Origin of the sequence: Proteus sp. STS61-E (assembly GCF_040932335.1) — a bacterium.
Classification (GTDB): Bacteria; Pseudomonadota; Gammaproteobacteria; order Enterobacterales; family Enterobacteriaceae; genus Proteus; species Proteus mirabilis_B.
The window spans coordinates 57,672-173,014 of sequence record NZ_JBFQGE010000002.1 but is presented as its reverse complement, the minus strand read 5'-3'; the positions used below and the strand labels follow the sequence as shown (position 1 = coordinate 173,014).

At 37.9% G+C, this 115,343-nt stretch carries 122 protein-coding genes and 1 tRNA gene (1 of these 123 only partly in view); 89 read left to right on the top strand and 34 right to left on the bottom strand.

The window, feature by feature from the left end; genetic code table 11:
* Positions 1-424: 424 nt before the first annotated feature.
* The 11 genes from AB4J89_RS06625 to AB4J89_RS06575 form a co-directional block, all read right to left on the bottom strand.
* Positions 425-1,006: a hypothetical protein gene (locus tag AB4J89_RS06625; protein ID WP_368468655.1), complete on the bottom strand. Its 582-nt coding sequence runs from the start codon at positions 1,004-1,006 to the stop codon at positions 425-427.
* A gap of 140 nt (positions 1,007-1,146) precedes the next feature.
* The gene (locus AB4J89_RS06620) at positions 1,147-1,665 is read right to left on the bottom strand and encodes a ClbS/DfsB family four-helix bundle protein (RefSeq protein WP_088493232.1); all 519 of its coding nucleotides are present in this window, start codon (positions 1,663-1,665) and stop codon (positions 1,147-1,149) included.
* Between the two features lie 1,088 nt (positions 1,666-2,753).
* A complete protein-coding gene (locus tag AB4J89_RS06615) occupies positions 2,754-3,887 on the bottom strand; it encodes a hypothetical protein (RefSeq protein ID WP_368468653.1) in 1,134 nt (377 codons plus the stop codon).
* A gap of 143 nt (positions 3,888-4,030) precedes the next feature.
* The gene (locus tag AB4J89_RS06610) at positions 4,031-5,206 is read right to left on the bottom strand and encodes a tyrosine-type recombinase/integrase (protein WP_368468651.1); all 1,176 of its coding nucleotides are present in this window, start codon (positions 5,204-5,206) and stop codon (positions 4,031-4,033) included.
* Position 5,207: 1 nt separating this feature from the next.
* The gene (locus AB4J89_RS06605) at positions 5,208-5,420 is read right to left on the bottom strand and encodes a hypothetical protein (protein ID WP_099659432.1); all 213 of its coding nucleotides are present in this window, start codon (positions 5,418-5,420) and stop codon (positions 5,208-5,210) included.
* Positions 5,421-5,834: 414 nt separating this feature from the next.
* Complete coding sequence (locus AB4J89_RS06600; protein ID WP_020945461.1) at positions 5,835-6,005, bottom strand: hypothetical protein; 171 nt, start codon at positions 6,003-6,005, stop codon at positions 5,835-5,837.
* 28 nt (positions 6,006-6,033) lie between these two features.
* Positions 6,034-6,213, bottom strand: coding sequence for a hypothetical protein (locus AB4J89_RS06595; RefSeq protein ID WP_049199463.1), 180 nt, complete (start codon positions 6,211-6,213; stop codon positions 6,034-6,036).
* 47 nt (positions 6,214-6,260) lie between these two features.
* The gene (locus AB4J89_RS06590) at positions 6,261-6,761 is read right to left on the bottom strand and encodes a siphovirus Gp157 family protein (RefSeq protein ID WP_368468648.1); all 501 of its coding nucleotides are present in this window, start codon (positions 6,759-6,761) and stop codon (positions 6,261-6,263) included.
* Positions 6,761-8,749, bottom strand: a complete 1,989-nt coding sequence (locus AB4J89_RS06585) for a hypothetical protein (protein ID WP_368468646.1) — start codon at positions 8,747-8,749, stop codon at positions 6,761-6,763. Before AB4J89_RS06585 ends, AB4J89_RS06590 begins: the two co-directional genes overlap by 1 nt.
* A gap of 12 nt (positions 8,750-8,761) precedes the next feature.
* Entirely contained in the window at positions 8,762-9,094 is a 333-nt protein-coding gene (locus tag AB4J89_RS06580; protein ID WP_368468644.1) for a hypothetical protein, read from the bottom strand.
* Between the two features lie 401 nt (positions 9,095-9,495).
* Positions 9,496-10,188: a S24 family peptidase gene (locus tag AB4J89_RS06575; RefSeq protein WP_368468642.1), complete on the bottom strand. Its 693-nt coding sequence runs from the start codon at positions 10,186-10,188 to the stop codon at positions 9,496-9,498.
* 105 nt (positions 10,189-10,293) lie between these two features.
* On the opposite strand from AB4J89_RS06575, the gene AB4J89_RS06570 reads away from it, so the two are divergent.
* From AB4J89_RS06570 to AB4J89_RS06490, 17 genes are all read left to right on the top strand, one after another.
* Positions 10,294-10,539 (top strand): YdaS family helix-turn-helix protein, encoded by a 246-nt coding sequence (locus AB4J89_RS06570; protein ID WP_100159634.1) that lies wholly within the window; start codon positions 10,294-10,296, stop codon positions 10,537-10,539.
* Between the two features lie 47 nt (positions 10,540-10,586).
* Positions 10,587-11,042 (top strand): toxin YdaT family protein, encoded by a 456-nt coding sequence (locus AB4J89_RS06565; protein ID WP_098943543.1) that lies wholly within the window; start codon positions 10,587-10,589, stop codon positions 11,040-11,042.
* Positions 11,043-11,054: 12 nt separating this feature from the next.
* Positions 11,055-11,279 (top strand): hypothetical protein, encoded by a 225-nt coding sequence (locus AB4J89_RS06560; RefSeq protein ID WP_099659439.1) that lies wholly within the window; start codon positions 11,055-11,057, stop codon positions 11,277-11,279.
* A 1-nt stretch (position 11,280) separates the two neighbouring features.
* Positions 11,281-12,132 carry a helix-turn-helix domain-containing protein gene (locus AB4J89_RS06555; protein ID WP_368468639.1) on the top strand — a complete coding sequence of 284 codons (852 nt, stop codon included), beginning with the start codon at positions 11,281-11,283 and terminating at the stop codon, positions 12,130-12,132.
* Positions 12,125-12,718: an ATP-binding protein gene (locus tag AB4J89_RS06550; protein WP_368468637.1), complete on the top strand. Its 594-nt coding sequence runs from the start codon at positions 12,125-12,127 to the stop codon at positions 12,716-12,718. The genes AB4J89_RS06555 and AB4J89_RS06550 overlap by 8 nt, the downstream gene beginning before the upstream one ends.
* Positions 12,711-14,084 carry a replicative DNA helicase gene (locus AB4J89_RS06545; protein WP_368468635.1) on the top strand — a complete coding sequence of 458 codons (1,374 nt, stop codon included), beginning with the start codon at positions 12,711-12,713 and terminating at the stop codon, positions 14,082-14,084. Before AB4J89_RS06550 ends, AB4J89_RS06545 begins: the two co-directional genes overlap by 8 nt.
* A 20-nt stretch (positions 14,085-14,104) precedes the next feature.
* Positions 14,105-14,443, top strand: a complete 339-nt coding sequence (locus tag AB4J89_RS06540; protein WP_368468633.1) for a hypothetical protein — start codon at positions 14,105-14,107, stop codon at positions 14,441-14,443.
* A gap of 115 nt (positions 14,444-14,558) precedes the next feature.
* The gene (locus tag AB4J89_RS06535) at positions 14,559-15,194 is read left to right on the top strand and encodes a hypothetical protein (RefSeq protein WP_368468631.1); all 636 of its coding nucleotides are present in this window, start codon (positions 14,559-14,561) and stop codon (positions 15,192-15,194) included.
* Positions 15,181-16,284, top strand: a complete 1,104-nt coding sequence (locus AB4J89_RS06530) for an ImmA/IrrE family metallo-endopeptidase (RefSeq protein ID WP_087726623.1) — start codon at positions 15,181-15,183, stop codon at positions 16,282-16,284. Before AB4J89_RS06535 ends, AB4J89_RS06530 begins: the two co-directional genes overlap by 14 nt.
* A gap of 71 nt (positions 16,285-16,355) precedes the next feature.
* A complete protein-coding gene (locus tag AB4J89_RS06525) occupies positions 16,356-16,949 on the top strand; it encodes a DUF1367 family protein (RefSeq protein ID WP_368468629.1) in 594 nt (197 codons plus the stop codon).
* A gap of 11 nt (positions 16,950-16,960) precedes the next feature.
* The gene (locus AB4J89_RS06520; RefSeq protein WP_368468627.1) at positions 16,961-17,272 is read left to right on the top strand and encodes a Ref family recombination enhancement nuclease; all 312 of its coding nucleotides are present in this window, start codon (positions 16,961-16,963) and stop codon (positions 17,270-17,272) included.
* Entirely contained in the window at positions 17,260-17,793 is a 534-nt protein-coding gene (locus AB4J89_RS06515) for an antiterminator Q family protein (protein WP_368468625.1), read from the top strand. The genes AB4J89_RS06520 and AB4J89_RS06515 overlap by 13 nt, the downstream gene beginning before the upstream one ends.
* 162 nt (positions 17,794-17,955) lie before the next feature.
* Positions 17,956-18,153 (top strand): TrmB family transcriptional regulator, encoded by a 198-nt coding sequence (locus AB4J89_RS06510; RefSeq protein WP_368468623.1) that lies wholly within the window; start codon positions 17,956-17,958, stop codon positions 18,151-18,153.
* Positions 18,154-18,295: 142 nt separating this feature from the next.
* Positions 18,296-19,363: a site-specific DNA-methyltransferase gene (locus tag AB4J89_RS06505; RefSeq protein ID WP_368468621.1), complete on the top strand. Its 1,068-nt coding sequence runs from the start codon at positions 18,296-18,298 to the stop codon at positions 19,361-19,363.
* A gap of 63 nt (positions 19,364-19,426) precedes the next feature.
* Positions 19,427-19,732, top strand: a complete 306-nt coding sequence (locus AB4J89_RS06500) for a phage holin family protein (RefSeq protein WP_368468619.1) — start codon at positions 19,427-19,429, stop codon at positions 19,730-19,732.
* Complete coding sequence (locus AB4J89_RS06495; RefSeq protein ID WP_368468617.1) at positions 19,725-20,117, top strand: M15 family metallopeptidase; 393 nt, start codon at positions 19,725-19,727, stop codon at positions 20,115-20,117. The genes AB4J89_RS06500 and AB4J89_RS06495 overlap by 8 nt, the downstream gene beginning before the upstream one ends.
* Positions 20,118-20,122: 5 nt before the next feature.
* Positions 20,123-20,569, top strand: coding sequence for a lysis protein (locus tag AB4J89_RS06490; RefSeq protein ID WP_368468615.1), 447 nt, complete (start codon positions 20,123-20,125; stop codon positions 20,567-20,569).
* On the opposite strand, the gene AB4J89_RS06485 is transcribed toward AB4J89_RS06490, so the two are convergent.
* Positions 20,547-20,834, bottom strand: coding sequence for a hypothetical protein (locus AB4J89_RS06485; RefSeq protein WP_368468613.1), 288 nt, complete (start codon positions 20,832-20,834; stop codon positions 20,547-20,549). The two genes, AB4J89_RS06490 and AB4J89_RS06485, sit on opposite strands and share 23 nt — an antisense overlap.
* A 157-nt stretch (positions 20,835-20,991) precedes the next feature.
* Here AB4J89_RS06485 and AB4J89_RS06480 point away from each other — a divergent pair, with 157 nt between their 5' ends.
* From AB4J89_RS06480 to AB4J89_RS06360, 25 genes are all read left to right on the top strand, one after another.
* The gene (locus AB4J89_RS06480; RefSeq protein ID WP_368468611.1) at positions 20,992-22,014 is read left to right on the top strand and encodes a terminase small subunit; all 1,023 of its coding nucleotides are present in this window, start codon (positions 20,992-20,994) and stop codon (positions 22,012-22,014) included.
* 110 nt (positions 22,015-22,124) lie between these two features.
* The gene (locus AB4J89_RS06475) at positions 22,125-22,601 is read left to right on the top strand and encodes a hypothetical protein (protein WP_196563808.1); all 477 of its coding nucleotides are present in this window, start codon (positions 22,125-22,127) and stop codon (positions 22,599-22,601) included.
* Positions 22,602-22,884: 283 nt separating this feature from the next.
* Positions 22,885-24,282, top strand: coding sequence for a phage terminase large subunit (gene terL / locus AB4J89_RS06470; RefSeq protein WP_368468609.1), 1,398 nt, complete (start codon positions 22,885-22,887; stop codon positions 24,280-24,282).
* A 3-nt stretch (positions 24,283-24,285) separates the two neighbouring features.
* Positions 24,286-25,788 carry a DUF1073 domain-containing protein gene (locus AB4J89_RS06465; RefSeq protein WP_368468607.1) on the top strand — a complete coding sequence of 501 codons (1,503 nt, stop codon included), beginning with the start codon at positions 24,286-24,288 and terminating at the stop codon, positions 25,786-25,788.
* Between the two features lie 16 nt (positions 25,789-25,804).
* On the top strand, positions 25,805-26,539 hold the full coding sequence (locus AB4J89_RS06460) for a phage minor head protein (RefSeq protein WP_237584888.1): 735 nt from the start codon (positions 25,805-25,807) through the stop codon (positions 26,537-26,539).
* Positions 26,536-27,798 (top strand): DUF2213 domain-containing protein, encoded by a 1,263-nt coding sequence (locus tag AB4J89_RS06455; RefSeq protein WP_368468605.1) that lies wholly within the window; start codon positions 26,536-26,538, stop codon positions 27,796-27,798. Before AB4J89_RS06460 ends, AB4J89_RS06455 begins: the two co-directional genes overlap by 4 nt.
* Positions 27,798-28,295 (top strand): hypothetical protein, encoded by a 498-nt coding sequence (locus AB4J89_RS06450; protein ID WP_198623993.1) that lies wholly within the window; start codon positions 27,798-27,800, stop codon positions 28,293-28,295. The genes AB4J89_RS06455 and AB4J89_RS06450 overlap by 1 nt, the downstream gene beginning before the upstream one ends.
* On the top strand, positions 28,295-29,362 hold the full coding sequence (locus tag AB4J89_RS06445) for a major capsid family protein (protein ID WP_036937879.1): 1,068 nt from the start codon (positions 28,295-28,297) through the stop codon (positions 29,360-29,362). Before AB4J89_RS06450 ends, AB4J89_RS06445 begins: the two co-directional genes overlap by 1 nt.
* Positions 29,363-29,431: 69 nt before the next feature.
* On the top strand, positions 29,432-29,773 hold the full coding sequence (locus tag AB4J89_RS06440; RefSeq protein WP_159363873.1) for a hypothetical protein: 342 nt from the start codon (positions 29,432-29,434) through the stop codon (positions 29,771-29,773).
* A 2-nt stretch (positions 29,774-29,775) separates the two neighbouring features.
* Positions 29,776-30,207, top strand: coding sequence for a DUF4054 domain-containing protein (locus tag AB4J89_RS06435; protein WP_099660761.1), 432 nt, complete (start codon positions 29,776-29,778; stop codon positions 30,205-30,207).
* Positions 30,207-30,665, top strand: a complete 459-nt coding sequence (locus AB4J89_RS06430) for a hypothetical protein (protein WP_368468601.1) — start codon at positions 30,207-30,209, stop codon at positions 30,663-30,665. Before AB4J89_RS06435 ends, AB4J89_RS06430 begins: the two co-directional genes overlap by 1 nt.
* Positions 30,665-31,036 carry a hypothetical protein gene (locus AB4J89_RS06425; protein WP_368468599.1) on the top strand — a complete coding sequence of 124 codons (372 nt, stop codon included), beginning with the start codon at positions 30,665-30,667 and terminating at the stop codon, positions 31,034-31,036. The genes AB4J89_RS06430 and AB4J89_RS06425 overlap by 1 nt, the downstream gene beginning before the upstream one ends.
* Positions 31,023-31,538 (top strand): hypothetical protein, encoded by a 516-nt coding sequence (locus tag AB4J89_RS06420; protein WP_368468874.1) that lies wholly within the window; start codon positions 31,023-31,025, stop codon positions 31,536-31,538. Before AB4J89_RS06425 ends, AB4J89_RS06420 begins: the two co-directional genes overlap by 14 nt.
* A gap of 8 nt (positions 31,539-31,546) precedes the next feature.
* Entirely contained in the window at positions 31,547-33,034 is a 1,488-nt protein-coding gene (locus tag AB4J89_RS06415; protein WP_368468597.1) for a DUF3383 domain-containing protein, read from the top strand.
* 10 nt (positions 33,035-33,044) lie between these two features.
* Positions 33,045-33,497 (top strand): hypothetical protein, encoded by a 453-nt coding sequence (locus tag AB4J89_RS06410; RefSeq protein WP_368468595.1) that lies wholly within the window; start codon positions 33,045-33,047, stop codon positions 33,495-33,497.
* 40 nt (positions 33,498-33,537) lie between these two features.
* A complete protein-coding gene (locus tag AB4J89_RS06405; RefSeq protein ID WP_004250588.1) occupies positions 33,538-33,996 on the top strand; it encodes a hypothetical protein in 459 nt (152 codons plus the stop codon).
* Between the two features lie 85 nt (positions 33,997-34,081).
* Positions 34,082-36,607 (top strand): hypothetical protein, encoded by a 2,526-nt coding sequence (locus tag AB4J89_RS06400; protein ID WP_368468593.1) that lies wholly within the window; start codon positions 34,082-34,084, stop codon positions 36,605-36,607.
* Complete coding sequence (locus tag AB4J89_RS06395; RefSeq protein ID WP_368468591.1) at positions 36,604-37,131, top strand: phage baseplate protein; 528 nt, start codon at positions 36,604-36,606, stop codon at positions 37,129-37,131. The genes AB4J89_RS06400 and AB4J89_RS06395 overlap by 4 nt, the downstream gene beginning before the upstream one ends.
* Positions 37,131-37,448 carry a hypothetical protein gene (locus tag AB4J89_RS06390; protein ID WP_368468589.1) on the top strand — a complete coding sequence of 106 codons (318 nt, stop codon included), beginning with the start codon at positions 37,131-37,133 and terminating at the stop codon, positions 37,446-37,448. The genes AB4J89_RS06395 and AB4J89_RS06390 overlap by 1 nt, the downstream gene beginning before the upstream one ends.
* Positions 37,414-38,229 (top strand): hypothetical protein, encoded by an 816-nt coding sequence (locus tag AB4J89_RS06385; RefSeq protein WP_368468587.1) that lies wholly within the window; start codon positions 37,414-37,416, stop codon positions 38,227-38,229. The genes AB4J89_RS06390 and AB4J89_RS06385 overlap by 35 nt, the downstream gene beginning before the upstream one ends.
* Positions 38,230-38,231: 2 nt before the next feature.
* A complete protein-coding gene (locus tag AB4J89_RS06380) occupies positions 38,232-38,924 on the top strand; it encodes a Gp138 family membrane-puncturing spike protein (RefSeq protein WP_368468585.1) in 693 nt (230 codons plus the stop codon).
* Positions 38,921-39,265 carry a hypothetical protein gene (locus tag AB4J89_RS06375; RefSeq protein ID WP_196729236.1) on the top strand — a complete coding sequence of 115 codons (345 nt, stop codon included), beginning with the start codon at positions 38,921-38,923 and terminating at the stop codon, positions 39,263-39,265. The genes AB4J89_RS06380 and AB4J89_RS06375 overlap by 4 nt, the downstream gene beginning before the upstream one ends.
* Positions 39,258-40,445 carry a baseplate J/gp47 family protein gene (locus AB4J89_RS06370; protein ID WP_368468583.1) on the top strand — a complete coding sequence of 396 codons (1,188 nt, stop codon included), beginning with the start codon at positions 39,258-39,260 and terminating at the stop codon, positions 40,443-40,445. The genes AB4J89_RS06375 and AB4J89_RS06370 overlap by 8 nt, the downstream gene beginning before the upstream one ends.
* Positions 40,442-41,098: a DUF2612 domain-containing protein gene (locus AB4J89_RS06365; protein WP_049211393.1), complete on the top strand. Its 657-nt coding sequence runs from the start codon at positions 40,442-40,444 to the stop codon at positions 41,096-41,098. The genes AB4J89_RS06370 and AB4J89_RS06365 overlap by 4 nt, the downstream gene beginning before the upstream one ends.
* 5 nt (positions 41,099-41,103) lie before the next feature.
* Positions 41,104-42,639 (top strand): hypothetical protein, encoded by a 1,536-nt coding sequence (locus AB4J89_RS06360; RefSeq protein WP_368468581.1) that lies wholly within the window; start codon positions 41,104-41,106, stop codon positions 42,637-42,639.
* A gap of 65 nt (positions 42,640-42,704) precedes the next feature.
* Here the strand turns inward: AB4J89_RS06360 and AB4J89_RS06355 are convergent, their stop codons facing one another.
* From AB4J89_RS06355 to AB4J89_RS06335, 5 genes are all read right to left on the bottom strand, one after another.
* Complete coding sequence (locus AB4J89_RS06355; RefSeq protein WP_109420252.1) at positions 42,705-43,259, bottom strand: PH domain-containing protein; 555 nt, start codon at positions 43,257-43,259, stop codon at positions 42,705-42,707.
* Between the two features lie 103 nt (positions 43,260-43,362).
* Positions 43,363-43,638, bottom strand: coding sequence for a hypothetical protein (locus AB4J89_RS06350; protein WP_368468579.1), 276 nt, complete (start codon positions 43,636-43,638; stop codon positions 43,363-43,365).
* A 226-nt stretch (positions 43,639-43,864) separates the two neighbouring features.
* Positions 43,865-43,941, bottom strand: a tRNA-Pro gene (locus AB4J89_RS06345).
* A gap of 86 nt (positions 43,942-44,027) precedes the next feature.
* On the bottom strand, positions 44,028-45,764 hold the full coding sequence (yejM, locus tag AB4J89_RS06340) for an LPS biosynthesis-modulating metalloenzyme YejM (RefSeq protein ID WP_368468577.1): 1,737 nt from the start codon (positions 45,762-45,764) through the stop codon (positions 44,028-44,030).
* A 26-nt stretch (positions 45,765-45,790) separates the two neighbouring features.
* Positions 45,791-46,018 (bottom strand): YejL family protein, encoded by a 228-nt coding sequence (locus AB4J89_RS06335; protein WP_088493230.1) that lies wholly within the window; start codon positions 46,016-46,018, stop codon positions 45,791-45,793.
* Positions 46,019-46,173: 155 nt separating this feature from the next.
* Here AB4J89_RS06335 and yejK point away from each other — a divergent pair, with 155 nt between their 5' ends.
* Entirely contained in the window at positions 46,174-47,178 is a 1,005-nt protein-coding gene (gene yejK / locus AB4J89_RS06330; RefSeq protein ID WP_088493229.1) for a nucleoid-associated protein YejK, read from the top strand.
* A gap of 83 nt (positions 47,179-47,261) precedes the next feature.
* Here yejK and rplY read toward each other — a convergent pair whose 3' ends face one another.
* Together rplY and AB4J89_RS06320 are read right to left on the bottom strand one after the other, a co-directional pair.
* On the bottom strand, positions 47,262-47,546 hold the full coding sequence (gene rplY / locus AB4J89_RS06325) for a 50S ribosomal protein L25 (protein WP_006537318.1): 285 nt from the start codon (positions 47,544-47,546) through the stop codon (positions 47,262-47,264).
* 144 nt (positions 47,547-47,690) lie between these two features.
* The gene (locus tag AB4J89_RS06320) at positions 47,691-49,454 is read right to left on the bottom strand and encodes a DEAD/DEAH box helicase (RefSeq protein WP_368468574.1); all 1,764 of its coding nucleotides are present in this window, start codon (positions 49,452-49,454) and stop codon (positions 47,691-47,693) included.
* Between the two features lie 181 nt (positions 49,455-49,635).
* Here AB4J89_RS06320 and rsuA point away from each other — a divergent pair, with 181 nt between their 5' ends.
* The 3 genes from rsuA to AB4J89_RS06305 all read left to right on the top strand — a co-directional run bounded on the left by rsuA (position 49,636) and on the right by AB4J89_RS06305 (position 52,430).
* The gene (rsuA, locus tag AB4J89_RS06315; RefSeq protein ID WP_088493228.1) at positions 49,636-50,340 is read left to right on the top strand and encodes a 16S rRNA pseudouridine(516) synthase RsuA; all 705 of its coding nucleotides are present in this window, start codon (positions 49,636-49,638) and stop codon (positions 50,338-50,340) included.
* A gap of 37 nt (positions 50,341-50,377) precedes the next feature.
* Complete coding sequence (locus AB4J89_RS06310) at positions 50,378-51,562, top strand: Bcr/CflA family multidrug efflux MFS transporter (RefSeq protein WP_228766740.1); 1,185 nt, start codon at positions 50,378-50,380, stop codon at positions 51,560-51,562.
* 520 nt (positions 51,563-52,082) lie between these two features.
* Positions 52,083-52,430, top strand: coding sequence for a YejG family protein (locus tag AB4J89_RS06305; RefSeq protein WP_072062745.1), 348 nt, complete (start codon positions 52,083-52,085; stop codon positions 52,428-52,430).
* A gap of 129 nt (positions 52,431-52,559) precedes the next feature.
* On the opposite strand, the gene mepS is transcribed toward AB4J89_RS06305, so the two are convergent.
* Together mepS and AB4J89_RS06295 are read right to left on the bottom strand one after the other, a co-directional pair.
* Positions 52,560-53,174, bottom strand: coding sequence for a bifunctional murein DD-endopeptidase/murein LD-carboxypeptidase (mepS, locus tag AB4J89_RS06300; RefSeq protein WP_088493226.1), 615 nt, complete (start codon positions 53,172-53,174; stop codon positions 52,560-52,562).
* 354 nt (positions 53,175-53,528) lie between these two features.
* On the bottom strand, positions 53,529-54,236 hold the full coding sequence (locus AB4J89_RS06295; protein ID WP_102949382.1) for a phosphatase PAP2 family protein: 708 nt from the start codon (positions 54,234-54,236) through the stop codon (positions 53,529-53,531).
* A gap of 346 nt (positions 54,237-54,582) precedes the next feature.
* Here AB4J89_RS06295 and AB4J89_RS06290 point away from each other — a divergent pair, with 346 nt between their 5' ends.
* Together AB4J89_RS06290 and AB4J89_RS06285 are read left to right on the top strand one after the other, a co-directional pair.
* Positions 54,583-54,894, top strand: a complete 312-nt coding sequence (locus AB4J89_RS06290) for a hypothetical protein (RefSeq protein ID WP_311755197.1) — start codon at positions 54,583-54,585, stop codon at positions 54,892-54,894.
* A 266-nt stretch (positions 54,895-55,160) separates the two neighbouring features.
* Positions 55,161-55,490: a hypothetical protein gene (locus tag AB4J89_RS06285; protein WP_088493224.1), complete on the top strand. Its 330-nt coding sequence runs from the start codon at positions 55,161-55,163 to the stop codon at positions 55,488-55,490.
* Between the two features lie 140 nt (positions 55,491-55,630).
* Here AB4J89_RS06285 and yeiP read toward each other — a convergent pair whose 3' ends face one another.
* The 3 genes from yeiP to AB4J89_RS06270 form a co-directional block, all read right to left on the bottom strand.
* Positions 55,631-56,203 carry an elongation factor P-like protein YeiP gene (gene yeiP / locus AB4J89_RS06280; protein WP_088493223.1) on the bottom strand — a complete coding sequence of 191 codons (573 nt, stop codon included), beginning with the start codon at positions 56,201-56,203 and terminating at the stop codon, positions 55,631-55,633.
* 161 nt (positions 56,204-56,364) lie between these two features.
* Entirely contained in the window at positions 56,365-57,606 is a 1,242-nt protein-coding gene (mtr, locus tag AB4J89_RS06275) for a tryptophan permease (protein WP_194952217.1), read from the bottom strand.
* A 290-nt stretch (positions 57,607-57,896) separates the two neighbouring features.
* Positions 57,897-58,313 (bottom strand): NUDIX domain-containing protein, encoded by a 417-nt coding sequence (locus AB4J89_RS06270; protein ID WP_368468569.1) that lies wholly within the window; start codon positions 58,311-58,313, stop codon positions 57,897-57,899.
* A 192-nt stretch (positions 58,314-58,505) separates the two neighbouring features.
* Between AB4J89_RS06270 and fruK the strand changes: the two genes are divergently transcribed.
* Entirely contained in the window at positions 58,506-59,444 is a 939-nt protein-coding gene (fruK, locus tag AB4J89_RS06265) for a 1-phosphofructokinase (protein WP_088493220.1), read from the top strand.
* Positions 59,445-59,489: 45 nt separating this feature from the next.
* Here fruK and nfo read toward each other — a convergent pair whose 3' ends face one another.
* Positions 59,490-60,332 (bottom strand): deoxyribonuclease IV, encoded by an 843-nt coding sequence (gene nfo / locus AB4J89_RS06260; RefSeq protein WP_194952218.1) that lies wholly within the window; start codon positions 60,330-60,332, stop codon positions 59,490-59,492.
* 168 nt (positions 60,333-60,500) lie between these two features.
* Positions 60,501-61,595, bottom strand: coding sequence for a YeiH family protein (locus AB4J89_RS06255; protein WP_311755199.1), 1,095 nt, complete (start codon positions 61,593-61,595; stop codon positions 60,501-60,503).
* A gap of 184 nt (positions 61,596-61,779) precedes the next feature.
* Between AB4J89_RS06255 and yieE the strand changes: the two genes are divergently transcribed.
* The 14 genes from yieE (at position 61,780) to AB4J89_RS06185 (ending at position 79,563) form a co-directional block, all read left to right on the top strand.
* Entirely contained in the window at positions 61,780-62,673 is an 894-nt protein-coding gene (gene yieE / locus AB4J89_RS06250) for a DNA-binding transcriptional regulator YeiE (protein ID WP_088493217.1), read from the top strand.
* 118 nt (positions 62,674-62,791) lie between these two features.
* Entirely contained in the window at positions 62,792-64,279 is a 1,488-nt protein-coding gene (locus AB4J89_RS06245) for an amino acid permease (protein WP_102949381.1), read from the top strand.
* Between the two features lie 487 nt (positions 64,280-64,766).
* Positions 64,767-65,855 carry an iron ABC transporter permease gene (locus AB4J89_RS06240; RefSeq protein ID WP_311755200.1) on the top strand — a complete coding sequence of 363 codons (1,089 nt, stop codon included), beginning with the start codon at positions 64,767-64,769 and terminating at the stop codon, positions 65,853-65,855.
* A complete protein-coding gene (locus tag AB4J89_RS06235) occupies positions 65,855-66,637 on the top strand; it encodes an ABC transporter ATP-binding protein (RefSeq protein WP_088493215.1) in 783 nt (260 codons plus the stop codon). Before AB4J89_RS06240 ends, AB4J89_RS06235 begins: the two co-directional genes overlap by 1 nt.
* A gap of 177 nt (positions 66,638-66,814) precedes the next feature.
* Complete coding sequence (locus AB4J89_RS06230) at positions 66,815-68,794, top strand: ligand-gated channel protein (RefSeq protein ID WP_311755202.1); 1,980 nt, start codon at positions 66,815-66,817, stop codon at positions 68,792-68,794.
* 1,127 nt (positions 68,795-69,921) lie between these two features.
* Positions 69,922-71,301, top strand: a complete 1,380-nt coding sequence (locus tag AB4J89_RS06225; protein ID WP_088493212.1) for an APC family permease — start codon at positions 69,922-69,924, stop codon at positions 71,299-71,301.
* A gap of 576 nt (positions 71,302-71,877) precedes the next feature.
* Positions 71,878-72,429, top strand: a complete 552-nt coding sequence (locus AB4J89_RS06220; protein WP_075674306.1) for a fimbrial protein — start codon at positions 71,878-71,880, stop codon at positions 72,427-72,429.
* Between the two features lie 58 nt (positions 72,430-72,487).
* Positions 72,488-73,186: a molecular chaperone gene (locus AB4J89_RS06215; RefSeq protein ID WP_088493211.1), complete on the top strand. Its 699-nt coding sequence runs from the start codon at positions 72,488-72,490 to the stop codon at positions 73,184-73,186.
* Positions 73,164-73,718: a fimbrial protein gene (locus tag AB4J89_RS06210; RefSeq protein WP_075674304.1), complete on the top strand. Its 555-nt coding sequence runs from the start codon at positions 73,164-73,166 to the stop codon at positions 73,716-73,718. Before AB4J89_RS06215 ends, AB4J89_RS06210 begins: the two co-directional genes overlap by 23 nt.
* 10 nt (positions 73,719-73,728) lie before the next feature.
* The gene (locus tag AB4J89_RS06205) at positions 73,729-74,271 is read left to right on the top strand and encodes a fimbrial protein (RefSeq protein ID WP_088493210.1); all 543 of its coding nucleotides are present in this window, start codon (positions 73,729-73,731) and stop codon (positions 74,269-74,271) included.
* Positions 74,272-74,279: 8 nt separating this feature from the next.
* Entirely contained in the window at positions 74,280-74,972 is a 693-nt protein-coding gene (locus AB4J89_RS06200) for a molecular chaperone (RefSeq protein ID WP_099660738.1), read from the top strand.
* A gap of 4 nt (positions 74,973-74,976) precedes the next feature.
* Complete coding sequence (locus tag AB4J89_RS06195; protein ID WP_368468563.1) at positions 74,977-75,723, top strand: molecular chaperone; 747 nt, start codon at positions 74,977-74,979, stop codon at positions 75,721-75,723.
* Positions 75,724-75,775: 52 nt separating this feature from the next.
* A complete protein-coding gene (locus tag AB4J89_RS06190; RefSeq protein WP_368468561.1) occupies positions 75,776-78,361 on the top strand; it encodes a fimbria/pilus outer membrane usher protein in 2,586 nt (861 codons plus the stop codon).
* Between the two features lie 35 nt (positions 78,362-78,396).
* Positions 78,397-79,563, top strand: a complete 1,167-nt coding sequence (locus AB4J89_RS06185; protein WP_102949379.1) for a hypothetical protein — start codon at positions 78,397-78,399, stop codon at positions 79,561-79,563.
* Between the two features lie 72 nt (positions 79,564-79,635).
* Here AB4J89_RS06185 and AB4J89_RS06180 read toward each other — a convergent pair whose 3' ends face one another.
* Positions 79,636-81,285: an alpha-keto acid decarboxylase family protein gene (locus AB4J89_RS06180; protein WP_368468559.1), complete on the bottom strand. Its 1,650-nt coding sequence runs from the start codon at positions 81,283-81,285 to the stop codon at positions 79,636-79,638.
* Between the two features lie 148 nt (positions 81,286-81,433).
* Between AB4J89_RS06180 and AB4J89_RS06175 the strand changes: the two genes are divergently transcribed.
* Together AB4J89_RS06175 and dld are read left to right on the top strand one after the other, a co-directional pair.
* Positions 81,434-82,321 carry a LysR family transcriptional regulator gene (locus AB4J89_RS06175; RefSeq protein WP_088493204.1) on the top strand — a complete coding sequence of 296 codons (888 nt, stop codon included), beginning with the start codon at positions 81,434-81,436 and terminating at the stop codon, positions 82,319-82,321.
* A gap of 231 nt (positions 82,322-82,552) precedes the next feature.
* Positions 82,553-84,313, top strand: coding sequence for a D-lactate dehydrogenase (gene dld, locus AB4J89_RS06170; RefSeq protein ID WP_088493203.1), 1,761 nt, complete (start codon positions 82,553-82,555; stop codon positions 84,311-84,313).
* 67 nt (positions 84,314-84,380) lie between these two features.
* Here the strand turns inward: dld and sbcB are convergent, their stop codons facing one another.
* The 3 genes from sbcB to AB4J89_RS06155 all read right to left on the bottom strand — a co-directional run bounded on the left by sbcB (position 84,381) and on the right by AB4J89_RS06155 (position 86,982).
* Positions 84,381-85,811: an exodeoxyribonuclease I gene (gene sbcB / locus AB4J89_RS06165; protein WP_368468557.1), complete on the bottom strand. Its 1,431-nt coding sequence runs from the start codon at positions 85,809-85,811 to the stop codon at positions 84,381-84,383.
* A 133-nt stretch (positions 85,812-85,944) separates the two neighbouring features.
* The gene (locus tag AB4J89_RS06160; protein WP_088493200.1) at positions 85,945-86,535 is read right to left on the bottom strand and encodes a LysE family translocator; all 591 of its coding nucleotides are present in this window, start codon (positions 86,533-86,535) and stop codon (positions 85,945-85,947) included.
* A gap of 33 nt (positions 86,536-86,568) precedes the next feature.
* Positions 86,569-86,982 (bottom strand): VOC family protein, encoded by a 414-nt coding sequence (locus tag AB4J89_RS06155; protein WP_088493199.1) that lies wholly within the window; start codon positions 86,980-86,982, stop codon positions 86,569-86,571.
* Between the two features lie 255 nt (positions 86,983-87,237).
* On the opposite strand from AB4J89_RS06155, the gene AB4J89_RS06150 reads away from it, so the two are divergent.
* Entirely contained in the window at positions 87,238-88,500 is a 1,263-nt protein-coding gene (locus AB4J89_RS06150) for an MFS transporter (protein WP_088493198.1), read from the top strand.
* Between the two features lie 256 nt (positions 88,501-88,756).
* Positions 88,757-89,095 carry a PTS system regulator TmaR gene (gene tmaR, locus AB4J89_RS06145; RefSeq protein WP_036937771.1) on the top strand — a complete coding sequence of 113 codons (339 nt, stop codon included), beginning with the start codon at positions 88,757-88,759 and terminating at the stop codon, positions 89,093-89,095.
* 178 nt (positions 89,096-89,273) lie between these two features.
* On the opposite strand, the gene rne is transcribed toward tmaR, so the two are convergent.
* The gene (gene rne / locus AB4J89_RS06140; protein WP_368468553.1) at positions 89,274-92,726 is read right to left on the bottom strand and encodes a ribonuclease E; all 3,453 of its coding nucleotides are present in this window, start codon (positions 92,724-92,726) and stop codon (positions 89,274-89,276) included.
* Positions 92,727-93,257: 531 nt separating this feature from the next.
* Between rne and rluC the strand changes: the two genes are divergently transcribed.
* The gene (gene rluC, locus AB4J89_RS06135; RefSeq protein ID WP_088493196.1) at positions 93,258-94,211 is read left to right on the top strand and encodes a 23S rRNA pseudouridine(955/2504/2580) synthase RluC; all 954 of its coding nucleotides are present in this window, start codon (positions 93,258-93,260) and stop codon (positions 94,209-94,211) included.
* 104 nt (positions 94,212-94,315) lie between these two features.
* Here the strand turns inward: rluC and AB4J89_RS06130 are convergent, their stop codons facing one another.
* Both AB4J89_RS06130 and AB4J89_RS06125 read right to left on the bottom strand, forming a co-directional pair.
* The gene (locus AB4J89_RS06130; protein ID WP_088493195.1) at positions 94,316-94,717 is read right to left on the bottom strand and encodes a hypothetical protein; all 402 of its coding nucleotides are present in this window, start codon (positions 94,715-94,717) and stop codon (positions 94,316-94,318) included.
* Between the two features lie 46 nt (positions 94,718-94,763).
* Positions 94,764-95,363, bottom strand: coding sequence for a nucleoside triphosphate pyrophosphatase (locus AB4J89_RS06125; RefSeq protein WP_088493194.1), 600 nt, complete (start codon positions 95,361-95,363; stop codon positions 94,764-94,766).
* Between the two features lie 141 nt (positions 95,364-95,504).
* On the opposite strand from AB4J89_RS06125, the gene yceD reads away from it, so the two are divergent.
* The 21 genes from yceD (at position 95,505) to umoD (ending at position 113,153) form a co-directional block, all read left to right on the top strand.
* A complete protein-coding gene (yceD, locus tag AB4J89_RS06120; RefSeq protein ID WP_036937758.1) occupies positions 95,505-96,038 on the top strand; it encodes a 23S rRNA accumulation protein YceD in 534 nt (177 codons plus the stop codon).
* A gap of 5 nt (positions 96,039-96,043) precedes the next feature.
* Positions 96,044-96,214, top strand: a complete 171-nt coding sequence (gene rpmF / locus AB4J89_RS06115; protein WP_006537252.1) for a 50S ribosomal protein L32 — start codon at positions 96,044-96,046, stop codon at positions 96,212-96,214.
* 24 nt (positions 96,215-96,238) lie between these two features.
* Positions 96,239-97,276, top strand: a complete 1,038-nt coding sequence (gene plsX, locus AB4J89_RS06110; RefSeq protein WP_368468549.1) for a phosphate acyltransferase PlsX — start codon at positions 96,239-96,241, stop codon at positions 97,274-97,276.
* A 4-nt stretch (positions 97,277-97,280) separates the two neighbouring features.
* The gene (locus AB4J89_RS06105) at positions 97,281-98,234 is read left to right on the top strand and encodes a beta-ketoacyl-ACP synthase III (protein ID WP_088493192.1); all 954 of its coding nucleotides are present in this window, start codon (positions 97,281-97,283) and stop codon (positions 98,232-98,234) included.
* A 19-nt stretch (positions 98,235-98,253) separates the two neighbouring features.
* Positions 98,254-99,186, top strand: a complete 933-nt coding sequence (gene fabD, locus AB4J89_RS06100) for an ACP S-malonyltransferase (RefSeq protein WP_368468547.1) — start codon at positions 98,254-98,256, stop codon at positions 99,184-99,186.
* An 8-nt stretch (positions 99,187-99,194) separates the two neighbouring features.
* Positions 99,195-99,929 (top strand): 3-oxoacyl-ACP reductase FabG, encoded by a 735-nt coding sequence (gene fabG / locus AB4J89_RS06095; protein WP_088493190.1) that lies wholly within the window; start codon positions 99,195-99,197, stop codon positions 99,927-99,929.
* A 157-nt stretch (positions 99,930-100,086) separates the two neighbouring features.
* Positions 100,087-100,323: an acyl carrier protein gene (acpP, locus tag AB4J89_RS06090; protein WP_004247087.1), complete on the top strand. Its 237-nt coding sequence runs from the start codon at positions 100,087-100,089 to the stop codon at positions 100,321-100,323.
* A 74-nt stretch (positions 100,324-100,397) separates the two neighbouring features.
* Complete coding sequence (gene fabF / locus AB4J89_RS06085) at positions 100,398-101,639, top strand: beta-ketoacyl-ACP synthase II (RefSeq protein WP_311755210.1); 1,242 nt, start codon at positions 100,398-100,400, stop codon at positions 101,637-101,639.
* A gap of 133 nt (positions 101,640-101,772) precedes the next feature.
* A complete protein-coding gene (gene pabC, locus AB4J89_RS06080; RefSeq protein ID WP_368468543.1) occupies positions 101,773-102,600 on the top strand; it encodes an aminodeoxychorismate lyase in 828 nt (275 codons plus the stop codon).
* Positions 102,601-102,617: 17 nt separating this feature from the next.
* Positions 102,618-103,640 (top strand): endolytic transglycosylase MltG, encoded by a 1,023-nt coding sequence (gene mltG, locus AB4J89_RS06075; RefSeq protein ID WP_368468541.1) that lies wholly within the window; start codon positions 102,618-102,620, stop codon positions 103,638-103,640.
* A gap of 2 nt (positions 103,641-103,642) precedes the next feature.
* Complete coding sequence (gene tmk / locus AB4J89_RS06070) at positions 103,643-104,290, top strand: dTMP kinase (RefSeq protein ID WP_088493186.1); 648 nt, start codon at positions 103,643-103,645, stop codon at positions 104,288-104,290.
* Positions 104,287-105,270 (top strand): DNA polymerase III subunit delta', encoded by a 984-nt coding sequence (gene holB / locus AB4J89_RS06065; RefSeq protein WP_368468538.1) that lies wholly within the window; start codon positions 104,287-104,289, stop codon positions 105,268-105,270. The genes tmk and holB overlap by 4 nt, the downstream gene beginning before the upstream one ends.
* Before the next feature lie 75 nt (positions 105,271-105,345).
* The gene (locus AB4J89_RS06060; protein WP_088493184.1) at positions 105,346-106,131 is read left to right on the top strand and encodes a metal-dependent hydrolase; all 786 of its coding nucleotides are present in this window, start codon (positions 105,346-105,348) and stop codon (positions 106,129-106,131) included.
* Between the two features lie 42 nt (positions 106,132-106,173).
* Complete coding sequence (hinT, locus tag AB4J89_RS06055; protein ID WP_036913377.1) at positions 106,174-106,524, top strand: purine nucleoside phosphoramidase; 351 nt, start codon at positions 106,174-106,176, stop codon at positions 106,522-106,524.
* A gap of 39 nt (positions 106,525-106,563) precedes the next feature.
* On the top strand, positions 106,564-106,965 hold the full coding sequence (locus AB4J89_RS06050; RefSeq protein WP_311755211.1) for a YcfL family protein: 402 nt from the start codon (positions 106,564-106,566) through the stop codon (positions 106,963-106,965).
* 17 nt (positions 106,966-106,982) lie between these two features.
* The gene (locus tag AB4J89_RS06045) at positions 106,983-107,573 is read left to right on the top strand and encodes a penicillin-binding protein activator LpoB (RefSeq protein ID WP_088493182.1); all 591 of its coding nucleotides are present in this window, start codon (positions 106,983-106,985) and stop codon (positions 107,571-107,573) included.
* The gene (locus AB4J89_RS06040; RefSeq protein ID WP_088493181.1) at positions 107,551-108,450 is read left to right on the top strand and encodes a phosphotransferase; all 900 of its coding nucleotides are present in this window, start codon (positions 107,551-107,553) and stop codon (positions 108,448-108,450) included. Before AB4J89_RS06045 ends, AB4J89_RS06040 begins: the two co-directional genes overlap by 23 nt.
* Positions 108,451-108,488: 38 nt before the next feature.
* Entirely contained in the window at positions 108,489-109,508 is a 1,020-nt protein-coding gene (gene nagZ / locus AB4J89_RS06035) for a beta-N-acetylhexosaminidase (RefSeq protein WP_036937719.1), read from the top strand.
* Positions 109,505-110,044, top strand: coding sequence for an alpha/beta hydrolase YcfP (gene ycfP / locus AB4J89_RS06030; RefSeq protein WP_088493180.1), 540 nt, complete (start codon positions 109,505-109,507; stop codon positions 110,042-110,044). The genes nagZ and ycfP overlap by 4 nt, the downstream gene beginning before the upstream one ends.
* 447 nt (positions 110,045-110,491) lie before the next feature.
* Entirely contained in the window at positions 110,492-111,799 is a 1,308-nt protein-coding gene (locus AB4J89_RS06025) for an NAD(P)/FAD-dependent oxidoreductase (RefSeq protein WP_368468534.1), read from the top strand.
* A gap of 853 nt (positions 111,800-112,652) precedes the next feature.
* Positions 112,653-113,153 carry a flagellar biogenesis regulator UmoD gene (gene umoD / locus AB4J89_RS06020; protein WP_368468532.1) on the top strand — a complete coding sequence of 167 codons (501 nt, stop codon included), beginning with the start codon at positions 112,653-112,655 and terminating at the stop codon, positions 113,151-113,153.
* 81 nt (positions 113,154-113,234) lie between these two features.
* Here umoD and mfd read toward each other — a convergent pair whose 3' ends face one another.
* Positions 113,235-115,343, bottom strand: partial view of a transcription-repair coupling factor gene (mfd, locus tag AB4J89_RS06015; RefSeq protein WP_368468530.1) — the 3' portion only. The gene runs 1,335 nt beyond the window's last position; 2,109 of the gene's 3,444 nt are visible here — the last part of the coding sequence; its start codon lies off the right edge, out of view — the gene reads right to left on this strand; its stop codon occupies positions 113,235-113,237.

The window sequence follows — 115,343 nt, the reverse complement described above, 5'->3', positions numbered from 1 at the left end:
AACGTAAGGGATTTTCAAATTTAAAATAATTATTTTAATTTATTTTTCGATTTGTTTTTTATAGAAGCTATTGTGATAGCTAATATACTTATTAGTAGTGAAAAAATAAATGAGGCGAAAAAGATAAGAACATGTACTCCAGGTATCCAATCTATTTCAGATACAAAAATAGGATTTAGGTAAAAAGTAACAAGCATAAGCAGTAAGCTAACTACAGCAATGATAAAAAAAATTTTCGCTATTTTCACCGTATGCTCCATTTAAATGATATTTATTCGTTTAATGTTCAATCCTCTAACAGTTTCTGATAATTTATATATTTATTATATAGGATTAATACCTTTTCAAGATAATGTTAACGTATTTTTATATAATATGAAAAAAATAACTTTAATCGAATGATAGCTTGTTGAATAACCACAATTTAATCATAATTAGAAAAAAATTTCCTTATCGTAATAATAGTTATTCCTCCAAGAAATATAATGAAGGAAATAAGTAAATAAAATATTAAAAAATTAGCATCACTCTCTTTAAAGATCATCATTATTAATGAAATAAATAGAAAAAATAAAAAGAATTTTTTATCACTCTTAACCATGCAATATATGTAAGAAACGAAAATAGATATTAAGAGAAAACTGAAATAAGCGATAAGTAAAGCAACAAACTCCAGGCTGTTAAAAAAATTAGCAGGTATTTCATTTTCGAGGGATAACATTATCAGCACGATAGCGGTTGCTATAAAACTCATTAAAGTAAAGATTAAAATAACAAACTTATCAGTATATAAAAATGACAGTTGTTTAAAACAAATAACTCTTATAGAAATTTCTAAAGAAGATACCAACACGACAATGCTGATAAAAAAAATAGCAGAAGAAGTAGCTAACCAGATAATATTATCATAGCCAAATGTAGATACGCTGAGATAGAGCGAGGCTACCAAAGATAATAAAGGAGATATAAATGTTAACAACTTTTTGTTTTCTTGTTTGTCGTTCATATTCCTATCCATTATAAAAACAACAAGATATCAATTAGACATTAGAGTTTGATAACCGAGTGATTGTACAATGCGCTCGGCTCCATCGGACATCGACACTACTGTGTTTTCAAATACTGAATGTACTTTGAGGCTGATACTTACTTTAAATTGATATTATTATTTTTAGCCCACTTTCTTAATCTTCCATTAGCGTTAGCATAAGGTGAAGATGTGTTAAATGATATCATCCGACCCATTGTCCATTTTGTGTACCATGGTTTGCCATACAAAATATCATCCGTTCGTTCATTAATAAGTTTCACAATTTCATTTTTTACAGTCTGAAGTTCAGCTACTAGCGAGTCATAATTTAGCTCTCTGTAATCCGAGTAAAATTTTTGAGCAAGAAGGCCAAGTTGGTTCCACTTATAACCCGTATCTGGAAAATCGACAGGTAGGCCTTTGGCATCAGAAGTGATCCATTTTACAACAAGCGCATTCCACCCGAGCAAATAAGAAACAAGATTATGAACACTCATCTCTGTTCCTTTGGCGTGCCCATCCATTGAGTGTTCAGATGTCATTTCTGCTGGGATTGCATTTAAATAACTCATTAATTTATTGAAATTTTTATCAATAGCTAAAAGTAATTCAACTTTTGTTTGTGGTACGCTCATAAGGAATTCCATCTCATTAAAATAGATAACCATAAAGGTTGTGTCGTGTTTGAAAACAAATTAATTATTTACTATCGACCACAATATGGGAAAGACTCTTTTATAAACAGTATAAGCGTTGATTTTTGAATATAATTGGATCTCTATTTTTAAATAGTGGGCGATTTATTCTTTACCATACTTAATTTTATCAGAGCTCCGCGACTGTGGAGCAGTTTTTGTTAACTAACTCACTTGTTTAATATGAAAGAGTATCTGATTCATCCAACGAGAAGAATATACAGCCATTCAAAAACGTGGCTAATATAATAATGCTAAGTATGTGTATCATTTTTTCATATTGTCGCCTATTCCATTTTATGGAACTTATGAGATTGATTAACATAATAAAAAGATTTTACTCTTCTTTAATCAAGGAAAGCTTCTCATATCATGCATCAAGCATTTCTTGTTTCTTTCTTAAGTAATCATATCTATCGTTTAATTTATCTTTTTTAGTTAGCCTACAAGATTTTTTTTACATGATTAGTTAATAACTTAAGCAAAAATTATAGTATAGAAACAGGGCGAGAATTGAGCTTTAACTAGGGTAAATCTGATGGGGGTTTTACACCAGTTTTACACCAAGCAAATTTTAGACATAAAAAAACCAACCGTAAGAGGTTGGTTTTTCTAAAGAATTTTGGTCGGCATGATAGGATTTGAACCTACGACCCCCGACACCCCATGAAACCGATTTTAAGTTATCTAACACTTTGATTATAAATACAAATAATAAATTTATATGTAATTACATACAGTGCTAGATATACAAAATATGCATTATAAGAATCAATGGGTTAAAGGGAGTTTTACCACTATATTTATACCTGTTAGCTCAGGTTTGAGCTAACAGGTCTCGTAAGTAGAACATGACTAAATAAGGATGCTTGTTCTGAGTGATACAAACTTTGTTAAAAACGGAAAGATTATAATTAACTACCAAGAAAGAGTTTTATACGGTATTGCAGATTCTATAAAAAATATTTAACACCTGTCAGAAAATTAAAGAGGAGGCAGATTTTTTATCTGTCTCCAACTTTCCATATTTATATTGTCGGCACCTTGGCTTTCACGTAATTTTTCTCGACAAACTTAATAAGTCGATCTTTAGTCTGTTCAGTATAATATACCTGATATAGGTTTCCTTCTTTACGTTTTTTAATGCGAATAGGAGGGGCGTCAGACCTCATAATAATCAATTGACACATTTCATAACCGTATTTAAAGTTGTCGTGAAATATAAAACAACAGAAATTCAACTGATTTAGTTTGTTTTTTTGGGTGGTATTCTGAATGGTTTTATTAATATTCAATAGTGATGGAGTTATAATTTGGTTGTAATGATATTCAACGGAATTAATGTTCCTTAAGTAGTCATAATTATCTATCTGGTAACGTTCGTGAATTAAGAAACCATCTTCCATATAATTTGACAATATTAAATATGGATCATTTATATTAACATAGCTAGTTATAGGATTATGGGTTAATTCAATAAATGCATATGTGAGGTCGATTTTATTAAACTTTCCATCGTAAAAACTAACAATTTCGTAACCTGACCCAAATAGATCCTTTATGCTTTCTGGGTTATTATTGCTACTTATTTCAGCCAATTTTAATTGAGCGATTTGTTGTATGGCAACACATACCGAATGTGCAACAAGTTCATCATCTGAAGGTTGTTGGTGCATATTGGGATTATTATCTAACCATCTTATGTAGTCAGTAATAGCTTGACCTCCACTACCTTGGTATATAACTTTACCTAAAGTATCTGAAATAGTATTTTTACAGTTAAGCCCACCTGAGATTATTTTCTCATCACCTATATTGTATAAATAAATAATAGCTAGTTCATTATTTTTATCAATATTTGTATAAGTGTTTTCTATGTCACTAATTGATAAAGTTCTTTCTTTCAATATCTCGCTTAAGGCTGTAATAAATTGATGAGCCAAAGAAACTTTGCCTGCATATGCAATTGCACAATAATCAGACAAAATTTGTATTTTTTGCAAGTTACCAGCAATATAAGCATTGCTGTCAGCTATAGTGGAACTCCTTTCTCCTAGAGTGGGCAGGACTAGTGTGCTTTCATTTTCTTGTTGAGATGTTATCAATGTATCTGCAAGAAGGACTTTACATCCATAAATATCGTAACTCGCTATTACCGTCATTTCCTTGTCCTTGTGATCAATTATTGCATGGTGATAGTTTTGGTTAACCACTTGAAAGTTAATTGGCTGGAATATATACAGATTTCTATTGATTAATTGAATTCACAGCATATAGTAGTCTATCAAATCTGAGCTAATAAAATTCAAGCAATCTCACAATGTGGCACTTCAACCCATTGTACATGGTTTTCTGTATAAATCTTTGTCGACTCGGCATCACTATGGGCCATTCGAGCTTGTGGATCAAAACCGCGTTGTTTAAACATAAAGGCCGCTAATGCTCTTATTTCATGAAAAGTAGGTCTTTCATCTAAAGGCAAATGACTGGCAACGCCCACTTGATCACGTAACGCTGAAAATGCACGGCTAAGGTAATCAGGTGCAACTTGTGTTGGATGATTAACTTCTTTACTTACCTTATTTGGGATACGAGTAGGTAATCTATGCACAATATAGGGGCTTGCCACATTGTCACGGCTATTATCGATGATTTCTTTTAATGCCTTTCCTATGGGAATAGCAACGTGAGAAGCTTCTTTATACTGTACTTTCTGCCTATGGATATAGATCATTCCATATATCCCATTTTTAGGCTCTTCATACCAAACACACCCACATATTCCTTCTTTAGGTGCTTTGATATTATATTTTATTCGTGATACCTCAAGCCTTGCTTGCGTTGTCTGTAATGCGAGATCCATTGCTGTTCTTAACCAAGGTTCTGCAGATGCTCGAATTTTAAGAAAATCCTCATAAGATAATCTTCTCCGTTTTTTGCCATCGACTCTTTTCATTTTCTTACGTTCTGCTGGATTATCGAACATAAGAGATTCATCTATCGCATAACTGAAAATCTTCTTTAAAAAACCTACTTTTCGATTTTGTACATTGGCAGAAGCTTCAGCATGATATTCATTAATAAATCCATTAACGTGTTCCAAAGATATTTCATTTGATGGAATATCCTTAAAAAAGTATTTCACTCTTTCTAGGTCGTTAGTCCAGTCATTTAACGTGCTTTTAGATGGTTGTTCATCATTGATGATCCGAGAAAACAATTTGTCTAAATGCTCAGAGAAGGGAAGGGCTTCACCATATTGCCCTCCCGAGTCAATAATTAATGAGTTAACAGAAACACATTTTTCTGGTCGCATAATATTGTTGTATTCTCTGGCTATTGCGATAGCTTTTGCTTTATCAGCACCAATACATTTGCGAATACCGTTAGTTAGCGTTAAGCGATATTGTTTTTTAGATGAATCGTAATATAGAAAGTCAGGTAAATGCCTAAATTCCTTTCTTCTTGGTCTACTGGCCATATCAAGAAGCCCTTATTAACTCATCAACACATGAAGAAATAACGGACTCTATACCCCAACGTTCTGATGAATATACCCAAACAGAACAATCAACGACTTTACCTTTTAATATGCCAGTCTCTACCCATTTTTTTATGGTTCTATTATCTGGAATAGAACCTATTTCAAATTCTCGTTTAGCCCACGCACTAGCTTTCATCAGTTTTCCGCTCATTTTGGTCTTGCCTCATCATCAATAAAATAAGTCGGTCTGCTGTATCACAGGAGTGTTTGATTTCAGCGTCAGTGCATGGTCTATTTCTTACACTGAACGCTAACCGACCTAATTTAATATCAAAACTTGTTAATAATTGGTTCCCTGGTTCCCAAGGTGTTAATAATTTCATGGTGGTCACTCATTGGTCTTGAATAAACCACCATGCTAATAATAACGAAAAGTAAAAACTGATTATGCTTAATCAACTTTTTACTCGAATAATTCCCTCCACTGGATAGCACTCTGCTATTTTCCCTTTGGTCGCGAGTAATTCCTTATCAATTAAACAATTTTGTTCATCGGAGTAAATGTAACCATAGGGTTCGAACTGACAAATCATCGAACTACATACCAAAAGGAATAAACCATACATTACTGTTCACTCCTTTGTTGCTCAGCGGGAGTAGGCTGAAGTTCAATTTTGACGTGCGCTGGAAAATCGTATGAAACATGGCAACGTCTATCTGTTGAAACAAAGCCATGTGTACCATCAGGTAATGTGATCTTTACGGCTTGGTCTTTTTGTTGAGAGTGTCTTAGCATTGGTCTTGCCTCTTCGTGACATGTCACGCTAATGAATGATAGCTGTATTTATAGGATGCCCCAGTTGTAGCAATAACGCTTTTTGCATCGATGAAAGGGCTTGCTGTTCTTGCTCTGTGACATTTTTTGTTGATGCCGTAGACCATTCGATACTGCATTTATTTGTTGTTTCATCATGAGTGATGACAACTTCTAACTTCATGGCCATAACGTTTATCTCCTGATAATGCGCCCAATAAAGGGCGCTATTATGAATTAACGAACCATTAATGATCGGTCACCAACTTCTAAGTGAGCACCAGGTATTTCAATTCCGTTTTCAATCGCTTCTTTGATGCCTTTTTTATCAGGTGCAGTGATGGTTTGAACATCAACCAACTCATCCGGCAACAAAGCCTCATTGTCAATAATGACTCGAACAACACCAGCTCTAGCAGTGAATGTATTTTTTGTTGTTTTTAATTTATCTAATCCTGAAGCTAATAAGCAGTTAAGAGCATATTTCTTTAGGTTTTTAGCTTGGTTTTCGAATGATTTTTTACGATCAGATAAACGTTTAGATTCCTCATCAAGTGTTTTAGCTTGACCTTCGATATTGCGAACGTGATGCATAATTGCATCCAATTTATCGCCTAATTCTCCTTCAATACCTTCTAGGGTGTCTGCAATATCTTCAGGAGAAAATTCTCCTTTTTCGACTAATTGTTGCAATTTTTCATAATTGGTCGCCAGTGCGATAGCAGTAGTTTTGGTCATTAGATTGCCTCTTCTTTCTGTTTCAGTTGGTCTAAACACTCTTTTTCGATTTGGTTTAATCGACGTAAACGGCCGGATAAATATTTCTCGTAATCGTTGTCACGACGTTCTTGTGCTGATTTGATATGTGCAGAAATTTCGCGCGTTAATGTGGATGCAATGCCTCGCAATTCATTCTCAGTAACAGCACTACGCATAACTTCCGTATGTTTAGTAAATTTCTCGTCTAATTCTTTGCGAATGCGAGTAATATCTTCAGCTTTCTCACTTGCATTTTTAATCTCAAATTCAAGTTTGTTGCTTGCTAAATATTCAGGGTTATCATGCATACCCATAAAAACATCAGAGCTAAAGCCAAGCATCGATAGGGCTTTTTTGATTGCATCAGTAAGTGATTTCTTAATAGCTTCAGGATCTGATTTCATTCCCCTAGTTGTCATATATCTGTAAGGGGTAGCTCCATAACTTTCAAATTCAGCTTTCTTACCTTTTTCGGTTATGTACCAGAATTTAATTTTGATAGAGTGATTTTCTTCATACTTTAGAGAACCATCACCATCGCGTAGAAAGCGAACACCAATTTGTTTGTTGTTTTCGTCAAATACTCGTTCAGTTATTGGGTTTCCTGGTACAAGCTTTTCTTCGATAACTTCGTAACTCCATCCTTCACCGATAGGACCAAATATTTCAGTAGCGCGCATAATCATGTAATTGCTGTTTATGCTAGTTCCTACAAATCCCATACCTTCTAACGGCTTAGTAAAGCGAGGGTCTGTACGTTGTACACGCTTCCAAATATTAAGATTATTTGCATCACCTAAGTTAAGAACTTCATCAAGCACACTAGCTCGTTGCTCAAAATTATCGTGTTGTACTGATGGTGTCTCAGACTCTTTAGGCTCTTCGGGTTCTTCAGTTTGTTCGATCACTGGAGAAACCTCTGCTTTTGGGGTTTCTTCTTGTTTCTTACGTGAGCGCTTAGGCTTGGTTTCTTTCTCAACTGTATTTTCTTTGGATACTAAAGATGCATTATCTGTTTGATTTAACTTAGTAGTAATTTCTTCTTTTTCAGCGTTGCCAGCAGGCTTGTTAATACCTAAATGCAGATCAATAAGTTCTTTTCGTGCATTGGGGTTATCTAATAGCTCAGGCTGTTTTTTGCTTTCAGTTATTAACGCGAAAATCTTTTCACGAGGTATATCTAAGATGCCAGCTGTTGTGCGTAAATCCATTGACCAGAGTTTCCATGCTTTGTTGTCATCATCTATTAGTTCTTTGGCCTTCTTTACTTGAGATGCGAGGACATTATTAGGGTCAAAGTCATCTAACAGTGCTAAGGCGATTTCAGTATCTATGGTTGAATAGTTACGCTTGATAGAAGATGTTTCTTCTTGTGGTTGTTCTGGTTGTTCTGGTTCTTCTGTTAGCCAACTTTCACCTAATGACTTAGCTTCTTCAACGGTGACATCTTCATTAGCAAACTCATAGATAGCCTGTGCTATTTCCAGCGTTTGCTCAGCATCCATCAAAGAAAGTTTTGTTATTTCAGCAAGGCCTGTGGCGATATTACGAATTTTGGGATCTTCTGTGCCAGCAAGATATTTCAATGTAAAAGAGAACTCTTTGTTTGTTATTTGAGTCTTCCCAAATAACAGCAGGCTGGCAATACGAGGTTTTGTGGCCAGCTTTTTAAATTCTCTATATTCGATAGGTTTCCATTGAGTACCGTCATACTCATTTTCAACAGCAAATTTTTCATCGAAAGCATCTAAAGTAGGGCATACAGAACCGTCAAGATGTTCACTAATTAATGGCTCATCAGTATTAAAGTTATCCATTGCTTCTGGATATGCTTCAGACAACTTTACTACTGCAGTTGCTGTTGCCAGCTTTGCATTAGCAGTGCTTAATGCTATGGCCAGCGGTACAGCTCCGTTATTTGTACGAGCCTCGGTCGTAGGCTCAAATACACAGATAAAAGTTTTCATTGGTCTTGCCTCTTAGTAAGGGATTTCTTCGTCAGTTTTCGAAATGGGTTTGCCTTCCAAGCAGAGAAGCATTTGGATTTGATCTTCTAACAAGCTTGATTTCACTTGAGCATTAGCAAGAATTTTTTCTTGTTCATTACGTAGAAAATCAATTTCAGCGTGAACGAGATCAGTTTGAGTTGGCTCTTTAAAAGGAACATCAACAGTGTGTTCTGCAATAACGAAACCTAGCCCCGCATTGGGATCGGCTTTAAATGCGTAGGCGTTATATTGATAAGAACCATCGAACTGTTTTTGAGCATGAATATAGAGTGTGACTGTTAGGCTTTCAGGTTGTGCTTTCATAGCAACTCCTTTAAAATAACGGCGATCAGTGATTTATCATTGGTCTTGCCTCTTCTAGCGTTTGGTCGCGCTAGTAGAACTCTCGGTTAGCTTTGGTCGGCGACCCGAGGTAAAGGAACCCACTTCGGTGGGTTTTTTTACGTCTTTAACTTATTGCTCGTCTTTCCGAGCCGTCATGGTCATGTCTTTGTAGCTTTGGTCTGAAATATTCCCTAGTGCTGAATAAGAAGCTCTGAACACTTACCTAAACACTTGCTGTGTTGTTTTTGTTGTTAGTAAATCTACAAGTTAAAATTGAATATTGCAAGTCTATTTTACAAATAATTCTTGTAATTGTGCGTGTAAAAAATTACAAGAGCTATTAAGCCCCTGTAATTTAGTTTGAATTTTATGAAAGGATTTTAAGCGTAACGCTTGTATGTTCTAGATTGACTGAGGAGGATTTTACCAAAAATGAAGAATTGGTCTTCATCTTCTTTATCAATATCCCAATCTCGGTAATTGGGATTATCAGAGATAACGGTTAATTTATTCTTTATCATTTGAAGTCTTTTAATGTGCAATGTTTGACCAAAAATGAAAACGTAAATACCATCACCATCAAAATAATCTATGTGAACATCTATGAAAACCTGGTCTCCTGGTTCAATAGTATTTTGCATACTATCACCAACCACGGTGATCATTTTTATATTAGCACTAGGTCTGTTGCCAAATAAACGGAGTGCTTCATCAGATGTATATTCAATAGCTCTAATTGTTTCAATAAATTCACTTTTATTAATAATGCCAGGGCCTGCGCTTGCTTCTATATCAAGTAGTTCAACAAGATAAGAATCACTCTTACGGACAACTGGCTTATTCATTACTTCAGTTGAAACATCACTCATAAAAAACCAATGTTCTGGATATCCTGAGAGACTAGACAATGCTGTTAAATTATTACCCCTAGGTGCTGTTTTACCGCTCACCCAAAATTGCACTGATTGAGGGCTAACACCGAGCCTACGAGCTAATTCTGATTGAGACCAGTTTCGCTCGGTTAGTATTTGGCTAATACGTGTAGCTGATACTTCATTCGGATTCTTTTTCATAAAATTATATTACAAGCTTTCCTTGTAGGGATCACTTCAAGAAAAACTTGATATTATTGTGTGTTTGATTGTAAGATTAACTTGTAATTCAAAAAGGAGAAAACAATGACACCTTGTATAAAAAACAAAATTATCAATCTAGCGAGCCAATCAGAGATTGCTAGACGATTAAATACGAAGCCTCAAACAGTGCATTTATGGTTCAAAAATGGCGTTCCTGCTCTAAAGGTTTTAAGCCTGTGTGAATGCTTAAATTGGCAAGTAACACCTCATGAGGTTGCGCCAGAAATTTATCCTAATCAGTTTGATGGGCTTCCTAAATCATCATCAGTATTACAGGTATCAAATTAAAAAACTGATTATGCATAATCAATTTTTTAGCGACAGGAGACGCAAAAATGAATTTTGATATCAATATTATCAGAGCTGAAATTGAGGACTGGGCAGTAGAACAAGGACAAGAGCATGTCGCTATTGAGATTAGTCGAGCTTACTTACGATTAGTGATTAATCAAGAAAATGGTCGATTACATGTAATTGAGGATCAAACTGGCAGGGCTGATTGGAAAGCAATCAACAACAACCGGCAACAAATTTTTCGTTGGTTACGTGGTGATTCTCGTGCATCTCAAAGAAAAATAGCTGAGCTAATGCCTGCGATTGAAATGGCACTACCGGCGTCGAGACTGGCTAGAGTTCGTGGAGACACCAAAAATTATTTAGCAACAGTGGCCATTCAGCGTTTTGCTGATGCTATGACAGAAATTTTATTAGAAGGTCGTGACATGTCACACCAAATAAACAATGTAGTACGTGCATTAAATGAGATATCACGCCCGACCAGCGTGCATTAAGAGGCAAGACCAATGATTAGATCAACTGAAAAAATTACATACCGTAATGGTTTTATGCTGAATGATAAACCTGCTCATATTTCAGAAATTGAAGATATTTTTGAGAGTAGGCGTGTTATTGCGTTGTTAGTTTGGGAGCAGTATGAGAAGCAAAAACAAAAATTACTGTCGAAGAATTTAACGCCTGCACAGTATCAAAGCGCATGTCGCTCCATAGCTAAATCACTGGGGGTGTAACGTGAGTAATAAATTAACGGGCTATGTATGGGATGCATGTGCTGTTTCAGGTGTTAAGGGTACCAAATTAATGATCATGGTACGACTAGCTGATTACTCAAGCGATGAAGGGATCGCTTATCCCAGTGTTGAAACTATCAGCCGTCAAATTGGTGCAGGAATTAGCACAATTCGTAATGCGTGTAATGAACTTGAGCGTGATGGTTGGTTAGTTAAAAAGCAACGTAGAAATGGCAATCGTAATGCTTCAAATTTATATTTTTTAAATGTCGATAAATTAGAAAAAATTGCATTAGAAGAAAATGCAAAATTAAGAAAACAGCGTGAAAAACTATCAAATTCTCACCGTCCAGATTCTGACCGTTCAGATTCTGACCGTACAGAAAACGATAAAAATATACGGTTTGACCCTCCAGAATCTGGCGTTCAAGGGGGTTTTCACCCTCCAGAATCTGGAGGCGATCCACAAGTAAATTCAAAACATGATCCACAAGTAAATTCAAAACATGATCCACAAGAATTACTCGAGGGGAAAAAATCGAAAAATAAATTCGATCCAAAATTATCTAAACCGTCAAATGTGAGTGATGAGGTTTGGCAGGATTGGATTAACTTCAGGAAAGAAATTAAAAAACCGCTGACAGAAACCATGTGCAAGCAACAAGCAAAAAAATTATCGCTTTGCACCGATGCCAATGCTGTGATTTGCAATTCAATTGCTAACGGTTGGCAGGGACTGTTTCCTGAAAGACCAGTAGTACAAACTCAAAAAGTAAATTCTCACACTGGGTTTAGCGAAAAAGATTACCAGTCTCAAGATCCGCATTGGTTTGTGGGAGGTGGAAATGTCTGAACAAAATTTACTAACTACGGTGAATATTCCACCTCGCTTTGCTAATGCGACATTTGAATCATTTGTCGCCTCAACGCCAACAGCAAAACATAATTTAAAAATTTGTCAGCAGTACGTTGAAACTTGGGGTGACCGAAAAAACGCAGGAGAGGGGCTTGTACTGTGTGGAACACCCGGAACTGGTAAAACACACCTTGCAGTATCAATCGCCCGTCAGATTGCCGGAGAATTGCAAGAAACGGTATTTATTACCACAGCCTCACGTATCATTCGCGCTTTTCGAAGAACATGGGCTGGAAATTCAGAATTCAGTGAACTTGATGTACTTGAAAAATATTGCACACCTGATTTGTTAATTATTGATGAAATTGGTGTTCAGTATGGCACTGATTCTGAACGTAATATCTTGTTTGAGGTGATTAATGATCGCTACGAAGATTTGCTACCTACAATTTTGATAAGCAACTTGCCCGTTGTTGATCTACAAGAAATGCTTGGTGAACGAGCCGTGGACAGATTATTACAGGGTGGAACGGTATTAACATTTAACTGGCCAACATATCGCAGAGGCAATCATCATGCATGAGAAAGAACTAGAATATGCGGTGATTAGTGGTTTGTTAGCTGGTGGTGCTAGTCAAGATGCGTATGAGGTATTAGCTACATTACCTGAAGATGCGTTTAGCTCTGGATATTTCCGTAATGTCTACAAAGAAATTAAAAAACAAGCACTAGCAAGCTCTCTAATAGATCCTTTTTTTATTGCTGACGCTTTAGGTGAAAAGGGCGATTTAGCAAATTTACTTGAGCTATCTAAAACACCTATTTGGACAGCGAATTTAAAAGGCTATGCTTCAAAAGTTTATAGTTATTATCGTGTTAGAGAAGTAATTCAATTAATCGCCAAGTATCAAAATGACATTACTACTGCAAATAATCATGAACAAGCTGAAGAATTTATTCATCAATTTGCAACCCAAATTGGCCAGCTGACAATTGGTAATCAGAACCTACTTCCTGTGCATTTAAATACACTACTTGAAGGCTATGTAGATGTTTTAGAACGCAGAAACAAAGGGGAAGATGCTGTTGGAATGATAAAAAGTGGTATTGAAGCTTTAGATGACAAAATTGGAGGTTTTAACCCAACAGACTTAGTTTTTATTGGTGGTCGTCCAGGAATGGGAAAAACAGAGCTTGCACTAACGATGACTGAGGGTATGACTAGAGATGGAGGCGGTGCATTGTTCTTCTCGATGGAAATGTCTAATCAGCAAATCACTGAGCGTTTAGTTGCCGGTTCTGCACAATTGCCAATATCAACATTGAGACATAGTGGGCGATTGGATGATGAAGGATGGGGGCGTTTAAGTTCAGCACTAGGCCATTTAATGGATAGAGATATTCATATCATCGATGCAAGTAATCTAACTATTGAACAAATATGTGCAATCAGTGAAAACCACAAACGTAAATATCCAAAATTGAAAGGTATTTTTGTTGATTATTTAGGGTTAATTAAAAAACCTAAAGCGGAACGTAATGATTTAGCGATTGCAAAAATATCTGCATCTTTAAAAGGGTTGGCAAAGCGATTACACACGCCAACTATTGCGTTAAGCCAGCTATCTCGTGATGTTGATAAAAGACCTATTAATCAACGCCGTCCTGTTTCTGCTGATTTACGCGACTCTGGTAGCTTAGAGCAAGATGCTGACTTAATTTTATTTACATATAGGGAGGCCGTATATAACCCAAATAGCCCCGCGAAAAATTATGCTGAGATCATTATTGATAAATTTAGGCATGGAGAAACCAGTACCGTCTACCAAGAGTTTAAGAATGGCCACTATCTGCCTACCGACCAAATTACAGCGTCAGAAGTGTCCAAAATGCAACAACAATCACAGCAAAGCGATAAACGCCGTCGTTACGCAGAAAAAGCATTTTAGTTAAAATAGAGGCGAGACCAATGGCAAAAACAGTAGCAGAACGTAAATCAGAACAACGTAAACGGCAGAAAGAATTAGGTGTAACCAAAATTGAATTATTTGTAGATAATCAAGAGTTGGAAATGTTAAAGCGTAATTGTGTATTGCGTATGCCTGGTCGAGAACCTTATGACATTGTTGAATACTTACAGATGATTATTCGTAAAGATGATGCTGAGTATAAAAGGCAAGCTGAGAAGTTATCTAAGCAGAAGTGTAAACGATGTGGTGAGCAATTACCTGTTCAACAATGCTGTTTGTCTGGTGATTCACAATGTTGGGTAACCAAAGGATATCATGAGGTAAAATTGAGTATATAAATACATTAAGAATACTGGTTGTCAAATGTTAATATACCCGAAGTTTTTTGGTTGACAAAAACACGAAAATGCGAAAATATATATCTGACATTTCACAATATAGGATTTAATACGAATGGAAGATAGAAGTCTTGCCCCTTGTTGGGATATTCAACCCTCTTTAGAAGAAAAACCAGTTACTTATTTATTGAAATCTATTGCTGGTGTACTAACTGAATTGCCTAAACATGAACATAAATTAGATTGTAATTGGATCAATGGTGTTCGTGCTTATGGGTGGGTCAAAAATCATATTCAAGATACTGCAGAAGAAGGCATTATACCAGAATTAAAAATGGTATATGACAAACTGGATTTTGTCTTTGCAATTAATAATATACCGATTCAGTTTTCAAAGGATTGTATTAGTGAACCAAAGAAAAAACATCGTTTAGTTCGAAATAAAGCAGAATTTAAACAATTAACATTATTTGGTGGTGATGATTCAGAAGCTGAAGAAGATCTCATTTGGCGTGTTCTTGCTGAGCCATTCTATATTGAAGATACGGATGATTATCCTCAGTGGGATGTAGCTTTAGTTGGGATTAATCAATATGGCGCATGTATTAGTGAGATTAGATACCATGACGCAGTTTCTGTTCCATTAATGGATAATTCAGAAGCGAGACCTGAAGCGACTGACATTAGTGATGCACCACTTAAACGTCGTAACGCACCAGATGAAACTGTGAAAAAAGATGGAACTGTTTGATTTTAAATCAGGCTATAGAGGGGATAAGTTACGTCTTGCTAGGATGGCGAGGGGGTTGTCGTGTGAAGAGTTAGCGACAGCTTTAGGTAAAAGTAAACAATATATTAGTAAATTAGAGAAAGGATTTAAACCATCAGAAGAGCTAACTGATGAGATTGCAAGGCATTTGAATATATTGCCTAATTTTCTATTTAGTGAACGTAGCTACCCAATAGAAGATGAACAATGTCATTTTAGAAGTAAAAAATCGAGAACTAAAACTTTAACTAATAGCATATTAGCTAGGGCTGAAATCTTGAGTTCTTTATTATCTGCTCTTGAAGATGAAATTGAATATCCTGAACTAAATATTCCGGATATTTCAGATCGAGCAATGAGTACATTAGATGATATTGAACGAATAGCTGAGAGTTGTCGTCGTTATTGGGGGATTGGTTTAGGACCAATAACATCTATGGTTAAATTCGTTGAGAATTTAGGCATTATTATCGCACATGTGTCCGATGTTGATGACAGAGTTGATGCTTTTACTGTAAATAGTAAGAGGCCAATAATAATTCGTAACGATGCTAAAAGTTCTGTATGTCGATTTAGATCCGATATTGGACATGAATTGGGTCATATTGTTTTACACGATGGAATTATTACTGGAGATAACTTAACTGAGAGTCAAGCAAATCAGTTTTCTAGTGCTTTTATGGTTCCAAGAGTTTCTTTCATGAAAGAATTTCCTAAAATGAAAGGGCGTTATTTAGATTGGAGTGCTTTAGTTGAGTTTAAATTACGCTGGAGAGTAAGCCTAAGAATGATAATTTATAGAGCTTCAGCTTTAGGGTTAATTACAAAAGACCAAGCAAGACAAGGATATATGTATCTTAATACAAAAGGATATACTGCAATTGAGCCTGGAGATAATTCTATCCAAGTTGAAGAACCAACATTACTTACTAGAAGTATTGAAATGTTAGACGACCTATCATGGAATAACATTCTTGTTAAAACAGGGATTACAAGAGAGTTAGTACGAGAATTGTTTTGTGTTAATAAACCAATTAGCGATAAAACTTCTTTTATTTATTCGGTTAGCTAATTCCTATATAATCATACCATTGGTCTGAACACCCAATCCTAAACACTTGCTGTGTCAACTGAGAGTCAAGTATGGCACAGCATAGCTTTATCAAAATGTCTAACGATACTCTTGTACCAGCTAACCCTGTTACGAGAGATTTTCTGCATTCAAAAATCAAATGTGGTGATGTGCTTTCAGCTAATTTTAAGAAAGCTCGTAACCCTCGATTCCATCGTAAATACTTCGCATTACTCAACTTAGGCTATGAATATTGGGAACCCATTGGCGGTACCATTTCACCTGAAGAAAAAGAGCTTGTGCGTGGTTACATCACATTCCTTTCATATTACACGGATAATGCTGACGCGCTCTTATCCGCATCTGATATCTATCTTGAAGAAGTTGCACTAAATCGTGCGCAAAATATTTCAGCAACAAAATCTTTTGATGCTTTTCGTTATTGGGTTGTAGAGCAAGCCGGTTATTACGATACGTTTGAAATGCCTGACGGCAGTTTACGTCGTGTCGCTAAATCAATCAGCTTTGCAAATATGGACGACTTAGCATTTAGCGAACTCTACAAAGCCACACTCGATGTGCTTTGGAATTTTATCCTTCGTAAGCAGTTTCCCACTCAAAAAGCTGTAGAAAATGCAGTATCTCAATTATTAAGTTTTACATAGAGGCAAGACCAATGATCAAATCAAAGACCAAAGAAGAAAAGAATTGGCTATCAGATGTAGCGGAACTGGGTTGTATTTGTTGTCGCAATATGGGGTTTGGAGCCAGTTTAGCGGAAATTCATCATGTTAGAACGGGGCAGGGAATGGCACAACGGGCTAGTCATACTGATGTTTTACCACTGTGTCCTCCACATCATAGAGCGTGTTACGAAACCGGCTTTCACGCTTCGCCTAAATCGTGGCAAGAAATTCATGGTACCGAAATTGAGTTGTTAGAACAGACTAAGCAAGAAGTAATGGAGTTACGAGCATGTCGAGTATAAAGAGCATATCCGATGGATTAAAACTTGATGATGATCAGGTCGCATGGATTCAGCCTTGGTTATCAAAATTTGGAGCATGGGTTTATTCAGGGAGGATAGAAAAAAGGCAAAGCAGTATTATCGCTGAATTTATGGCGACAGTAGAAAGGCGCAATTATCCCGAGCGAGAAATGTGTAACGATGATGATGGTATGTTGATCGCTAAAGTAGTCGATAAAATTTATCACATAGACAGAATAGCGTTTACGCTCTTATTATTGCGTTATGCCTTTTGTAGCTCAGATCGCGCTATTGCTCGTTATTACCACAATATAGCAAAACCGCGCCAAATGATTAGACGCAATAGAACGGTAGAATATAGAAAACCCTCGATGTCTACATGTAGAAGAGAAATTGAGGACATAATTAATTCAGCCGAATATTTAATTTACCCACATTTAAAAGATGCATTTAAAAAACGTGAAAAAGAGTGGAAAAGTAAAAATAATAGCAAGAACGTGTTGACTTCTTTGAGCCAATGATCCACTATTTAAGTATAAGTTGCCGTTTTTATACAGTGACCAACTAACCCAGCCTAAGCGCTGGGTTTTTTTGTATCTAAAACAGATAAGAGTTGCTGTTTCCTTTGTTCAGAGTTACATGTGTGTTCACGACCAATAACTGACCAAGGGTATTAAAATATCATGTTAAAACATAGTGATATGACAGAAGAGGCAAGACTTGTTTTTGAAGTTGTTCCGCACACGATGGAAGTTACAGCTGGCGAAGTTGCAGAATTTACTTATTTAACTGAGCCACGTTGTCAATTGATATTAACGCAGTTGGCGATGGCGGGGCTAATCAAAGAAAACATCAAAGAAAATACATTTCAAAATATCTAATACTGTGAAAATGGGCGACTGTAAAAGTGTTGGTAGCACCTTTACAGTCATTCACCCGTTCTGGTAGATCACGGACAAACTAAAGCCCACTGCTTATGTGCACAAAGCATAGTGAGCTTATCAAAAAAGGTTCTCCTGATCTATGAAAAATACTGTGAATTTAAACAGTGTGAATTTAAACAGTGTGAATTTAGTCAATGATGACTCACTCAGCTATATAAAAACACTTCCCGATAATTGTATTGATTTAATCGCAACTGACCCGCCTTACTTTCAGGTGAAGTCTTGTAGTTGGGATAATCAGTGGGAAAACGTAACATCATATTTATCTTGGCTTGATGAAATGCTTGCAGAATTTTGGCGGGTATTAAAGCCTAACGGTAGTCTTTACATTTTTTGCGGTTCTAAACTAGCGTCGGATACAGAATTACTCGTCCGTGAAAGATTTAATATTCTAAGTCATATTGTATGGGCTAAACCATCAGGGCCTTGGCGCAGGGCATGTAAAGCCGATTTACGCAGTTTCTTTCCAAGCACTGAAAGAATTTTATTTGCTGAACATTATCAAAACCCATACAAGGGTAAAAGCAGTACCTATCTTCAGCAATGCAAAGCGCTTAAAGAAAACGTATTTAAGCCTTTAATTGAGTATTTTAAATCTGCACGTGAATCATTAGGAATAACAGCAAAAGAAATAAAGCAGGCAACAGGTAAGCAGATGGCTTCACACTGGTTTAGTTACAGCCAATGGCAACTACCTAGTGAGTCTGATTACAAAAAACTACAAGAGCTGTTTCAGCGTGTAGCAAGTGAAAAGTTTAGTAGTAATCCTTTAAATCGTGATCATACTGATTTGATAGAAGTTCAGGCTTCTCTTAGTCGAGAGTACCAGGAGCTTGCTGAACAATATCAATTATTACGTCGTCCTTTTTCTGTCACCGTTGATGTTCCTTACACCGATGTGTGGACGTATCCACCTGTGCAATATTACGCAGGTAAACACCCTTGTGAAAAGCCAGCAGAAATGATGGAACACATTATTCGCTCAAGCAGTCGTGAGGGTGATCTGGTTGCTGATTTCTTTATGGGGTCGGGTGCAACACTAAAATCTGCATTAAAACTAAATCGTCGAGTTCTTGGGGTTGAACTTGAGAAAGAGCGATTTGAACAAACCACACTGGAAATAGAACGGTTTAGATTACGAAAGTAATTATGACTAATTCCGACTTTTATTAACTAATAAGCCCCAAGCTAAGGGGGAGGTATGAAGAAAATGCCATATAAAGACCCCAATAACTACAACTGGCTTGTGGGCATCCTTATCAGCGTTATGACTTTATTAGGTACTGCAGCTAGTTGTGCATATAAAGCGCTGAATGGGGAGCATATAAGTTGGGGAGTATTTTTCCTTCAAGTTATCGTCTCTATTTTTGCTGGTGCAATGGTGTATCTAACATCTAGCTATTATGAGTGGGTTCCAGAACTCGCTGGTGGTATTGCTGGTTTAGCCGGTTGGTCTGGAGCCGAGTTAATTAAAACACTAGAAAAGCGGTTTTTAAGGAAGGTTAGTGGTGAGTAAATTTGTATTTAGTACGCGTAGTGAAAAGAATATGCAGGGTGTTCATCCTGATTTAGTTAAAGTAATTCGACGAGCACTTGAATTAACCAATGTCGATTTTATGGTTATTGAAGGCAAGCGTAATGAAGCTCGTCAACGTCAATTGGTCATTAATGGTAAAAGTCGAACGATGAATAGTCGTCATCTTACTGGCCATGCCGTGGATTGTGCCCCTATTGTAAATGGTTCAATACCTTGGCAAGAATGGTCATACTTTAAAAAAGTGGCTGATGCGATGATCCAAGCAGGTAAAGAGTTTGGCATTGATGTTGAGTGGGGCGGTAATTGGGATTCATTCAAAGATGGCCCTCACTTTCAATTAACGTGGAAATCATATCCGGCGTAACATCTATGAATATCACCAAATTACTCGCTGGTGGTTGTGTAGTATTGGCGTTCTGGCTCTGGTGGGTAATAGATGACTACGACAAGTTGAGCAAAGACTACAACACAGCAACTAGCCAACTCTCCCAGCAAATCGAAATCAATAATAAATATCAATCTCGTATCACTAAATTAAACGAACTCGATACAAAACACACTAAGGAACTCAACGATGCAATGTCTGAAATTATCCAGTTGCGTGTTAGTGCTGAGCGTAATCCTAACAGGGTGTACATCAAAGCCGAGTGTCCAAAATCCGAAGGCGTTACCACCTCCGGCGTGGATGATGCAACCACCGCCCGACCTACTGACACCGCTATCAGAAATTATTGGTTACTCAGAGAGCGAATTGCAGAGTCAGAGCAGATGATTAAAGGGTTACAGGATTATGTTAGCACTGAATGCGCCTTGTAAACACCCGATCAGTATTGTTAATACTTATTTCTGATAAAAAAGCTTCAATAGCCTCTAATTCGATATCTTCGCTATGTCTTTTTATTCTTGATTTTATTGCTTTACTTAAATCATCAATAGTTGATTCAGGTGAAAAAATTCCAGAAACAATACCAGAGTTGGTGCTAGAAATTATGGAGCCATCAGACAATATACCATCTATTTTAGCTTGAACTTTACCATTTGCATTAAGTGTTATTTCTATCTCATAACCATTATTACACATAATATTTCCTTGTTATTAATTCATCATGATAAATAGATTGGGGCGATAAAATAAATATCAATATTAATCAAAATATTTTTAGCTCAACCATATTTGATGATTAACAACGTTAACGCCGTGTGGAAAAATGGTAAGACAATAAGGAGAGATAAACACAATGGCAAAACTGGATTGGGGGATGCTACAACAACAGTTCCTCGCCGAACATGCTATAACAGGAATATCCCCTAAAGAGTGGTGCGAACTAAAGGAACTAAACTACGCAACAGCCCGACGATATATCAAAATATCCAGTGCGCAGAATGCGCAAAAAACTGCGCACAAGAAATTGCGCACTGCGCAGAAAAAAGAATGCGCAAAAGAGCTAATGCGCAATAGTGATATACCCACTGCGCAGAGTAATGAATCCAGTAATGCGCATGATGATGAAAACACGTTTAGTCTGCGCAATTACGGACTAACAGAACAACAGATTAAATTTGTTAGTGAATACCTTATAGACTTAAATCGAACAGGAGCATATAAGCGAGCCGGTTATAAAGGCGAAGGAAATACAGCTTATGTAAATGCTACTCGCATGCTAAGAAATGCTAAGGTTTCAAGAGCAATCACTGACGCATTAGCAGAACGGGAACGTAGAACAGAGATAACCCAAGATGCTGTATTAAAAATGTGGTGGGATATCGCAACGGCAGACGTTAACGAACTGACTGAATACCGTCGATTATGTTGCCGTCATTGCTGGGGCTTTGGTTTCAATTACCAGTGGCGTGATTCAATAGAATTTGAAGATGCTACTAAAAAAGCGCTTACAGCCAATAAACCGCCTCCACAAAATGTGGGTGGGTACGGTTACGATGAAACATTAGATCCAAATCCTGATTGCCCTCGTTGTAATGGTGCTGGTATTGGTCGTGCGTACTTTCATGATACGCGTGATTTAACAGGGCCTGCTCGTCGAGTATTTGCTGGCGTGAAAGAAGGGAAGTTTGGTGTTGAGGTTATCACTCGTAATCAAGATGAAGCGCTTAAGATGGTTGCACAGCATTTAGGTATGCTTAAGAACAAGACGGAATTAACCGGTGCCGATGGTGGGCCTATTCAATCAACTGGTATTGACCTTAGTCATTTGAGTTTTGAACAGCTTATTAAATTGAGAAAGATCCATAAGACTGAATAAATATATCAATTCGACCTAAATACACAATATAAGTCACTTCATCAACCTATTGAGAGTTAAGTCATAAATTATCATATACCTGTATTATTAATTCTTTTTAGGTGTATATAATGAATAAAATTAAAGTTTTATTTTTATCTTTATTAATTTCGGGTTGTACTGTACCTGGGTTAACAAGCCATACAGATCATCCATTAGAGATAAAAGATATAAGTATTGGGGATAGCATTGAGTGTAATAGTTTAAAGGGTGAAATATTTGGAAATGTAAGAGTATGTCATCTTGATATTAAGAGCTATGGTGGGGTAGAGGTTAAATCAAGTACAGTTACATTATTGAATGAAAAAGTAGCTGTTGTTCGATTGTCATTATCTCAAATAACGGGTTTTAGCCAAACAGGCGTACTTAATGCTATGGCAAAGAAATTTGGTCCTCCAGCGAGAGGTGGACGTCCTAAAGTACATATTTGGACAAATAGTGGAAATACATTATACCTCGATGAAATTAAAGGAATCGTTGTTTTATATGGGGAAGATTTGAATCATGTTCAAAGCATAATTTCATCTTTAGATGCAAATGATCTCTAGTATTATTTTTTAAATTAAATGTATTTAATACGACTATTTAAGTAATTTAAATAGTCGTTTCTAAGGCAATATTATTAAAAAAAGGTGTTATTTAACATAATGGTGCTAATGCGCCCCTTCACTTTTGAACTCAACTAAAAACACAACCTAAACCGCTAAAAGTAACAATCTTCTTTCTGTTTAATCTCTTTTTTATTGTTAATCAATTGTTATCAAAAACATGAAAATCATTTCGTACCAATTACGGTATGGAAGGGTTGTTTTTGTCACTTTAGGTATCTCTATGGATGTCAATTTCGACTTGTTTGATGAAGAGGTCAGGAGAGAGATAGCTAGGCGTAGTTTGCATGAATTTATTCAGTATATAAACCCTGAATACATTACAAGCCACTTTTCAGAAACGGTATGTAATGCGCTAGATATATTTATTGAAAATATGATGAAGGGCGAACGCCCTAAGTTAATTTTAAGTGCGCCCCCTCAGCATGGTAAGTCTGATATTGTTTCTCGCTATTTGCCGGCCTATTTCTTTGGTAAATACCCAAATATGCGCGTTGGTGCACTATCGTACTCCTCAGATTTAGCTGGGGATATGAATACCGATGTTCAGCGAATTATGATGTCCGATGAATATCGTGCGTTATTTCCTAAAAGCTGGTTAGGTAATAAGCCTGAAAACGGCATTGCGGTTAAACGTAATTCTGACGAGTTTGATATTGCTAACCACAAAGGCAGTTATGTTTGTGCTGGTGTAGGTGGCCCATTAACAGGTAAGAAAGTTGATCTCGGTATTATTGATGATCCAATAAAGAACTCAAAAGAAGCCTTGAGTCCAACGACTAAAAAGTCGATATGGAATTGGTACGTTTCTACGTTTAAAACGCGTCTATCTAAATATAGCGGTGAAATCATCATGGCCACCCGGTGGGCTACTGATGACTTATCTGGACGATTAAAAGATATTGCACCAGAGACGCAAGTGTTAACGTTTCCTGCTATCAACGATAAGAACGAGGCGCTTGTTCCTGAGTTACACCCTCTTGATAAACTTCTTGAGACAAAAGCAATCCTCGGTGATTACTTCTGGTCTGCCATGTACCAACAAAAACCCAAGCCGGGTGATGGTCAAATCTTCCACGAAGAATTTGCTCAGTATTACTTACCAAAAGACCTACCTGAAAAATTCGATAAGGTTATCCATAGTTGGGATATGACTTTTAAAGACAGTGACGGCACCGACTTTGTGGTGGGGCAAGTTTGGGGCAAGAAAGATGCAAATGCTTATCTACTGTATCAAATTCGAAAACGTATGAGCTTTACTGAAACATTAAAGTCGGTGAAATGGCTAGCTGAAAAATTCCCTGAAGGGCGACGTAAGCTAGTGGAGGACAAAGCTAATGGCCCTGCTGTAATCGACTCTCTCAAATCAACCGTCTCAGGGTTAATTCCCGTCGAGCCAGATGGTAGCAAGGTTGCTCGTGCTCATGCGTGTACTGCTGAATGGGAGGCTAGAAATGTGTGGCTCCCTCATAAAGACATTGCGCCGTGGATTGTAGAAACCGTGGAGGAAATTACCACATTCCCGTTTGCTGGTCATGACGACACAGTGGATGCCATGACTCAAGCATTACGCGATTTATATCAGAAGAAAAAAGGTAGTTTCTTTACAACTAGGAGATGATCTATGTGGTGGCCGTTTAAGAGGCGAAAAACAGAACCACTCGCACCGGTTAAACGGTCAGCATTCACAACTGACTTATATCCTGCGCTGGCGCGAGAACAGGGCTTTGATGGGATTAATTTACCCCAACCCACAATTGCAGGTGTTGCGATGGATAGCATTGATAGCTATGTGCCCTCATTTAAAGGTGAGCAGGTTTACGGTGTGCCAGAGTCACAGGCCTCATGGTATGCCTCACAAATGTTTATCGGCAACAATATGTGTGCGGTTATCGCTAAACACTGGCTGGTGGATAAAGCCTGCAATATGCCCGCACGTGATGCGATACGCCAAGGCTACGATATTGATTGTGATAACGACGATGATCGTACTATCAGTAAAAAGCTTCGCAAACGGGATAAAAAATACCGTATTACACATCAGCTGAAAGAGCTGGTTCATTTTGGGCGCGTGTATGGCGGTCGTTTAGCATTATTTGTTGTGGAGACATCTAACCCGAAAGAGTGGTACGAAAATCCGTTTAATATCGATGGTGTGACCAAAGGGATGTACAAGGGGATTAAGCAAATTGATCCCCAATGGGTAACGGCTGATTTAACGGATGCCAATGTTCAAGATCCCGCGAGCATGGACTTCTACGAGCCAACCTATTATGTGATTGGTGGGCGTAAATACCATAAATCGCATTTTATCAAGTTTGTGCCGTTTCCTGTGCCTAACGTATTGAAGCCACTTTACAACTACTTTGGTGTATCAGTGCCGGAACGCATTTATGAGCGTGTCTATGCATCAGAGCGTACCGCCAATGAAGCGCCACAGCTAGCAATGACCAAGCGTTTACTCACAATGGGGATTGCAGATCCAGAGAGCGCTGATAAGGACATTATTCGCGAAAACATGCTCTATTTTATGGAGATGCGCGATAACTACGGCGTACAAATGACAGGCAGTGATGACACCGTTCAACAGTTCGATACCTCATTAGCGGATTTAGACGCCACGATTATGACGCAATATCAGCTGGTGGCATCAGCTTCCAATGTGCCCGCGACAAAGCTATTAGGCACCACGCCAAAAGGCTTTAATTCAACGGGGGAATACGAAGAAGCTAATTACCGCGAAGAGCTTGAAAGTATTCAATCAAACGACCTTGAAGAGCTATTACAACGTCATTACGACATGTTGATGCGTAGTGAAGGTTTGCCTGTGACAGAGATCTCTATTACATGGGCACCACTCGATAGCCCTACGGCTGTTGAGAGTGCGGATATTGAGCTTAAGCAAGCACAAGCCGACTCTGCTTATGCAACAACGGGGGCGATTGATGGGCTAGATATCCGTAAGAAACTAGCCAGTGATAAAGAATCCAGCTATTACGGTATTGAAGTGAACGAGGCTGATTATGTCGAGACGAATACGGGTACGAACGAAGAGAGCGCAATGGGCAACCTCTCGCCAAGCAGTAATGAAAGGGAAGCCCCTGCAGTATTCGGTAGCGCCCTCTAGTCGTTATCAAGGTGACATGTCACGCCTCATTAATTCAATGGTTAAAGACTATGAAAAAGTGTTTAGCGAATTAAATGACGACTTTGAAGGTTTTACGATGGATGCCAGCTTTGCCAGTCAAACACGCATCTGGCTTAATCGGCTAAAACGCAAATGGGATAAGATTTTTAAACAAAAATCCACAGAGATTGCGGATAAATTTGTTTCCCAAGTAGATATAGGCGCAAAGCGTAATTTAGATGATTCTCTCAAACAGTTGTCAGGGGGGATCACCATCAAAACCCCTGATATGCCTGAAGCTCTGAAAGATAAAATCATTGCCTCTACGGCTGAAAACGTATCACTCATTAAATCCATTCCACTGCAATTTCATCAACGCATTGAAAGTGTTGCCTTACGTTCTATTAGCCAAGGTGGTGAAGGCGCAAAGACGTTATTAGAAGAAATTAGGCAAACAGGTAGTGTGACAGAGAAAAGGGCGAACTTTATCGCTGTTGATCAAACACGAAAAATCACGACAGCGGTTAACTATGAGCGCATGAAATCTGCTGGTATTCGTAAAGCGGTTTGGCATCACTCTGGTGGAAGTGCTGAGCCTCGTGAATGGCATATTAAATTGGACGGTGAAGTATTCGATTTAGATAACCCACCAATTATTGATCCTAAAACAGGAGAACGGGGTTTACCCGGACAGTTGCCTAATTGCAAGTGCTTCTGGACACCCGTAATAGATTTCGGTGAGGAGACATGACCAAACGACAATATGATTTAAACGGCTGGCTGGAAGTAAAAGATAACCCCATCTCTAAAGTTGGGGTTTTTGATTATTTGGGATGTGAAATTGGCGCGCCTATACCTGAAAAGATTTACAAGGTGTATCGCCCGCAAGAGGAACTGGCCAGTACAGAGACAATTAACTCTTTCAAATTAATGCCCTTTGTTGATGAGCATGAAATGTTAGGGAAAGACGGCACTCCTGCAGAGAAAAAAGGGATACAAGGAGTCATCGGGGAACGGGTTTATTTTGAATACCCCTACCTCAGAGGCAATATCAAAATCCTGTCTAATTCAGCGCTTAACCAAATTGATGGAGGGAAAATTGAATTATCTCCTGGTTATCGCTGTGTTTACGATTTCACACCGGGCGAATTTAACGGTGAACGTTATGACGCCATACAACGGCATATTAGAGCCAACCATCTTGCGTTAGTTGATGAAGGGCGCACTGGCGCTGATGTTGCTGTGCAAGACCATTCCGTTATTACCATAGACACAAAGGAACTTATTCGCATGAATCCTGAAGATGAAAACAAAGACAAACCAACCACTGATGAGGGGGCGTTTACGCCCGAGCAATTGGAAGCGTTAAAAGCCATTATCAAAGAAGCAATTACCAGTGCTAAACCTGCAACAGACGATGAACCAGAAGAAGAGAAAAAACCTTCAACTGATTCAGATCCTGACGAAGAGCAGAAAGCAGAAGAAGCCGTGGAAAAAGCCGAAATTGCCACAGAAGAAGCAGAATCTGGCGAACCTGAAGCCGTAGAGAAAGCCGAAGTCGCCATTGAAGAGGCTGTCGAAGCGATTGAAGAAGCCAAAGAGCATCTTGACCAAGCCACTACCGATGGTCTTCATCGTCGTTTAAAACGCCTAAACCGTAGCATGACTGCAATGGATGAAATGGCATCACTGAAACGTAAAATTAAGCGATTAGAGAAAGCAAAGCCAGCAATGGACACCGGTGAACTACTCAAACAAATTGGTGCGCGTGATTCGTTAGCGCATAAGTTAACGCCGTTCCTTGGTGTGTTTGACCATTCCGCTATGACTCAACAACAAGTCGCAGAATACGGTGTTGAGAAGCTGGGTATTCAATGCAGTAAAGGTACAGAAGCCATTGCTCTCGATGCTTGGATGCAAGGGCGTGTTCCTGACTCTCAAAAACAGAGTTCAACAATGGACTCTGCAGTGAGCAATAAATCAATTATGGATAAATGGGGAGCTAAATAATGGCAATTCCTAATTCAGTCGCAAATGGACTAATTTCCGGCGTTGTCGGTGAAATTAGCCATGCAGGCCCTATTCGCGCTGTTTCAGCAATTCTTAGTTCAGCGGATGAAGAGCTAAATATTTTCGGTCGCGCCTATACCTACAAAGATGATTCGGTGGAATCCGTTCAAGTAGGCGGTAAAGGGGCTTTTGCAGGGATCATGATTAACCCTAAAGCCTATCGTATCGAAAAAGAATTTGCGCTTAACGGCACACAGGGCGAGTTCTTGACAATGGGTGAAGTTTTTGTCGAGCTAAAAGAAGTGGCTGGAAAAATCAACGCACCGGTTGTGTTCGATGAAGCTGACGGTTCGCTATCTTCTAAAGCCACCATTAGTGCTGGTGATCGCGTTATTGGTTTTATCAGCCGACATCTTGAATCCACAGAGAGTGCTCACTTGGGCATTATTCGTTTAACAGAAATCCCATATCCAGTGTCTCCAAAGGAAGGTGAGTAATGCCAGTTAGTAACATTAAATTTCACATGTCTGGCCGTGATGTCAAAAAACATGGCCAACTGAATATTAACCCTGACCAGAAATGGACATACGGGGAATTGGCGCAAATTGGCTTTGGTGGTTTTTCTGCGATGGACTCCGCGATTAGCGGTGGTGCAATGCAGGGGGGCTTAATTCAACGCGAAATGTTGCAACATGTTTTACCGGGTGTCATTCGTACCGCTACGCGTGTTCGTGTACTGGATGAAATCACCGGTATCGTTAATGCGGGTGAGTGGCATGATGAAGAAATCATTCTGAATGTGGCGACACCAACTGGTAAAGCCGAGCTTTATGGTGATCATACCAATGTGCCATTAGCGTCTTATGCGCAAGACCAAGAGCGCCGTGGTCTTGTCCGTTTCGAATTAGGTTTCCAAGTGGGGAAATTAGAAGAAGCGCGCCAATCTTCTGCAGGCTTTGTTGCGATGGAAGAAAAGCGTAATTCAGTGACTGAATCATTAGAGCAAGGCCGTGAGCGTGTGGGTTATTACGGATTTAACAGCCCTGAAACGCGCGTCTTTGGTTTGATGAATGAGCCTAACTTGCCTGCCTATGAAACAGCAAAAGGCAAATGGAAAGGCGGAACATTTGCAGATATTACTGCTGATATTACCGATATGTTCTCGCGTATTGAAACGAGTTCTGGCGGTATTATCAAAGATGATACGCCAATCACCTTAACATTGCCGTTGGGCTTTCGCTCTGCACTGAATGTGGCTAATCCGGTGGCACGAGGTGAAACAGTCAAACAATGGATAAATGAAAACTATCCAAATATGCGTCTGGTTTTCTCTCCTGAATTTGTTGGCGCAAATGGTGGGGCTGATGTGGCCTATATGTTCGCAGATAGCATAGATGATGGTTCAACAGCAACCAGTGCGGTGATCCTGCAGGTTGTGCCTGTGAAATACCAGTTATTAGGTTCACTCAACCAAATTAAAGGGTATATGGAAGATGCAACCAATGCGACTGCAGGTGTGTTTGTAACTCGTCCGTGGGCGGTGACACGCTTAACTGGCATTTAATCTTACCACTTCTCTTTTTGCGCCCTCATTTGAGGGCTTTTTTATATCTAAACAATAGGAGAGCACTCCATGCCTCTTTACGCATATTGCACATTATCAAATGACCAGAACTATACCGTGAGAGACGGGAAAGTGTTTATTGCCGGTCAAGCTAATGTGATGACCAAACACATGTATACACCGCGTGGCCGTGTGACGGAAATTTCTGATGAGCAATATAAACAGCTCAAAGAAAATCACGTTTTTAATCTTCATTGTGAGAATGGCTTTATTGCCGTTGAGCATCGCAAAGAAGATCCCGAAAAAGTTGCCACTGATATGGAAGCTAGCGACCAATCAGCCCCTGACACTCCTGAATCGTTAGAGGCTGAAAAGTTAGACGTTCCTAAAACCAACAAAAAAGGTAAGTGATTATGGATACGAGCACATTTCCTTTAACGTCATTCCGTGTGCTCTATCCGCAGTTTGACGGTGTGGGTGATGATGAAATATTTATCATTGCTCAATCTGCGTTGAACTATTTCTCTGCCTGTAAGGGTGTTTGTACTAACGAGCTGTGGATGCTCGTGGTTGCACACATGCTAACACTCAGAAAAATGATTGCTGATGATGAGTCGCCCACCGGTGTTGTGACGAGTGTAACCATTGATAAGGTAAGCGTGTCATTTACGGCACCGCCTGCCGGTTCTGATTGGTCGCACTGGTTTAAAATGACAACCTTCGGCCAGCAGTTTCTAGCACTGATTAAGCGTTGTAGCGTTCCTCAATATTTTGGTGGTGGCGGTGAACGTTCAGCTTTTCGGGGTGTAGGAGGGCGATTTACGCGAGGAGGGCGATTACGTTAATGACTAAATTAGCGCAATTAAAAGCGGTTTACGATGAATTGGCTAAAAAGCGATTAAGTGTTGGCTTCTTTGAGCATTCAAAGTACCCCGATGGAACACCTATTGCTTATGTTGCTTCTATTCAAGAGTTGGGCTATCCCGCTGGTGGTATTCCTCCTCGCCCGTTTTTAAGGCCGACCATGAATGATAAAAAGCAGGATTATAGTCAGTTAATTTTTCGTGCTGTGAAAGCCACTATTAAGGGCAACATCACGCTGGATAATGGGCTGACTCAAATTGGTGCGACGGTTGCGGGCGATGTGAAAATGGCAATAAAAGCAGTCACAACACCGGCACTGGATGATTCAACGGTCAAAGCAAGAGCACGTCGTCATAGTAAAGGTAAAGCCACACAAGAGCCGTTAGTCGATACCGGGCAGATGCTACAAGCTGTGTCATTTATCGTGGAGGATAAATAATGTTTGGTAATTTAAACCGTATCGCTTCACGTTATATTCCCCAGCAAAAGGTGCTCTGGTTTCGATTTAAAGAACGGGCACCCGATAAACGAGGAAATGACCAAAATTACTATTACGATCCCGTAGAAGTTCGTGGAAGTTGGCAGGCTGTTGATACTCAGGATGTTCAATCAATGGGGTTAGATACAAGCCAAGTGTACCGGCGCTTATATACTTCTCATGATATTAAAGCCGTTCAACGTGGTACATCTCCTGATTTTCTTGTATTCAATGGTAAGAAGTACGATGTTGTGGGTGATGCAGACTGGTACGAACAAGACGGTTGGAAATCAGTGATCTGTATTGAGGTGGGCACTTATGACGGATTATGATGTTGATGTCGCCATTCGAAAACAGTTTTTGTTGCAGTTAAAAGAAGTCGGTATTGAGATCCCTGTTAAAGCCGGTTTCCAATCCACAAAGCAAGGTCGTGAGGATAATATGGTGATGTTTTTTCCCATCAATGAAAGTGGCCTCGGTTGGCAAGGGCGAAAATATAATGTTCAAGGCAATAAAGCCAATCACCAAGAAAACCAGTTATCCGAAAATACGTACCAAGTTCAATCGTTCGTGACGCAATTAGGCAATTATACAGCCAAGGATATTACCGCGATTGTCAGAATGATCGCCAATTCATTACCGTTTGTTGAGGCACTTCGGAAACAAGGTATTGGCATTCAACGGGCAACTGGTATTCGAACGCCCTATTTTCTGAATGACCAGGGCAACTACGAACAAAACCCATCATTTGATTTCAATGTGACATTTAATCGCACACTTCATCCTGATACTGACGCCGTGAGTGCGTTGTATCCCGATATCTATCGTATTTAAGGAACGTTATGTCTATCAAACAAACTCGCTATGTCGATATCGCGAGTGCGGTGATTGGCGCGTCTGCTGTACCGATGCGCAAGCTCACGGCTCGTATTTTTTCAACTAACCCTAAAATCCCTGCAGGTAAAGTGCTTGAATTTGCCAGTGGCCAAGTCGATGACTTATTGGGTGCTGATTCACCCGAGGCACATTTTGCACGACAGTATTTCAGCTATGTCAGCCCAGCACCGGCAAGTAAACCCAAAGAACTGCAAATCGCATCTTATGAACCAGTTGGTCGAGCACCTACCTTGTTCGGTGATAAAACAGGGGATTTAGCCGATTTAAAATTGATTAACGATGGTGAACTCAATATCACCATTGGAAAAGTGACAAAAACAATCACAGGAATTGATCTTACTGAAAGCACGTCATATGCGGATGTTGCGACAGCTGTGCAAGCGAAATTGAATGCAGAAAATGAACCTCAGTTTTCTAGCGCTTATGTCACGTTTAATTCCCTAGACAGCGCTTTTGTTATTAGCGGTGGCGTACAAGAGCGTGCGGATATTAGTGTACGCCAATCTGTGCTTGCTGATGCAATGAATATTAGTCATGGCACATCATCAGCCGGTAATCCTGCTCAGACTCCATTACAGGCGTTCATCACGTCTGAAGCAATTTCAGACTCTTTTGGTAGTGCAACGTTTTTAACGGAACTCTCATTAGAGCATGCAGTAGAGCTGGCACAGTATGTTGCGGGTGAAAACGTGAAGTACCAACTTCATTTATCTGTGACTAACAAAAATGCTGAAGATTTTAGTGGGGCGCTGGTGGGAACGGCTTCAACAGCCTTAAATCTGAAAACAGCGGATAAATTCTTTGTTCACGCGTTGCCGATGGCCATTATGTCAGCCACTGATTATGACCGAACCAATGCGACAACAAACTATATGTACCGCCAATTTGGTATCACGTTCCCTTCGCAAATCACGACCGATATCGATGCAGATCGTCTAGATAAATTACGAGTGAATTATTACGGAGAAACGGCCGTATCGGGTTCACATATTAGTTTCTATCAACGTGGTTTCTTATGTGGTGGTGTTGCTAACCCATTAGATATGAGTGTCCATGCTAACGAGCAATGGTTAAAGGCCTATATCTCACAACAGTGGTTTAGTTTGTTAATGGCCACACGTGGAGTTCCTGCCAATAAAGACGGTGAAGCACGAGCAATGATGGTGATTGCTGGGGCGGTAACTAAGGCGATTAATAACGGCACCATTTTGGCTGGTAAAACCTTAACAGATGTTCAGAAAATCGCGGTGACAGACGCTTCTGGTGATGATTTGGCATGGCACGATGTACAAAACAAAGGTTATTGGTACAACGCTCAAATTGTCGAAAACACTGGCCCATCTGATTTGCCTGAGTACGTGATGAAGTACGTATTAATTTACGGTAAAGGCGATTGGGTTCGTAAAGTCGAAGGCTCTCACAACTTAGTGTAAGGAACACAATATGCATGATGTATCAGCAACTGGCTTGAGTATTGTTATTCAAGCGCATAAAACTTTTCCTGCCGGTATTCAAATTACCGCCTTCGCTGATGATGCCGATCCATTGGATTTACCTGCGGTCGATATTGCACAGACAGGAATGGATATCAATGGCAATCTCGTCAGTTGGTCAACGCCAACACCTCAAACGGTCACCATTAACGTGTTAGCCGGTAGTGAAGAAGACGAAAACCTCGCTATCTTGCTTGACTCCAATACCGCTCGTCGCGGACAACGGCATGCAGGGGATGTTATCACCATGGTTGCCTCATATGGCGATGGTTCAACAACCACGGCACGTAACGGGAAAATTACCAATGGTAGTCGTGGTAGCTCTGTTGCCAGTGTAGGACGACACAAATCCAAAGCGTATACCTTCGTATTTCAAGACTTCGATCGCACTCGCGCACGTTAATTCTAGGCGGTTATTCCGCCTTTTTTTATGGATATTAATCATGTTAATTAAACCGAAAGAAATTACGATCACCGATGCTGATCGTGAAGAGCACACCTTTATCATTAGCCGATTACCGGCAACGATTGGACGTGAAATTCTGGCGAAATACCCTTTATCGAATGCGCCTAAAATTGGCGACTATGAAGTCAGCAAAGAAGCCATGTTAAAGATGATGGCGTATGTTGCTGTCGAAAAAGAAGGGCAAGAGATTTATCTGAAGACCAGCACCTTAATTGATAACCATGTGCCTGATGGTGAAGCCCTTATTCGTCTAGAACTGGAAATGTTGAAGTATAACACCAGTTTTTTCGGCAAAGACGGGAGCCAAGGTTTCCTCCAATTCCTGCTCAACAAAATCACCGGTTCACTCCCGTCGATTATAAAAACGCTGATGGCTTCTTTGCCGTCATCATCTCAGCCGGTTTCGCCACGCTCACCGAACTCAAAACGTCAATAGATTTAGAAGAGGCGTTTGATTTGTGGGAGATCGCAATTACCAACCGTTATAACGAAGCGCTGGCTTCATCGAAAGGATAACTCATATGGCCTTGCTAGATACCTTTGTTCAAGTATTCGAATTTGATACCAGCCAAGCCGATGATGCGTTTAATCGGGTGAGTAAATCGACCGATGACATTATTGCTGAGATGAAAAAGGCGCAACAATCCGCAACTATCGGTGCGGATGGATTTACACAATTTATTCAAAATCTATCCGCACAATTGACAGAGTTATCGTCAAACTCAGTCGATATTCATGTTAATAGTGATACTTCTGGAGTTGCTGACAGTCTGATTGCGGAGATAGAACGCATTAAAGAAAGCGCAAACACAAACGCAGATGAAATAACTAATGTTATTCAAAGTGTTATTGATAATATTGGGAATATTCAATTAGATGATTCTCTTGATATAGATATCAATACAAGTGAAGCACAACAAAAAATAGCGTCGACGATAGAAGAGCTGAAAAGCTTAAAGGAAACAATTTTATCAACGGGTGATAATGCCGATATTTCTTCAAATTTAATCGCTGAAATTGAAAGCATTCAAAATGGATTAAATAACACTGAAAATAAATTTAGTGGATTTATTCAAACAATTATTTCTCAGATATCAAATATTCCGGATGGCGAAATTACTTTTGATCTTAATAGTAATGACATACCTGAAAAAATAACGTCCGTAACATCTAAAATTGATGAACTGAAATCATCAATGAGTTTGCTTGATATTCAACGTGATGAGCTATCACAAGGGATGAATGACAGCAATGTTTCATCTGATGCGTTAAATGCACAATATCAACAGATGCAAGATGAATTACTGGCTTTGAATAATGAGTTAAGCACACTCACTAATGCAGAGAAAAAGAACAGGGAGGGAAAGAAAGCCATTGAGGCTATTCTCACTGCATTAAATGCCGACTATACGCAGTTTATTGAAACAATGCGTACAAAAGGGATTAAAACCACTGGCGAGGAATCAAAGGCTCAAGATCACTTACAAAAAGAACTTTCAGAAACAGAGGCAAAGTATAAAGAAGCTGGAAGCTCTGTTGCAGGATTTGCGACAAAGGCGCTAGGTGCAGTTGGCATTGTCATGAGTATTGGCAGTATTTTTGCCGAATCCGTTTCTCGTTCTCAAGAGATTGAAACGCTGGATAAGCTGGGTAAAAAAATCGGCGTTGCGACTGCAGACGTTGATGCGTTTTCTGGTGCAATGGCTGAATTAGGCGGTTCTAGAGAATCCGCACAGGCTGATTTATCTGCGATGGCCAATGCGTTTGGCAACACTAAAGACTCAATGGAAAAAGTGCTTCAGACTGCGGACAAAGTTCAAGGAATGAGCTTTGATAAAGCGAAGAAAACGCTGGAAGGTATGGGAGTATCGGACGATAAAACCATTGAGTTAATGATGAAGGGGCGCAAAGAATTAGAGCGCACAATGGGTATTCAAAAAGAATATTCAGGAATTAGCAAAGAGAGTATTGAAAGTTCGATTAAATTCAATACAGCCATGTCTAAGTTTCAACAAACATCAGGTGTGTTAAAGAATTCCTTTCTAGAAATGGTGATCCCTGCTTTATCGAAGGGGTTAGATTGGTTAACTAAATTTATTTCCTTCTGCAAAGAGAATAAAAACTTATTGATAGGTTTTTTCTCTGCTGTTGGTTTGGCCGTAGCACTTTATTACGTTCCACCAATGATAGCTGCTGCATCAGCAACACTTGCAGCAACATGGCCAATTATTGCAATTATAGCCATCATTGCACTCTTAGCCGTAGCTTTTGCAATTGTTTATGACGACATCATGAACTTTATCGACGGTAACGATTCGATGATTGGGCGTATTCTAGAAAAATATCCCCAGTTGAAAATTATCATTCTTGCATTATGGGAAACATTCAAAAAGTTATTTGAATATCTGAAGGTTATTGTCGGTGTTGTGGCGGATATTGTTGTTGCCGGTTGGGATCTAATGGCATCAGGCTTAAAAGCTTATGTTAAGTTTCTCATCAATTGTATTTCAGTGATTGCAGGATGGGGTAAATCCTTTGCTGGTGTTTTTACTACGGTGACAGATGCCGTTGTGGGAGCGTTTGAATGGATGTGGGAGCAAGTTAAAAAAATCATTGGCTGGGTAAATACAGGGCTTGATGCAGTTAAAAATGGTTGGAAATCTGCTAAAGAGTTTTTCGGGTTCGGTGATGACGAAGAAATCACTGTCAATCAAAACGTAGAACGTAAAGTCAATGATAATGGTGAGATTGAATATGCCATTCCTCAAGAAGAAAGCCAAACGACACAACAGCCTCCGGTTAGACAATCCATTGCCCAAGCCAATGCACAGTTAGATGCGATTGCCAACAATGCGATGAACCCGATTACAAGCCAAGCTATTAGCAATAAATCCAATGTGACACATGAAAGCAACATAAGCATTGGAGAAATTAAGGTTGAAACTCAAGCCACAGATGCGCAGGGTATGGCATCGGGCACGAAGGATGCATTGCAAGATCAATTAGCTGATTTCAACCAACAAAACTCAACAGGAGTAGCAAAATGATAACTGAGGTGAAAATCTTTGATTTAGAGTCGTTTTCTACACTGTTTGATAGTGTTAATCCAATTCAAATCAACATCAGAGATGAGCATAAAGCGACACAGTTTCAAGTTGAAAGCGGTGAAACTCGTAGTGATCATGTGATTATTAATCCCATCGAAATTGGCATGGATTTAGTGCTAACAGGGGAAATAAAAAACATCTTCTCATCGATGCAACAAGTTTTTGATGAACACAAATTGGTCGGTATTCAAACCCGAGTTAAAACTTACCAACCGATGTTATTAACTGGCTTTAATCATGATGAAATACCGGACATGATTGATGCAATAAAACTGTCACTACGGTTTGTTGAGTGGCGCACTGTTGAGCCTGAATACGGAGAACTACCGCCTCGAGCTACACAAAAGCCGACTCAATCATCAACGGTAAATCGGGGGAATGTGCAAACAAAAGAGGCAGATGTTGAGACTAAGAAAAAAGGCTCTGTTGCAACACGTATTGCAGATGGTGATTGGAGCTTCTAATGAAAACTATTCCTTTAAAATCCATACCAAACCAACGCTTATCCGTCAATTTAGAAGGTGTTAATTGGACGCTAACAATAAAGGCCGGTCGCCATGCGATGTATCTCGATATTGAACGAGAAAGTGAGGTTATTGCAATTGGTATGCGAGCTGTTGCAAACACTCCTATTATTCCTTATCGCTATCTTGCCGATGGCACGAATTTGGCGTTTATAACGGAAAATGATGATCTGCCCTGGTATGAATCATTTGATAGAACCCAATCATTAATTATTTGGAGTGATGATGGACTTACGACGAATACGAGTGGGGATTGAAGTTGCAGAACGACTGCAGTGGTATGAGGGATTGCGTATTAAAGCTAACGGCACAAAGTACGCAAACCCCTTACAAAATGAATGCACAGTTAGCATTGATGGATTAAACGCCCACACACGAGATTACCTTCTCACTGAAACCAGCCCTTATCATAAAAGCAAACAAACTCGCCGTCTTTACCTTGAAGTAGGGCGCGTCAATACGGGATTATTTCGTATCTTTACCGGGGATATTGTCAGTGCAGGAATTGCCTCGCCTCCCGATGTAACGCTAACCATTAAAGCTAAAACTAATAATGCCAGCTCAGGTGATATTGTTTCTTCTAGTGGTGGCGCTATGCAGAAAATAAGCGAGATAGCTTCATCGGTGGCGAAGGATTGCAAGGTTAGATTGGACTTTCAAGCTACCGATAAGAATATTGCTAATTGGTATTTTTGCGGTTCAGCATTACAGCAAGTACAGCGACTGCAGGAAGCGGGAAATGTTAAGGCCTTTATTGATGATGATACATTATTTGTAAAAGACGACGATAAAGCATTAAAAGGGCGTTTGCGCATTCTTAGCATGAAATCAGGCATGGTGGGTATACCCAAAGCCACCGAAAAAGGGCTATCTGTCACTTATTTGATTGACGGTGCCTCAGAACTAGGGGGCATGCTTCGACTCGAGAGTAAATTCAATTCTGCACTTAATGGCGACTACATCATTGAACAACTGAAATTTGATGTTGCTTCACATGATGATCCTTTCTTTTATCAGGCTACCTGTAAACGAGCATAACAATGAATAAACCCAATACTGACATTGCCAGTGACGGCTCACTGGCAGGTGCGTTCACGTCTGCATTTCGTAACTTGATGATGAATACAGAGGACATGCTCCCTGCAACAGTGGTTAGTTATAACGATAAAACCAATCGCGCTGTTATCAAACCACTGGTGATGATGGTAACAACGGAAGGGGGAACTGTCGGGCGTGCACCATTGGCCAATATTCCCGTTTTTAGATTTGGTGGAGGGGGTTTCTTTATTCGCGCACCGATTAAACCGGGTGATTTTGGTTGGATAAAAGCCAACGACAGAGATATTAGCCTGATTTTTCAGCGTGGGGGATTGGAGGATCAACCTAATACCGCACGCCTCCATTCATTCAGTGATGCAATGTTTTTCCCTGACACGATTAAAGGTTGGGCGATTGATGGAAAAAACATTGATGCCTTGGTGATCCAATCAATGGATGGCTCTGTGTGTTTATCCCTGCATGAGGGTAAAGCGGTTTTAGATTCGCCCGTTCTTGAAGTTAACGTGCCTGAAACCACATTTAATGGCAATGTCACGGTGAATGGCAATCAGTCCATAAATGGTAATAGTGACTCTAGTGGTGGCACGATGAAACACAATGGAAAAGATATCGGTTCTACTCATCAACATAGTGGTGTTGAGACCGGTTATGGAAATTCAGGAGCGCCTCTATGAGAACATTTTCAATCGATAAAAATAATGATCTCTTTATTGGCCCTGATGGAAACCTCCAATTCAGCGAAAAAGACGATGCGGTTAAAAACCTTTGTCAGCATTTTGCTAAAGCGGTTCGTGGTGAAATGTTACATAAAAAAGATAAAGGTATTCCTTTCTGGCCAACGACATTTGGTCGCCAAGCGGATGTCCCGATGTTTGAAACTGCATTTAGACAACGTATGAGCGAAATTGAGGAGGTGGTTGAAGTGACTCATTTTAGCGCCAAAGTGGAAAACGGTGAGTTGAAGTATCAAGCAACAATTCGCACGATATACGGAGGGTTTACATTGAATGGCTGATTATCGTTATATCAATAATAAAGGCGTTATTCTTCCCGACACAGCCACAATACGTGATGAAGTTGAAAGCGAGTTTCGTGCGGTGTTTGGTCAATCGATTAATCTTGCCCCTGAAACACCACAAGGGGCATTGGCTACGATGGAAGTCGAAAATCGTGATGCAATGGTGAGGAATAATGCCGAGTTAGCAAATCAAATCAATCCTGATATTGCTGGTGGTGTTTTTCTTGATGCAATATGGGCGCTGATGGGTGGTCAACGCGTTAATGCCACTCACTCTTATCTTTCTAGCGTTGAGTTTAGTGGCGTACCCGGCACGATTATTCCAAAAAGTTCACTCGCATCCAGTGTTGCTGGTGCTATCTTCGAAACAGTTTCTACCTTGATTATTGATAATACCGGCAAAGCAACAGGGGATATGAGGGCAGTTGAATATGGCCCTGTTGAATGCGGAGCCGGCCAGCTTAATTCGGTTGCCAGTTCAGTGCTAGGTTGGGAAAAAGTCAATAATCCCACTCATGCTGTTGTTGGACGTTATGCTGAATCTGATATCAAAGCAAGGCGACGACGTAAGCAAACACTGGCTAAAAATACCGTCAGTGTTGCGGAGGCGATCACCTCTTCACTGTATGAGCTAGAGGGTGTTAACTCACTTTCTTTTCGAGAGAACTACACCGATGCGGTGCTCACTATTGATGGAGTTTCTCTGTTACCTCATAGCATTTACGTTTGTGTGGAAGGGGGCGATAGTAACGAAATTGCTAAATCATTACTTAGAACCAAAACCATTGGATCGGCTTTTAATGGTGAGATCGAAATTGGGGTTGTAGAGCCGGTGAGTGGGCAGGAATATAAAGTGCAATTTTCACGCCCTAAAGAGATCACCATTTTTTGTCGAGTGACAGTTAAAAAATCAGCTGTTGATGCGCAAACTATTATTCCCAGTGCAATAGAACAATGGACGCGCGGAGAGCTAGACGGCGATAACGGTTTGATTGTTGCGCGTGAAGTATCACCTTTTGAGATATCTTCCGCAGTTAATACTGTAGAGCCTCGTTTATTTGTGACTAAAGTTGAATTGTCACTGGACGGGAAAGTGTGGAATGTTGCGTTAATTCCGATTGCGATTAATCAAATTGCCCGACTACCAAAAGGGGCGGTGCAAGTGGTGATTGTATGAACGTTCAACAATTTGAGTTTCATTCAGACCTATTAAAAGCGATCCTTTGGCAGTATGAAGATGCCGAAAATTTAAAGAAACTCGCTAGTTTTAAAGCCTCTCATTTTGAAAAGTCGATGGTGTCATTTTGGCAAAACTGGTACCGAGATGTGTTTAACATCGATACCGCGAATGATTTTGGTTTATCAGTATGGTCACGTATTTTAGATGTGCCTTTAGGCATTGATATACCACCCAGTGATAAAAATAAAATCGGGTTTGGTTTTGGCAAAAAGAAAGCCAATTTTAAAGCCAATTTCAGACGCAATGCGGATTACACATTGTCACTGACAGTTGAACAGAAACGCATGTTAGTACGGATGCGTTATTTTAATCTGACACAAAGTCCTACGGTCACCAATATTAATGAGTTTTTAAAACGCTTCTTTTGGCGTGATGACAGCAAAGTTTTTGTCCTTGACCCGTTGGACATGACTTACATGTATTACGTTTTCAACTTCAATCCCGACGAACGCTTACGTGTTCTTCTCGAAAACTTCGACTTAATGCCTCGCCCTTCAGGTGTGGGTGTCAAATATCGCATTGTGACTAAAAAAGCCTTTGGCGTTGGTCAACACCGTAAAAACTTCTTAGGTAGTAACTTCGGAGCATAATTCCTATGACAACTATTTTTAAAATCCCCTTTGCAACACAAGGGGATAAGGCTTCTATACCCGTAGAAATCCAACCAGACGGCTCTGTGTCTTATACACAAGGCTATGGTTACGATTATGAACGCGATCAAGTCACAGACCCTGCTGCAAAAGATATCGAACGTGAAAAAATGAATGGGATATTTCACGATATCACAGAAGCAATTGGCGAAATTCAATCTTTTGGTTTTCCAAAATGGGCTGAAGCCGGTAAGCCATATGCGATACGCGCTATTGTGTATCATAAAAATAAAGTCTGGCAGTCAAAGATTGAGAATAACAATATCGAACCGGTTGCTGGTAATGCATGGGCAGAGTTAAAAGCGGATGCTACGGCAAGCGATGTGGGAGCATATTCAAAAGGGGAGTCCGATAAACGCTTTCAACCACTAGGCAATTACACACCATCCGGTTATAGCTACTCAAAGGCAGAAACCGACACCAAATATCAGCCAAAGGGTAATTATGCCCCTGCAGGTAACTATGCGACAGCAGGAAGTAGCTATACGAAAGCAGAAAGTGATGGCCGTTATCAAGCAAAAGGGAGTTACCAACCGTCAGGCGATTATGCGACAAATTCGGCACTAAATAGCGGACTTAATAATAAATTTGATAAAAGTAATGTAACTCAAAGTACAGGAACATCAACGGTTCATGTGATGAGCCAGAAAGCGTCTACGGATGCTTTTCAGCCTAAAGGAAGTTATCAACCAACTGGTAATTATGCGTTAGCTGGCGCGTCATATACGAAAGCAGAATCTGACGGTAAATATCAACCCAAGGGAAGTTATGCAACCGCTGGAAGTAGTTACACAAAAGCGGAAAGTGATGGTCGATATCAAGTAAAGGGTAATTATCAGCCGTCAGGTGATTATGCGACAAATTCGGCACTAAATAGCGGACTTAATAATAAGTTTGATAAGAGCAATATAGCTCAAGGAACGGGAACATCAACGGTTCATGTTATGAGTCAGAAAGCTTCTACGGATGCTTTTCAGCCTAAAGGAAGTTATCAACCAGCTGGTAATTATGCATTAGCTGGTGCTTCATATACTAAAGCAGAATCTGACGGTAAATATCAGCTTAAAGGCAGTTATCAAGCCTCTGGTTATAGTTATTCAAAAACAGAAACTGACACCAAGTATCAGCCTAAAGGGAATTATGCAACAGCAGGAAGTAGTTACACAAAAGCGGAAAGTGATGGGCGTTATCAGAAAAAAGGGACAGGACAAAGTTTTAGAAAAATATGGTCTGGAAATAGTTGGTCAACAGGTGGTTCAATCACTGTATCAGAAGATGTGAGAGGAAAAACGATTTACATTAAAGGGAATGGAAATCGTTATCTTGGAGGTGGAGGACAAGTTCCAAATCAAATTAATGTCGGTATTGTCATAAATTGGTATAAAGAGTTTCATCTTTTTGTTGTAACATCTTCAGATGGAAAAACTTTGCGTTGTGACGATACGTCATGGGGAATAGTTGAAGTGTGGATTCAAGACTAAAAACCATTAAATTTAGTATGGGTTTTATGTTATACGGACACTCTATCGGTGTCCGTTATTGATAATTATAAATTAAGTAATTTACTTTTTTGTTCTTTGAACTCTTCTTCCGTCAGTACACCACTTTCTTTTAATTTACCCAATTTTTCTAATTTAGATAACAGATCATCACCACCACTATTATTAGAAGGTTGTTGTGATGAGTTATTTTTTGTAGATAGGATAATATCAACTAGTGGCTGTACTGAATTTTTTTGTAGTGTACCAACTTCATAAATAGTACCAGGAGTATTTATTTTTATTTTGCCTCCAGCCAATCCAGAAGATGAATCAATTGAAGTAATTGCATCATAATTTACGGAAGATGAATCAATTTTTTTATGGAAAAGGCCACTCTTTTTATGTAGAAAAATAACTCGTTTGTTTGTAGGAATGATCAACCAAATATTAGATTTTACGAGTCCGCTATTAACACATAAAACAGTTTCACCATTATTTAATAATTCAGGTAGTCTAGTGAAAATATCAAAAACACCCATTGTTGATTTATAACTTGTTAATGCTGTAAGTCTGTCAAACTCTTCTTTTAATTGTTTTTTATCGCACTGTTTTAAGTCCATTATAATCTCTCTTTTTATCTATATACTAAAGAAAATTTAATTAAAATAGATACTAACAAACTCATTAGTAACAAGCGAGAAAGATGATTTCAAATAACTAAAACTACATAAGATTCTTTATATTTTTTGATGTCGGTACCATATTTTGATGATTGAAATGCGTTTTCAATTTCTCAAATAAATCCCTTGCTACATCCTCCGTCATATACATTCTCATTGGCTCCCGTCTAACATCTTTCATTTTAAACGTGCTCTCATCAAACATTGGATCAGAAAAGATAATATCCATAAACAAATAGCCATAAGGGTTATCTGCAGATAAACGAGCCTCTTCTAACTGAGCAATATATTCAGCATTATTGATTTCGAGTTTAATCATGGCACCACCTATTTAACTGTGTTTTTATACAGTTGTTTATATAGGGCAATGGGTAGGATAGCAAGTTTAAAATTGCAAAATTATGCATGTGGAAATACGGAGATAAGAGAGGAATTTTTAGTGATAATCCAGTGTAGTTTTACCCCAGTTTTACCCCTATTTTACCCCGCACAAATTTCAGGCATAAAAAAACCAACCATAAGCGGTTGGTTTTTCTAAAGAATTTTGGTCGGCATGATAGGATTTGAACCTACGACCCCCGACACCCCATGACGGTGCGCTACCAGGCTGCGCTACATGCCGTTTGTGCCCTGTATATTACTGTTTTTGACTGCTAAAGCAACCCTTTGCTAATTAAGTGACGCAATTTTGTGCGTCACTTAATAGCGTTAGCGTTCAATAAAACGCTTCTGTTCAGCTAGCACTTGCAGTAATAATTTTAAATCAGGTTTTGCAGAACTGATCTCTTGTCCTGATTTATCAAATAAAGCGTATCGACCATGTTTATCTATCAACAAGGTATTATCTTGTAAAAAGACCACAAATGCCTCTTCATCACCTGTGAAAATCCATGGATGATTACGAGTGCTTGCAAATAAATCTTCACCTTGTGAATAGTTGTCTGCAGGACTAATGACATGTAAAACATGCTGCATCAAGGTTGTCATAACATCTTGATGGCTTGTCATTCGATCAATAACCTGTGGCGTCATATTTGGCCAATGTATCATCAATGGCACCTGTGACTGGCTTAAATTAAAGGTGGTCTTATCTGAAAGCCATTGATTAATTTGCTTCTTATTGTTGTCTTGATGATAGCTAGAAGTGACAACCACAACAGTATTATCTAGTACTTTGGTTTCTTGTAATGTCTTAAATATTGTCTCTAGTTGATCATTTAATGTGGCTCGTTGAGTTGCATTATTGGTATGACCATTAATTTGTAAGAAAGAGAACCAAGGGGTTGTTTGGTTGTTTTTAACCAACCAATTACTCCAGCTATCAATAGTGGCATTGTTATCACCACTGCGTGATGTTGGGAGGGTGAAATCTGATAGCACAGCTTGTTTAAACAATGGTGTTTGGAAACCATTCGTTGAAAACATGGCTAATTGATAGTTTCGATAACTTAACGCATCGAAAAGAGCAGAGTTCTTTCTGCTACTTAATACACTGTCTAAATAAGAAGGTGAAATACCATAAAATAGCCCAAATAATGCGGTGTCATTATTAATACCGGATGAATAATGACGCGAAAAATAAAGGTTATTTTGTGCAAATTGTCGCAAGCTTGGTAATTCAGGCACTTCTTCAGTACCTAAACCATCAACGACCACCACCAGCAAGTTATAAGAATAGGTATCCTTGGCATAGATTAATGGAGCAAGAGGATAGGTGATACCTTGTGCAGCTGGATTACCTTCACTGATAACACGTTGCTCATATTCTGATTGATTAATAAAACCGTGGCGCTCAAGGAATTTACGCGCTGTCATTGGGTAGGATAACGGTAAATTAGCACGTTGCATGGTGATTGGGCGATAAAAGTTAGCGTCAGCCCAAATTGACATAGAGTGAGATACTATAAAGCAAGTAATAAAGACACCTGCTAATGGTTTACCCCAGCGTTGGCGGTTTAAACTGCGTAATTTTTGCCAACTCCATGTTGCAAAAAGCATTTCAATCAGAAAGATAATGGGGATGCCAATGAAAATAAGTTGCCATTCACGCGCCATTTCACCTTCATCTGGGTTAATCACGAGATCCCAAACAAGTTGAGTCAAATGGAGTTGAAATTGCTGGTAAACGGCGATATCAAAAATAAGGATAGTTAATCCTGCACTGGCAAGGGCACAGGAAATAACTCTAAGTAGCCGTTGAGAAACAGCGACAAAGGTGAGTGGGAAAAGGATGAGTATATAGATAGCAAAGACGATAAAACTAAAATGTCCCATCCAACTCACAATAGCGTAAAAGCGACCAGCAAAGGTTGCAGGCCAATCAGAAATAAACAGGTAACGGCTTCCAAGCAGTAAGCTTAGAATAATATTAAATAGCGCAAACCAGTGACCCCAACTGATCATTTGGGATACTTTTTCACGATAGGACTGAGGTCTCGTTACCATGTCTATAAATAATTTTTCTATGTTTATTAGTGAATTTTGCCTTCATCAATCGAAGCACGCAGTGCGTGAACAAAAGAATCAGCAATCAGCATTCGTTGAGCAGGGGCAATACTTGTATTAATTAAGTTTGTCACCATGTTTCCCAACACCATCAAAGAAAGATCTGTAGGAGTATGATGTTTTTCAAGAACGCTGACAAGTTCTGCAAGTAATTGCTCAACTTGTTCATCACTATAACGGGATTTTTGTGGCATAAAATCTGAATTCCTACTAAATGAATAAAACGCTATATATTACCGTATTACTAGGGCTTTTTCCGCTATTAAATTAATTAATTTTCCCTTGATACTGAAAGTAGGGAGTGTTTGAATACGCGCACGAGAAAGAGACGCAATAGAAGAGGACGACCATGAGTCTAGATATTAACCAATTAGTTTTGCATCAACTTATTAAGCGAGATGAGCAGACATTAGAAGTTGTGCTACGTGATTCACTCTTAGAAATTGAACCTGTTGTTCAGGAGATGATTGAAGAGTTGCATCGTGTATACAGTGCAAAAAGTAAAGCTTATGGTCTGTTTAATGAAGAAAGTGAATTAGCAGAAGCGCTGCGTTTACAACGTAAAGGTGAAGAGAACTTTTTAGGTTTTTCACGAGCAGCAACGGTGAGACTAAAAGATGAATTAGCAAAATACCCTTTTGCAGAAGGTGGCACCGTTCTATTTTGTCATTATCGCTATTTAGCGGTGGATTACCTTTTAATTGCTGTACTGAGTAGTTGTAACAGTATGTGGGTAAACGACAGTCTTGATGTGTCATCAACACGCTATTTAGATATTCCTCATGCAGATATTATTGCTCGTATCGATTTAACTGAGTGGGAAACCGCACCTGACTCTTTACGTTATTTAACTTTTTTAAAAGGTCGAGTTGGGCGTAAAGTCTCTGATTTCTTTATGGACTTTTTAGGCGCACAAGAAGGTTTAAACGCTAAAGTTCAAAATAAAGGCTTGTTACAAGCAGTTGACGATTTCTGTGAAGCTTCAGAAATGGGCAAACAAGAGCGTCAAACTTGTCGAGAGCAAGTATATAGCTACTGTAACGAGCAATTACAATCTGGCGAAGAAATTGCCTTAACAGAGCTTGCTGAAGAATTACCATCTTTAGGCGAGCAAAACTTTGCTCAATTTACTGAAGAAAAAGGCTATGAATTAGCTGAAACATTTCCAGCAGATCGCAGTACGTTACGTCAACTGATGAAGTATTCAGGAAGCGGTGGTGGATTAACTGTGAATTTTGATGCGAAATTATTAGGGGAGAGAATATTCTGGGACCCAGCAACAGATACGCTCACCATTAAAGGCACACCACCTAATTTACGTGATCAGCTACAACGTAGAGCATCTGAAAAATAATTAAGTAGTAGAAACAAATAACGCCACATTAAGTGGCGTTACATGCTCGGCGTCCCGAAAAATAAAGCTCGAAGGGTGGCTTATTAAGCGCGCAGGAAGTCGATATGAGTAATTTTTGGCTTATACTCGTGACGTTGCACTGCTTTAACTTTAACTTTAGTTTCTTTGCCATCGATAACCAGGTTTACGAAATCTGAATAGAATTCTGATTTGTGTTCTTGGTTGATAACTTCGTTGTGATCTAAATCGATAGCGATTGGCTCTTCATTTCCGCCATAAACGATAGCAGGAAAACGGTTAGCCACACGCAGGCGGCGGCTCGCACCCTTACCCTGCTCTTTACGTACAGTTGCATTAATAGTTAACATCTTTTTTCTCTTATAAAAAAGAAAGAAAATACATACTTGTTACAGGCGACCCAGCAACAAGCTCGAGATTTGGTTTATCTAAAAATAGATAAAGCGGGGCGCATTTTAACGAAAAAGTCCTCTAACAGCAAATATAAATCCAGATTAATACAAGGTATCTGCTTTTCGGTAGCGTCCCGCGTAGTCAAAAATCTTATTTCTTATCTTCCAGAAGCTCTCTTTTTTGCCTTTATGAGCCACAATAAAGTCTGGATGACGCAATAAATTAAATTGCTTAATAATGTCGTTGGCATTATGCCAAACAAAAGGAACACCCGGTGCGCGTTGATGTTCACGTAAAAATTTTAATTCAAATACTTTTCGTTGGGCAGGTGTTGTTAGTCGAAAACGTTCAGAGACAGAAGTGCCTTCTTCGTCGTAATAATTAATTTCTAACCATTCACCTTTAGCATCATTTCCTGATTTAAATTGCATCCCACCACAGCGCAGAACTAATGCCCCTTTAAGTTTTAATGCTGCCTTGAGCATATCATCAGGATCAACCAAGATCTCATCACAATGAACACAGCGACGTGCTGCAATATCATTTTCTTCATTACAATGTGGGCATAATTTAAAGCGGAAACGAAATTCACACTGCTGTTTTTGCCCTTGTTCATTGAGCTCCCAACCTTGGCAACGTCGACCATAGTGTTCAATGATATCGCCATCAGCATCTACAATGCCCCAAAAGGTATTGGCAAATTGGCAAATAGGGCAGAAAACTTGTACCGGTTTACTATTCGGATTGGGTTTTTTAGTACCGACTTCGGGTAGATAGAGATCATGAGGATTACCTGCATAATCTAAAATCAGGCATTCAGTTTTTCCTGCAAATAATCTTAATCCTCGTCCTACAATTTGCTGGTATAAACTCACAGACTCAGTGGGGCGTAAGATAGCAATTAAATCAACATGAGGTGCATCAAAACCTGTTGTTAGTACGGCAACATTAACCATATAACGTAATTGTTGCTGTTTAAAACAAGAAATAAGATGGTCACGTTCAGAAGAGGGAGTATCAGCACTGACTAATGCTGCTTCATCCTGTGGTAAAAGAGAAAGGATCTCTTTTGCATGTTCAACCGTTGCCGCAAATATCATTACACCTCGGCAATTTTGTGCATATTCAATAATCTGAGTAACAATATGAGGTGTGATGCGTTTTTGTCTCTTTATTTCACGGTTTAGATCTTCTTCATTAAATATCCCATTTTGGCTTGTTCTTACTTGGCTAAAGTCATATTGCAAAATAGGCATATCTAGGCGAGTTGGTGGAACTAAAAAATGATTACTTATCATATAGCGTAAAGGCAATTCATAAATACAATCACGGAAAAAGCAATCTTCATCGCCTCTGATCATACCGTGATAATGATATTGATAAATCCAGCCCGTAGGTAAACGATAAGGTGTTGCAGTTAATCCTAAGATCCGTAATTGTGGATTAATGGATTGTAATTGTTTAATAACTTGCTGATATTGGCTATCTTCAGACAAACTAATGTGATGGCATTCATCAATAATAAGAAGAGAAAAAGTATCACTAAATTGCGATAAATTACGGGCAACAGATTGCACACTACCAAAAACAACTTTTCCGCTACTCTCTTTTTGTTGTAAGCCCGCAGCAAAAATATCCGCAGATAGACCATAAGCCTCATATTTGCTATGGTTCTGTTCTACTAATTCTTTTACGTGTGCTAAAACCAAGACACGTCCGCGCGCTCTTTTAGCCAGTTCAGCAATCACTAAACTTTTTCCTGCGCCAGTAGGTAATACAATCACCGCAGGTGTATTGTGTTGGCGAAAATAAGAGATTGTCGCGTTAACAGCGTCAAGTTGATAAGGTCTGAGTGTAAAAGCCATAACTCTACATAAGAAATCAAACGGGGCGTCAGCGTAACATTTTTTTATAGGTAGCGCGAATACGGGAGGAGTAAAGAGCGTGATAGTTTATTTATAAATTAATTAGTTGTTTTATTGTTAATATTCATTTTTAATAGATACCTCATATCAGATGGTATTCTTCCATTTTTCAGAGAAATTCATGCGATTAGATAAATTTTTATCCCAGCAATTGGGTATTAGCCGTAGCTTGATCCTTCGTGAATTAAGAGCAGGGCTTGTAACAATTGATGGCGAAATGGTGAAAAGCGGTTCAACCAAAATTGCACCAGAGCAAGAAGTAGCTTATGACGGTAATGTTTTAACTCAAATTTTGGGACCTCGTTACTTTATGTTGAATAAGCCAATCGGCTATGTATGTTCAACAGACGATCCTGTTAATCCAACTATCCTCTATTTTATTGATGAACCTTTGGCACATAAATTACATGCTGCAGGGCGTTTAGATATTGATACAACAGGGCTTGTTTTATTAACGGATAATGGTCAATGGTCACACCGCATTACGGCACCAAAACATCACTGTGAGAAAACCTACCTGGTCACACTCGAAGAGCCGATTGTAGAAGGTGTCGCTGAACAATTCCAAAAAGGTGTTCAACTTAACGGTGAAAAAGATCTAACCAAACCTGCTACGTTAGAAATTATTACACCTACAGAAGTCAAGCTCACTATTAGTGAAGGTAAATACCACCAAGTAAAACGTATGTTTGCAGCAGTGGGTAATCATGTAAGTGCTTTACATCGTGAGCGTATTGGGGATATCACATTAGATGAGACTTTAGCTGAGGGCGAATATCGTCCATTAACAGAAGAAGAGATCAACAGCATTCACCTACCTCAATAATTATTATTTATCCTGTCGTTTTTGGGAGTTTATCTGCGTGCAACAGCAACGTTCGTCGTACCTTAGTCTCATTTTAATATTGGGACTTATTTCCATGCTTATGCCATTGGCTATAGATATGTATTTGCCAAGTTTACCCACTATAGCGCAAGATTTTGGTGTGCCTAGTGGCAAAGTGCAAATGACATTAAGTATCTATATTTTTGGCTTTGCTATTGGTCAATTAGTCTATGGTCCTATGGCTGATAGCTTGGGACGTAAGCCTGTCATTTTGGGCGGCGTAATTGTTTTTGCTTTTGCCTCTAGTGCATGTGCATTATCTGAATCAATAGATATGCTAATTGGAATGCGTTTTTTACATGGCTTTGCGGCAGCTGCGGCAAGTGTTGTGATTAATGCATTGATGAGAGATATGTTCTCTAGAGATGATTTCTCTAGAAGTATGTCTTTTGTTGCACTTGTTATGACTATCGCACCTTTATTAGCGCCATTATTAGGTGCTTGGGTGATGAACTGGTTTTCATGGCATGCCATTTTCTGGAGTATTGCGATAGCTGCTGTGATTGCATCTGCTTTAATTGCTTTTTATATTCCAGAAACATTACCAAAAGAGCGTCGTCAACGTTTTAGTTTAAGAGTGACATTTAGCCAATTTATTAGTCTGTTTAGAACACGTCGTGTTCTTTGTTATATTTTGGCTTCAGGTTTTTCTTTTGCTGGTATGTTTTCATTCCTTAGTGCTGGTCCTTTTGTTTACATCGAATTACATGGTATTCCATTTGATCAATTTGGATTATATTTTGGCTTTAATATCATCTTCTTAATTGTGATGACAAGCATTAATGGGCGGTATGTTCGTCGATTTGGTGCGTTGAAGATGTTGCGCCTAGGCTTAACTATTCAATGTGTTATGGGGATCTTCCTCTTACTGGTGGTCGCTCTTAACTTACATTTCTATTTCCTTGTTGTGGGTGTAGCAATGTATGTGGGCGGTATTGCGATGATCACATCGAATGCGATGGCTGTTATTCTTGATGATTATCCACATATGGCAGGGACGGTTTCTTCTCTTGCTGGAACAGTGCGTTTTGGTGTTGGTGCTTTAGTTGGAACAGCTATTGCTATGTTACCAGCAAAATCAGAATGGCCAATGGTAAGCTCTATGGCATTCTGTGTACTGTTTGCTATGGGTTTTATCTTGCTTGCACGTCGTTATAAATAAGAATATCACGCTATAAATAACAGAAATTTATAGCGTGCCTCTCTTTTTCTGCCTCTGTTTCCTCTAAAAACACCACATTTTCCTCTGTTATATTTCATGAATCGTTTCAAATTAGTGTGATTATTTGATTTGAATCAATACCTGATGTTGTTATTTTGTTAAATTAAGTAAAATTTATTTTAATAATCATCTATTATTGTTTTGTTGATATGAAGTATCGTGATAAAAATTGATGGATTGTTTTACTTGGATGCGTAATATTTTATACAATTATTTTATATGGTTGATAAAATGTTAAATAAATGAAAGAATAATTGAAGAGATTAAGCATTGCAGACATGAATACCTGCAAACACTAAGCTAAATGAATGGCTTGATACGTTTCTTCGCTTTTTTTGTAAAATAATTGTAATAATCATGTTCTATAATTAACAAAGTTCTAATATGCGTGTGAGCAAGTCAGTTCAAACTCGTATTGATGATGTATTAAATTAACGTGTTGATGAAACAGGATTGATTTGTGGATAATGTACAACTTTCGGTAGTTCATAAGCTGCCGCTGAGTTATCGGTGGCTAGCAGGCTTTGCAGGCACAAGAGTAGAAATACTGCCTGAGAATGATGCTGGAAAGCAAAATACGCTGATTGGCTTAAAATTGCTAAGTCATGATGGTATGACACTGGATGAAGCAATACAGAATTTGCGTCAGTATCTGAGTAATCTCCATATTGATAGCGTTGTGATTGAATGGGATGGCGCTCCTTGTCTTTTCCTTCATAGCGACGATGAATGTGCAGCATTATGTTGCTTAAAAAACGCGGGTGTCGCTATTGCTGAGCCATTTCCAACGGCATATTCTTATTTATAACACCTATCTAATGTTATAAAACCAACGTAGCCACTATGTGTTTTAAGCATTATCAAGAATATAAAAAAAGCCTCATTATCTGTTTATTTAATGAGGCTTTTTTATTGCAATAAGATATAAGGGAATTAATTATCTTAATACATTTTGAGAAAGGTTGTTTTCAACAAGTGCCGCATCATTATTCTCTATAACACGTCTTGCTGCATAAAAACGTTTATTCCAGTAGATATTAGACATTTCTGACACAGTTACACCATTGCTGGTGGATGCATGTACAAATTTATCATTACCGATGTAAATTCCAACATGGCGCATAGTACGGCCTGTTTTGAATAGAACGAGATCGCCTGCTTGTAATTTTGATTTATTAACCTGAGTACCGGAGAACTGTTGGTCTGAGGTTGAGCGAGGGAGTTCTACACCGAATTGATCAAGGAAAGTTCTTTGAACAAAGGCAGAACAATCGATGCCTTTTTTAGTGTCTCCGCCTAAACGATAAGCGACGCCTTTCCAGTCTGCATATTGGTCAAGTATCTTAGATTTTATATCGAGATTCTTCACCAATGATTCAAATTCATCTTGTGATGCTTGGGAAATAGATGTGCTTGATGATGTATTAAGTGGGGTAGTGCTTGAATTCGCTAAGCGTGAATTTGCGTTCTGAGAGCTACATGCCGATAGCGTAGCTACAACAATGAACGCCGGTATGAGCTTAAGCATTCTCATATACGGTTTTGTTCTCATTGTGACAGATTTCCCTTACATCCTTACGTGCAGAAGCGCACATGAATTATTCACCAAATAACCAGAGAATATAGTGTAATTTAACTCTGGCAACCTTATTTCGCGAAAAACGTGCTCTAAAGCACGTAAATATCCACATTAAACAATAAATAATGAGGAAACCAGAAAAGTGTACAGAAATAGGGACTAAATGGCGAGAGAAAAGAAGTTTAATTTACAAAACATTAGATAATAAAGTGCTAATACTTAAAATAGATCTCATTTTGTCATAATAATATCATTTAACTGTCAAAAAAATGACCAAAAGAATAAGTGCATATTACACTCATTCTTTTTTAATTAATTAGATGTGCTTTATTTTTTAAAAGGAAGATATTTTTCTAATTGTCTGACAATTATATCTGATAATGGTGTAATTAATAACCAACTCGTCGTAATTAAAGTTAAAGAAATAGAACCCACTAAGATATCTGATGCCCAGTGCGCGCCAGCCATAACTCTTGGTAATGAAAATACGACTGTAATAAGAAGAGCACATAAGAAAGAACGGAACGAAAGATACCGCAATATAAAGCTACAGAAGATAAGTAGCATTAAACCATGATCACCCGGGAAGCTATCGCCAGAGGCATCCTTTGTAGGAATACCTGTCACTATGCCCACTCTATGTACATCTTGAAAATGAAGTGTCGGGCTTGGTCTTTCAATTGGGATATTTTGTCCAATTTGATTGATGAGCACAGCACTTATTACCATCACTAATCCCACAATTATAAGATGGCGTTTACCCATATAATCTTTTTTACGGAATGTATTGTAGTACAACGCACCCATTGCCAACAAAATAACCAAGTCAAACTTTCTATTATTAATATAAGCCACAAAAGTTGCAAAAAAAGTGTCAGGTAAAATGTACTGATTAAAAAAATAAAAAATATGAGTATCTATTGATAGCCAAAATCCATGTTGTGCTGGAAGATACCAAGAGAAAAAAATAATCAGACCTGCAAGATTAAATAGAAAAATAGCCAGTGCTTTTTGGTGAAAATTAGAAAGTTTCATAGTAATAAAATGACAAATTTTGCGTGTATTTGGTGATCTAGATCACAATAAGTTTAAGTTTGATTATAGGACTATAACCAAAATAAAAAAATAGATCTTTGCAATTTGCTGCCTATGTAAATGTTATACATTAGTTTCATTTCTGTTGGATTTTTTCATTCCTACTTAACTTAAATTTAGAATATTTTTTCTTGATACTCGTAATTTGAGTATTATATAATTTTTTTCTATTCTTTAATTAAAGATAAAAGTTAAATAAATAAAGTAACAAGCCGATATTAGTTATGACTTTAATAACATATTGGCTTGTGGAATTCACACACCCAATAATCAGAGGAGATTAGTTTTGAATAAGTTTTATGTTGCAGCTACGTGTCTGACTTTGTTATTAAGTACGCCTACTTTTGCTAAGGAAAATAAAGTCATCGGCTCCGGAACTATAACTTTTGTTGGTGCAATTGTTGAGGGCAATTGTCTAATGGATACAGAGAAAAATACTTTTAAAACAAGCTGTTGGAACGGCAGTGAAATGCAGGAATCTCAATATCAGTTAGAAAGAAATAAGCACTTTAGCTCTAAATTGATTAACAACAAAGGTTCTATGGATATTAAATGGATTAATGACGATTTAGCTGTAATGAACATTGTTTATAATTAATTTCCCATAGATCTAATAATAACAATAATTGTATTAATTAAATAAAATTTTAATACTTTCAGAAAACTGTTATTAAAGTTAAAAATATTTGACTTAAGTTTAATCAACGTTGATTTCTTATTTATAAACATCGAACACTTATATTTGATAGACATCAAATATTCTTCTTATGTCTATATAAATGTCATATTTTATTGCTATGATGAAAATATGTCGGGTAGGTGTGATCCCCATACCTGCTAGCGCAAACAAGAAGTGAGGTCGTTATGAGAAAATATCTGACCGTAGTATGCAGTCTTCTCGTTTCCAGTTCGATATCATTGGCTTGGGCGTCTGATCCCATGCAAACAACAGGGCAGATTTATCTGCGGGGTGCGATTGTTGATCCTGCATGTGAGATGAATTTCACATTTGATAAAGCTGAATACCAATGTTACAAACACAACAAAGTGTTTACATCTACTCAACCCATCATTCCTGCATCTTTTGATAAATCCCAACAAACTATTATTTTGCCTCAAGATATGGGCAAGGCTGAGATCCGTTGGATGGATAATACCCAAAAAAATGGTGTTATTGACGTTCAATATTTTTAAGGCGTCTGTGAGTAGACAGAGGTAGGTAGCAAAGATAAACAAGTCAAATAATCGTTTGTCACATTGGGTTTCTTACGATTATCTGACCTATTTAAAGCAACATTAGCTATGCGCTAATGAGTAGGGTTTTTGACTGTTGATTAGTCAGCACGGCCCATATAGCGACGTTCAGCAATATGAATACGAACTTTATCGCCAGTAGAAAGGTATTCAGGAACCTGAATAACTAACCCTGTTGGTAATGTCGCAGGTTTAGTACGAGCACTTGCAGATGCGCCTTTAATACCTGGAACAGTTTCAACAATTTCCATATCAACAGTTTGTGGCAGTTCTAATGCTAACACCTGACCATCCATTGTTAATACTTGCATTCCCGCTAAGCCTTCCTCAGGAATAAACAGCAATTCATCTTCAATTTGATCTTTTTTGAAGGTATATGGTGTGTAATCTTCATTATCCATAAAGATATATTCATCACCATCAATGTAAGAAAAGCTAACAGCACGGCGCGTTAAGCTGATAGTATCAATCATATCATCGCCTTTAAAACGCTCTTCTACTTTTTGGCCTGTACGGATATCAGTAAAACGCATTTTGTACAGCGTACTTGCACCACGAGCACTTGGTGCTTGGATGTCGATATCTTTTACCAGTAATAATTTGTTGTTATAACTAACAGCCATACCACGTTTAATTTCATTGGCTTTTGCCATATAAAACCTTCCATTAAATAACATTGACGATAATGGCGACAAAATTACTCGCAGTGCAGAAACTTGGCAAGTTATTCGCACATTTTTTTATAAGATTTGAGGAAAAAACAAAGCCAGCTCAAGTATGGGCTGGCTTTAGATATTAGTGTTTAGAAATGAAATTAACGGTAGATAGGAAGAAGATTAAAGTTTGCTAAAATATGTGCGCTGGCATTAATAACACCAAATAAAATCACGAAACCAATCATGAACATACCGCCGGGAGCTTTAAAGCTCTGGCTTTGATTACGCTCACGACTTGCTTTAGCCATTAATGCGGGAATAATCGCAGCCCAAATTGTTGCTGCAAGCCCTGCAAAACCAATGGCATATAAGAAACCATCAGGGAAAATAATTGCTAAAATAGTCGGTGGTATAAATGTGACTAATGCAGATTTAAATCGACCGCTTCCTGTATTCGAAAACTTAAAGAAGTCCGCTAAGTAATCGAATAATCCTAATGACACGCCTAAGAATGAACTTGCTAATGCCATATAAGAGAATAAGTCTAATAACATTGATACAGTGGCATTGGCGGTTGTTGAACGCATTTGTGCTAATAAGTTACCAATATTCCCACCATCAGCAATCACTTGCTTGAAACCTTCACGAGGAATATTACCTTGTACAACAAACTGCCATAAAATATAAATTGCCAGTGAAATCAATGTACCAATAAGCAAGCTTTTCATAACAGCTTTGCCATCTTTACGATAATACGTTACTAAACCCGGAATATTGCCGTGATAACCAAACGAGGTCAGTAAATAAGGTAATGCGGCTAAAGCATAAGGTAAATAACTTGCATTACTTTCATTGGTGTTAAATAACACAGGCATTTTTACTTCTGTAAATAAGCCACCAATAGCTAACACAAAAGCAATTACCATACCGCCAATTAAAATGGTGCTTAATCTATCCACTGCACGTGTTGATAACCAAACAAAGAAAGCAACAATTAATGCAAAGACTAAACCTGCAATAGCTTGTGGTACGCTGACCACCTCTGCAAAGTTCTGCACAATAATGGAGCTACCCGCAGAAATATAAGCGTAAGTTAGAATATAAAGAACAAACGCAATCGATAGTCCATTAATAGTACTCCAGCCTTTCCCTAATAAGTCTTTGGTAATGGTATGAAAGCTTGAGCCTAAAGGATAATGAAGGTTGACTTCTAAGATCATTAACCCAGACATAAATAAACAAAACCAAGTGTAGATCAGAAGAAAAATAGAACCGGTAAACCAGACACCGGAAGTCACAATAGGGATGGAAAACATGCCAGCACCGACTGCGGTACCTGCAATGATCATTGCACCACCAAGTATGGATGGGCGCTTTGTTATTGATGTGACTTCTGACATAAGATGTCCTTATAAAATTGACTCAATGTACTAGCTTGATGGTGTAAAGAATACACGTTTGCTATAAAGGTGTAAATAGAGGTTATTGTGCTTTATAAAAGGAAAAAGTGAGTAAAAATAATACAGTAGAAAGAGTGGGGTATATAAATCAATAGATTAGTATGATGATTATTAGAAATGATAAAGAAATACAGTAGTAAATAAGTGAAAATTCACGCAGAAATAGATAATCCGAACATTATTCTGAACAAAAAATATCCAGAATAATGAAAGTGATAAGGTGTTTTTAATTAACCTTGATAAAACTGCTTACTTTTCCATAATGCAATGGAATTACGGCTGGCTTCAAAGTGCGGTTCAGGTAAATCATCTGGAGAACACCAACGGATTTCAGAACATTTATCTGGTTCCATCAATTTCGGCTCGTCACCTTGGTGTTGTGCGATCATACAAATAGAGACAGTGTGTTTACCTTCTAATTGGTAAGTTTCTAGATTATTGCTAATACCAATCACTTGTGGCGCAGTGATCGCAATACCAATTTCTTCTTCTATTTCACGAATAGCACATTGCTCAAAAGTTTCCCCTTCATCAACATGTCCACCAAAAATTGACCAATAAGGGGCATGTTTGCCACAACGTTTTCCTAATAATATTTCACCATTTTCATTAGTGATAATTACGCCAACACCGACTACGACTGACATTTGAGACTCCTTTTTTCTTTTTTATATAGTTATAGTTAATGTATAAAATAAGTCGTTTTTACGGGCAATATTCTCCTTTGTGGAGGGATCGAGTGCAAGGAGAAAAAAATCAATTTCACTGAATAAAAGGTTAATTGATGCTATATATAGCACCCTAAATATTCATAATAAAAATGATTGGGGAGTGAAGGCATGAGTCGCCGTGTCGCTACGATCACCTTAAACCCTGCCTATGATCTTGTTGGTGCTTGTCCTGCTATTGATGTAGGTGGTGTTAATTTAGTCCGAACAGCTGGGCTTAATCCTGCGGGTAAAGGCAATAATGTCGCGAAAGTCTTACGTGATTTGGGCATTGATATTACTGTTAGCGGGTTTATGGGACGTGAAAATCAAGAAGAATTTCAGCACTTCTTTAGTGAAAATGGGATGGCTAACCGTTTTTATCTTGTGTCAGGTCGAACACGCATTAATGTGAAGTTAACCGAAGGAAAAGGGCAAGTTACTGACTTTAATTTTTCAGGATTTACCGTATCAGAGCAAGATTGGCAGCGCTTTGCAACGGATTCACTTAATTGGCTTGGTCATTTCGATATGGTCGTTGTCAGTGGCAGTTTACCAAATGGTGTTGATCCTGAAGCCTTTACTCAATGGATGATTAAGCTGAGAAGATTATGTCCATGCATTATTTTTGACAGTAGTCGTGATGCTTTAGTCGCAGGGCTAAAAGCAGCACCTTGGCTGATAAAGCCTAACCATCGTGAATTAGAAGCGTGGGTAGGGCATTCATTAACTGAAATGGCAGACATTATTAAAGCCGCTCATCAACTACGCGATAAAGGCATAGCACATGTGGTTATTTCACTGGGTGAAAGAGGAGCTTTATGGGTAAATGCATCTGGTGCATGGCTTGCAAAGCCACCACACTGTGATGTGATAAGTACCGTTGGTGCTGGGGATTCGATGGTTGCTGGATTAGTGTATGGTTTATTAATGAGTCAAACAAGTGAACATACTTTGCGTCTTGCAACTGCGATTTCTGCGTTATCAGTCAGTCAGCCTGATGTAGGAATAAAAGACAGAAGTCAACTTGCTGAAATGATGACTAAGATAGAGCTAACACCGATTAAATAAGATAATTTGCGGTTTATTTGAGATAAACCGCAAAGAATATCAAAATTAGGCTTGTTGTGATTTTAACCAAGCAATTTCGTCAGGCCAAATATCAGGATTGATGGTTTCTAAAATCAGCGGAATGCCATCAAAACGCTTATCTTGCATAATATAGCTAAAAGGGACTTTACCAATATTTCCTTCACCTAAACTGTGGTGACGGTCTACTCGACTGGCTAATTCGCTTTTCGCATCATTAAGGTGCATTGCTTTTAGATATTGAAAGCCGACAATCTTTTCAAATTCAGCGAATGTTTTCTCGCAATCTTCAATTGTTCTTAGATCATAACCGGCAGCGAAAGTGTGGCAAGTATCAATACAAACGCCTACACGAGATTTATCTTCTACCCCATCAATAATAGCGGCTAGATGTTCAAAACGATAACCTAAATTTGTACCTTGCCCTGCGGTATTTTCAATCACAGCAGTGACATTTTTCGTTTTTTCTAAAGTGATGTTAATTGATTGAGCAATTTTTTGTAGGCACTTATCAACATCAATCTTATTTAAATGGCTTCCAGGATGGAAATTAAGTAACTCAATACCCAGTTGTTCACAACGCTGCATTTCATCTAGAAATGCGTCTCTTGATTTTTCAAGAGCATCTTCTTCAGGGTGACCTAAATTAATGAGATAACTGTCATGGGGTAAAATTTGAGAAGGGCTATAACCATAAAGCTCACAGTTCTTTTTAAATTTATCAATGACATCTGTGGATAATGGTGCAGCTTTCCACTGGCGCTGATTCTTAGTAAAAAGGGCAAACGCAGTAGCTTTTATTTCATGTGCGCGTAATACCGCCTGATCGACGCCACCAGCAGCACTGACATGTGCGCCAACAAATTTCATTATTTCTCTCCTTAGATTTATTTCACACCATGATAACAAACATACAGCGTATAACATCATATTGAGGTGATAAAAGCAAAAAAGCGCAACTAAAAACAGTTGCGCAATAATGAAAAGTGCTTCTCAAGGCGAAATTTTAAGGGGGATTAATTAATCTCGATATTCCTATTAAGACATCAACACAGTTTGAATAAAGATATTAATCATCGCACCACCAAGGGTTAACCAGAAAAATAAGAATAAGGCTAATAATAATGGTTTGACACCTGCTTGTCGGATAGCGCTAATATGTGTTGTTAAACCTAATGCCACCATTGCCATTGCTAAGAGAATGGTATCAATAGTCACAATGTAGCTAACAATCGATGCTGGAATTAAATTTAAAGAGTTAAAGCCCGCCATTAAAATAAAGAATACGGCAAACCAAGGAATAGTAATTGGGCTTTTCTCAGTCGATTGTGCGCCATTGTTTGCTTTGCTTTTCTTTTTACTTAAATAAGTTGAAAGAATAATTAAGAAAGGCGCTATCATCATTACGCGGATCATTTTACTAATAACCGCAGCATTTTCAGCATCAGGGCTAATTGAGTGTCCTACGGCGACAACTTGAGCGACTTCATGAATAGTCGAGCCGGAGAAAACACCAAAGGTTTCTTCGGTAAAGGGTAACCAGCCTGCAAATGCATTTAAATGGTAGAACCAAGGGTAAAGGAAAATACCGATAGTCCCGAAGATCACGACAGTAGAAACCGCAACAGCAACTTGGCTTGCTTGTGCTTTAACAACAGGCTCTGTCGCCATAACCGCCGCTGCACCACAAATACTACTACCGGCACCAATCAAAATGACAGTTTGTTCATCTAAACCAAAATATTTGCGACCAATCCACATAGCGATAAGAAAAGTCGATGTCAGCATAATGGCATCTATAATTAAACCTGTTGCACCTACATCTGCAATTTGCTGAAAAGTCAGTCTAAAACCGTACAAAATAATACCTGTACGTAATAAATAGTGTTTAGCGAATTTGACACCTTCATCACTATAAGGTTTTGCAACAGGATAAAAGGTATTACCCACAATAATGCCGAATAGGATCGCCAGCGTTAATGCACCTAAACCCATGCTCGCAAACCAAGGAATATCACCAATATAAATAGCAAGCGCAGTTAATACGCCTGTTAGTAATAAACCAGGAAGCCAGCGATAGACTGGAGTGAAACATTTTTTCGCCAATGTAATAGGTTGACTTTGCTCTGACATAGAAAAACCTTGCTTATATAAATTTTGCATAAGCATATAACAAGCAATCTTATTTATTAAACTCATTATTTTTATAATAATAACCAGTAAAACTAATATAGGTGTATTTTCTTAAATGTACTTGGTATGTTACTGGTTTGTGGATAGTATGTTATTACAATGACAGTTCAAAGGTGGAATGGATATGCGAATTACGTTGCGGCAACTGGAAGTCTTTACTGAAGTTCTCAAGAGTGGTTCTACAACGCAAGCATCACAACAGCTTGCTTTATCTCAATCTGCTGTCAGTGCTTCTTTAACTGATCTCGAAAGCCAACTAGGTGTACAGCTTTTTGATAGAGTGGGAAAACGGCTTGTCACAAATGAACATGGACGATTACTTTATCCTAGAGCGCTATCTTTACTTGAACGAGCAACAGAAGTTGAGCAATTATTCCAAGCTGGAAATGGCGCTTTGCGTATCGCTGCAAGTACAACAATAGGCAATTATATTCTTCCTCAAATGCTGGGGAATTTTCATCGTAATTATCCTGATATTCCGCTAGAAATGAGTATTGGAAATACCGAAGAAGTTGTTAAGTTAGTGAGCGAATTCCGTGTTGATTTAGGGTTAATTGAAGGTGCTTGCCAAAGTTCTGAACTGATTAGCCAGAAATGGCTTTTAGATGAAATGGTTATTTTTTGCTCGCCGGATCATCCACTAGCTAAAGCACCGAAAGTGACTTTAGCTGATTTACAGTCAGCTCCTTGGATTTTACGAGAAAATGGTTCAGGAACTCGAGATGTGCTTAACCATCTTCTCTTTGCTTCTTTGCCGGGTTATCGCATTGAAATGGAATTAGGTAACTCAGAAGCAATAAAACATGCCGTTATGTATGAAATGGGGATCAGCTGTTTATCTCGCCGAGTGATTGAAGAGCAGATTAATAATGGCTCATTAAAAGAGATAAAAGTAGAAGGGCTGGCATTACAACGTACCCTATATCTGGTTTATCATCGCCAAAAACATGTCTCTGATGCACTGAAAAAACTCCTGACATATTGTAATGCTGAACACTTAATCGGCAATTTTTCATAAATTGCTAATAATTGACGCCCGATCATGAAGGTATCTTATAATCCTAGATCCTTGCTATTCACGAACGACAGATTTGCTACAATCCTCGTTAGAAAAGTGAATATAAAAGTGGAATGTTATGTCAGAACAACAAAATAGTACTGCTGGTTCGGGCGCAGTACGCACTTTGCGCCGAGAGTTAAAAGCGCGACATTTAGCGATGATCGCTATTGGTGGTTCAATTGGTACAGGACTTTTTGTCGCATCTGGTGCAACTGTTGCTCAAGCAGGGCCGGGTGGGGCATTACTCTCTTATGCATTAATTGGACTAATGGTCTATTTTCTAATGACAAGCCTTGGGGAATTAGCCGCATTTATGCCTGTGTCCGGCTCATTCTCAACATACGGATCTAAATATGTAGAAGAAGGCTTTGGTTTCGCATTAGGCTGGAACTATTGGTACAACTGGGCAGTTACAATTGCGGTTGACCTTGTTGCTGCACAATTAGTGATGCTCTATTGGTTCCCTGATGTTGATGGTTGGATCTGGAGTGCCTTATTCCTTGGCGTTATTTTCTTGCTCAACTATATCTCTGTAAAAGGGTTTGGTGAGGCAGAATACTGGTTTTCACTGATCAAAGTTTCTACAGTAATTATCTTTATTATTGTGGGTATCGCGATGATCACTGGCATTATGAAAGGTGCCGAAAACGCAGGTTGGCATAATTGGGAAATTGGTGATGCACCTTTTGCGGGTGGATTTGCTGCCATGATTGGTGTTGCCATGATTGTTGGTTTCTCATTCCAAGGTACAGAATTAATTGGTATTGCGGCGGGTGAATCTAAAGATCCAGCTAAAAATATTCCAAAAGCTGTGCGTAAAGTTTTCTGGCGTATCTTACTGTTTTATATCTTTGCAATTTTAATTATTAGCTTAATTATCCCTTACACTGATCCTAGCTTACTGCGTAATGATGTAGGTGATATTAGCGTTAGTCCATTCACGCTAGTCTTTAAAAATGCGGGATTATTATCTGCGGCAGCTATCATGAATGCTGTTATCTTAACGGCAGTACTTTCTGCTGGTAACTCAGGCATGTATGCATCAACGCGTATGCTGTTTACGTTAGCAAGAGAAGGCAAAGCGCCAAAATGCTTTGGTAAATTGTCTAAAAACGGTGTGCCACGCAATGCACTTTATGCAACAACTGTTGTTGCTGGTCTATGCTTCCTAAGTTCAATGTACGGAAACCAAACTGTTTACTTGTGGTTATTAAATACCTCAGGAATGACGGGTTTTATTGCATGGTTAGGTATTGCGATTAGCCACTACCGTTTCCGTAAAGGTTATGTTGCACAAGGTCGCGATTTAAATGACTTACCTTATCGCTCTGGCTTCTTCCCAATTGGTCCTATTTTCGCCTTTATATTGTGCTTAATTATTACATTAGGTCAAAATTACCAAGCCTTTTTAGAAGATACAATTGATTGGTATGGTGCAATTGCAACCTATATTGGTATCCCATTATTCTTATTAATTTGGTTTACTTATAAGATTGTGAAGAAAACCCGTTTTATTCGTTATAACGAAATGGAATTTCCAACACATATTGAGAATAAAAAATAACCTATAAATCAAACTATTAAAACGCCCGTTTTTGTGATCTCGATCACTATAAGACGGGCGTTTTTTTATTTATTGCCTCGTCAATTATAGAAAACATACAAAAACTCTAATTATATCGGCAATCGCATTGATAATTATTATTATTTGCTTTATTGTTAGCGCACAATTTATTTGCTGAAAAATAAAATGATAGCGCTAGTGGTTGTAAATAATATGCTTAATGTAATGAGTCTGATAATAATTAGCCCTTCTAGTGCTCAATACAGCCAACCAATAGTTCATCGCCATATAATAAATTACACAGCGAATATGATTCACCGTATAATAATTTGGCGACTCACTTCTTTGTTGAATAAATTGTCTCAAATTAATAATTGGCTTTTTGTACATAAAAAACAGTTGATGAGTTGTACGGTATGTTTTTGCTTACTTAATGTGTTGGTAAGAACAGAAAAACGTAGAAAAAAAACTAGGTACAACAATTGATATGAGCATTATGTCAGAGAGACTCGCCACACAAGAGCATGAAAAAAATGCATCAGATAATGTGAAAGCCCATTATCGAAAAATGATGAATAAACGCATGTTATGGCTTGGAGTTATCGTTTTAATTATTTGTGGTTCAGTGGTGTTAGATTTCACTATGGGACCTTCTGGTTTATCACTTGATAAATTATTAACAACCCTTTTTCAGCCTGAACTTGTTGATGCAGGTTCACGAGTGATTGTGTGGGATATCCGCTTACCTTATGCCTTAATGGCAGTTGTGGTAGGGATGTCGTTAGGGTTAGCGGGTGCAGAAATGCAAACTATTCTAAATAACCCGTTAGCAAGTCCATTCACACTGGGTTTATCAAATGCAGCTTCATTTGGTGCTGCATTGGCGATTGTTTTAGGTATTGGTATTCCGGGTATTCCTGACCAATGGTTTATATCGGCGAATGCGTTTCTCTTTGCCTTATTATCAGCCTTATTATTAGACGGAATAACTCGTTGGACACGTGTTCCAACATCTGGCGTTGTGCTGTTTGGTATAGCCATGGTATTTACCTTTAATGCGTTAGTCTCAATGATGCAATTTATTGCAACAGAAGACACACTCCAAGGTCTGGTTTTCTGGACTATGGGAAGTCTGGCGCGTGCAACATGGGTAAAACTCGGTGTTATGGCGGGTGCTTTTGCAGTCATTATGGTGATTTCATGGATGAGTTCATGGAAATTAACTGCATTGCGATTAGGTGAAGATAGAGCGATTAGCTTTGGTATTGATGTAAAGCGTTTAAGATTAGGTTCATTACTGCGTATTAGTATTTTAACAGCGCTTGCAGTTGCCTTTGTTGGACCTATTGCCTTTATTGGTTTGGTTGCACCTCATATTGCTCGCATGATGTTTGGTGAAGATCATCGATTCTATCTGCCAGCAAGCGCACTAATTGGGGCTTTAGTTTTATCATTGGCATCAATTGCGTCTAAAAATTTAATACCGGGTGTCATTATTCCGGTGGGTATTGTGACATCGCTGGTGGGCGTGCCATTTTTCCTCAGTATGATTTTACGTCATAGGGGGAATATCTAATGATGGAAGGGTTAAAGATCCAAGGTTTTAATGCTGGATACGCTAAACATCTTATTATTAAGGCACTGGATGTAGAGCCATTACCAAAAGGAAAGGTCACTGTATTATTGGGGCCAAATGGTAGTGGAAAATCAACATTACTAAGAGCGCTAGCTGGATTAAATAAATCATCAGGTGTTGTCAGTTTAGATGGTAACGATCTTGCGTCGATGAATTTTGCACAGCGTGCCCAAAATGTAGTTTATTTGCCACAAACATTGCCAGCGGGTGTTCATTTACATGTTTTAGAATCCATTATTGTGGCACAGCGTGCTTCAGGTGGATTACATAATGAACATAGTGAAGCTCAGGTAATGCACTTATTACGTCAGTTAGGTATTGAGCATTTAGCATTACGATATTTAGATGAATTATCGGGTGGTCAAAAACAATTAGTTGGGCTTGCTCAATCATTAATTAGACAACCCTCTTTATTATTATTGGACGAGCCATTAAGTGCGCTGGATCTTAATTACCAATATCATGTAATGGATTTAGTCGCTAAAGAAACACATCGTAGAAATATTATTACTGTTGTCGTTGTTCACGATATTAATATCGCCTTACGACATGGCGAACATGTATTAATGTTGAAACAAGGGCAATTAATTGCACAGGGCGCGCCAGATAAAGTTATCACGGCACAAAGCCTTGCGGATGTTTATGGTGTTCAAGGTAGATTGGAATATTGTTCACAAGGAATACCTCAAATTATTATTGATGGCTTAGTGGATAAAATATAGAGAAGTAAAAGAGAAAGAGAAAAGAAGTAAATATAGGGATGCAGTAAATAGGGATATAAAAATAATATTAAAATAACTAAGGGTAATTGAGTTTATCTATTACCCTAATTTCTGAGCAACTGTCGATCTGTCCATCTATATAAAACTTAAAGAATATATATTCTTGGAGAATCGGGAATGGTAGTGTTAAATAAAAATAAAATCGCACTTGGCGTTGTTGCTGCTATTGCATCAAGTTTTGTTATGACTGCATCAGCAGAAAATGTAGAAAAACTGCTTGTAACAACCGCTTCAGGGTTTAAACAAACCGTTGAAGATGCACCTGCATCGGTTTCTGTTGTCACTCGTGAACAATTAGAAACCAAATCTTACCGTGATGTGACTGATGCATTAAAAGATGTACCCGGCGTATTAGTGACAGGCGGTGGAAGTAGTTCTGATATTAGTATTCGTGGTATGGATGCAAAATATACCATGATTTTAGTTGATGGTAAGCGTGTTGCATCGCGTGAAACGCGCCCTAATAGTGATAACTCTGGTATCGAACAGGGTTGGTTACCGCCTTTACCTGCTATTGAACGTATTGAAGTTGTACGTGGCCCAATGTCTTCTTTATATGGTTCAGATGCAATGGGTGGGGTTATCAATATTATTACTCGTAAAGCGCAAAAAGAGTGGAATGTAAGTTTGCGTGCTGATAGCACGCTGACAGAACGTCAAAACTCAGGAAATACTGAACAAGGTAGTTTTTATGCAGCAGGTCCATTAATTGATAACCTTCTAGGATTAAAAGTCCAAGGTCAATATTCACATCGTAGTGAAGATAAATTTATGAATGGCTATAATCGTCAAATTACCGCAAGCGGTGGTGGGACATTAAGCTGGACACCAGATGATAAGAACACGGTTGAATTTGAATTTAAAAAAGACAGCCAACATCGAGATGCACGTTGGGAATATTCAGCATCTGAGCGTTCTCGTAAATCTAAAAGTAGTGACTTCAGTAAATATGAGTTAACGCAATATGCACTGACTCATGACGGTGTTTATGATTTTGGTACGATGAATACATATATTCAACGTGACGAGAATAATAACCCAAGTCGTAAAATGGAATACAATGATACGACTATACGTAATCAAACGGTATTTATGTTAGATGCGCATACATTAAGTGTGGGAGCACAATATCGTTATGAAGAGTTAAAAGACGAAGGTAATAAAATTAAAGGTGGTAATAAGCTAGATCGTTATAGTTGGGCGTTATTTGCTGAAGACGAATGGGCGCTTACAAATGATTTCTCTTTAACCGGCGGTTTACGTATGGATAAAGACGAAAACTACGGTACGCATTGGACACCTCGTGTTTACGGTGTTTGGCATATGGCTGATGAATGGACGTTAAAAGGTGGTGTGTCTACCGGCTATCGTTCACCAGATCTACGCCAAGCAACCAAGACTTGGGGACAAGCAACGGGTGGCTCAGGTGGTAATGCTGTGATTTACGGTAATCCAGATCTGAAACCTGAAAAATCAGTAACAGAAGAAATTGGTATTATTTGGGACAACCGTGACAACTTAACGGCAAGTGTTACTATTTATAATACTGACTTTAAAGATAAAATTACTGAACGTCGCATTTGTGATGATAAAGGCGTGTTACCAACATGTACCAAAGAGCAAGGATATGGTCACCAATATGACTTTATCAGTACGCGCGAAAATGTTGATAAAGCCAATATGCGCGGTATCGAGGTTACAGGTAACTGGACAATTTCACCAGAATGGAATTTAGCCGCTAACTATACATTTACAGATTCTGAACAGAAGAGTGGTGCATTTAGTGGTAAACCACTGAATAAACAGCCTCGCCATATGGCTAATGCGACCTTAAACTGGGAAACAACGCCAGAAATGGAAACATGGGCACGCATTAACTTCCGTGGTAAAACATCGGATTATTTATCGCGTACTAGCATGGCAACAGGTACACCTTCTTATGCGTTTGTTGATATTGGTACCAGCTACAGCTTAACCAAACAACTTAATGTGATTGGTGGTGTTTATAACGTACTTGATCGTCGCATCAACTATGAAAACTTTAATACCACATTAGAAGGTCGTCGTTACAACATTGGTTTGAACTATAACTTCTAATTTTTCACCCTCAGTTTGTGTCATTAAGACTCCACTTGTGGAGTCTTAGCTTGCTGACAAAGAGGGATAAAACGTGGTTTTTCCCTCTTTGTGTTATCAGTTGAAAATCAATAAATTGATTTTCCTTGTTTATTTTTACAACCTAAAAGAACCATTTCCAAACCCAATAGGTTTGTCAACGGTCTGAGACTCCACTTGTGGAGTCTTTTTTTATCTCTTATTTTTTCTTGTTTGCTCAAAATTAGTACTGGAAAATTTAAATATTGAGGTCTATATTTAGCTCAATAATTCATCTTATTCATCGTTTTATTCTGACTATTAGCTTGTTATTTCTACTTATTGTCTGCCATTTTTTTCTTAATTTATTCTCTTACTTTTTGTTTATATAAAACAGGCTGTTAAAAAATAGACATTTTTTATTAAAAGTCTATTTTTTGGAGTAAAAAGAAGTGTAAGTTAACAATTCCTTAGCATTAATCTTATTAATGTATTTTAAATGCTTTATATTGATGGTTTGTTGATAATATTAATTTTAATCTGGCATTTAATGTTTATTTATCAATGTATTATGATTTTATCCCTTTCGATGTTGTAAAGACTTTCGAAATATTCAAAGCATAAGAGTTGTGATAAAAGCACAATTATTGTTAATAAAATGTGGCGTTACATGTTGACTTAGTTTGCGAATTGAAAAGATCGTAAAAAAAGGGGGCTTTTTGATGAAAATGTATTGCTATTTAAGTCTGAGACGTGCAAAATGCGCCCACTAAAAATATGACTGATGCGTTTAAAGTGCATCGGTTTTTTTTTGCATTTTTACTTATTACTACACCAAGAGGTCAGATTCATTTGAGTCTGAATAGATAACATAATTTGATTAGCAGCCAGCCCCTTAGAGAAAGGGTTGTCATGATAGAGGAATGCTAATATGGTACATTTATTCTCTTTCGCAGTCGGGCCTAACGGCACTGCGGGCAATGATGACTACGGAGCACGGCGTCTCCTAAACACATACACATCCTTAAAAACTTCATTCTATTCTGTTTATAGGCAGATGCGAAGTCTTCCCAGTAACTGTCGGTTGAGTTTATTGAATACTCAAACCGAAGTTATGGGAGGGTTCGCGAATGTCAGATAACGTCATCTCCTCTATCGGCACTAACCAAACTGGTGCTAACAATCGAGTTCAACTACGTAAAACCTTGACACTAATGCAGGTAGTCATGATGGGGCTTGCTTTTTTACAGCCTATGACTATTTTCGATACATTTGGTATCGTTTCTGGCATTACCAATGGTCACGTAGCAACATCGTATGCAATTGCTTTAGTTGCAATTTTATTTACCGCCGTAAGTTATGGAAAATTAGTTAAGCGTTTTCCATCAGCTGGCTCTGCGTATACCTATGCTCAAAAATCCATGAGCCCTTATGTTGGCTTTATGGTGGGTTGGTCATCTTTACTAGACTATTTGTTTATGCCAATGATCAATATCTTATTGGCGAAAATCTATTTACAAGCAATATTCCCGGGCGTTGAACCGTGGATCTTTGTATTTGGTTTAGTGGCTTTAATGACGTTCTTTAACCTACGTGGTATTAACGTTGTTGCTAACTTAAATACAGCAATTGTTATTGTACAAGTTGCAGTAATGGTTGTGTTTGTTGGATTACTTATTCACGGTGTGTATAACGGAGAAGGTGCAGGGGAGTTATGGACCTTTAGACCGTTTGCGTCTGTTGATGCTGAAGTTATACCTATGATAACCGGGGCGACAATACTCTGTTTCTCATTCTTAGGTTTTGACGGTATCAGTACATTATCAGAAGAGACACCAAATGCAGGTAAAGTTATCCCTAAAGCGATTTTCTTAACTGCGCTGATTGGTGGGATTATCTTTATTGCCGTTTCTTACTTTTTACAATTGTATTTCCCAGATATTTCACGATTCAAAAACCCTGAAGAGTCACAACCTGAAATAATGCTGTATGTTGCTGGTGCTTTATTCCAGTCCATTATTTTAGTGTTCTCATGTGTAACTGTATTAGCATCTGGTATGGCGGCTCACGCAGGTGTTGCGCGTTTACTTTATGTTATGGGTCGCGATGGTGTATTCCCAGAGAAGACATTCGGTTACGTACATCCTAAATGGCGTACACCTGCATTTAACGTGCTATTGGTGGGTTTCTTAGCGTTAGGTGCCGTGTTCTTTGACTTAGTGACTGCAACTGCATTAATTAACTTTGGTGCGTTAGTTGCGTTTACTTTCGTGAATCTATCTGTCATTTCACAGTTCTATATTCGCGAGCGCCGTAATAAAGGGTTAATGGATCACATTAATTACCTGATATTACCTATCATTGGTGCTGCGACAATGGGTGTCTTGTGGATAAACCTCGAACCAGGCTCTATGGAGTTAGGTCTTGTCTGGGGTGCAATTGGTATACTCTATATGGTGTGGATCACTCGTCGATTCCGTCGCCCTATGCCACAAATGCCAGAAAAGTAATATTCTAAGAATTGTCATAATGATAAATAAAATGGTCTCAGCAATGAGGCCATTTTTTTTGTATTGAATAAACAGTATTAGAATCAAACAGGATAATAAATAACCAGTTGATTGATTTATATACAATAAGATTAAGGGTATTTACTCATTCAAATAAAAAAATTAAAAATAATTTTATATGGGGTCTGGGGTTTTTCTTAAGTATTTATAATTAGGTTAATTTACTTGTTTAAGTTAAATTAAATAATTTTTTATATTAGTTTGAATATATCTATATATATGAAAAACAAACTTTATATATTCAAAATATATTTTTTTACTTTTTAAGTATTATATTGATGCTCAATTAAAGATTAGTCAAATATCCTAAAAATAAAGAAAATACTTTATAAATAAAGTGTTTTAAATAATTATCATTATGCAATTTAAACTTACTCTATGAGTAAATTTTGATTGTTGTGCTACTCTTTAATTAGGATTAGAAAATATATTTTCTTAATTCACATCTAATTAAGATGATTAAGGGAATAATACTAATTCCAATAGGCGATTTATTTAAAAACGAAAGGTAACAATATGTCTTTAATTAAGAAAGTTGCTCCGTTTATCGTGTTGTCTGGATTTATGGTTGCAGGTAATGCTTTTGCTGCGACACAGGGTACAACGGTGTCATTCGAAGCATTAATTCGTGCCGCAAGTTGTGATGTTTCTTCAACAACAGAAGGTTCTAGAATTGATTGGGGAACCTTCACAAGTGATGAAGTGACTGGCAAAAACGTCGGTGATCAATTAGGAGATAACAAGACGTTTAATTTAGAGCTTTCTAATTGTACAGCAGCATTAGCAGCTGATGGAACAATCAATCTTTATGCTCGTGGTAATAAATCAAACTTTGATTCTGAAATGTTTGCTAACGCAACAGCAGCTTCTTTAGCTGTAAAATTGCTAGCAACAGCAAGTAATACTTTAGTTAAACCAAATGTTGAAACAGGTCTGACATTAGGACAAGAGATCATTAAAGACGGCACTGGTCGTATTCCGATGACAGCTGGTTTGTATTTAACAAATGGTGCAGTAACTAGTGATGAATTAAAAGTACCAGTTACTTTTACTGTTGCTTATAACTAATATTACTTAATTTTTAGAGGCTCTATTAAATAGAGCCTCTCATTAAAGAAGAAATATAATGATTAAAATTACAAACAGAATAAGAAAAATTTTTGTTATTTTACTAATGATTATATCTCCACTCGCTTATTCCAAAGGTGTGGGTTTAAACGCTACACGTATTATTTATCCTGAAGGTGAGAATAGTGTAGGTGTTATCGTTCGTAATGAAGAACCAAAAATAAATTATTTGGTACAAGCCTATATTTCCTCTGATGAAAATCCAGTTGTATTTCAAGTCACTCCACCTCTTTTCAGAATTAATAGTTTATCAAGGCATGAAGTAAAAATTTATGCCATGAGCAATTCTTTACCGAAAGATAGAGAAAGTATTTTTTACTTTCATGCAAAGATGATCCCTGGACAAAACAATAATTCTGACACAGCGGGCCTAAGTGTAGGATTTGATAATGTCATAAAGCTTTTCTACCGACCTAAAAACTTACCGATGACATCAGAGGATGCGCAAAAGAAATTAAAATTCAGTGTGGAAGGGAAACAATTAAAGGTAGTCAATAATTCCCCTTATTACATCAATTTTGCTGGGTTCTCTGTCAATAATATAAAGCTAGATGTTAGTTTGGCTAATAACAATGCCATGATCGCACCTTATAGTTCGATAAAATATGCCTTACCTACAGGTGTAAATAAAGGAAGTGTTCAATGGCGTACAATAGATGATTTAGGTGGATTTAATGAACATAAAGCCACATTTTAAACTAATTGTATTGGGAGCATTATTAAGTTGTATCTCATTTTATGGGTATAGCGCTGTTGATGACTCTGCGGTTGTCATCGTAAAAGGTTCAGTAACAAAAGGTACATGTGCTTTTACTTTATCAGACCAAACGGTGAAATTTTCTCAATCAACATTAATGCAAAATGTTGATGAAATAGGTGTAAAAGAAGAAAACAAAATACCTTTTTCTGTTAACTATCTTTGTCAAGATTATGTTGATGAAACACCTGATATGGAAGTTGTTATAAAAGCGGGTTCAGGAACACAAATTGCAAATAACAAAATATCACCGGTGAATAATCCAACTAATGCGAGTTTTGCTCTATATGACTGTCAAGGTGATCATTGTTCTTTAGTTAATTTTAACTCTGGAACAAGTTCTGTTTATATTACAACGGGAAATGGTAATAAAAATAAAGATTTTGAAGTGGAGCTCGTTAAGAAAGATAGTTCAGCGGTTAATCCTGGTACGCTAAAAGCAATATTAGCATTAACACTTATACAACCTTGAGAAAGTAAATATGAACATATTTCTATTGAAAAGGAGTTTGTTAAGTTTATTTATTACACCAGCACTCTTTATTAGTTTTAGTGCTCAAAGTATTGAATTTGACTTTAAAGTGACCATTGATAAACAGACCTGCAAGCTCTCAGTTTCAGGAACAAGTAACAATGAAGTTAATTTTGGTAGTATTCAATCGAATAAAATTAAAAATAATCTTATAGAACCTATCCCGATAAAGGTATTACTGAGTGACTGTAAAACGAATGACTTTTTTGATACCTATGTGACGATGAAGGCAAAAAGCACTTTAAATACGATTACTTTTAATGATGATCTCAATAAAAGTTTTGGTATCAGAGTATCAAGCAAAAATAATGTTGCTCAATCTAATACTAATACGGATTTTTTTAAATCTGAAGATACGGTTTGGAATAACATAAGTATAGATAAATTAGAAAAAACACTTTATACCTATGTCAAATGCAAAGACCCTACAGTTTGTGATCCTGAAACTGGAGAGTTTTCGGCAACGTTAACTTTTTCGTATATCGTTGATTAAGATATTATATGAATAATTTTATTATAAAAATTTCCATGGTTTTAATATTAGCTTTTAGTTATTTTAATGCTAACGCTCAAGGGGTTAGTTTAGGAAAAACACGTGTTATTTTTTCTGAAGGTAGTTCAAGTGAAAGTGTATATATTTCTAATGATGATAATCAACCTTATTTAATACAAGCTGGCGTTACTGAAAAAATTGATGGAAATTTGTCATCTAATTTTATTGTTACTCCTCCTGTGTTTCGTTTAGAGAATAGGAGCGTATCATCTTTACGTATTTTATTAAAAGATACTCAAGATTTACCCAATGACAAAGAGTCACTCTTTTATTTGAATACAAAAATTATCCCCTCTACTAAACGACCTGATGAAAGTGAATCACAGGAATCAAAACTAGTATTAATAACTAATTTTGTGATTAAAGTAATTTATCGACCTGAAAATATAGCAAGACCTTCAGAACAAGATTACAAAAAAATCTTTATTAAAAAAAACGAAGGAAAGTGGTTTTTAGATAACCCAACACCGTATTATATGACATTAACATCAATTAAAGTTAATAATGAAAAATATAATAAAACTCTCTTGTTAGCACCTTATAGCAAAGCTGAGTTGGTAGAAGTATCAATAAAAGAAGCTAGTTGGCATGTAATTAACGACTATGGTGAATTATCAAAAGAATTAAAATATAAGGACTAATGAAATGAACGTTTTAAATAGTCGTATTTTTTCTATTGCTGCTTTGATATTAGTTTTTTTTTATTGCCAATTAGCATGGTCTGCTAATAATGCATTTGAATTTTCATTACAAAGAATGACATATAATGAAGGTAGTAAAAGCATTTCTATCGGTTTAAGAAATAATGAAAAAAAAGCGTATCTCGTTCAAGCGAGTATGAGATGGTTAGATGAATCTAGGGGGTTACAATTAATTGATAAAAAAGAGAACCCTCCTTTTATTTTAACTCCATTATTACAAAAAATAGAGCCTGAAGAATACTATGAGTGGGTAATTAAGTTTACTGGCTCAGAAAGTGCATTACCAACAGATAGAGAGAGTGTTTATATTTCTCAATTTCGATTAATACCATCTACATCTGAAGAAACTCCAAATGTGCAGATGAATTTTATTAGAGCATTAAACTTTAAAGTATATTACCGGCCAAAATCTCTTGAAGGTATAAAAATAAAAGATGCAGAAAAAAAATTATCATTATCAATTGATGATAATAAGATAATTGCCAGAAATGATTCACCTATTTATTTGGCTTTTAACACAATAAAAATAAATGGAAAAGAGATAGATCTGCAAGAGTTATCGAAAAATGTACCTCCATTTGGTACACAAGAATACTTATTTTTTAATAAAAAAAATGTTACATCTATTCATTGGCAAGTATTAGATGAGTTTATGTTCCCATTAGATGAAAAAATGAAAACAGTAAATTAATAAATTTATAAAAATATATGTTTTTATAAAGCTAAAGGTTAAGAGTGTAAAAATGAATAAATCAATGGCAATGTTTAGATACAGTTTTTTTACATCACTTATTTTGTTCTCATTTAATTCTTTTGCAGAGGATTATTTTGATCCCGCATTACTTGATGGGCAATTAGGTGCATCTGCAAATGAAATTGATTTAAGCCAATTTTCACAAAAAGATGCGTTACCTGAAGGTAAAATATCTTTATTAGTTTATGTCAATAGTAATAATAATGGTGAGTTCATTATTAATTTGGTAAAAGGGCCTAATAATAAAGTGGTGCCTGAAATAACCCGAGAGTTATTAGATGAATTAGGTGTTAATACTAAAGTGATACCTAAGTTAAATATGTTAAAGAGTGATCAGGTTATTTATGATATTAATGAATATATTCCTGATGCATTAATAAAAGTAAATTTAGCAGAATTAAAACTAATCACTAGTTTTCCTCAAATTGTTATGTCCAATGATGCTGTTGGCTATATTGATCCCGCCTCTTTTGATAGTGGTGTTTCTGCCATGTTTATCAATTATATGTTTAGTGGAGGGCATTCTTCTAACGATAGCCATTTTGATAAAGTTAATAATAATGGGAAACAAAAAAATGATAATTTCTTTGCTCAACTAAGAGTTGGTTTTAATCTTTATGATTGGCGTTTACGTTCGACAATGACACAGACGTATACCCGAAATTCAAATAATGTAGAGACTCAAAGTAATAATAGTAATAAATTTTCTAATACATATCTTTCTCGTAATCTTTATTCTTTACGATCGGAATTTATTATTGGTGAAACTACAACCGGAAATGATGTCTTTGATAGTATACCAATGAAAGGTATGCGTTTAGTTTCTAACGAACAGATGTTGCCAGCGAGTCAACAAGGTTTTGCTCCAGATGTGAGTGGGATTGCTCAATCTAATGCGCAAATTACTATCCGACAAAATGGGAATGTCATTTATCAAACTTATGTTGCACCCGGCGCATTTAAAATAACCGATCTTTACGCGAGTGGTTCAGGCGGGAACTTGGATGTCACAGTGAAAGAAGAAGATGGTTCAGAAAGGACATTTACAGTTGCTTTTTCATCATTACCCGTAATGTTAAGACCGGGTGGTTGGAAATATGAAATTAGTACTGGGCGATTTGATGGTGGCACAACGGTTGGTTCTAAAAAAGCAGATTTTCTGCTTGCTAGTGGTATTTATGGTTTACCTTATGATGTCACTCTTTATGGTGGGTTATTAGGTGCGAAAGATTATTATGCTATTTCTTCTGGGATAGGAATTTCATTAGGTAATTGGGGGGCTCTGTCTACAGATATCACACATGCTCATGCTGACTTTAATACAATAGGCTCCCAAAATGGGCAATCTTATCGATTCCGCTATTCTAAGAATATGACCACGACAGGAACCTCTGTTGACTTAACTGCATTACGTTTTTCAACTAAAGATTATTACGATTTTAATCAATTTAATACTGAAGATTATCGGTTAAAAGATGGTACTTCACCGTGGTTAGGTGAACGAGAAAAAAGTCGTTTTACAACGTCATTATCACAATCATTAGGTCAGTACGGTAGTATTTATTTATCTGGTAGCCGTTATAATTATTGGGAACAAGATAAGAATGTTACTCAACTTACGACAGGATATAATGGCAATATTCGTGGTATTAACTTTGGCGTTAATTACAGTATTGATAGAATAAAATCAGATGATAGCTGGCCTGAAAATAGGCAAATTAGTTTTAATGTGAGCGTTCCATTTAGTGTGTTTAGTAATTCGCCTGCGCTCAGCAATTTTAATAGTACTTACATGATAAACCATGATAATAATGGAAGAACTAACCAGCAAGTCGGATTATCTGGTAGTGCATTTGATAACTCCTTATCTTATGGTATTTCTCAATCTTGGGCTAACCAAGGCCAATCTAATAATGGCTCAGTATATGCTAATTATTCAGGTAACTACGGTACATCCTCTCTAAATTATAATTATTCAAGTGACTACTATAATGTTAATGGTAGCATGAATGGTGGTTTGCTTTTACATTCAGGTGGTTTATTGCTAGGTAGAAGTATGGGCAATAGTATGGCCATTGTTGAAGCGCCTGGAGCAAAAGGTACTGAATTAAGTTCAGGAAATGGTGCGATTAATGGACAGGGATATGCGTTATCACCGTATCTTACAGAATATCGCCAAAACACAATTGCATTAAATGTAAATACATTGCCTGATAATATGACTCTACAATCCACATCTCAAAATGTAGTTCCGACAAAAGGCGCTATTGTTAAGGTTACCTTTAAAACAAAGATTGGTTTCCAGGCTATTTTAAATCTTTCTCAGAATAAAAGTGTTATCCCATTTGGCGCTATTGCTACGTTAATTGATGCTGATAATCCTAATGATTTGAATACAGGTATTGTTGGTGAAAATGGCCAGCTTTATATGAGTGGGCTTCCTGATAATGGCAAGTTGTTAGTGAAATGGGGTAATAAAAATCAGCAAAGTTGCAACGTTTCATATAGTGGCTTAAGTAATATTGAAGTCAATAGCAAGCAACCAATAAGAATTTTATCTCTTTCTTGCCAATAAAAAATAATCCTTATTTTATAGGTGGATGCATAACAATGAAAATGCGTAATTTAATGATGGCATCACTAACTTCAGTATTAATGACCTCGTCATTTAATGTTTTAGCTGGAACAGATAGGGGGGCTATGACATTAAGCTTAACTGGGGTGATTGATATGAATATTAGCCCTACACAAGTTCAATATATAAATGGTACATTGACTGGGGATAGTAGTTTTCCTGGGAGTCCTGTTTATGATAATAGCAGTAACTCTTCTTGGGATACTAAGTATGCGATTATTTCTTTAAGTCAGTCAAAAACGAGATGTGATTCTACATTTGTTTCTAAAATTCCAGGGCAAACTAATAAATACGGTCTAAAATTAACGCATTCCAATAATACAAGTACGGCAGTTTATGTAACACCACAATTTAACTTCAATGTCAGTTTATCTAATTTTAGTTCTAATTATCAAAGTGCTTATTCGGGGCAATTTTTTCAGGTGAATAGTAGTCTCGTTGATAAAGAATCATCTAGCATTAATGTATGTTTTGTGCCACATAATTATGCAACGACAACAGTTCCTGGTGGTGGCTCAAAAATTGTTAGTGTCACAACACCAAGTTCATTTCCTGTTTATATTGATGCTAATTTAACGCCAGGTAAGTTAACGTATAAAGGCACTCCTTTTTATGTAGGTAGTTTTGGTCGGAGTGCTAGTGGTGACTTTTTTTCACAAGTTAACGTAATTGCTGATGTAACAGTAAAACGTTCTTGTGCTGTTACAGGTGTATCTAATCAACAAATTAATGAAAATATGACATTTACAAATGAAGTCATTAAAGACTCTGTATTTACATTATCCTGTGGGGGGACAGGTAACCCTGTAAATATGTCAGCGGTGATTAAAGAGGGAAGTTTAGACCCAAGTAATGTAAATAAATTAGTCTTAGCTCCTATTAATGGTACTGTATCTAACAAAAAGCCTTGGGTTATAGGGTTGCCTTATAAGCAAACTTCAATACCAAATTTAAAATGTGCTGATGAAAATAATAACAACTTATTAAAGTTCAATAATACTGATATTGAGCTAAGTGGAACCAATATGGGGAATAATCAACCTGATATATTTGGTATCAAATGGGCTCTTTGCAAACCAGATGGAACAAAAGCGGGTGAATATCGCGGAAAAGTGGATGTGAATATTTTTGTCCGTGGATAAAAATCACAAATTTAGAAAAGAAAAATAAAAGTGGATCTTAAGGTCCACTTTTTGTTTAAACATTTAATCATCTTAGAATGAATAAAGTGAATCTTTAGACTCTTTTAATTTTTGTGCTAATTCAGAGGATTCATATCGTTCGGTTACTATTTCGATATAAGAGGCATTTTCTGTCGAACCAGCCACTTCAAGCGCATTATTTAATTCATCTATCGTTGTGACTTTCTCACAATGCCAATCTCTTGCACCAAAAGCTTTAGGTAATTGATGATAATTCCATTGAGCCAGATCGTTATAATAAGCTTCGGGGTAATCACACAATAATCGTTCAATTAAGTAACCATCGTTATTTAAAACAAGGATGATTGGTTTTAATCCAAAACGAACAAATTGGCTGATCTCTTGTACGGTTAATTGATGTGAGCCTTCACCTGTAATTAAAATAACTCGTTTGTTAGGGGCTGCAAGTGCAGCACCAAATGATGCAGGTGTTGCCCAACCAATAGAGCCCCATAATGTTTGATTATGGAATTGTGCGCCATCTGGTAATAGGGCAAAACCTAATCCCATTGAAGATGTACCTGTTTCAGCAATAATAATATCGTTAGGTTTAAAGAACTTTTCTAAATGAGGATAGAGATACTGAGCAGTAATTTTACCGTTATCAGATAACACAGCTTCGCCTAATCCTTTGGCTTTTATCTGATGATAAGTTCTATTCGGTAATCTTTGGGTTAGTGCTGAGAGCACGTCTTCCATATAAATGGATGTATAGATAACAGAATTAATCTCAACATATTCAGGCATGATGTTGATAAATTGTTTTGGTTTAATATTGGCAGTGAAACTTCCGGTATTGAAGTCAGTCATCATTGCACCAATTCCCAATACGTACTCACTATTCTCTACAAATTCTCTGACTTCAGGTGTCATTAATTTGCCATCATACATACCAACATATTGCGGGTGAGACTCACTTAAAATACTTTTATCCATAAACATAGTGGCATAAGGTAAGCCGGTCTTATTAATAAAAGATTGGACATTATCTGATAACCCTAAACGTGAGGACAAAATACCGGGTAATACGCAGATATTATTGCTGCGCGTAAGCTTCTCAATAATGAGTGACACCACTTTCTCTAGTATTTCTTGATCGCTTATTGTTTTTTGGGGTGCGGCAACAGGTGAATGTTCTATCACTTGCATAGTGGCATAATCAGAAGGTAAGCCAATATAAACAGGACGACGCTCTTTTAATGCAGTCGCAATTAAGCGTTCCATTTCTGGAATACAATTTTCAGGTGTTAATATTGTGTGAGCACAAGCGAGACGTTGGCCTAATTGATAAAAAACATCAAAATCACCATTACCTAATGTGTGATGAACCAGACGCTTACTTTCTTGTACACCGCTAGCTGGCATACCAACTAAATGGAATATAGGGAGGTTTTCTGCATAAGAGCCGGCAATAGCATTAATCGCACTTAATTCACCAACACCAAATGTTGTCGATAACGCAGCCATACCTTTAATTCTGGCATAACCATCAGCAGCGTAAGCTGCATTTAATTCGTTGCAGTTACCAATCCAACGCATATGGTTGCTATTACAAATAGTATCTTCTATGGGGAAAGCATAATCACCCGCAACACCAAAAATATCACTTATTCCTAAGTCATATAAGCGGTTTAACATATATTCAACGACAGTCTTACTCATATTATCTCCAGAAAATCCGAATAATAGTCTGTAAAAGTAGAGGAATGCTTTTACATTATGCTTAATGTTTTATCGCGAATGTTATTTAATATAAAATGGTTTATTATCATTGAGGGTATAACTAAATGTAATAAGGTAAGTGTTACTAATGGATATTCGCACATTGCGCTATTTTGTTGAGGTTGTTCAATTAAATGGTTTTAGCCGAGCTGCTGATGCGCTATTTATCACTCAACCTGCAATTAGTCGTAGTATTAAAAAATTAGAAGATGAGTTAGGTGTTCATTTATTAGTGAGAGAAGTTGATGGTGTCAGGCTAACGGATGATGGTGCAATACTGTTTGAGCATGCAAAACAGATACTTGCACAATTTAATAATATGAATAAAGCATTACAAGATAAGTCTGGACCATTAACAGGGGTATTAAATGTTGGATTACCTCCAGTTATAGCCTCGACTTATTTTGCTGATATTATTATGGCATTCAGCTCTCTTCATCCTCAGGTTGAACTAAAAATATTTGAACTAGGCACTAAGCAAATGGCTGATGCCATGAGAGAAGGAAGAGTTGAAACGGCCGCGGTCGTATTGCCTTTTAATGAAGATACTTTTGAATTAACACCTTTTTCAGAAGAAAGTTTAATGCTATTAATGTCGCCATCCCATCCTTTGGCTATAAAAAAAGAAGTTCATTTTAACGAGTTGATTAATGAGCCTTTTATTTTCTTTTCTGAAGATTTTCGTATCAATGATTTAATTTATAGTGCTTGTGGTATTTACAATACAACACCTATTATTGCGGGGCGTAGTAACCATTTAGATTTAATTATTGCAATGGTAAAAGCAGGTGTAGGAGTAACGCTTCTACCTAATAGCATGTGCAATAAAAATCCCATTGATGATTTAGTTGTTGTTCCTGTGGTAGAGCCTACGTTGTCATATCAAATAGCACTAGCAAATAATAAAAATAGCTATAAAAGTCGCAGTTGCCAAGCGTGGGAACAACTAGCAAGAGAAAAGCTAATAATAGAATAAAATATTAAAATGAGGCTTATTTATATTCTATTTAAGAAATAAATATCGAAATTATCTTTAAATAATAAAATGATTAAAAATAAATAAATGTTATTTTTTAAGAAATGCGGATAGCTGTATAAAAGTAGTTACATAAATGATAAGTTTATATTTTGCACATAGTCTTATGAGTAATAATAAAAATGGGCAAATAAAAGATTAATCAGACATGACAGGAATAGGATAGGGAAAATGAATGAGAGTAATAGTTCTGTAAATCAACATTTTATTCGTAAACTTGAAGGTATTGTTGGTAAAAAGCAGGTACTAACACAAGCACATAAAACAGAACGTTATCGTAAAGGTTTTCGTTCAGGACAAGGTAAGGCATTAGCCGTTGTCTTTCCCGCTAATTTATTAGAACAATGGCGAGTTTTTAAAACCTGTGTTGAAGCCGATAAAATTATTATTATGCAAGCGGCGAATACTGGATTAACAGAAGGCTCGACACCTAATGGTGATGATTATGATAGAGATATCGTGATTATTAGTACATTACGTCAAGATAAAATACAGGTTCTCTCAGAGCATAATCAAGTTATCGCTTTTCCTGGCAGTACGTTATGGCATTTAGAAAAAGTATTAAAGCCATTAGGTCGTGAGCCTCATTCTGTTATTGGATCATCTTGTATTGGTGCATCGGTAATAGGCGGAATTTGTAATAACTCAGGTGGTGCTTTAGTTCGTCGTGGACCTGCTTATACCGAATTATCACTTTATGCTCGTGTTAATGAAAAAGGTGAAGCTGAATTAGTTAACCATTTAGGTATTGATTTAGGCGAAACGCCAGAAGAAATATTAACTAATTTAGATAATCGTCATTATCATGAAAAACAGATACAAACGACAGAAAAATTAGCTTCTGACCATGAATATCATGAGCGTATACGTGATGTTGATGCTAATACACCATCTCGTTTTAATAATGACGAACGCCGTTTATATGAAGCTGCTGGAAGCGCAGGAAAATTATCTGTATTTGCTGTGAGATTAGATACTTTTCCAGCAGATCATCGCACTCAGGTTTTTTATATTGGTACTAATAATCCGGACGAACTCGAAGATATTCGTCGTCATATTTTAAGCCATTTTAAAAAGCTACCTGTTGCTGGGGAATATATGCATAGAAGCTATTATAAAATGGCTGAAGTGTATGGAAAAGATACGTTTTTGGTGATTGATAAATTAGGCACAGATAAAATGCCAATATTATTTGCCGTAAAAGGGCGAGTAGATGCGGTATTAAATAAAGTGCCTTTTTTACCTAAAAACATGGTAGATAGAACCATGCAATTTATGAGCAAATTATGGCCTGCTCATTTACCAGAGCGTATGACAGATTTTCGTGATAAATATGAACATCATCTTATGCTAAGAATGGCAGATGGTGGCATTGAAGAAGCTGCCACTTATTTAAAAGAATACTTTAAAACAGCATCAGGCGATTATTTTGAATGTACTGAAGAAGAAGGAAATAAAGCCTTCTTGCATCGTTTTGCCGCCGCAGGTGCTGCTGTCCGTTATCATGCCGTTCATATTAATGACGTAGAAGATGTGTTGCCATTAGATATTGCATTGCGTCGTAATGACAAAGATTGGTTTGAAAAATTACCACCTGAAATAGAGAGTAAATTACTTTATAAACTCTATTGTGGGCATTTTATGTGTCACGTTATGCATCAAGATTACATTATTAAAAAAGGTGTTGATGCTAAGGCACTAAAAGCAGAAATGCTGGCGTTATTAGATCAACGTGGAGCAGAATATCCCGCAGAGCATAACGTGGGTCATATGTATTATGCTAAGCCTCAGTTAAAAGCATTCTATAAACATAACGATCCAACCAATAGTATGAACCCAGGTATTGGTAAAACCTCAAAATTAAAATATTGGGGTGAAGAGTGTGGTTGTGGACGTACTCATAATGATGCGAATGCAGAGAATAAAGAATAATAGTTTTATATCGCGCTTATTAAATTAAAAAGAAAGGCAGGATGAAACCTGCCTTTTATCTTATTAATTAACTCGCAATCTCTTGAGCATATAAATAAAGCTCTTGTAGCTGTTTTAATTTTTCCTCGTTATCAGCATGTTCTTCAGCTAATAACTGGATGGTATTAATATACTCGGTTAGTTTTTCTGGCGTTAACATCTCTTTTCTATGCGCCAACCAACGTTGTTGTTCATCATAATTAAGCGTTGAAGGGTAATTTCTTGCACGATAACGGAAAAACAGAGGTTCCATTCTCGCATCTTCAAACGTTAAATCTAAAGCGGGTAAATTCTGTGGTTGTGTTGAGCGAATGATCTCCATCGCACTACGATCATTTTCACTGAAGAAACCATTATAAATTTGTGAATCAACATTATCGGATACAGCAAAAGGTGTTTGCTGAACAAATATTTCCACAACTTTATTACGTATTTCAGGATGAGAAAATAAGATCGCTTGATTTTTTAAACAAATATCAACATCTAAACCAATTCTATCTGCATCTTGCTGTCTTAATGTATTTTGCGGTGCCACAATTGGGCATTTATTAATATGCAGTAATTTAATTGGAACTGGTGGCTCATCAACTGACAATTCACTACGTGGTGTATATAAACGCTCACGTAATTGGTCTGAGTCAAGGGTTAATAAAGGAGATATATCTGCGGCTAAGTCACAAACAATAACCGCATTACGATTATCAGGATGCCACGCTAATGGGGCAACAAGGCTTAAATTAGAACGCGAGGCACCAAACATACCTGAAACATGCACAATCGGTGTCATTGAGGGAATATCAATTAGCGCCTGCACTTTGCGTTTATCACGTAAATTAAAGAAATAATCAAACATACGTGGTTGAGCTTGTTTTAATTTTTTTGCCATCGCAATGGTGGCATAAACATCAGACATTGCATCATGGGCATTTTCATGAGAAATGCCGTTGGCTTTGGTTAATAGCTCTAAACGGAAACTTGGAAAACCGTCTTCATTTTCAGGCCAAACAATACCTTCAGGACGCAGTGCATAACAGGCACGTAAAACATCAAGTAAATCCCAACGCGAATTTCCTTTTTGCCAGCTATAAGCATAAGGATCATAAAAATTACGATAAAGGATATTGCGAGTGACTTCATCATCAAAACGAAGGTTGTTATAACCCATAATACAGCTATTAGGCTGGCTAAAAGCTTGATGAATTTGACGAGTAAATTCAGCTTCAATTACCCCATTTTTTGCCGCAATTTGTGGTGTTATTCCGGTGATCATCACGGCTTCTGGATGAGGTAGATAATCATCATTAGGTTTGCAATAAATAACGAGAGGATCTTCAATAATATTGAAATCCATGTCGGTTCTTATACCTGCAAATTGAGCTGGGCGATCTAAGGCTGGGTTAGTGCCAAAGGTTTCGTAGTCATGGATGTAAAATGTGGGCGTTTTCGCTGAATTAGACAAGGTTTCCTACCGTAAATTTATTGATGATTTTTTAAATCATTACTCAATGGGTTGTATTGGGTTTAATTAAGACTATGGTAAACCATAACGTGGTAAACGTGAAATGTCAGATCAAAGTGCACTTATGTAGTGTTTAAATATAGGGTGTTGCAGTAAGGACGAGTAAGAGTGTACCACCACTAATATTGATTACTTTTTTCATGGTAACAATATTGATTTTTTGTGATGACAATAAAATAAAACCACAGCAAGCAATCAACCAGATGCTCATCATTAAAATATGGATAGAAGATAAGGCTAGATAATTAGCTAATGTTGGTGTTGCTCCTGCATAGCTGGAAACAACCACGAGATATAACATAATTGCTTTAGGGTTAAGCACATTAGCAATATAAGCGGTTTTAATAGAGGCTTTTTGATGAATAATAGTGGTGTTTTTAGCCGCTTTTAATCCTGAGTATATCAGTGAAATTCCAAGATAAATTAGATACAAGTTACCAAGGATGGTTAACACCATAAAAGCAGAAGGGGACGAAACTAAGAGCTTGGTTATTCCCAATCCAACCAAAAGCCCGTGAGTAATAATGCCTAATGCGGTGCCTACAATCGTGATTAATAACCCTTTTACACCATAGGTCAGGGTGTTATCTAAAGCAATTGTAAAGCTTGCTCCCGGCGAGATAATGATAGGCAGTAAGGTAATAATAAAACCCAATATATCCATAGTATTATCTTAGCTATTAGTCCTTATACTTTTTTAATCTTCGTCGAAAAATTGCATACCAGAGTAGGGATGTTGACGACAAGCTTTTAAGCGACTTTTTAAATCACCCACATGGACTTCAAGCTTATGATGGTCAGGATCGTAAAAATAGAATGAATCACCTTCACTTTTATTTTCTTTCCATGCAGTAATGCCATAAGACAGAAGATGTTGTTTAAAGGTTTCAAAATTATTTGCAGATAAACTGAAAGCATAATGGGTGTAATCACTGTCTTCAGTAATGTGGCGTTTATCGTGAGATAAACATAACCATAATCCGCCCAGTTGTAGGTAAGCGCCATTATCCCATAAAGCAAAAGGCTTAAAACCTAATATCTCAGTATAAAAGGCAAAGCTTTTATTCACATTATTGACTGCGAGTGTTAGGTGGTTTAAATCAGTTAGCATGGCTTTAAGTGAATGATGAAAGATACAGCTATTTTAGCAAAGGAAATTAAATGAAATGGATTATATGATACCTATTTGTGCTTTTTACTATGAATAATGATAATAAAAGATAAAAGTAGATCTAGAACACATAACTCAAATTGTTAACGTTAACTTATGTGCTTTATGTCACATTAAAGCGATAAAATTGTTTGTTAACTTAAAAGTTAACGTTAACATTTAAGGGTGGAATGACTTTAATAAGGCGCTTAACCAATGAATAAAGACTCAAAAAAATACTATGCGATCTTAAGTGCGCTGTTATTTTTCTTCTTTTTTACCTGGTCTTCATCATTTTCATTAGTTTCTATTTGGTTAAATCAGTATGTAGGATTAAAAGCGACTGATACTGGATTAATATTCTCTGCAATTTCTCTGATTGCGTTATGTGCTCAACCTTTATATGGCTTTATTCAAGATAAATTAGGATTAAGAAAGAATTTGTTATTAGTGATCGCAGTATTACTTATTCTTTCTGGGCCATTTTTTCTAGGTTTCGCATCAATACTACGTTGGAATATTTTTGTTGGCTCCATTTTAGGGGGCTTATATGTTGGTATGACATTTAATGCGGGTATTGGCGTATTAGAGTCATATACAGAGCGTGTTAGTCGTATTCGTGGCTTTGAATACGGTAGGGCGAGAATGTGGGGATCGTTAGGTTGGGCATCAGCAACATTTATTGCTGGACACAATATAAATATCGATCCTAATTACAATTTTGTGATGGCTTCTATTTCTGGTGTTGTGTTCTTAATTCTTTTAGCACTATTAAAAACCGATAAATCAGATGCATTTAATCAATTAGAGCATGGAAAAACATCAGCGATTACCCTCAAAGACGCACTGAATTTACTTTCATTACCTCGTTTTTGGGCACTTATTCTATTTGTTATTGGTACCTGTGTTTATGGCGTTTATGACCAACAGTTTCCAGTCTTTTTCTCATCACAATTTGCGACCTTACAGCAGGGGAATGAGATGTACGGATATCTGAATTCATTGCAGGTATTCTTAGAAGCTGGTGGTATGTTTATCGCACCTTTCCTTGTAAATAGAATAGGTGCTAAAAATGGTTTATTACTAGCAAGCAGTGTTATGGCTGCACGTATTATTGGCTCAGGATTAGTTGAAGGACCTGTTTTGATCTCTTGTATGAAGTTATTACATGCCGTTGAGTTACCGATTTTATTGATTTCAATTTTTAAATATAACAGTCAACACTTTGATAAACGTTTATCTTCAACACTTTATTTAGTCGGTTTCCAATGTGTGAGTTCTATTGTTGCAACATTATTATCTCCATTAGCTGGTTATGGTTATGATCATTATGGTTTTGCACCAACCTATATGGTGATGGGATGTATGGTGATAGGAACAACACTTCTTTCTGCTATGTTTTTACGTTCAGATGCGAAAGCATTATTACCACTTGATGGTCTACAACATGAAGATCAAAACAAAGCACAACCTATTTAATCGCTCATTAATTTATCTTTTGTAGTGTCGATTTTGGCTACCAGTGAAAATGTGTAGCCATTTTTTTATCATTAATTAAGTGAACATTTACGGGTTAAAGAATGTTGACTATATTTATTAATGCATATCATCCTAATCAATTGTTAATTAAGCAAAATCAATTAAATTTGTAAACTTTGCTTGTTTATTGACACGATTAAGCGATAATCTTAAACAGAACTATTTATCTTAAATATCAATTGTAAAGGTGTAGGAAATGGATAACGCAAACAAGCCGTCTTTCCAAAACGTACTGGAGTTTGTGCGTATGTATCGTCGTAAGAACAAAATCCGTCGTGAGATCACTGACAATGAGAAAAAGATCCGTGATAACCAAAAACGTGTTCTTTTGTTAGACAACTTAAGTGAATATATTAAACCAGGTATGTCGATTGAAGATGTACTGGGCATTATTGCTAATATGCGCAGTGACTATGACGATCGTGTTGACGATTACATTATTAAAAATGCCGATCTGTCTAAAGAGCGCCGTGAATTATCTAAGCAGTTAAAAGCGATGGGTGAAATTAAAAACCTGCCTGATCTAAAAGACTGATTGTTTCGCTAAGAAATTAAATGCCTCTGAATTGAATATTCAGGGGCTTTTTTTTATCTTATTTTTGGCTTTATAAATACGCAGTTAATTGGTTAGCAGTTACCAAAAAAAGAACCCACTAAAAAGTGGGTTCTCAATTTAGAAGTATTATCAAGATATTCTTAATAACACCTTATTATCAATTTTGGCTTTCAGCTTTCGTCATTTCTGAAGAAGCGTGGTTAGTAGAACAATGTCCACCGGCACCTGAGCGGCCTTTCTTATCAAAAGCAGGGCGTGCTTCCCATGCTTTGATTTCAATTGCCACAGGCGTTTCATCAGCGGCTGGCGCTTTTGTCATTGGTGAACTTGCATGTAGTTGGCGTGCAACTACAACAGGCTCTTGACGAATAACGACTTCAGTTGGTTTGCTCTCTGTTACTGCTTCAACTTCCACAACAGGGGCTGCGCTTTCTTCTGGCTGACTTTCAACGGCAGCTTCAACGATAGCTTCAACGACAGGGGCTGCAACAGTTTCAACAACAACTTCTTTGTGTTGTTCAACAGTTTCTTCAGTTGCAACTACTGCTTCAACAGGTTGAGGTTCAGGCGTTGATGTTTCACTTTCTACTGCTACAACCGTATCTTGTGCAATTTCTTCTAGCGCGATATTTGTTTCAGTTTGTTGTGAAGTTTCATGCATGTAAGCTTCAGTGGTATTCAATACCGCTGAAATATTCTCTTTACGAGTAACATGCTCTTCTGTATTCACTTCATTGATTACATCACTGATAACGTTAGTTTCAACAGGCACAGTTTGTGGCTCTACTACTGCAACAATTTCAGCGACAGCTTCTGTGGTTGATTCAGTACTGACTGTGACAGAATAAGTTGATTCAGTGGTTTCTGTCTGTGCAATATCAGCAACAATAGCTTCTGAAACCGCCGGTGCAATAGCTACCATTTGCGGATCTTTATGAGTAATAATGTGGTTTCCAACAGAAACATCATTGCTGTTTTCATCATTATTCTCAATAAATGGTGCATCACTTACCGGTGTGATTGGGTAGCGAATGAAGACTTTACCTGAAGCCAGCTCAGGAGAAGCAACCGCCATTGCCAGAGGCATTGGTGATACTGTTAATGTGCGCTCATCACGATAACGACGGCGACGTTGACCACTTACACGTAAATGACGAGGTGAACGACGAGAACGACGAGGCATAACATTATCTTGCCCGTTATTATCTTCGTTTTTATTGTCATCTTGTGATTTAGTTGCATCAGGTAATGCTTTTACAACTTGTGCTTCATTTGCTTCAACTTTCGCAACAGCAACTGCTTTAGGTGCTGGTTTTTCAGTTGGCGCAACTTTAGTTTGTGTAGTTGCAACAGGTGGTTCAGAAACCGCTTTTTCGGCTGCAACAGGTACAACGGCTAATGCATTATCATTGTCTGTCACACGTACAGATTGTGTTAATTGACGACGATTACGGCGTTGCATCGCAGGGCGACGAGGTTCTTCTTTCTTCTCATCAGCACTATCTTTTGCAACAGCATCATTTTCAGAAAGAGCTGCTTGAGCTTTAGCCGCTTCTTGTTGCTGTTGGCGTTTTTCTTCTTGACGACGACGTTGTTCAGCACGTTGTTCACGACGCTGTTGGCGACGAGCTTCGCGTTCTGCAATCTCTTGTTCACTACTAACTTCACTTGTTGGAGTCGTTTGTGGTTTTTGATTGCGATTCTTGCGATTGTCTTCGTTATTCGCGTTATCACGATTACGATCATTATCGCGGTCACGACGATTATTATTGTTACGTCGATTATTGTTATTGCGACGATCACGACGGTTGTCGTTATTCTCTTTCTTGTTTTCCTGTGGTTTTTCTTGTGCTACCGCAGGCTCTGGTTCACTACCAAATAAGTTAGAGAAGAATTTTGCAATAGAAGCAAAGAAACCGGTACCTTGAGCTTCTTCTGCTGTAGCAGGTTTAGCTTGAGGTTGAGGTGCCTTTTTGTTTTTTACTGTTTCAGCAACAGGTTCTTCTTGTAACCCAAAGGCTGAAATAGCAGGTTGTTCAGGCGCTTTACGCTCTGTAACAACATCGTCTTCAGCTTCATTTAACTGGCTTTCATGGAATTGCGCTAAGTTGTAGCTCAGAGAGGTGATCTCTTCGCCTTTACGTACACGAATAACAGAGAAATGAGGGGTTTGCATTTGGTCATTAGGAACAATAACCACTTTGACATTAGATTGACGTAACTCGATGTCAGTAACCGCTTTACGTTTTTCGTTAAGCAAATAAGAGGCGATTTGAACAGGGACAATCGCATGCACTTCATGGGTATTTTCTTTAAGTGCTTCTTCTTCGATAAGACGTAACACAGAAAGTGACAGTGATTCATTGTCACGAATAGTACCAGTGCCTAAGCAACGCGGGCAAACGTGATGGCTAGATTCACCTAATGAAGGGCTTAAACGTTGGCGAGACATCTCTAATAAACCAAAGCGAGAGATGCGTCCAATTTGAATGCGAGCACGATCTTGGCGAACAGCTTCACGCATTCTGTTTTCAACTTCACGTTGATGGCGCACAGGCGTCATGTCGATAAAGTCGATAACAATTAAACCACCTAAGTCGCGTAAACGTAATTGGCGTGCAATTTCGTCTGCCGCTTCTAAGTTAGTATTAAATGCAGTTTCTTCGATATCACCACCACGGGTTGAGCGTGAGGAGTTGATATCAATCGCTGTTAATGCTTCAGTTGTATCAATAACTAAAGCGCCACCAGAAGGAAGACGAACTTCACGCTGAAACGCAGATTCAATCTGTGATTCAATCTGGTAATGGCTAAATAGAGGAACGGCACCAGTGTAATGGCGAATTTTGCTAGCAAAATCACCACGGCCAATCGCTTCAATATGGCTACGCGCCATTTCAACGACTTTTGCATTATCAATTAAGATTTCACCAATATCAGGACGTAAGTAGTCGCGGAATGCGCGAACAATTACGTTACTTTCCTGATGGATTAAGAAGGGTGCAGGGCGATTCTCTGCCGCTTTCTTAATAGCATCCCAGTGTCTTAGACGATAACTTAAGTCTTGTTGCAGTGCTTCAGCTGATTTACCAACACCGGCTGTACGTACAATCAGACCCATACCATCTGGGATTTCTAGGCTTGATAAAGCTTCTTTAAGTTCAGTACGATCTTCACCTTCAATACGGCGAGAAATACCACCTGCACGAGGATTATTTGGCATTAATACCAAATAACTTCCTGCAAGGCTGATAAAAGTGGTTAACGCTGCACCTTTATTACCACGCTCTTCTTTATCAACTTGAACAATAACTTCCTGGCCTTCTTTTAAGACATCTTTGATGTTAGGACGACCATGGGAGTGATAATTACTAGGAAAGTATTCGCGGGCTATTTCTTTGATAGGAAGGAAACCGTGGCGTTCCGCACCATAATCAACAAAAGCGGCTTCTAAGCTGGGTTCAATTCGAGTGATTTTACCTTTATAGATATTCGCTTTTTTCTGTTCATGACCGGGGCTTTCGATATCCAGATCGTACAAACGTTGCCCATCGACAAGGGCAACACGCAACTCTTCCTGCTGAGTTGCGTTAATTAACATTCTTTTCATATTGTGACTTACTCGTTATTTTCACGTTTTATAATGTGCCACTAACATACGTAATTACACTATTGATAACCGATGACCTCGTGTCTTTTACAAATGCGTCAACCTCACGGTTGTCGATTGTATAGAGGTGCAATATGTCGGTGAGTCTGATTTTTAGTTCAAAAATTCAGCACTCTTTAATTGAACACAATGTTTCAACTCAATAAGCGATGTATTTGTGGCATACTAAATTGTTTGATTTTCGACTATGTCTTACGCCATTGCTGCATTTTGAAAATCAAACAAACAAAATTTTCATAAATATACCTGATAAACATAATCAGGAGAGTCTGCATTATTCCATTGGTGTTAGGGTTATAGCAAGATGACTTTTCTGCTTTGGTGACTTTTTCTGTATAAATATGAGAGATTAGCTAATGTTTCGTCTTTTTCCCATTATTCAGGTTAAAATAGACGACAGAATTGATGTTATTTTGTGCACCATAAAGTTGTTTGTAATTTTTATTTTAAGAGAGCCAAAGAATCGCCACTATGAAATCATTTAATCAAGTTCAGTTCGTCACCATTGATGGCGATGAAGCAGGCCAGCGTATCGATAATTTTTTACTGGCACGCTTGAAAGGTGTACCAAAAAGTATGATTTACCGAATTATCCGAAAAGGAGAAGTTCGAGTTAACAAAGGGCGAATTAAACCTGAATACAAAATCAATGCGGGCGACAGCATTCGTATTCCTCCTGTGCGAGTATCGGAAAAAGAAGAGATCGCTGTATCACCAAAACTTGATAAAGTCTCGGCATTGGCAGATTGTATTTTATATGAAGATGACCACTTAATGCTCATCAATAAACCCTCAGGAACCGCAGTGCATGGGGGAAGTGGATTAAGCTTTGGTGTGATTGAAGGTTTACGCGCCTTGCGTCCAGAAGCACGTTTTTTAGAGCTTGTACATCGTCTTGATAGAGATACATCGGGTGTTTTATTAATTGCAAAGAAACGTTCAGCGTTGCGTGCGTTGCATGAGCAATTGCGCTTAAAACAGATGCAAAAAGATTATTTAGCCTTAGTTCGTGGTCAGTGGCAATCTCATACTAAAGTTGTTCAGGCTCCGTTATTGAAAAATATTCTTCAAAGTGGTGAACGTGTGGTTAAAGTGAGTAATGAGGGAAAACCTTCAGAGACTCGTTTTAAGGTTGAAGAGCGTTTTGAATTTGCCACACTTGTGAAAGCAAGCCCTGTGACAGGAAGAACACACCAAATTCGTGTGCATACATTACATGCAGGTCATCCTATTGCATTTGATGATCGCTATGGTGATCGTGACTTTGATGCACAATTGGTAGGAACAAAACTTAAGCGCCTATTTTTACATGCAAGTTCTTTGACATTTACTCATCCTTCAACGGGTGAACAAATGCGAATTGAAGCACCAATGGATAATCAGTTACGCCATTGCTTACAAGTATTACGTAGTCAAAAATCTTAAGTCTGAAATTTTCATTTCAACAGAAAATCCGAATATCCAATGCGCCCAGTTAGCTGGGCGTATTGTTTTTCTTAAATCACAAAGAAAGTGAATAGAAAATAGGATTAACCTTCCACTTTTGTCATGCATTGCTCAACAATTTTATCAATATCCCACTCTTTAGGCAGTGATTTTGAACCGTTTTTGCGCATTTCCATATCTACACGGATAAATTCTGTTATTCCGTAATTTTTAATAATATTGTCGTAAGTGCATTCACACACTTCGGCAATTTGAGGAATTAGCGCATCATCAGTAATACCAGAACCTAATATGCAACTACTGACAAAGTTCTTTTTAAATAAGGATGTGTTGTCCTCTTTTTTGTCTGAAATCACACTGTCTTGGATAGTATTTGCAGTAGTAGTTGTTTTCGTTGTTGAAATTTCAGTATCTTTTTCATCAGAACAACCCACTAATGCTGTTGCCACCACTAAAGCTGTTAAGACTGATGCTAATTTATTCATAATACGCTTTATCGCTACATAAGATTAAAAAATAAGATGATCAGATTTATTTTTGATCATCAGAGAAAAATAATGGGTTTATTCTTTGCGAGAGTAACATTTTATTCAATCGGATAAGTGGTAAACCAATTAAAGAATTTGGATCATCGCCAACAAGTTTATCAAATAGAGTAATACCTAGTCCCTCAGATTTAAAACTTCCGGCGCAATTGAAAGGCATTTCTTTATTTAAATAACTGATAATTTCTTCATCAGTTAAATGACGAAAGTAAACTTGAAATAATTCACAATGCGTTTGATGTTCTAAAGTTAAGCTATTATATACAGTTAATCCGGTGTAGAACGAGATACATTGCCCTGAAGCTTGTTTTAATTGTGCGAAGGCATTATCAAAATTATGGGGTTTCCCTGTGATCTTTTTATTAAGCACACAAACTTGATCAGAACCAATTATAAGATGATGTGGAAATTTTACTTGTAAAGCGCTGGCTTTTTCATAGGATAAGCGACTGACAAGATCTTGAGCACACTCTGTGGGCATCGGGGTTTCGTCAATCTCTGGAGATGCCTGTATAAAAGGCATTCCAAGCTTTTTCAGCAACTGAGCTCGAAAGGGTGAAGTAGACGCAAGAACGAGTGGCAACATATTTTTTTTAAAATCCGTAGCAAAATGATGCCTGACATTCTAAACTATGCGCCGCTGATAAAGCGAATTTTGGTGGAAAGGTGTAGATAACCCGCCTTTTTCTTTGACTATATTCCATTACAAAGATAATATGCGCGCCTTATGCAAAAGGTAAAATTACCCCTGACCATTGATGCGCTGCGAGCAGCTCAAAAGAATTTAGACTATGACGGTCATTATTCTCCAGAGCAAGTAAGCCGCTTAGCTGAATCGGTGGTCAGTGTGGACAGTAATATTGATGTGGCATTATCATTTGATATTGACCATCAACGTCTTGCCGTGATTAAAGGACATTCCGATGTGGATGTGACTTTAGAATGTCAGCGTTGTGGTGGCCATTTTCCGTATCATGTTCACGCAACATATTGTTTTAGCCCTGTTGTCAGTGATGAACGGGCCGAGGCATTACCGGAAGAATATGAACCAGTCGATGTAAACGAATTTGGTGAAATAGATTTGCTGGCGATGATTGAAGATGAAATAATCCTCAACTTGCCGGTAGTTCCGGTACATGATTTTGAACACTGTGAAGTGTCCGACGCGGATATGGTGTTTGGTGAACTCCCTGAAGAATTATCAGAGAAACCAAACCCATTTGCCGTATTAGCCAGTTTAAAGAAAAGTACTAAGGAGTAAGGTCAATGGCCGTACAACAAAACAAACCAACTCGTTCTAAACGCGGTATGCGTCGCTCTCATGACGCACTGACAGTAACACAAGTTTCTGTTGACAAAACTTCTGGTGAAACTCACCTGCGTCACCATGTAACTGCTGACGGTTACTACCGTGGCCGCAAGGTTATCAACAAGTAATTAGCTTTATAGCTCGTTGATACCTTGACAAATCTAACCATAGCGTTAGATGCGATGGGCGGGGACTTCGGTCCTCGCATCACAGTGCCTGCTTGTTTGCGGGCGCTGGCATCTAATCCTCATTTAAAAATATTGCTGGTAGGTCAACCAGACTCTATCTCTCCTCTGCTTGCAAATCAAAATGCTGAGCTAATCTCCCGTTTACAAGTTATACCCGCAGAACATATTGTCGCCAATGATGCCAAACCTTCACAAGCTATTAGAGCAAGTAAAGGCACATCAATGCGAGTGGCACTTGATCTCGTGAAAACAGGGGAAGCACAGGCTTGTGTAAGTGCAGGGAATACTGGCGTATTGATGGGATTAGCAAAACTTCGACTTAATGCTATTGATGGAATTGAACGTCCTGCACTGGTTTCAGTATTACCTAATCAGAAAAAAGGTAAGACGGTTGTTCTGGATTTAGGCGCTAACGTTAATTGTGATAGCCAAATGCTGGTACAGTTTGCGGTAATGGGCGCAGTTATGGCCGAAGAGATAGCAGAGATTGATTCACCGAAAGTGGCGCTTTTAAATATTGGTGAAGAAGAGAGTAAAGGATTAGATAATATCCGCGAAGCTGCTACGGTATTAAAATCGACACCGAATATTAATTATATTGGTTATGTTGAAGGTAATGAATTACTGACAGGCAAAACTGATGTTTTGGTGTGTGACGGCTTCGCAGGTAATGTCTCCCTTAAAACGATGGAAGGAGTTATCAGAGTTTTCCTTTCATTGATTAAATCTTCTACTACCGAAAACAAAAAAACGTCGTGGTGGATGAAAATATTGAAGAAGTGGTTACAAAAACGGCTAATTAAGCGTTTTGGACATATGAACCCCGACCAGTATAACGGTGCTTCTCTGTTAGGATTACGCGGTATCGTCATTAAAAGCCATGGTGGCGCAAATGAAAGCGCGTTTACAGCAGCAATAGAACAGGCTGTTCATGCCGTTGAGCGAAAAATTCCAGAGCGAATTGCTTCACGACTGACAACAGTATTACCCAAGAGCGATTGATAGAATGTATACAAAAATCTTAGGTACTGGTAGTTACTTGCCTGTACAAGTGCGAACTAATGCCGATTTAGAAAAAATGGTTGAAACATCTGACGAGTGGATTGTTACCAGAACGGGTATTCATGAACGTCGAATTGCAGCAGAAGAAGAAACTGTTGCCGTGATGGGTGCGGGTGCTGGCGAAAAAGCATTAGAGATGTCAGGTATTGATAAGCAAGACATTGGATTGATTATTGTTGCAACTACATCTGGCTCACACGCATTTCCAAGCGCGGCTTGCCAAATTCAAAATGCACTAGGTATTAATGATTGTATTGCTTTTGATGTTGCGGCTGCATGTTCAGGTTTTGTTTATGCATTAAGTATTGCGGATCAATTTATTAAAGCAGGTTCTGTTAAAAAAGCACTGGTTATTGGTGCTGACAGATTATCTCACGCTTTAGATCCTGAAGATCGTGGCACGATTATTCTATTTGGTGATGCAGCAGGTGCTGTGGTTGTTGGTGCATCAGAAGAAGAAGGCATTATCTCTACCCATTTACATTCTGATGGACGTTTTGGTGATCTATTAGCATTACCTTATCAGAGTAGAGAAAATGACGATTTACCTGCTTACGTTACTATGGCAGGAAATGAAGTATTTAAAGTCGCAGTTCGTGAACTTGCCCACATTGTGGATGAGACACTTGAAGCTAACAAAATTGATAAATCTGAACTGGACTGGCTTGTGCCTCATCAGGCAAATTTAAGAATTATTTCAGCGACAGCGAAAAAGCTGGATATGACAATGGATAAAGTAGTGGTGACATTAGATCGCCATGGCAATACGTCAGCAGCATCAGTCCCAACAGCATTAGATGAGGCTGTAAGAGATAATCGCATTCAACGTGGTCAGTTAATCTTACTCGAAGCGTTTGGTGGCGGTTTTACTTGGGGTTCTGCACTTATCCGTTTTTAATATTATCAGGAAAATAAACATGACTGATTTTGCAATGGTTTTTCCCGGACAGGGATCACAAACTGTTGGAATGCTTGCAGAACTTGCAGAGCAATATCCAATTGTGACTGAAACATTTGCTCAAGCATCTGATGTATTGGGTTATTCTCTTTGGGACTTAGTTCAAAATGGCCCAGAAGAAGAGCTAAACAAAACCTGGAAAACACAGCCAGCATTATTAGCAGCTTCTGTTGCTATCTGGCGTGTATGGCAAGAAAAACAAGGCAAAATGCCACAAATGATGGCAGGTCACAGTCTTGGCGAGTATTCTGCTTTAGTGTGTGCAGGTGTTATTGATTTCGCTGCTGCAATTAAACTAGTAGAATTACGCGGCAAACTGATGCAAGAAGCCGTACCTGCGGGTACTGGTGCAATGTATGCGATTATTGGTTTAGATAATGACGCTATTGCAAAAGCCTGTGAAGAAGCAGCACAAGGACAAGTTGTCTCGCCTGTGAACTTTAACTCACCAGGCCAAGTTGTTATTGCGGGTAACAAAGAAGCCGTAGAACGTGCTGGTGTGTTATGTAAAGAAGCAGGTGCTAAACGTGCTTTACCATTAGCGGTAAGTGTGCCTTCTCACTGTGCTTTAATGAAACCAGCTGCTGATAAGCTTGCGGTTGCATTACAAGAAATTGAATTTAAACAACCTGAAATTCAGGTCGTTAATAATGTTGATGTGATAGCGCAAACTGATGCAAATGCAATCCGTGATGCGTTAGTTCGCCAGCTTTATAATCCAGTTCGCTGGACTGAAACGGTTGAACTTATTGCTGAAAAAGGCATCACACAACTATTAGAAATCGGGCCAGGAAAAGTATTAACTGGCTTAACAAAACGTATTTCTAAAGAAATGAACGCTGCAGCAGTTAATGATATTGCGTCATTAGATGTTGCATTAGGAAATGACTGAGGGATCTCATGGGATTTGACGGAAAAATAGCGCTAGTTACTGGTGCAAGCCGTGGTATTGGCCGTGCGATTGCAGAAGATTTAGTTGCACGCGGTGCGACAGTAATTGGTACAGCAACGAGTGAAAACGGTGCGCAAGCTATCAGCGAATATTTAGACGGTAAGGGTAAGGGTTTTGTGTTAAACGTCACAGAAAACGACTCTATCGAAAAATTTTTAGCAGATGTGCGTGCTGAATTTGGCGAAATTGATATTTTGGTCAATAATGCAGGTATTACTCGTGATAACCTGTTGATGCGCATGAAAGATGATGAGTGGCAAGATATCATTGACACTAATCTTTCATCAGTCTTCCGTCTGTCTAAAGCAGTTATGCGTGCTATGATGAAAAAACGTCATGGTCGTATAATTACCATTGGTTCTGTTGTTGGAACCATGGGTAACGCAGGACAGGCAAACTACGCGGCGGCAAAAGCGGGTGTGATTGGTTTTAGTAAATCATTAGCACGCGAAGTTGCTTCCCGTGGCATTACGGTGAATGTTGTTGCTCCTGGCTTTATCGAAACTGATATGACTAGAGCATTAACAGATGACCAAAGAGCAGGTATTTTATCTCAAGTTCCTGCTAACCGTTTAGGTGATGCCAAAGAGATTGCCAGTGCTGTAGCTTTCTTAGCTTCTGATGAAGCAAGCTATATCACGGGTGAAACATTGCATGTCAATGGTGGCATGTACATGATCTAATTATGGGGACGTCTTTATATTTGCTTTTTGCGTACAATATAATGCAAAATATAGCGAATAAAGTAGTCCACACAGTCGGGATTGGTTAGATCTTTTCCTGTATTTATAAACTAAGAAAATCATCGCGCAAGCGAGTTTTGATAGGAAATTTAATAGTATGAGCACTATCGACGAACGCGTTAAGAAAATCATTGTTGAACAACTGGGTGTTAAAGAGGAAGAAGTTGTAAATTCAGCTTCATTTGTTGATGACTTAGGCGCTGATTCTCTTGACACAGTTGAGCTGGTAATGGCTCTGGAAGAAGAATTCGATATCGAAATCCCAGACGAAGAAGCAGAAAAAATTACTACAGTTCAAGCTGCTATTGATTACGTTGAAAACGCAGGCAAATAAGCTTGCTAATCTAGGCGGTCACTCGACCGCCTATATTTTTAATCCTAAACTTTTTCCCTCCTTGGAGGATAAGCGTGTCTAAGCGTCGTGTAGTTGTGACCGGACTAGGCATGTTATCTCCTGTCGGTAATAACGCAGAAGCTTCTTGGGAAGCGGTGTGTGCCGGACAGAGTGGTATCGGCCTTATCGAAGATTTTGACACCAGTCATCATGCGACTAAATTCGCTGGATTGGTAAAAGATTTCAATCACGAAGATTATAATCTTTCGCGTAAAGACGCGCGTAAGATGGATCTTTTCATTCAATATGGTATTGCAGCAGGTGTGCAGGCCATTGCGGATTCAGGTCTTGAAGTAACAGAAGCCAATGCAAGTCGTATCGGAGCTGCTATTGGTTCTGGTATTGGTGGCTTAGGCCTTATCGAAGAAAACCATACATCTATGATGAATGGTGGCCCTCGTAAAATTAGCCCATTCTTTGTACCTTCAACCATCATTAACATGGTTGCAGGGCATTTAAGCATTATGTATGGTCTTCGTGGCCCTACAATCTCTATCGCAACAGCGTGTACTTCAGGTGTTCATAATATTGGACATGCTGCACGTATTATCGCTTATGGTGATGCAGATGCAATGCTGGCAGGCGGTGCCGAAAAAGCAACCACACCATTAGGTTTGGGTGGCTTTGGTGCTGTTCGTGCATTATCAACACGTAACGATAATCCTCAAGCGGCTAGCCGTCCATGGGATAAAGAGCGTGATGGTTTTGTATTAGGTGATGGTGCAGGTGTTCTTGTTCTTGAAGAATACGAACACGCTAAAAACCGTGGCGCTAAAATTTATGCGGAAGTGGTTGGTTTTGGTATGAGCAGTGATGCTTACCACATGACTTCACCAGCAGAAAATGGCGAAGGCGGTGCGCTGGCGATGACAAACGCACTAAAAGATGCAGGTATTGCCTCATCAGTTGTGGGTTATATCAACGCACACGGCACATCAACAAATGCAGGCGACGTTGCTGAAGCACAAGCGGTAGAAAACGTATTTGGTAAAGGCACTGATGTATTAGTTAGCTCAACAAAATCTATGACAGGTCACTTATTAGGTGCTGCGGGTGCAATTGAGTCTATCTTTACTATCCTTTCACTGCGTGATCAAATCGTACCTCCAACAATTAACCTAGATAATCAAGACGAAAATTGTCATCTTGATTTTGTTCCACATAAAGCACGTAAAGTTGAGAACATGGAATATGCTCTGTGTAACTCATTCGGCTTTGGTGGTACTAATGGTTCAATTCTCTTTAAACGCGTATAAGCCGTTTTTTGTAGAAAGTTGAAAAATACCTAAAGGCCCAGGATTATTCTGGGTCTTTTATTTTGTCCTTTTACTGCTAGTTGTTTTATCATGTGCAGATTGATATCAATAACATAGATGTAAGGTGTGTTAGATGTATTGGGTAAATGGACAACAGCAACAAAATGTAGATGCCAGTGATCGAGCAGTACAGTTTGGGGATGGCTGTTTCACAACACTTGCTGTTGATCAGGGTGATCCCATTTTATTATCTGCACACATAAATCGCTTAAAACAAGGTTGTAACGCGCTTTTTTTACCGCATCCTAATTGGTCTGAACTTAAAAAGCAGATCATTGATGTCGCTTCTCTGGCTCAAATAAAAAGTGTTATTAAGATTATTATTAGTCGTGGTTATGGTGGACGAGGATATTCCTCCAATGGATTTCTAACGCCGACGGTAATAATGTCACTATCATCTTATCCTACCCATTATCTTCACCAGCAAAGCGAAGGTGTATCGCTTGGTATCAGTCCAGTTACCTTAGGACAAAACCCTTTGTTGGCTGGCATCAAACATCTTAATCGTCTAGAACAAGTCCTTATCAAATACCATTTAGAAAAAACAGAATTTGATGATGTTTTAGTGTGTGATAATGAAGGATATTTAGTTGAAGCTAATGCGGCGAATCTTTTTTGGCGTAAAGGAAATAGGTTTTTTACGCCAAATCTGACTAATTCAGGGGTAAATGGCATTATGCGTCAATCCATTGTTCAATTAGCTCAAAAAAATCATTGGAAAATTGATATTGTGAGAGAAAAGCCTGAAACACTTTATCAGGCTGATGAAATATGGTTAACAAATGCGTTGATGCCAGTGATCCCCGTTTCACAAATCACTTTTTCAGATGATAAGTGCTATCAATATCCTAGTAGAGATTATTATCATGTTGTTTTACAACACAGTTTGTCACTTAAATAGAATTTAATGAGTTATAAATGAAGATAAAAAAAATAGTATGGATAGTTTTTTTTGCCTTACTGATTAGCCTTGGTGCAGTTGCATTGTATATGATGCAACATATTCGAGGTCTAGAAGAAAATATTGTTGTAAAACAAGATGAAATGCTACTGACTGTGCCAGCAGGAACAGGGCGTATTGCCATGGAGCAACTCTTAATAAAAAATAATTTGCTTAATGAAGGGGATTATTTTCAGGTTTTATTAAAAGCTAAACCAGAATTAAGCCAATTTAAAGCAGGTACTTATCGTTTAACAAAAGGGATGACATTGCAGGATGTTTTACTACTTATCAAAAGTGGTAAAGAAGCTCAATTCTCTATCCGTTTTATTGAAGGAAGTCGCTTAAAGGATTGGCAAGCTATTTTTGAGCAAGCGCCTCAGCTTGCTGCTGTTGCACACACAATGGATAGCGATAAGTTACGTCAAGAAATAGGAATAAAACCTGAGATTTCTAATCTAGAAGGTTGGTTTGCACCAGATACATACCATTACACAGCGGGTACGACAGATGTCGCAATTTTAAAACGTGCCTACCAGCAAATGGAAAAAACATTAGAAGAAGAGTGGATTAAACGCGATAGTGATTTACCGTATAAATCGGCTTATGAAATGCTTATCATGGCATCAATTATTGAAAAAGAGACGGGTATTGATGCTGAAAGAACAAAAGTCGCGTCTGTTTTTGTTAATCGATTAAAAACTAATATGCGATTACAGACTGACCCAACGGTCATCTATGGTTTAGGTGATAAATATAGAGGCACGATTTATCGTAGTGATTTAAATGGTTACACACCTTATAACACGTATCAAATTGATGGCTTACCACCAACACCAATAGCAATGCCGGGTGTAGCTTCAATTAGAGCTGCTGCACATCCAGCGGATACTCGTTATCTCTATTTTGTTGCAGATGGAACAGGTGGTCATAAATTTTCAACCACACTCAATGAACATAATAAAGCCGTCGCACAATATCGACGCTTACAACAAAGATAATTATGAACAACAGTAAATTTATTGTAATTGAAGGACTTGAAGGCGCTGGAAAAACCAGTGCGATCCAAACGGTTATTGATACCCTAAAAGATAAAGGTATCACTAATCTAGCCTTTACGCGTGAACCGGGTGGAACACCGCTTGCCGAAAAATTACGTGAACTTATCAAACAAGGTATTGAAGGTGAAAAAGTCACGGATAAAGCAGAATTGTTGATGCTATACGCAGCACGTGTTCAGCTTATAGAAAACGTGATAAAACCTGCACTTGCAGATGGTAAATGGGTTATTGGTGATAGACATGATCTCTCTTCACAAGCTTATCAAGGCGGCGGACGTGGCTTAGATAAAGATCTTATGTTGTCACTTCGTAATACTGTCCTTGGTGATTTTCGCCCTGATTTAACCTTATATCTTGATTTAGATCCTGCTATTGGTCTTGCCAGAGCGCGTGCTCGAGGAGAGCTAGACCGAATTGAAAAAGAATCAATGGATTTCTTTTATCGTACTCGCGAACGTTATCAAGCATTGGCTAAAGATGATGATTCCATTATTACGATAGATGCCTCTCAAGCGATTGAAAAAGTACAAGCAGATATTCGTCAAACATTAACAACATGGCTAGTTCAGCAGGAAAATAAATCACTATGAATTGGTATCCTTGGCTAAATCAGGCATATCGACAACTTATTAGCATGTATCAAGAAGGGCGTGGTCATCATGCCTTGCTTTTACATGCGATAGAAGGCATGGGAGGCGAAGCACTCTCTTATGGGGTAAGTCGTTGGTTAATGTGCCAGAATAAACAGGGATTAAAAAGTTGTAATGAATGCCATAGCTGTCGATTGATGCTTGCTGAAACACACCCTGATTGGCATGTTTTACAGAGTGAAAAGGGTAAGACCTCGATTGGTATTGAAGCAGTAAGAAAAGTCACGGAAAAGCTGGAGCATCATGCTCAGCAAAGTGGTTTTAGAGTAGTTTGGATAAAAGACGTTGAAGCGTTAACAGAAGCTGCTGCAAATGCATTACTCAAAACGTTGGAAGAGCCACCTAAAAACACCTATTTTTTACTGAACTGTCAGCAACCAGAGGTTTTATTAGCGACATTGCGTAGCCGTTGTTTCTATTACCATTTAGCAACGCCGGATCTTCAACATGCAACGCACTGGTTACAGCAACAAGTACCAAACGTACCTTATGCGAATAGTGTGACAGCATTGAATTTATCGCAGAATGCTCCGATTTTAGCGCTTTCATTATTGAAAGATGAGTGGAAAGAAAGAGAAACTTTTTGCCAAGCGTTATACACCAGCATACAACAACGTGATTTATATGCATTTCTGCCACAATTAAATCAAGATAATGCCGAGCATCGCCTATATTGGTTGTTATCACTGCTACTTGATGCATTAAAATACCAAACTAATGCACAGACATACTGTGTGAACCAAGATCAGCAAGCATTGATTATGGCGTTATCACAATGGCCTTCGGATATTTTATTATCCACTATTGATGGATGGAAACAGTGTCGTTATCAGTTAATGACCATTCCAGCATTAAATAGAGAATTATTACTAGTAGAACAACTGCTAGATTGGGAAAATCAGCTAGCCACAAAAAATTAATTAGCTATATATTAATTATGATTTAGCTGTAATAAAAAACACCTATAAGTTGTACCAAATAAATGAGAGTAAGTTATGTTTTTAGTTGATTCACACTGCCATCTCGACTGCTTAGATTATGAAAAATTACATGAAAATATTGATGATGTTGTCGAAAAAGCACAGCAGCGTGATGTTCAATATATGTTAGCAGTAGCAACCACATTACCGGGTTTTAAGAGTATGCGTGAGCTAATCGGCAAACGTGACAATATTGCCTTTTCTTGTGGGATACATCCTTTAAATTTAGATGAAGGCCATGATGTTGAGGAATTAGCACGTTTAGCTGCTGCACCTGATGTTGTGGCTTTAGGCGAAACCGGGTTAGATTACTATTACCAACAAGAAAATGCGGCACTGCAACGTGAAATTTTCCGTGAGCATATTCGTATTGGACGCCAAGTTAATAAACCCGTTATTGTGCATACACGCAGTGCTCGCGAAGATACATTATCTATTTTAAAAGAAGAAAAAGTTCAAGATTGTGGCGGTGTTCTGCATTGCTTTACAGAAGATAAAGAGACTGCAACAGCATTACTTGATCTTGGAATGTATATCTCTTTTTCCGGCATTGTGACATTTAGAAATGCTGAACAAATCAGAGAGGCAGCTCGTATCGTTCCTCTTGATAGAATTTTAGTCGAAACAGACTCTCCTTATTTAGCGCCAGTTCCTCATCGCGGAAAAGAAAATCAACCGGCTTATGTCCGTGATGTTGCAGAATATATGGCAGTCTTAAAAGGGGTGAGTGTTGAAGAGTTAGCGCAACAAACAACGCGTAACTTTGCTAAGCTCTTTCATATTCAAAACTTACCTGCTTAATAGAATTAATCAGGAATTAAAATAAATAATAAGGTGATGGAAATGGCAGAAGAAACAATTTTCAGTAAAATTATTCGTGGTGAAATTCCAGCTAATATCGTTTTTCAAGATGATACAGTGACCGCATTTCGTGATATCTCACCTCAAGCACCCACTCATATTTTAATTATTCCTAATAAACTTATTCCTACTGTAAATGATGTTACTGCGGAAGATGAGCAAGTATTAGGACACCTTTTTGTTGTTGCTGCAAAAATTGCACAACAAGAAGGCATTGCTGAAGATGGTTATCGCTTGGTGATGAACTGCAATAAACATGGTGGACAAGAAGTTTTCCATATTCATATGCATTTGCTTGGCGGAAAACCATTAGGACCACTATTAAGCCAATAATGGATATAATGCTAACAGCAGGATAACAGGAAGTAATACATGATGAGACAAGGTAAGACAGTTTACTCATTACTTATCGCTGTGTTTATGACGACATTACTCTCTGGATGTTTATCATCTCATTCGGATAATAAACTCTACTTCAATCGTCAGCAGGCTATTATTATGGAGCCTTCGGTATTAGTTGTGGGCGTTGTTGCGGGTCAGCCAACCATTGAACACCATGCTAATGGCACAAAAGCGACAGTCATGTTATCAAATACACAATCTTACCCTGTCTCTATTCGCTATCGTTTTTATTGGTATAACGAACAAGGGCTTGAAGTTTCCCCTGCTGGGAATGTAAATGATGTGACTATTCTTGGTGATGGTGATATCGAAATTAGTGGTGATATACCAGATAAAACCATTAGTTATGTCAGAGTTTATCTCTTTACTTAGGATAAGGTAACGCGAGCATGAAAAGAGTTCTATTTGTGGCGATGTCTGTGTTTTTATTAGCAGGTTGTCCATCCATGTTGCCACAACAACCGCCAGTACCAATTGAACCTATTGGTCCAGTTACGCCTACCGAGCCAGTCGAGCCGCCTAAACCCATAGAGCCACCAATTGAAATCGTACCAACGCCACCTAAAATCACGAGTATTAATTGGAATGCTGCCGTCACACCTTTAATTAGAGAAATGGCGGTTACTGGTGATTTAGAAGCGGGTAAGCTTATCGTTGTTGATAACGTTAAAAATAATTCAGGTGGGAATATCCAAGCGGTAAATGCAACCAATACCATTATTGAATCAGTTAATAGTATTAGTGCATTGCAAACCGTGCCTTATACACAAATGATGTCAGCACGAAAAGCCCTTGGTTTATCCGGTGAGGATAGTTTAGGTCTTCGTAGTGCAGCGATTGGTTTAGCCCGTTATTTGAAAGCTGATTATATTTTATTCTCAACAGTTGATGGTAAAAAAGATAATCGTGTGATCAGTATGCAGTTAATGTCAGTTTCTTCTGGTGAAATTCTTTGGAATGGACGCCATAAGGTTGAGTGATCCGCACTACTCAAGTTTGCTTAATGCCTTGCAAGCGCTTTTCCCTGCAACGGCATTAAGCAAATGGAAAATTACGGCATTAGAAGGATCAGGTGGTGGCGCTTTTCGCGTGCAATGCGCAGATATAGATTGGGTTGCTCGCTATTATGGTGATGAAAAAAAAGCGCTTTATGTACATGGAAGAAAAGAATACGCTATTTTAAAACAGCTTTCAGGATCGGGTTTATCACCTAAAGTTGCCACCCGTTATAAAGCGTGGTTTTTTCTTTATTGGTTACAGGGCGAACATTTAACCCACCAAGCACTCTTTAGTACTTATTTAAAACCGCTGGCTGAAAAAATAGCTATACTTCATCAACACTCGCCGTTAGGTTTCCCCCTCAACTTAAATCATGAGTTATTAGTTTATTGGCAGCATATTGATAGAAAACGTTTATCTGCTAAATGGCTACACTTACAACAACATTTTTTACGCCAACCGCGATGCAATCTCATAAAATACGCGCCTGCTCACATGGATTTGCATGTTGAGAATATTCTTCTTAGTGATTCCGGTATAAAATTTATCGATTGGGAATATGCCGCCGATATTGATACAGCGGATTCGTTGATGACGTTCTTTGCAACAAATCAACTCAATGAATCACAGCAAAATATGTTTTTAGATTATTATTGTTCGTATCATTGCCATTATGCTCAACCCAAAGAGACGGATGTTTATTCTGTGAAGGCGTTGAGAAAGCGTATTCTTTCAAGAGAGCCATTCATTTTTTATATGATGCTAATGTGGTATGAAGTTCGTTGGCAACAAACAAAAGATGGATCATTTTTAATAATGTCTGAACCTTTACGTCGCTATTTCAGTCTGACGAATTAAAGACATTATCTTGTCATAATTACAAAGAGAGGAATGTTATGGGTCCGGTAATGCTTGATGTTGAAGGATATGAACTCGATAGTGAAGAGCGTGAAATTTTAAAGCATCCTCTTGTCGGTGGATTAATCCTTTTTACCCGCAACTTCCACGATGCTGAACAATTAAATGAATTAGTTCGCCAAATTCGTGATGCATCTCATGAGCGCCTTGTGATAGCAGTAGACCAAGAAGGGGGACGAGTACAGCGTTTCCGTGATGGTTTTACACGCATACCAGCAGCTCAATCTTATGCGGCATTAAATGAAAGTTATCAAGCGAGCCATTTAGCACAAGAAGCTGGATGGTTAATGGCATCAGAAATGATAGCTATGGATATTGATATCAGTTTTGCGCCTGTACTTGACTTAGGTCATAACTGTATTGCCATTGGTGAGCGTTCTTTCCATGATTCACCTGAAATTGCTATGACAATGGCTGAGAGTTTTATTAAAGGTATGCGCTCTGCTGGCATGAAATCAACAGGCAAACATTTTCCCGGTCATGGTGCGGTAAGAGCGGATTCTCATAAGGAAACGCCTCGCGATGATCGCTCTTTAAATGATATTCGCCAACGTGATATGTCTATTTTTAAAGATTTTATTCAACGCCAGTTATTAGATGCCATTATGCCCGCTCACGTTATTTATTCTCAGGTTGATGAGCGCCCTGCAAGTGGCTCATCGTACTGGCTGAAATCCATTTTACGTGAACAATTAGGGTTCCAAGGCGTTATCTTCTCTGATGATTTATCGATGGAAGGTGCTGCCATTATGGGAAGCTATGCGGAAAGGGCACAACGTTCATTAGATGCTGGTTGTGATATGCTTTTAGTGTGCAATAACCGAAAAGGGGCAGTGAGTGTGTTAGATAACCTGTCCTCTGTCAAAGCAGAACGCATTTCCACATTGTACCATCACCGAGGTCGTTACACATTGAGTGAGCTACAAACCTCTGATCGTTGGAAAAAAGCGAATCAGTTGCTGACCCAATTACAGGAGCAATGGCAGGAGCGAGCATGATTATATATTTACATGGTTTTGATTCCACAAGTCCTGGAAATCATGAGAAAGTTTTACAGCTACAGTTTATTGATCCTGATGTCCGTTTTTTAAGCTACAGTACGTTGCATCCTCGTCATGACATGCAACACTTACTGAAAGAAACGGATAAAGTGATTAAATCCACGAAAGAGCCCGTATTAATTTGCGGCGTAGGATTAGGTGGATATTGGGCAGAGCGTATTGGTTTCTTATGTAATATTCGTCAGGTAATGATTAATCCTAATCTTTTTCCTTACGAAAACATGACAGACAAAATCGACAGACCTGAAGAATATTTAGATATTGCAACGAAATGTATTAAAGATTTTCGTTCTAAAAACAAAGATAACGCTTTAGTGATTTTATCCCGCAATGATGAGGTTTTAGATAATCAGCGTTCTGCTGATGAATTATCGCCTTATTACTCTGTAATTTGGGATGAAGTGCAAACGCATAAATTTAAGAGCCTCTCTGAGCATCTATTTAAAATTAAAGCGTTTAATAGCAAAAACTAAGACTAAAGTGATGTGTTTAAAATGGATGGCGTTTGTTCCATCCATTTTTTTGTCTAAAAATACTCATACTTTCCTTTCTACCTCTCTCTTTTCAACACTTGTTTTGATCCTTTACTTTTATCATTTCAATTATCACGAGTGATTTTAACAGTCCTCTTTGTTCTTATTGTTTTAATTCATTGTATTTATTAATAAAAATGAATATCCCTGTATTTTTAATGGTGATTTATTCATCACTCAAAGGCAAAAAACGACTATTTTCTTCAAAAAATAGATATGAATATTCAAATATTTTTGATATAAATCAACTTTGGTATGACCATCTTTCCAATTAACTTGCTTAAGAACAAAAATAACAGCCGAAACGATTTAACTGTCGTTATTTAAGTAGATTTCACTAAGGCTATTTAAATAACAACAGTAAATATCTTTATGGAGTGACGTTAAATGTCATTAAAAAAAATTGTTATTGTCGGTGGTGGTGCGGGTGGTTTAGAACTGGCGACCAAATTAGGCAATAAATTAGGACGCAGCAAAAAAGCAGAAATTACCTTAGTGGATCGCAACAACAGCCATTTATGGAAACCCCTTTTACATGAAGTGGCAACAGGCTCTTTAGATGATGGTGTTGATGCTTTAAGCTACCTAGCACACGGTTATAACCATCATTTTAATTTCCAATTAGGCTCATTAACAGGGCTTGATCGCGAACAGAAAAACATCACACTGGCTGCTATTTATAACGAAGAGCAAGAGCTACTCGTCCCTGAACGCACGTTAGACTACGATATTTTAGTGATGGCATTAGGCAGTAAATCAAACGATTTTGGTACTCCGGGTATTAAAGAAAACTGTATTTTCTTGGATAGCCCGCAACAAGCACATCGTTTCCATAACGAAATGTTGAATTTGTTTTTAAAATACTCAGCAGATACCAATGCACAAGAAGAAAACCGTAAGGTAAATATTGCGATTGTGGGTGGTGGTGCTACGGGTGTTGAGCTTTCAGCTGAATTGCATAATGCAGTACGCCAACTTAATAGCTATGGATTAAAAAAATTAGCGCCTTCAGCATTAAATATTACGTTGGTTGAAGCAGGAGAACGTATTTTACCTGCATTACCAGTGCGTATTTCCAGTGCTGCACATCAAGAATTAACAAAATTAGGTGTGCGAGTGATGACCAAAACTATGGTCACAAGCGCAGATGAAGGTGGATTAAATACCAAAGAAGGTGAGCATATTGATGCTGACTTAATGGTGTGGGCGGCAGGTATTAAAGCGCCTGATTTTATGAAAGAGATTGCCGGCCTAGAAACTAACCGTATTAATCAGTTAGTTGTTAAACCTACCTTACAAACAACCTTAGATGAATCTATCTTTGCTATTGGTGACTGTTCTTCTTGCCCGAGAAAAGAAGGAGGTTTTGTTCCTCCAAGAGCACAATCCGCTCATCAAATGGCAAGTCGTTGTTACAGCAATATTTTAGTAATGTTAAAAGATAAACCGCTAAAAGATTATGTATTTACCGACCATGGTTCACTCGTTTCACTTTCTAAGTTTAGTACCGTAGGTAGTTTGATGGGGAATTTGATGAAAGGTGACATGATGATCGAAGGGCGCATTGCGCGGATTGTTTATATCTCTTTATATCGAATGCATCAGATTGCTTTGCATGGTTACATCAAAACAGGGCTTATGATGCTAGTAGGATCAATCAACAGAGTGATTAGACCTAAGCTGAAACTTCATTAATTTATCTTTTGCTTTATAGATAAGACAAAAGTTGCCTTTTTAAACCCTCATATTATATGAGGGTTTTTTATCTATTTTTTCTTTTAAATTAAATAATTAAATGAGAATATCTAAATAAGATAAATAATCTTAGCATAAAGCACTAGATGATTTATCTGTTTATATCGAAAATAACCAATAACTCTAAAGCTAAATAGAACAATGATAAATATAATTTTATTATTAAGGATAAACTTGTAATATTAAAGATAGCATTTGTTTTTATTTATTACGCTAAATTATTTAAGACTTTTCTTAAATAAAAAATGATGTTTAATTCATTAATTCATCAAATAAAATGTTATGGTGTTTCGTAGATTTGTATTAGAAAGATAATAAGTGAAAATTATTAGAGATAAGCTTAACTCGTTATTTTTACTTGAATTTAAGTGAGTAAAATAATTTTACAGATCTTAAAAATAAATTTTATAACATGAGTTAAATATGAAATATCTCCTATTTTTAGGCGACATTTGTTAACTTGGTGTTATCATAATGCTATATTATAAATAGCATAGCGGTTTCTTTTTTTTAGCTAAATAAATTAAGATCAATCTTAATATAATGTACAAATCTCAAGAATGTAGTCAGTATTTATTTAATTAAGTAATTAAAACAGAAATAAGTGGTGTATTTAACATGTCATAAATACGTAGTTTACTTATTATGTTAATCAGCATGGATGTTGAATTAAGCTATCAGATTAGAGAATTCATTTATTGAATACTAAATATATTAGCCAGTTAGAGTGAAACAGTGGCTTTTATTACGTATCTGTAGCAATTAAGGATAAAACAAATAAAAAGGGGTAAAAGTGGGTGTTAATGTCAGAAAGTACATACTATTAGGACTAATCATTGTATTAGCTATTCTTTCATTTATTGCATGGAGGTGGGTATTTCCCCAGCCTCAATACGCTCATGTCGTTTCGGCGACACCTATTAAATCGACCGTTTTTGTGACAGAAGAGTATTGTCATCGAATTGGCTTACCTACACCTTTTACACCAGAAAAATTGTCACGATTTCACCCAGCAGAGCAAGAGTGTCGAGTGTTTTATATGATTGAAGCACTTAATAACAGCAATATTGCTAATTTCCCTTATCCTCAATTTAAAGAGTGCATTCCGATTTATCGTCAAGAGCGCAGAGTTGTGGGTTATGATGTGCTTTATACTATCGATGGAACACCGGGCAAAGTACGAACTACATTTAAACCCGGTGAAATTATTGCGTTAGATTCTGATGGTCGGCTGATTTTAGAACAAGAACCTTATTGTTCTATGAATGAAAAAGTACCTTGCCGTAAAGAATAAACTTAATGATATAAAAAGAAAGGCGTAATGAAGTTACTTCAGTTACGCCTTTTTGTTGATTCAATAACCATTAGAGAGTGGTTATTTTATTTTATGCTCATCAAATGCACTTAACATGTCATCAATAAAAGTGAGTCGTTTTTCACGCTCAGTTAAATCTGTAATAAATTTCAGTTTTGATGGACCATCTAAGCGGAAAATTGCTGGTTGCCCCTGAAGTAAGCTGATTAAATAGCTTGGATCGACTTTGTTTTTCTCACCAAACTCAATAAAACCGCCTTTATCATGCGCTTCAATTCGGGTGATACCCAAGTTCATCGCACTTAAGCGAATAGCGGCATTACGCAGTAGGTAACGTCCTGCATCAGGTAATTTACCAAATCTATCAATTAACTCTGCTCTTAGATCATTAAGCTCTGTTAAGTCGATAGCACTAGCAATTCGCTTATAGAATGAAAGTCTGACATTTACATCAGGAATATAATCATCAGGTAACAAGACTGGCATTCTTAATTCAATTTCAGTTTGTTGATTGGTGAGATCTTCAAGTGATGGCTCTCTACCTTCTTTAAGTGCTTCTACAGCGCTTTCTAGCAATTCCATATAAAGTGAGAAACCAACAGTATTCATTTGACCGCTTTGTTCTTCACCTAATAATTCACCAGCGCCTCGAATTTCTAAGTCATGAGTCGCTAATGCAAAACCTGCACCCAGATCTTCCAGCGAAGCAATCGCTTCTAAACGTTTATGGGCATCTTTTGTCATTGCTTTCGGATGTGGTGTTAACAAATAAGCATAAGCTTGATGATGAGAACGACCTACACGACCACGTAATTGATGCAATTGCGCTAAACCAAAATGATCTGCCCGTTCAATAATAATGGTATTTGCAGTGGGTATATCGATACCTGTTTCAATAATCGTGGTGCAAAGTAACACATTAAAACGCTGGTGATGGAAGTCATTCATCACACGCTCAAGCTCACGTTCACGCATTTGCCCGTGACCAATACCAATACGAGCTTCAGGGACGAGAGCAGCTAGTCTTTCGCGAGCTTTTTCGATATTTTCAACATCGTTATACAAGTAATAAACTTGTCCGCCACGCAAGGTTTCACGCAAGATAGCTTCACGCACCACTAAATCATCATATTCACGAACGAATGTTTTTACGGATAAGCGGCGTGCTGGTGGTGTTGCAATAATAGAAAGATCACGCATACCACTCATTGCCATATTCAGTGTACGAGGAATAGGCGTTGCGGTTAGCGTTAAAATATCGACATTTGCGCGCATAGCTTTGATACGCTCTTTGTGACGAACACCAAAGCGGTGCTCTTCATCGACAATTAATAACCCCAAATCTTTCCATTGAATATTAGGTTGAAGGAGTTTGTGTGTACCAATCACAATATCAACTGTTCCTTCAGCCAGTTTTTCTGTGATTTGTTGCTGCTCTTTTGCACTACGAAAACGTGAGATCATCTCAATATTAACGGGCCAATTAGCGAAACGATCACGGAAATTATCAAAATGTTGCTGAGCTAACAGGGTGGTTGGTACTAAAATAGCGACTTGCTTATTGTTGTTAACTGCAAGAAATGCGGCACGCATCGCAACTTCTGTTTTACCAAATCCGACATCGCCACAGACGAGTCTATCCATTGAAATAGCTTGGCACATATCGCTAAGTACCGCATTGATAGCCATTTCTTGATCAGGTGTTGTTTCAAAAGGAAAACTTTGGCGGAAAGATTGGTACTGCTCTTTGTCCATTTTAAAGGCAAAGCCTGTTTTTACTTCACGCTGAGCATAAACATCTAATAACTCGGCTGCGACATCACGTACTTTTTCAGCGGCTTTTTGACGCGCTCTTACCCATGCATCGCCACCCAATTTATGTAATGGGGCATTTTCATCTGCACCACCAGAATAACGGCTGATTAAATGCAGTGATGAAACAGGAACATAAAGCTTGTCATTACCTGCATAGCTTAACATCAAGTATTCAGCTTTAACGCCACCCGCTTCTAGGGTTGTCATACCTTGATAGCGACCAACACCATGCTGAAGATGAACAACAGGTTGCCCTATGCTTAATTCAGCAAGGTTGCGAATTAAGGTATCTGTATTGATGGCGCGGCGATTGTCTTGACGGCGACGATTAACACGTTCACCCAACATATCGCT

Excerpts from the sequence above, each read along its gene's own strand:
- AB4J89_RS06625 (WP_368468655.1), bottom strand. The coding sequence starts at position 1,006 with ATGAACGACAAACAAGAAAACAAAAAGTTGTTAACATTTATATCTCCT.
- AB4J89_RS06620 (WP_088493232.1), bottom strand. The coding sequence starts at position 1,665 with ATGAGCGTACCACAAACAAAAGTTGAATTACTTTTAGCTATTGATAAA.
- AB4J89_RS06615 (WP_368468653.1), bottom strand. The coding sequence starts at position 3,887 with ATGACGGTAATAGCGAGTTACGATATTTATGGATGTAAAGTCCTTCTT.
- AB4J89_RS06610 (WP_368468651.1), bottom strand. The coding sequence starts at position 5,206 with ATGGCCAGTAGACCAAGAAGAAAGGAATTTAGGCATTTACCTGACTTT.
- AB4J89_RS06605 (WP_099659432.1), bottom strand. The coding sequence starts at position 5,420 with ATGAGCGGAAAACTGATGAAAGCTAGTGCGTGGGCTAAACGAGAATTT.
- AB4J89_RS06600 (WP_020945461.1), bottom strand. The coding sequence starts at position 6,005 with ATGCTAAGACACTCTCAACAAAAAGACCAAGCCGTAAAGATCACATTA.
- AB4J89_RS06595 (WP_049199463.1), bottom strand. The coding sequence starts at position 6,213 with ATGGCCATGAAGTTAGAAGTTGTCATCACTCATGATGAAACAACAAAT.
- AB4J89_RS06590 (WP_368468648.1), bottom strand. The coding sequence starts at position 6,761 with ATGACCAAAACTACTGCTATCGCACTGGCGACCAATTATGAAAAATTG.
- AB4J89_RS06585 (WP_368468646.1), bottom strand. The coding sequence starts at position 8,749 with ATGAAAACTTTTATCTGTGTATTTGAGCCTACGACCGAGGCTCGTACA.
- AB4J89_RS06580 (WP_368468644.1), bottom strand. The coding sequence starts at position 9,094 with ATGAAAGCACAACCTGAAAGCCTAACAGTCACACTCTATATTCATGCT.
- AB4J89_RS06575 (WP_368468642.1), bottom strand. The coding sequence starts at position 10,188 with ATGAAAAAGAATCCGAATGAAGTATCAGCTACACGTATTAGCCAAATA.
- AB4J89_RS06570 (WP_100159634.1), top strand. The coding sequence starts at position 10,294 with ATGACACCTTGTATAAAAAACAAAATTATCAATCTAGCGAGCCAATCA.
- AB4J89_RS06565 (WP_098943543.1), top strand. The coding sequence starts at position 10,587 with ATGAATTTTGATATCAATATTATCAGAGCTGAAATTGAGGACTGGGCA.
- AB4J89_RS06560 (WP_099659439.1), top strand. The coding sequence starts at position 11,055 with ATGATTAGATCAACTGAAAAAATTACATACCGTAATGGTTTTATGCTG.
- AB4J89_RS06550 (WP_368468637.1), top strand. The coding sequence starts at position 12,125 with ATGTCTGAACAAAATTTACTAACTACGGTGAATATTCCACCTCGCTTT.
- AB4J89_RS06545 (WP_368468635.1), top strand. The coding sequence starts at position 12,711 with ATGCATGAGAAAGAACTAGAATATGCGGTGATTAGTGGTTTGTTAGCT.
- AB4J89_RS06540 (WP_368468633.1), top strand. The coding sequence starts at position 14,105 with ATGGCAAAAACAGTAGCAGAACGTAAATCAGAACAACGTAAACGGCAG.
- AB4J89_RS06535 (WP_368468631.1), top strand. The coding sequence starts at position 14,559 with ATGGAAGATAGAAGTCTTGCCCCTTGTTGGGATATTCAACCCTCTTTA.
- AB4J89_RS06530 (WP_087726623.1), top strand. The coding sequence starts at position 15,181 with ATGGAACTGTTTGATTTTAAATCAGGCTATAGAGGGGATAAGTTACGT.
- AB4J89_RS06525 (WP_368468629.1), top strand. The coding sequence starts at position 16,356 with ATGGCACAGCATAGCTTTATCAAAATGTCTAACGATACTCTTGTACCA.
- AB4J89_RS06520 (WP_368468627.1), top strand. The coding sequence starts at position 16,961 with ATGATCAAATCAAAGACCAAAGAAGAAAAGAATTGGCTATCAGATGTA.
- AB4J89_RS06515 (WP_368468625.1), top strand. The coding sequence starts at position 17,260 with ATGTCGAGTATAAAGAGCATATCCGATGGATTAAAACTTGATGATGAT.
- AB4J89_RS06510 (WP_368468623.1), top strand. The coding sequence starts at position 17,956 with ATGTTAAAACATAGTGATATGACAGAAGAGGCAAGACTTGTTTTTGAA.
- AB4J89_RS06505 (WP_368468621.1), top strand. The coding sequence starts at position 18,296 with ATGAAAAATACTGTGAATTTAAACAGTGTGAATTTAAACAGTGTGAAT.
- AB4J89_RS06500 (WP_368468619.1), top strand. The coding sequence starts at position 19,427 with ATGCCATATAAAGACCCCAATAACTACAACTGGCTTGTGGGCATCCTT.
- AB4J89_RS06490 (WP_368468615.1), top strand. The coding sequence starts at position 20,123 with ATGAATATCACCAAATTACTCGCTGGTGGTTGTGTAGTATTGGCGTTC.
- AB4J89_RS06485 (WP_368468613.1), bottom strand. The coding sequence starts at position 20,834 with ATGTGTAATAATGGTTATGAGATAGAAATAACACTTAATGCAAATGGT.
- AB4J89_RS06480 (WP_368468611.1), top strand. The coding sequence starts at position 20,992 with ATGGCAAAACTGGATTGGGGGATGCTACAACAACAGTTCCTCGCCGAA.
- AB4J89_RS06475 (WP_196563808.1), top strand. The coding sequence starts at position 22,125 with ATGAATAAAATTAAAGTTTTATTTTTATCTTTATTAATTTCGGGTTGT.
- terL (WP_368468609.1), top strand. The coding sequence starts at position 22,885 with ATGGATGTCAATTTCGACTTGTTTGATGAAGAGGTCAGGAGAGAGATA.
- AB4J89_RS06465 (WP_368468607.1), top strand. The coding sequence starts at position 24,286 with ATGTGGTGGCCGTTTAAGAGGCGAAAAACAGAACCACTCGCACCGGTT.
- AB4J89_RS06460 (WP_237584888.1), top strand. The coding sequence starts at position 25,805 with ATGTCACGCCTCATTAATTCAATGGTTAAAGACTATGAAAAAGTGTTT.
- AB4J89_RS06455 (WP_368468605.1), top strand. The coding sequence starts at position 26,536 with ATGACCAAACGACAATATGATTTAAACGGCTGGCTGGAAGTAAAAGAT.
- AB4J89_RS06450 (WP_198623993.1), top strand. The coding sequence starts at position 27,798 with ATGGCAATTCCTAATTCAGTCGCAAATGGACTAATTTCCGGCGTTGTC.
- AB4J89_RS06445 (WP_036937879.1), top strand. The coding sequence starts at position 28,295 with ATGCCAGTTAGTAACATTAAATTTCACATGTCTGGCCGTGATGTCAAA.
- AB4J89_RS06440 (WP_159363873.1), top strand. The coding sequence starts at position 29,432 with ATGCCTCTTTACGCATATTGCACATTATCAAATGACCAGAACTATACC.
- AB4J89_RS06435 (WP_099660761.1), top strand. The coding sequence starts at position 29,776 with ATGGATACGAGCACATTTCCTTTAACGTCATTCCGTGTGCTCTATCCG.
- AB4J89_RS06430 (WP_368468601.1), top strand. The coding sequence starts at position 30,207 with ATGACTAAATTAGCGCAATTAAAAGCGGTTTACGATGAATTGGCTAAA.
- AB4J89_RS06425 (WP_368468599.1), top strand. The coding sequence starts at position 30,665 with ATGTTTGGTAATTTAAACCGTATCGCTTCACGTTATATTCCCCAGCAA.
- AB4J89_RS06420 (WP_368468874.1), top strand. The coding sequence starts at position 31,023 with ATGACGGATTATGATGTTGATGTCGCCATTCGAAAACAGTTTTTGTTG.
- AB4J89_RS06415 (WP_368468597.1), top strand. The coding sequence starts at position 31,547 with ATGTCTATCAAACAAACTCGCTATGTCGATATCGCGAGTGCGGTGATT.
- AB4J89_RS06410 (WP_368468595.1), top strand. The coding sequence starts at position 33,045 with ATGCATGATGTATCAGCAACTGGCTTGAGTATTGTTATTCAAGCGCAT.
- AB4J89_RS06405 (WP_004250588.1), top strand. The coding sequence starts at position 33,538 with ATGTTAATTAAACCGAAAGAAATTACGATCACCGATGCTGATCGTGAA.
- AB4J89_RS06400 (WP_368468593.1), top strand. The coding sequence starts at position 34,082 with ATGGCCTTGCTAGATACCTTTGTTCAAGTATTCGAATTTGATACCAGC.
- AB4J89_RS06395 (WP_368468591.1), top strand. The coding sequence starts at position 36,604 with ATGATAACTGAGGTGAAAATCTTTGATTTAGAGTCGTTTTCTACACTG.
- AB4J89_RS06390 (WP_368468589.1), top strand. The coding sequence starts at position 37,131 with ATGAAAACTATTCCTTTAAAATCCATACCAAACCAACGCTTATCCGTC.
- AB4J89_RS06385 (WP_368468587.1), top strand. The coding sequence starts at position 37,414 with ATGATGGACTTACGACGAATACGAGTGGGGATTGAAGTTGCAGAACGA.
- AB4J89_RS06380 (WP_368468585.1), top strand. The coding sequence starts at position 38,232 with ATGAATAAACCCAATACTGACATTGCCAGTGACGGCTCACTGGCAGGT.
- AB4J89_RS06375 (WP_196729236.1), top strand. The coding sequence starts at position 38,921 with ATGAGAACATTTTCAATCGATAAAAATAATGATCTCTTTATTGGCCCT.
- AB4J89_RS06370 (WP_368468583.1), top strand. The coding sequence starts at position 39,258 with ATGGCTGATTATCGTTATATCAATAATAAAGGCGTTATTCTTCCCGAC.
- AB4J89_RS06365 (WP_049211393.1), top strand. The coding sequence starts at position 40,442 with ATGAACGTTCAACAATTTGAGTTTCATTCAGACCTATTAAAAGCGATC.
- AB4J89_RS06360 (WP_368468581.1), top strand. The coding sequence starts at position 41,104 with ATGACAACTATTTTTAAAATCCCCTTTGCAACACAAGGGGATAAGGCT.
- AB4J89_RS06355 (WP_109420252.1), bottom strand. The coding sequence starts at position 43,259 with ATGGACTTAAAACAGTGCGATAAAAAACAATTAAAAGAAGAGTTTGAC.
- AB4J89_RS06350 (WP_368468579.1), bottom strand. The coding sequence starts at position 43,638 with ATGATTAAACTCGAAATCAATAATGCTGAATATATTGCTCAGTTAGAA.
- yejM (WP_368468577.1), bottom strand. The coding sequence starts at position 45,764 with ATGGTAACGAGACCTCAGTCCTATCGTGAAAAAGTATCCCAAATGATC.
- AB4J89_RS06335 (WP_088493230.1), bottom strand. The coding sequence starts at position 46,018 with ATGCCACAAAAATCCCGTTATAGTGATGAACAAGTTGAGCAATTACTT.
- yejK (WP_088493229.1), top strand. The coding sequence starts at position 46,174 with ATGAGTCTAGATATTAACCAATTAGTTTTGCATCAACTTATTAAGCGA.
- rplY (WP_006537318.1), bottom strand. The coding sequence starts at position 47,546 with ATGTTAACTATTAATGCAACTGTACGTAAAGAGCAGGGTAAGGGTGCG.
- AB4J89_RS06320 (WP_368468574.1), bottom strand. The coding sequence starts at position 49,454 with ATGGCTTTTACACTCAGACCTTATCAACTTGACGCTGTTAACGCGACA.
- rsuA (WP_088493228.1), top strand. The coding sequence starts at position 49,636 with ATGCGATTAGATAAATTTTTATCCCAGCAATTGGGTATTAGCCGTAGC.
- mepS (WP_088493226.1), bottom strand. The coding sequence starts at position 53,174 with ATGAGAACAAAACCGTATATGAGAATGCTTAAGCTCATACCGGCGTTC.
- AB4J89_RS06295 (WP_102949382.1), bottom strand. The coding sequence starts at position 54,236 with ATGAAACTTTCTAATTTTCACCAAAAAGCACTGGCTATTTTTCTATTT.
- AB4J89_RS06285 (WP_088493224.1), top strand. The coding sequence starts at position 55,161 with ATGAGAAAATATCTGACCGTAGTATGCAGTCTTCTCGTTTCCAGTTCG.
- yeiP (WP_088493223.1), bottom strand. The coding sequence starts at position 56,203 with ATGGCAAAAGCCAATGAAATTAAACGTGGTATGGCTGTTAGTTATAAC.
- mtr (WP_194952217.1), bottom strand. The coding sequence starts at position 57,606 with ATGTCAGAAGTCACATCAATAACAAAGCGCCCATCCATACTTGGTGGT.
- AB4J89_RS06270 (WP_368468569.1), bottom strand. The coding sequence starts at position 58,313 with ATGTCAGTCGTAGTCGGTGTTGGCGTAATTATCACTAATGAAAATGGT.
- fruK (WP_088493220.1), top strand. The coding sequence starts at position 58,506 with ATGAGTCGCCGTGTCGCTACGATCACCTTAAACCCTGCCTATGATCTT.
- nfo (WP_194952218.1), bottom strand. The coding sequence starts at position 60,332 with ATGAAATTTGTTGGCGCACATGTCAGTGCTGCTGGTGGCGTCGATCAG.
- AB4J89_RS06255 (WP_311755199.1), bottom strand. The coding sequence starts at position 61,595 with ATGTCAGAGCAAAGTCAACCTATTACATTGGCGAAAAAATGTTTCACT.
- yieE (WP_088493217.1), top strand. The coding sequence starts at position 61,780 with ATGCGAATTACGTTGCGGCAACTGGAAGTCTTTACTGAAGTTCTCAAG.
- AB4J89_RS06245 (WP_102949381.1), top strand. The coding sequence starts at position 62,792 with ATGTCAGAACAACAAAATAGTACTGCTGGTTCGGGCGCAGTACGCACT.
- AB4J89_RS06240 (WP_311755200.1), top strand. The coding sequence starts at position 64,767 with ATGAGCATTATGTCAGAGAGACTCGCCACACAAGAGCATGAAAAAAAT.
- AB4J89_RS06235 (WP_088493215.1), top strand. The coding sequence starts at position 65,855 with ATGATGGAAGGGTTAAAGATCCAAGGTTTTAATGCTGGATACGCTAAA.
- AB4J89_RS06230 (WP_311755202.1), top strand. The coding sequence starts at position 66,815 with ATGGTAGTGTTAAATAAAAATAAAATCGCACTTGGCGTTGTTGCTGCT.
- AB4J89_RS06225 (WP_088493212.1), top strand. The coding sequence starts at position 69,922 with ATGTCAGATAACGTCATCTCCTCTATCGGCACTAACCAAACTGGTGCT.
- AB4J89_RS06220 (WP_075674306.1), top strand. The coding sequence starts at position 71,878 with ATGTCTTTAATTAAGAAAGTTGCTCCGTTTATCGTGTTGTCTGGATTT.
- AB4J89_RS06215 (WP_088493211.1), top strand. The coding sequence starts at position 72,488 with ATGATTAAAATTACAAACAGAATAAGAAAAATTTTTGTTATTTTACTA.
- AB4J89_RS06210 (WP_075674304.1), top strand. The coding sequence starts at position 73,164 with ATGAACATAAAGCCACATTTTAAACTAATTGTATTGGGAGCATTATTA.
- AB4J89_RS06205 (WP_088493210.1), top strand. The coding sequence starts at position 73,729 with ATGAACATATTTCTATTGAAAAGGAGTTTGTTAAGTTTATTTATTACA.
- AB4J89_RS06200 (WP_099660738.1), top strand. The coding sequence starts at position 74,280 with ATGAATAATTTTATTATAAAAATTTCCATGGTTTTAATATTAGCTTTT.
- AB4J89_RS06195 (WP_368468563.1), top strand. The coding sequence starts at position 74,977 with ATGAACGTTTTAAATAGTCGTATTTTTTCTATTGCTGCTTTGATATTA.
- AB4J89_RS06190 (WP_368468561.1), top strand. The coding sequence starts at position 75,776 with ATGAATAAATCAATGGCAATGTTTAGATACAGTTTTTTTACATCACTT.
- AB4J89_RS06185 (WP_102949379.1), top strand. The coding sequence starts at position 78,397 with ATGAAAATGCGTAATTTAATGATGGCATCACTAACTTCAGTATTAATG.
- AB4J89_RS06180 (WP_368468559.1), bottom strand. The coding sequence starts at position 81,285 with ATGAGTAAGACTGTCGTTGAATATATGTTAAACCGCTTATATGACTTA.
- AB4J89_RS06175 (WP_088493204.1), top strand. The coding sequence starts at position 81,434 with ATGGATATTCGCACATTGCGCTATTTTGTTGAGGTTGTTCAATTAAAT.
- dld (WP_088493203.1), top strand. The coding sequence starts at position 82,553 with ATGAATGAGAGTAATAGTTCTGTAAATCAACATTTTATTCGTAAACTT.
- AB4J89_RS06160 (WP_088493200.1), bottom strand. The coding sequence starts at position 86,535 with ATGGATATATTGGGTTTTATTATTACCTTACTGCCTATCATTATCTCG.
- AB4J89_RS06155 (WP_088493199.1), bottom strand. The coding sequence starts at position 86,982 with ATGCTAACTGATTTAAACCACCTAACACTCGCAGTCAATAATGTGAAT.
- AB4J89_RS06150 (WP_088493198.1), top strand. The coding sequence starts at position 87,238 with ATGAATAAAGACTCAAAAAAATACTATGCGATCTTAAGTGCGCTGTTA.
- tmaR (WP_036937771.1), top strand. The coding sequence starts at position 88,757 with ATGGATAACGCAAACAAGCCGTCTTTCCAAAACGTACTGGAGTTTGTG.
- rne (WP_368468553.1), bottom strand. The coding sequence starts at position 92,726 with ATGAAAAGAATGTTAATTAACGCAACTCAGCAGGAAGAGTTGCGTGTT.
- rluC (WP_088493196.1), top strand. The coding sequence starts at position 93,258 with ATGAAATCATTTAATCAAGTTCAGTTCGTCACCATTGATGGCGATGAA.
- AB4J89_RS06130 (WP_088493195.1), bottom strand. The coding sequence starts at position 94,717 with ATGAATAAATTAGCATCAGTCTTAACAGCTTTAGTGGTGGCAACAGCA.
- AB4J89_RS06125 (WP_088493194.1), bottom strand. The coding sequence starts at position 95,363 with ATGTTGCCACTCGTTCTTGCGTCTACTTCACCCTTTCGAGCTCAGTTG.
- yceD (WP_036937758.1), top strand. The coding sequence starts at position 95,505 with ATGCAAAAGGTAAAATTACCCCTGACCATTGATGCGCTGCGAGCAGCT.
- rpmF (WP_006537252.1), top strand. The coding sequence starts at position 96,044 with ATGGCCGTACAACAAAACAAACCAACTCGTTCTAAACGCGGTATGCGT.
- AB4J89_RS06105 (WP_088493192.1), top strand. The coding sequence starts at position 97,281 with ATGTATACAAAAATCTTAGGTACTGGTAGTTACTTGCCTGTACAAGTG.
- fabD (WP_368468547.1), top strand. The coding sequence starts at position 98,254 with ATGACTGATTTTGCAATGGTTTTTCCCGGACAGGGATCACAAACTGTT.
- fabG (WP_088493190.1), top strand. The coding sequence starts at position 99,195 with ATGGGATTTGACGGAAAAATAGCGCTAGTTACTGGTGCAAGCCGTGGT.
- acpP (WP_004247087.1), top strand. The coding sequence starts at position 100,087 with ATGAGCACTATCGACGAACGCGTTAAGAAAATCATTGTTGAACAACTG.
- pabC (WP_368468543.1), top strand. The coding sequence starts at position 101,773 with ATGTATTGGGTAAATGGACAACAGCAACAAAATGTAGATGCCAGTGAT.
- mltG (WP_368468541.1), top strand. The coding sequence starts at position 102,618 with ATGAAGATAAAAAAAATAGTATGGATAGTTTTTTTTGCCTTACTGATT.
- tmk (WP_088493186.1), top strand. The coding sequence starts at position 103,643 with ATGAACAACAGTAAATTTATTGTAATTGAAGGACTTGAAGGCGCTGGA.
- holB (WP_368468538.1), top strand. The coding sequence starts at position 104,287 with ATGAATTGGTATCCTTGGCTAAATCAGGCATATCGACAACTTATTAGC.
- AB4J89_RS06060 (WP_088493184.1), top strand. The coding sequence starts at position 105,346 with ATGTTTTTAGTTGATTCACACTGCCATCTCGACTGCTTAGATTATGAA.
- hinT (WP_036913377.1), top strand. The coding sequence starts at position 106,174 with ATGGCAGAAGAAACAATTTTCAGTAAAATTATTCGTGGTGAAATTCCA.
- AB4J89_RS06050 (WP_311755211.1), top strand. The coding sequence starts at position 106,564 with ATGATGAGACAAGGTAAGACAGTTTACTCATTACTTATCGCTGTGTTT.
- AB4J89_RS06045 (WP_088493182.1), top strand. The coding sequence starts at position 106,983 with ATGAAAAGAGTTCTATTTGTGGCGATGTCTGTGTTTTTATTAGCAGGT.
- AB4J89_RS06040 (WP_088493181.1), top strand. The coding sequence starts at position 107,551 with ATGGACGCCATAAGGTTGAGTGATCCGCACTACTCAAGTTTGCTTAAT.
- nagZ (WP_036937719.1), top strand. The coding sequence starts at position 108,489 with ATGGGTCCGGTAATGCTTGATGTTGAAGGATATGAACTCGATAGTGAA.
- ycfP (WP_088493180.1), top strand. The coding sequence starts at position 109,505 with ATGATTATATATTTACATGGTTTTGATTCCACAAGTCCTGGAAATCAT.
- AB4J89_RS06025 (WP_368468534.1), top strand. The coding sequence starts at position 110,492 with ATGTCATTAAAAAAAATTGTTATTGTCGGTGGTGGTGCGGGTGGTTTA.